The sequence below is a fragment of the Ignavibacteriota bacterium genome, assembly GCA_019637995.1.
Classification (GTDB): domain Bacteria; phylum Bacteroidota; class Ignavibacteria; order Kapaibacteriales; family UBA2268; genus JANJTB01.
The window spans coordinates 1-115,343 of the sequence record JAHBUQ010000003.1; the positions used below are offsets into that span (position 1 = coordinate 1).

A 115,343-nucleotide genomic window follows, 5' to 3' on the forward strand; every position below is an offset into this window, starting at 1 on the left:
ATCGCTGTCTTTGTACCAAGGCAAGTATGAATCAAATAGAATATTAACGATTACTAAGTTGCCATGTGAACCTGTTATAGGTGAAGCACCCGTAAAGATAATCGAAATTGTTTCTTCATTAGTTGCCTGGTCGAAGCTTAATACTTCCCAGCTTGCAATCTGCCATCCAAGTTGCTGTAAACCTGCACCAATTTGAATCTTAGCGGTTTTAGCATTTCTGTCAACATAGCTTAAGCCTAAAAAGTCTTTACTATAAGTAACGCGTGCTTCAAAAATCATTGATTCAGCAAGTGGAACAGCATTAGCAGTATTAATAGCTATTGAATAAGATACGGCATCGCCTTCACCCGGGTCAACCTGAACTGATGTTTCGTTTGGAACGCCACCGATACCGACACGGCTGAATGTAGGCTGTACAACGTGAGTACTTGTTACAGTAATTGTAGTTCTTACTTCTGGTGTAGTAGGTGAATCAGTAGTAATAACAACATCTAAAACTGTGTTGTTATAATCTTTTGTCGGAGTAAAGATAATTAATATCTCTTCGTTAGCGCCCGGAGTAAGTAAAAAGTTAGGATTCTGTACAACAAAATCACCAAAATTGATATTGCCCGGGTTATTGCTTTCGATCGCAATGTTAAGAATTCTTAAATCAACTGAACCATCATTGGTAATTGTTGGGCGTAGAGTAACAGGTGATAGCAAACAAGTAGTTGCAGTGGCTGTTGTTACACTTGTACCAACTTCAATTGCTGATGCAGTCCAAATTGAAGTAGCTTCTCTTTGAGCATCACTGACACTTGTGAAAGTAGCTTCGAATATACCTGCATTGGTAGGTTCGAATTCAACTGAAATTGTTAAATAATCATTTGGATTAAGAGTAAAAGGAAGAGTTACAACATTACCGTCTTTATCACGGATATTATCTCTATCCCAGCGTAAAATACCGTTACCGTCAGCTTCACTGACTGTAGTAGCTGCATTAGATGCCTGAGCAACAAAGTCAGTAATCGTTACAGGATAATCGTATTGCCAATCAACAGCTGTAAATGTAAATGTTTTTGTTTCGCTACCCAAACCAACAATACGTTGGTCAAAGTCTAAGTCTATAGTTTCGATTCTTGGAAGCACACCAACACCAACTAAAGTAGAAGTAGGAGCATCAGTTGCATCACTTGGGAAACGAAGTACTAACTGGTGAGGACCTTCAACTTTAGGGTCGAAGAATACAGGAACGGTTAAATTATCACCAGGTTGAATTGTTTTATTCTGGAATAAATCAGCAAGAACACCCGGAGCTGTGAGTGAAGCAAGATTACCACCACGCACGGCTTTAAATCCTACACCGGTTTCATCAGTTACGATTTCAGGAAGACGTAAAGTAACAGGAGCTGAACCGTCATTTGTCAGAACAATCGCTCCATTTGGAGATGGATAAGGAGTATAATCCCATGTTCCGCCTCTTTCAACATAAGAATTCGGGTCAACAAGTCTTTCACCCCAGTTATCACCATTTACAAGCAAGCCGGGTTGAATACCAACACCTTCTAAAACTGAGAAGTTTTTAGGCATATCAGCATCAGCGATGAAAGTAATTCTTGAAAGATAGCTTCTTACTTCTTTAGGCATAAAGCTAACTGAGAAAGTATGACTTTCGCCAGGAGCAATAACAATTGGATTTGCAGGAGAAATATTGTTTAAACCATCAATTTCAAATACAGCATCGCTTCCGGTTAAGCCAATTTCATCGCCGGATAATTCTATACCATTGATTACGAGAGGAGTTGTTGCAATATAATCGCCGGTATTTGGATTAGTTACTTTAAGATCGTACTTAATTGTTCTGTTATTTACAACTTGCTCGTAGAAGTTTCTGTCAACTGTAGTTATATATGGATTACCAACAAAAGCCACTACTTCAGCAAAATATTGGAATACACAAACTTCACCGGTATTTCTATCAATTACTTTAATACCAACTGAGTCACGGTATGAGCCCTCTGCACGTGCAGTAAATTTAACATCGAACTTACGTTCCTGACCAACAGCCATTGGTGCAAAGTTAACGTCTTTAACATCAACCAAATCAAAATTCTGATATGTCACGATGTCGCCTGCTTTTCCTTCTTCCTGATCTGAATCAAGTATTACAAATATATCATAACTTGATGGAATAGGATTATCGCCGTCGTTCTTAACAGTAAACGTAAATGATTTTTCAAGATTTGGATTTTCAACTTTGAAAGTTCCATAGTTATTGTAGTATGGGAACATGTTCGGGCTGATAGCAAAGTGATTTATTATTGTATCAGTTCTGTTACCAACTCTATCCATAAATACAAGGTGTGCTTGTGCATTGAGTGCCGCATTACGAACTGTTAGTCTCCAATTTGTTCTTGGGTCGGTACCGGCAACAAACGGGTCGTAGTCAAATCTGTAGTTATAGCTGTTATCGGTTGCCATATAAACCAAACCTAAGTTTGAGCGGTTTTCCGGGTCAATTCTTGGTTCATCAAGAACATAACCTGCTACGTCGCCACCACAATCTTTAGCAAACTCAACATAAGGAGCCAGTGAGTCAGGCGTTTCAAGGTCAGCAACTGCTACAGATGTAGGCCAACCATAAGAGTCATAATAGTCAGAGCCATAAGCATAGGCAGCAAAACCATCATTTGCCTTGATACGGAATACACCATCGTAAGGTAATTTCATAAATTTTGAGCGGTAATGGCGACCGTCTTCTTCAGTTGTGAAGAATCTCTGACCGGGATTACCTGAGTATGATGACATTGGAATCCAACGGAAATTACCGTCAACAACTTCTGCCCACATCATATCTTCAGGAATACCACCGTCAATAGTAGCTTTGTAAACTATATTGATAAAGTTATTTTTGAAACCATACTGACCACGGATACCAGGAGTATTAAATACGATTTCATTCTGATACTGCTGAGTTGGAGTAAGAACAAGCTGGAATGGATCATTTTCAATACCGTCATCTTGTGAACCGGGATTAAACTGAACAACATTGATAGCTTCGTCAGATGATACTTCGATTGGAGCTGGAGTTACATCACCGGGATTCATTACACCGGCACGAGATTCTATATGTCCTGTTCCAGCAACACCACCCGGAGTCGCAATATAAAGCCACGGATTACCATCAGAATTAACTGTTGTAAAAGGTTTCTTTGCAAATACTTTTATAATAGAGTAATTCTTGCGTGTGTGAATTGGAGTAACATGATATTTGTTACCCCACATATTTTCAGGCATTTCCTGCTCAATAATAAAGTCGCATGCTGCAATATGAGTTGGAATATATGCACAGAAGTTACCGGAAATAACGTTAATAGGCTTATTTGCTTTTACAGTTGAACCTGATAAGTCGTTAAAAGGTCCGATGCCCGGAATAAGCCAAACGTCACCTTCATTAAGAGTACGTCTGATTGTCTGGTTAAAAGTAAGGTATGTGCCATCTTCTTTAAGAGCGAAGCAGCTTTCGCAACCACCCATTCTGAAAGTTACTCTTGTATTTTCATAAATACCGATAATACTTGTGAAGCTATTCAGCCACTGGAATGTATTATTTGTAGGGTCTGCGTATGAAGAGACCTGATAGTTATTGCTGAGTGAACTTGCAGGAAGTGCAAGGTAACCATCTGATGTAGCATAAAATCTGGTTACACCATAAACAATAATCGGATCATCTGCGGAAATTTTGATTGCTCTTCCTTCCCAGATTTGTTCCGGAAGAGGCGGAACGCGGTCAGTTTTTGTATAAGGCTGACCTTCTGAAGGTGTGAGCATGAAATCTATTACATCGTTTGGTACAGTCTGCTTCTGGCGGAAGATACCAAGACCTTTGATTTCTAATGTTACAGTTGTTGCTACTGCCGAAGATACATAAATCCTAAGGGCGTTGCCTTGGGAGTTTGTTTCCCAGCATGGGTGAAATGCCAAATAGAATAATGTACCGGCATTATTTGTGCCCATTAAGTAAGGTAGATTTTCTTTCAAATCTTTCTTTACTTTAGCATCATCTTCAGCTTGAAGATTAAAAGCAGTCAAAGACAGCACCAATGCTATCGTTAACATAATCTTCGTAAAGTAATTTTTCATAACAAACCTCTTAAAAAAATTAAAAATAAACAAAATATTTATAGGTTTCCACTCGAAATCAGGGCTTAGGTTTTCACCAAGCCTGATTAATTTAATTGTAAGAACATAAAAATTAAAACACTAAAGAAATTTTATAACGAAGTACAATTATATAAAATCTTGCTTGATTCGGCTCAGATTTTTAATAATTCTTAAAAACTTTTATAACTTTTGTTGTGTCTCTATATATATAGACACATAAACTTCAATTTTGCTACAAAAAAAATCAAAAAAAGTACTTTTTTTTTCAATTTTTTTAATATTTTTTTACAACATTCCGGTAAGTCGTTTAATTGCAAGCTCTTCCTGACGTGTCAAATGTCTGTATTCACCCTTGCCCAAACCTTTGCAAGTTAAACCTGCGAAAATTTTTCGATCAAGTTGTTTGACTTCGTAACCAAAATGCTCGAAAATCCTGCGTACTTCTCTATTCTTACCTTCTTTAATTGTAATCATCACTTTTGTCTTATCATCAGGATGAATGAAAACTTCACATTCACCTGTTTCATCGCCATTTTCAAGTGTCAGACCTTCAGAAATCAGCCTTCCTTGCAAGGAACTTAATTCTCTTTCGAGTTTGACATTATAAGTTCTTTCAATTTGAAATTTCGGATGAGTGAGCCTGTAAGCAAGCTCGCCGTCATTTGTTAAAAGCAAAACACCTGTCGTATTTCTATCAAGTCTTCCAACCGGAAATATTCTCGCATGTTTTCTGACAATATCCAATACTGTTTTTCTGTCAAAATCATCACTTGTGGTAGTGATAACATTTTTCGGTTTATTAAGCAAAATGTAAATGTCATGCTTAATTTCTTTAACAGGGTCACCGTTAACAGTAATAAAGTCAGATGAAGTGACTTTAATTCCCGGTTCTTCTACAACTTGTCCATTGACCTTAATTGCACCCTCAAGTATCAACTCATCAATTTTTCTGCGTGATGCAACACCAGCATCAGCCAAAAATTTATTAATCCGAACCGGAGCATTGGATAATTTGCTATCAGCATTTTTTGTCTTGCTCTTTGCTTCAGACTTTCTTTTAACTATTTTTTTATTCTTAATCAATTAATTGAAATTTCTGTGAAATAATATGCTATTTATTAACATACAAAATTCGTTATTTTTTTTCACATATAAAATTATTTTTTAGTAATAATGGAGTTTTTTGGGAAGTATTTTCAATTTTATTTTATTCAGCAAATTTTAATTGCCAAATTCTAACATTATATATATGACTGCACTGATATTTTGTGAATATATTCACAATCAGCACAGTTAACAATAATCCTAATTCTTATCTTGATTTAAATCAGAATGACAAATATTTTTTTACGATATTTACCAGCAAATCCATATCAATGGGTTTGGATATATAATCATCGCAACCCTCACGAAGAAGTTCAGCTTTTTCACTATTAAGTGCATAAGCAGTCTGAGCCACAACAACTAATTCAGGTCTGAATGCCTTAATCTCTTTAGTTGCTGATAGCCCGTCGAGTTTAGGCATTTTAATGTCCATCATAACCAGATTGATATCGGGATTTGTTTTACACATTTCAATTGCTTCAGTACCATTCTTTGCCCGAATGCACTGCACATTAAACCGACCGAACACAGTGTTCAGGAACTGATAACTAATGTCATCGTCTTCTGCTATTAAGACCAAATTCTTCGTACTCATTTTTTCAAACCTTTAAATTTTAATGTTATTATTCTCTTGGTAAATAAACTTTAAATTCTGAACCCATTCCAACTTCGGATTCTAATGTAATGTATCCTCCTAACTGCTCGGTAAATGCTTTACATATAGCTAAACCAAGCCCTGCACCTTCATATCCTCTTGTAATACTTGTATCGCCTTGATAAAAACGCTCAAATACTTTCTCATGCATTTCTTTACTGATACCGCATCCTGTATCTTTAACCCAACATATTATATAAGCATTATCAAATTTCAAGCCAATTTCTATAAATCCAACTTCCGAAAATTTGACAGCATTTCCAATCAGGTTAGTTAATATTTGATTAAGTTTAAGTTCATCTGTGTTTAGAATAACTTCTTCGTCCTGAATATTTAGCTTAAATTCTAAATTCTCATTATGATTTGAATATTTAAAAAGAACGAATAAATCATTAATCAGACTGGTAATATTTACTTTTTCAAGTTTAACAACAGACTGTCCTGTCTCAATTTTGGAAAGTTCCATTACATTGTTTACAATCTCAAGCAATCTTTTGCCACTTTTTTGAATAGTTGAAGCATAATATATCCTCTCAGTATTTGGAACTTCAGGAAGTTTTAATAATTGAGTAAAACCAATTATTCCGTTTAGAGGAGTTCGGATTTCATGAGAAATATTTTGAAGAAATGCTGTTTTCAATTTATCTGATTCCTCAGCTTGCTCTTTGGCTTCTATCAAATCATCAGTCATTTTCTTCATCTCTGTAATATCTTGCTTGACTGCTATAAAATGAGTTATTTCGTTATTGTCATTCAAAATGGGAGAGATTACTGCATATTCCCAGAATAACTCACCATTTTTCTTTTTATTATGAAATTCACCTGTCCACTGCTGTTTATTTCTTAAATTTTCCCATAAATCCATGTAAACTGAATTTTGAGTATTGCCTGATTTTAAAATATTTGGATTTTTCCCAATAACTTCCTCCGCCTCATAACCGGTAACGCTAACAAAACTTGGATTTACATACTCAATTATTCCTTTGCTATTTGTTATTACAACTAATGCAGGGCTCTGCTCAATACCTCTTGAAATTATATTAAATTTCTCTTCGACCTGCATACGCCTTAAAGAAATTGCAGTTATATGTGCAAATGATTTAAGAAATTCATCAGAAGGTGCTTTTTGATTATCCTTCAAAGCAAAAAGTGTAACACCATATAACTTTTTATCAACAACATATGCAATTGTATGAAAGTGCGAAAAACCAGAAATCAACTTCATCGCTTTATCAATTGTGGGCGAAACAACGCCACCTGAAATCTCTGTAAATGTATCGGCATAATGTGTAATTGAGGAAATAATTTCCTTATAAACAGCCGGACTAATTGGAGTTTTGAAATTTTTGATTGATTTACCCATAAGATTTGCGGCTAATTTCAGTAAAGAATCCTCAGCTAAAAAATGTTTAGAAATCAGGCATTTTTCTGTATCGCTATACTCTGAAAATATTACAAGCCCGGAATTAGTGATTTTCTTGATAGTGTCGCTAATATATTGTGTAATAATATCTTTTGAGGTCATCTCAGAAAGCTCGGATGCAATATCCTTCAGCAATAAAGCTTGTTCATTTTTTTCTTCAAGTGCCACCTCTGCATTTTTTCTATCAGTAATATCTCTTCCGACACCGATGATATAAGAAATCTTACCAGTATTATCAGTAATAGCTTTATCTGACCATGCAAGCCATCTCCAGCCTTTTCCGGTCATCACTCTTTGTTCAACATAACAGCTATAAGGCTCGCGGGTCAGCTTTTCCATTTCTGCAAGAGTGTGACTTAAATCATCTGGATGCACCAAAGGGAAAAATGAATTATGCAGAAGTTCTTCTTCAGTTTTGTTGAACAACTTGCAGTAAGATGGACTGACATACAAAAATTTATTATCAGAATTTACTTTTACAACGTATTCATTCTGATTCTCTACTAACATTCTGTATCGCTCTTCACTTTCCTTCAACGCCATTTCATTTCGCTTTTGCACTGTAATATCATCAAAAACAATTCCAATGCGTTTTCCTGGAATATGGAAAATATTTATTCGAAATATTCCGGACAAATTCTTATCGTAATACTCATAAGAATCTATTTCAATATTTACCTGATTTCGTATTACTGACAAGCACTTGTCTTTTAATCCTGTTCGTTTTGCATTTGTCCATATTTCATCGAACTCTTTTCCGATATTTGATGCTAATTTTATACCTGTAATTTCAATTGCATTTGAGTTGCCGTCTATCAGAATTAATCTGTCAGGCTCATTAAATTGATATACAAATAATCCGTTAGGAATTGAGCTAACAACATCAGACAAAGTCTGAAGACTTGTTTGGATTTCGTTTTCATAGTTCTTTTTTTCCTGAATGTTGTTATGAGTGCCAATCATTCTTAGTGGCTTTCCATCAGGGTCATATTCAACAATTTTACCGACTGACAAAATCCAAATCCAATCGCCGTTTCTTTTTTTCTGTCTGAATTCTACTTTATATTCTGCAATTTTTCCCTGAATATAATCGGTAAATATTTTGAAACATTTGTCCTTATCTTCAGGATGCATCCTTTCAATCCAGAAGCTGTTTGTTTCACAAAATGTTTTAGGGTCATATCCAAGCATTTCAGCGTATTCATCGTTAACAATTGCTTCACCCGTCTGAATATTCAAATCATATAGCCCCTGATTAGTCACAGACAGCGACAGTTTCAGCCTATCTTCATTCTCTTTAATTAATTTTTCTTTTTGGTATTTTTCTTCAACAAGCTGAGCTAAAATATAATTCTGGTATGCTGTTTTGGAGATATTATTTGCAAAATTGTACAGAAAATCTGCAATTTTATTGAATTCATCAAGCGACATTTCTTTTACTTCTTCAAAAGCATTTTGAAATTCAATTTTATCTGCACCAATCTCATCGGCGTACTGAATTATTTCATTATAATCAAGTTTTTCATTCCTGATTTGACCAATGAGCCAATTTGCAATATGTTTCTCACCAACATATATGCTTGCTCCGGCGTCCCAAAGCCCGCCGCTCAGACATTTTTGAATATTTGGTCCTTCAGGATTAAATCTTCCAATAATAGCATCAGAGCAACGGCAGTTATAATACCCTTTCTTAGTTCCTCTTATTATATCCTTGCACAAGCGACAAAAGTTACTCGGTTTTGTTATCGGTACACCGCTTGTATCTGTTATTATTGAAGCAACTCCTGTAGCTGCGGCGAATTTATCCTGAATGCTCTGCAATTCGTTTATATCGAATAAATCTGTAAATCTTATATTTTCAATTTTATTTGAACTATAATTATTCGTTTTATCAATTTCTATCTTGGTCAAGAAATCAATATCAACTTCATTTTCGGAATTTACTCTGAAAAAATCACTCTTCGATATTTTATTAAATTCTGTCAAAATTTATATTTTTCAACATTTTTATATTGCAATAATCAAACGTAACTAATTTTACTGTTATTACAAAGAAAAAAAAGTAAATAACAATTAAAAACTATAAATTTTTGATGATTTTCAGTATTTAATATCCTAATCTTCCTACTTTTGATAAATAACTTTGATTTTCCTTTTCAAAATAAACCTGAGCAGAATCAGCAACATTTAGTATTTTTTCCAGGTCTATGTCTCTTCTAACATCATTTCGGTTCAGTGAATGTACAAAATCTTCTGTAGAGACATTGCCTGCAGCAACTTTAGTAAAGGGACATCCGCCAAGTCCTGCAAAAGCAGTCTCAAAATATTCCGCACCTTCGGACATCGCTGCATAACAGTTAGCTAAACCAAGACCGTAAGTATTATGAAAATGAGCTGTCAGAACCGAACTTTCGTCAATTCTCTTAATTGAAGAAAATAATCTTTTTACTTGCTCAGGATATGCATATCCTGCAGTATCAGCAAGAGATATATTTTTTAAACCGGCATCAAGATAATTTCCCACAATCATCAGAACATTTTCCTCCGGAATTTTGCCTTCAAATCCGCAACCAAATGCACTTTGCACAGAGACCTGCACAACTTTTCCTGCATTAACTGCTTCTCTTGCAATTGAAATAATCACATCTGTGGCTTTTTGAATGCTCATGCCCGTATTTTTTTGGCTGTGGGTCTCGCTTGCCGATACACCCATACAAAACATTTCAACACCACATTTCATACCTCTTTCAAATCCTTTTTCGTTGAGTACAAGTCCGGAAAGTAATGCCTTATGCGGAATTTTTGAAAAGTAATCAAAAAGCGTGTCAGTATCTGCCATTTGTGGCATTTTAACCGGATGTACAAATGAGCCGATTTGCACAATGTCAATTCCTGAATTCAATATCTGAGCAATCCAGTTGATTTTTCTTTCAGTATCAACTATCTTACTTTCGTTTTGTAGTCCATCCCGAAATCCAACTTCGTGTATCTTAATTTTTTTAAGCATAATTTTATTTACTAATATAAATACAAAATAAATTTTTACAAAAGTATTAATTTTTAGTTTAAATTTTCAATTTGACTTAGAAATAATTCTAAAAATTGATTTTGTTGCAAATATTTAATTTGCTTGGAATAAAAACCAGCAAAACCTGAACTAATTAGTGATTCTTCTATCACTGTCAAACTGGCGTGATTAACTTAATTTTATTCATTATGGATTTAATAAGATAAATATATCTGTTTTTTGACATTAAACATTGTTATATATAAATATGTACAATTAATAATTTGCAATAAATAAAAAAAAACACTATTTTTACATTAGTTTTAATGCTAACTTTTATTAAACTTTTTTGAATTTTTTCAATGAGGCAGAAAATGTCTTTTAGATACAATGTTTTTTTAACAGTCGCAATATGCTGTTTACTTAGTGTTAATGTTTATTCACAAAAAGGAACTGACAGTGATTCATCAGCTACCAAAAGGTATCAGGCGGATGAGGTAACCGTAATGGCACCTAAAGATGCTATGCAGGTTAAATTGCTGCCCAGCTCAATTACCCTGATTGAAGGTATTGAAATTGTGAACAACAATATCAGGAACTTACGTGATTTTTCTTCTATCGCACCAAATTTCTTTATGCCGGATTATGGCTCTAAGCTGACTTCTCCGGTATATATTCGAGGTATCGGCTCAAGAATTAATTCACCTTCAGTAGGTCTGAATGTTGATTATGTTCCTTATTTTGAAAAATCCGCTTTTGATTTCGATTTGTTTGATATTGAAAGAATCGAAATTCTACGTGGTCCTCAGGGAACATTGTACGGTAGAAATACTATGGGTGGTATAATAAATGTATTTACAAAATCTCCTCTTAAGCATGCAGGTAGTGAAGTATCATTAAATGGTGGAAATTTTGGTTTTCTGAATGGTTCTGCGAATCATTACGGAAGACTTAGCAATTCATTTGGTTATTCACTTAGTATGAACTATATTAGCGAAGGCGGTTATTTTACAAATAGTTTTAATGACCAGCAGGTTGATGATATGGAGTCAATAAGTTCAAGACTTCGTTTGATTCATCAGCCAAATGATTATTTCTCATTTGAAAATTCAACGAGTTTTGAAAGCAGTAAGCAAGGTGCTTATCCATATTCAAGACTTGAAATCAGCGACCCAAATTCAAAAGTCATAAACATTGCAGATATTCAGGATGTAAATTATAATGACCGCAGCACTTATGACAGAGATTTATTTTCAAATGCTTTTGTTTTCAGAATAAATGCACCAAGTTTTGAGCTTATATCAACTTCTTCGCTACAATTTTTGAAAGATAAACAGGCAATTGACCAGGATTTCGACCCTGAAAAAATATTCTTCGCAGTTCAGGAACAAGACCATACAATGCTTTCTCAGGAAATCATTGTTAAATCAAGATATAATCCTACTTATGAGTGGCTCTTTGGTGGATTTGGTTTTTATCAGACTTTTGAAAGTGGTTTGCAGGTTGATATGTTCCCTGTAAATACAGTACAAAACAGAATTAATAACAATGCAATTTTTGGTGGAGCTGTATTTCATCAGTCCACACTAAACAATTTTATTATTAAAAATTTATCGGTTATTGGTGGTATTCGTGCTGATTATGAGCAGGATGAACTAACCCATTACAATGCAATGACAGTTGGCACTAATAAAAGACAGTTAGCAGATACTGTATATCCATCTCTTACTTCATTTCAGATAATGCCAAAATTTGCATTAAAATATGAAATAAATTATTTCACTCATATATATTCATCTGTTTCAAAAGGTTATAAAACAGGTGGATTTAACTCAACATTTGAAAGACCTGAAGATTTGACTTTCGACCCCGAGCATAGCTGGAATTATGAAGCAGGTATGAAAGTAAGCGTTCTTGATGGTATGTTATATGCAGACTTTGCAGTATTTTATATTGACTGGCAGGACCAGCAAATATATCAATTAGTTCCAAGCGGAAGGGGTTCTATGCTTAAAAATGCAGGAAAATCCACAAGTCAGGGTGTTGAATTCAGTATGCGGGCTACTCCGGTTGATGATTTTGACGCACAAGTAAGCTTTGGATATACAGATGCAAGATTTGAAACTTATGAAGTCTCTGAAACTCTGAATTACAATGGCAACAGAATTCCTTATGTACCACTGTTTACAATGTCGGCTCAGGCAAGTAAGACTTTCAGATTCGGTGGAAACGGCTTTTTCCAAGGGATTAGGGTAAACGGTTTATACAGAATGACCGGGGAACATTACTGGACTGAGGCAAATAATATTTCACAGGCAACTTTCGGTATTCTTGATGGTACAGTGTCATTAATGACAGAATATTTTAGTCTTGATTTCTGGTGCAGAAATATTCTTGACACAGATTTCACTTCATTTTATTTCAGAACCAACCAGGTAAATCATCCCGCTGTGGGCGTTTTATGGAAAGGTGGTGATTTTGTTCAACGCGGCAAACCTCAGAGGTTTGGTATTCGTCTTTCAGCCAGATTTTAAGAGATGATAAAAAATAATTTTCAGAAGTTTTCGGTTCTTTTTTCATTATATGTTGCACAAGCGATTCCAATGAGTTTTTTTTCGACCATTGTCCCTGTGATAATGCGTCAGGAAAACTACTCATTGGAATCAATTGCTATGCTTCAGCTACTCAAACTCCCTTGGATTGCAAAATTCCTGTGGGCTCCTGTAATTGACAGAAATTCAAACACAACGTCAGACTACAGAAAATGGATTTTCATATCTGAATTATTTTATGCAATTATAATTTTCAGTATAGGTTTTTTAAGTCTTCAGTTCGATTTCACACTTATTATAATACTTGTAATAATTGCATTTGTAGCTTCCGCCACGCAGGATATAGCAACCGATGCTTATGCAATACTGCTTTTAGAAAAATCTGAACGCGGATTTGGCAATAGCATGCAAAGTGCCGGAAGCTTCGTAGGAACTCTTGTTGGAAGCGGATTTTTACTTGTACTCTATCATTATTACGGTTGGAAACTACTATTATTCGGGCTTTCAATATTTGTACTTATAGCCGTAATTCCACTATATTTTTTCAAGAAGAACGGACAAATCGAAAAGAAAGAACGGTCAAAAGCATCTCTCAAAGATGTGGGTTCATTCTTCAAGCAAAAGAAAATTCTTGGGCATATTTTGCTTCTCCTTACATTCTATTCCGGTATTATTGGTATTCTGACAATGCTGAAACCATATCTTGTTGATATTGGTTTTAATGCAAGGGATATTGGTTTCGTAGTGGGAATTATTGGTACATCGGTTGGTGCATTGTCGGCTCTTGCAGCGGGATGGATAGTCAAACGCTATGACCGGGTAAAAGTTTATATGATGTTCCTGTCGGTGAGCTTATTTATCAGTTTATTCTTTGTGTGTATAACATTCCAGCCGGTACACAGCTCATTTATCTACTTCGGAATTGTTGTATTGTGGATGGCTTACGGACTTTCGACTGTCGTTATTTACACATCTGCTATGGACAGAGTCAGACCCGGAAAAGAAGGTACGGACTTTACTTTACAAATTGTTTTGACACATTTGGGAAGTATAATTATTGCAACTCAGAGTGGCAGAATTGCAGACGCACTTGGTTATCGCGGGCTATTTTATATCGAAGTTGGGCTTGTGATGCTTACTTTTATGATAATTTTAATATTCAGAAATCATCTGTACGAAAATGAAAAACCTAAAGAAATTGCTGAGCAAGTATAGCGAGCCGGTTCCTCGATACACGTCATACCCTCCCGCTACACATTTTCGTGAAGGTATTTCAAATGAGGAATACATAAAATATATTGAAGAATCTAATTTTGGAACTCCTCAAAATATTTCAACATATATTCATATTCCCTTTTGCAGTAAGATGTGCCACTATTGCGGATGCAATATGCTGCTTTTGAAGAAAAAGGATAATGTTTGCAATTATGTTGAAGCAGTCATTTCTGAAATTGACATGGTTTCCGAGCATATTGACAGAAATCGAAAATTATCCCAAATACATTTTGGTGGAGGCACACCGAATGCAATTGAAACTTCATATTTAAGAAAAATTGTTGAAAATATCCGCTCAAAATTTTCAGAAATTGAAAATCCTGAAATTGCTATTGAGTGTAATCCGGCTTATATAAGTTTTGAATATCTTGATGATTTGCTCGATATTGGATTTAATCGCATTAGTTTTGGCATTCAGGATTTTGATGAAGAGGTGCTGAAAAATTCAAACAGAGAGCCGCCGCTAATTCCAATTGAAGAGCTTTTCGATTATCTTAGGAATAAAAATTCGGATATTTCAATCAATCTTGATTTCATTTACGGACTTCCCGGACAGACTGTAGAAAGTTTTATGAAATCAATGAAAAAAGCTGTTGAAATTAAACCAGACCGGCTTGTAACTTTTTCTTATGCTCACGTTCCATGGGTTAATACCAAACAGAAATATTTAGAAAAACTTGGTTTACCTGACCCTTTTGAAAAAATCGAAATGTTTGAAACATCTTTTGAATTTTTGGAAAGCAAGGGATATTTACCAATCGGAATGGACCATTATGTAGCTCAAGGTGATGAACTATATGAAGCTGCAATTAACTCAGACCTGCACCGTAACTTTCAGGGGTATTGCACACGCAGAACAACCGGACAGGTTTATGCTTTTGGGATGTCATCTATTTCGCAGTATGACAAATCATATATTCAGAATGTAAAAACAACTGATGAATATATTAAAATGCTCTCAAATGGAAATTTTCCAATTAAAAAATTCTACTCTCTTTCTGATGAGGAAAGGATAATTCGCGAAGTTATTAATTACTTGATGTGCAATAAAGCTATCAACTGGGAAATTATTACTGAAAATGTGAACAGAGTTTTAAATTCAGAAAATTTTACAAATACTGAACAAATCAAATCAATTTTAAAATATAAAAAAGAGAACTTAGACGTCTTTGTTAATGATAATTTGATAAAGTTTAATGAAGATAATTTCGAGGTTTTGGGTACGAGTGTGCTTTACATTAGAAATATTGCCGCAGCAATAGACCCAAATTTCGAATCTAAGGAAGGAAAATATTCAAAATCGGTTTGATATGAATGACGAAAAAAAGTATGATGCAGTAATATTAGGCGGCGGACTTACCGGTCTGACTATGGCATATTACTTAAAAAAAGCCGGACTGAAAATCAAGGTTTTAGAAAAAAAGGAATATACAGGCGGAGTTATCAGAACAATTACCGAAGACTGCTTTGTATATGAAACAGGACCAAATTCCGGAATAATTTCAACAATTGAAGCAGTGGAATTATTCGAGGATTTAAAAAGTATTGTTACGCCAGAAATTGCTAATCCGGATGCCAAAGACCGCTGGATATGGAAAGGCGGGAAATGGCACTCACTCCCGGCAGGCATTATCCCCGGAATAAAAACAGAATTATTTACTTTGAAAGATAAGCTAAATCTACTTATTGAGCCGTTAAAGCCAAAAGGTAAAAATCCAGAAGAAACAATTGCGGAATTAGTTGTGAGGCGACTGGGACAAAGCTTTCTTGATTATGCTGTTGACCCTTTTATATCCGGAATTTATGCCGGAAATCCATATAAACTTGTTACAAAATATGCCCTTCCAAAATTGTATAATTTGGAGCAGAATTATGGCAGTTTTATTGGTGGTGCAATCAGGAAAAAGTTTGAGAAGCAAGACCCTAAGCTTAAAAAAGTCTCAAGGGAAGTTTTTTCTATGGAACTTGGGCTTCAGAATTTAGTTGATGCTCTGAAATACTACATAGATGATGATAATATTGAAACCAATTGCCATGATTTGAAAGTCGAACTTGCCGGAAAACCCTACAAAATTTCTTACAATCAGAAAGGTGTTAAGCAAGAACTCGAAAGTAATATTGTTGTTACATCAATGGGAGGGTATTCAATATCAAATATTTTCCCTGAAATAAAAGAAGATGAAATTTCAGAAATAATCAATCTTAAATATACAAAAGTCGTTCAGGCAGTAATCGGCTACAGAAATTGGACAGGAATCAAGCTAAAAGCGTTCGGCGGGCTTGTTCCGAGCAAGGAGAAAAGGGATATTTTGGGAATTTTATTCATATCATCCATTTTCAAGCAAAGGGCACCTGAGAAAGGTGCTTTGATGTCCGTTTTTATGGGTGGTGAGAGACGACCCGATATTTATGAAATGGTTGATGAAGATATTAAAAACATTGCTTTATCTGAAGTAAATGATATGCTTAAACCGGAAAATCCGGCACCCGATTTTCTCAAAATTTTCCGATATGAAAAAGCAATACCGCAATATGAAGAAAGTTCCGGAATGAGATTTAAACAAATTGAATATCTTGAAAATAAATATCAGGGGCTTTATTTAGCAGGCAATATTAGAAATGGTATTGGAATGGCAGACAGAATTGCTCAGGCAAAGCAGTTAAGCGACCAGATTATCGGGAGTCATAATGGGTAAAAAAGCTGTAATTCTCGCGAATGTAGGAACTCCGGACAGCCCAAAAAAAAGTGATGTTAGCAGATATTTACTTGAATTCTTAGGAGATAAAAGAGTAATTGATTACCCATGGCTACTAAGAAAAATTTTGGTGAATTTAATAATTGTGCCTTTCAGAGTTTCAAAATCATCAAAATTATATGAGCGGCTTTGGGATGACAAGGGTTCTCCCCTGCTCTATCACTCAGAAAGTTTGAGGGCTAAATTGTCAGATAAGCTGGGCGAAAATTTTGATGTATTCAATACTATGCGATACGGCTCACCAAGTCTGGAAAAACTTCTGAAATCTGCTCAATTATCAAATTATGAGGAACTAATTTTCGTTCCGATGTTTCCGCAATATGCTTCTTCAACAAGTGGAACAGTTGTGGAGCTTATTTATGAGGAAATGCGGAAGAAAAATGTAATTCAAAATATTAAAGTTATCGGGCAATTTTATGCTCATCCGGGCTTTATTGATTGCTTTGCTGAAAACATTTCAAAATTTGACCTGAAGTCTTATGACTTTATAATGTTCACTTATCATAGTTTGCCGATTTCTCATATTGATAGCGTTCATCCAAATATTGAGTATAAATCATGCAATTGCATAGATGAATTTCCCAATCACGGTACTTATTGCTATAAAGCTACCTGCTATGAAACTACAAGAAAATTAATATTGAAGCTGAATATTGATAAATCAAAAACAATTACGTCATTTCAATCAAGATTAACTAAGAATTGGGTTACACCGTTTTCAGATGAAGTAATTATTGATTATGCAAAGAAAGGTATGAAACGCGGACTGATAATAGCTCCATCATTTACAACTGACTGTCTTGAGACAATCATCGAATTAGAAAATGATTACGGGCAGCTTTTCAGAGAAAATGGTGGCGAAGTCCTGGATATGGTGCCTTCTCTTAATGACAATGATAGTTTCGCTAAGTTTTTATCAGAACTTGTGAAATCGTAATCATATTTCAAATTAAATTATGAATGATATTAAACATCAAATAATTAAAATATTAGAGAATATCTCACTTTTGCTTCAAATCAAAGGTGAGAGTTATTTCAAATTTTCTGCATATTCAAATGCTGCTGAGATTTTGAAAGGTAATGATTTTAATATTGAACAGTTAGTAAAAGAGCAAAAGTTATCAGGAATAAATGGCATTGGTGATGCATTGAACAAAAAAATCACTGATTATATTCTAAACGGTAAGATGGATTATTATGAAAAGCTGAAGGCTGAATATCCTGAATCACTCCTGGATATGCTTAAAATTGAAGGATTAGGACCTAAGAAAGTCAACCAAATTTTTTCAGAACTTAAATTAAGCAATATTGTTGAGCTTGAAAAAGCTGCAAATTCAGGTGAACTTATAAAATTAAAAGGTTTCTCGAAAAAGATAATAGAAACAGTGCTAAATTCAATTAATCAAATTAAGCAATATGATAATTATAAGGAGAGGAAAATTGATTTTGACAAAATTCAATAAATTATTACGGATTATAATTATCTGCTTTCTAACCTCGATATTCTCAATTATGATAATATCCTGCAGTTCCACAAAATCTAAAGAAAAGCCTGTTGTGCTATACGGTAAAGTTGAATTTAACGGTGACCCAACTCCGCTTAATCCTCAGAAATTTGATGCTGCAATGTCAATATTGATGAAGTTGTCAAATAGATATAACTATATTAGTTTAAATTATTTAATAAACAAATCCCTTGACAATCCCGAATATGCTAATAAGAAGGTAAATGAAATTGCTCAGGAATATGATGCTGACTATATAGCAATTGCTCAGGTTAATATTTTAAAGCATATTATACGTTCGCAAATTACACTTAAATCAACAGATAAATCTAAACCTGATTTGATTGGTTCAGGATTTGACAATCTTAAATATACAGATGCAAGCACAGGAGATTTGATTTATGACCCGGCACTTCTTCGCTCATTACAGAGAGCTTATGCATCTGCAATTGCGGATTCGAACCATTTTGTTATTGATAGTCTGAAGTTAAATGTCAAACCACTACCTACATTAGTCATAGGTCCAATAGCATTTTCAGGTGAAAATCAGGATGACTGGAAGCTTTATCTTGACAAGGTAGTCAGCTCTTATGCAGCAGTCGAAACAGTATTTGACATTTTGAAATTTTCAAATAATTATGTAGTATATGATACTGAAACACGTGATTCTGTTTATAAAATATTCGGTTTTCATATAGCTGAAAATTACTCGCCACCAACAATGCATGAAATCAAAGCATTATATCAAATGGCTGTAGATTATTATGTTTCAGGCAATTTACACAAAACAGATAAAGGTGCAGAATTATCATTATCACTATATTCAATTACTCAAGAAGGGTTATTACCACTAAAAACTGAAGAGCAATTTTTTGATGACGACAGTCGTATGGTATTCCTTGAGCATATAATCAGGGCAGCAGTAAAATTATTTAATATAGAAGAGTTTACTATACCAGATGCTAATGAAACAGAAACCGAATAAATAAAATAAAAAAAGAATGAAATCAAATCTTCCAAATAAAAAATTATTATCTCTGTTATTTGCCGGTGTACTAATGGGGGCACTTGATATCGCCGTCATTGGACCTGCACTGCCCGCAATCAAGTTTGAATATGGTATAGACATTAGACAAGCATCCTGGGTATTCAATATTTATCTTCTTATGCACCTTCTTTCAGCACCAATTATGGCAAAATTATCTGATACTTACGGAAGAAGGTATATTTATATTATAAATGTACTACTGTTTGCAATTGGCTCAATTTTGATTGTCATATCCCCAAATTACCTTACTTTGCTAATTGGACGAGGTGTTCAGGGATTTGGAGCAGGCGGAATATTTCCGGTAGCCTCTGCTGTAATTGGCGACACATTCCCAAAAGATAAGCAAGGAATTGCATTAGGACTAATTGGAACAGTGTTTGGCTTGGCATTTATACTTGGACCGATATTGGGCGGTTTTCTATTGATGTATGACTGGCGCTGGATATTTGCCATCAATTTACCAATTGCGGCTGTGATTATATTCTTTGCATTTATTTTAGTTCCAAAAATTGCAAGTCCCGGCTCAAGAAAATTTGACTTTCTTGGGTTGTTACTACTAACAATCATTTTGTCGTCCTTTTCTTTAGGAATCAACAGTATTCAGGCTGATAATTTCTCACAAAGTATATTTTCATTGGATGTACTGCCATTTTTACTTATCAGCATTGTACTCGTACCTGCATTTTGGAATGCAGAAATACGAGCTGAAAACCCTATAATTGACATCATGCTTTTCAAGAAAAAGCAACTTCTTGTTGCATATATAATCGGCTTTGGTGCAGGTATGTGCGAAGCTGCAGCGATGTACGCACCGGCTCTTGCAAAATTAAACTTCAATGTGAGCGATTCTGATGCCAGCTTTATGCTGCTTCCGATGGTGGCTGCTATGTTTTTCTCAGCGCCACTCTCAGGCTTTTTGATTGATAAGAAGGGACCAAGATTTACTTTGTTAATTGGAACCTCTGCTTCTACAATTTCGCTTTTGCTGCTAACATTATTTGCCGATAGTCTTGCCGGTTTCTATGCAGGGGGTTGCCTTCTTGGAATGGGGCTTGCTTTTCTCCTTGGAGCACCTCTGAGATATATCATAAACAATGAACTCGAGCGTGACCACAGAGCTGTTGGGCAAGGTGTTGTAACACTATCCACAAGTACAGGTCAAATTTTATCAGCTGCACTACTCGGTGGTGTAATTGCAAGTTTCGGGACAAGCTTTGCAGGATTTCAGACAGCTTTAGGCTTACTTATTTTTGTTGGAATTGCTATTGTATTTGCAGCTTTCAAATTAAAAAAGCGTGGGGAGTAATTATTTAAAAAGATGCCGCACTCAAAGTAAAGAAAAACTTGGGAACATCACTTTGTGAAAATCTTGCTGATACATCGAAGCGTAGAAAAATTAGAATTTGATTTATTCCCAATCCGGCTTCGTAGTAATAGCCGTCAGGTGTTGAAGCAGTAGTTTTAGTTCTGAAATAATCCCTTTCAACATCTGTGAAAATTGAATTTTCAGTAAACTCGCTGTAACCAATATTTCCGAAAACTATGAACTCAAGTCCAAAAGAAGCAACATTGGGAATTCTTAGAACACCGGGAATAATTTCACCAAAATTGTGCTCAAATGCAATGAAAGCAAATCTATCACCATAAAATTCCTTAACATTCATTCCACGGAATGAATTCCCGGCAAATCCGGAAACTGCGGATTCAAGGCTGAAATACCTTTGTGGAGGAAGCTCACCTATTGCAAATCCACCACTTAGACGCATATCAATTCTCCAAAGTGGCATTGTTTTGGTTCGCAAATTAAACGTCCCGGTAAACCTTTGATAAGAGAAATCAGATTGAAAAATTGACGGGTCTGAAATCTGTCCCGTGATACCAAATCCAAAGTTAGAAAGTCGCCTGATTGGTGAGAAATTGTAATTGATTTCAAACCCTATAGAATTTTCTGTTCCTTCAATTATTTGTGGATTATCTCTAAAAACCGAACTGCGATTAAAAATTGAAAAGTCGGAATTTTGGATAGCATTTGTTTGCTTTTCATGGAGAAAGTAAAGTTTAATTGTCTTAGGGCGATCAAAAATATTTCTGCGTATAAATCTCAATTGCCCTAAACCCGCTTCAAATCCAATCTTAACTCCTTGACCGTAATAATAATCACCATAATCATTTTTAAAAAATAATGATGTTAGTGTTATAGCCTCATTTCTAACCACATGAGGATTATCAGCTCTCCTAATATCATAAAACACTTCGCCGGTGAAGGCAAACATACGTTCTTCCTCAAAAAACTGCTTAATCTCAAGCGATCCGGCAGGTCTTTTATCGGCAAATCCATAGCCAACTCTACCTGAAGCTAAATGAAAATTGCTCAAATCGCCTTGCATACCAAGACCAAGATTTAAACCATGTATTCGATTATAACGAAAAATATCTTGCCAACCTGTGAAAGGAGGTCTTCCAAGTTTTGCAATCTGGCGGTTAATTGGTCCAAAATAAGTTCCGAAAAACCCTTGTGAAAGAGCGGAATCGGGGTTCTCTCTAACCCGGACAATAGCATCATAAGCATAAACTTCATCTGATGTTAGGGGAATAACTTCATTCATTTTCCAGAATAAAGTATCAAACTTATCGGCAGTTTTCGATGCATCTACCCGTTTTCTATTGAAATATCTCGAAGGTATTTCTGTATTAAATTCATAGTCATAAGCAAATGTTTCAATTTTAATATCCACTCTTGGAGAAATTACCCAGAGAAAACCTGCATCTACGCTTGAATAAATATTCAGATAAGAAGGGGTTACAAATTTATTATCTACAAAATCGAATGATTGCTTATAAAACAATACTGCCTCAAAAGGCAGTTTGACTGCAATATTCGGAGTAAGATCGACGTACTTGGGTATCAATCGTAAAGTATCTATAAGCACAAAACCTGTGAATTGTTTTCTCTGATTTGATTTTGGGGTTGAAATAATTTTTGCAACTGATTTGTCTCTTTCATCCACAAATTTTTCATCCAAAGTAAATTCATAAAAATCAAGAGCATCGCGATGAAAAGGCGTGGCTACATCATCTCCAACAAGCCGGACATAATCTTCAAATGCATTAATGTTTGTACCGAAAGTTACAAAATTTGCTTGAGCAGGCACATTAGCAGATTGACGTCGCTGAGTTATTTCATTATAATACAAATTCGGCGATTTATAATAACCATTGGAATATGATTCAAATATTGATAGAATTGTAGTATCAGACTCATTATCGCTTCTTCCGGCAAATGTGGTATCAGCAGAAGCTACGAATTTAGTATATAAAGAATATTTGTAAGTTTGAATTGAATCCTTAGAATTGAATTTTTGTTCGATAGTTTTCCGCATCAATCTCTCAGCTGCTGTTTCAGCAATAACCAGAACATCTCCTGTCATAGCCGGATTGATAACAAGAATTATTTTATAATCTGTAATATCTTTTGTAAGCTCAATTTCAACAATTTCAGTTTTCATACCTACCATTGAAAATAAAATGGTATGGCTTCCCTCAGGCAATTTCAGAGAGAAATTCCCCTTAGAATCAGTATATTTTCCGATATCCAGATTGGCAGTTCGAACAGTTACCCTTCTCAGGGTGCTTCCGGTTTCACCATCGTAAACAACACCTGAAAATATATAACTTGAATCCTTTTTAGCCGATAGTCCAATTGAAAATAGTTGGCTGCTGCTGAAAAGCAGAAATAATATTAAGGATATTAAAAAAACTCTCATGCAAGATATTAGCTTCAATAAAAGTTTATTGACGTATTGATATGATGATTATTCAAATAATCAATATATTATAATTTTGTAGGTACCGGATTGTTCACCTGAAATAGCTTTCAATAAATATACTCCTGATGAAATATTGTTCAAGCTTAATTCTATTAAACTACCATCATAATTATTTGAAAAAGTTCCGTAATCAATGATTATTCTGCCATTTAAGTCGAATAATTTGAATGAGACAGCCGAATTATAATTTCCAGAAAGTGTAAAAATAATTCTTTCGTTTGTTGAATTTATTAGTTTAAGACTTTCAATACCATTTAATTCTAAAACAGATGCAGGGTCAACTGAAATGCCTTTTAAGGCAAATTTCAGAGTATCATATCCGGCGGTTGTAGTAATAAAAAGAGTATCACTATGCAATCCTGTTGTCTCAGGTTTGTATTTTATATCTGCCGAGATTAGTTCACCAGCAGAGATAATTGATTTGAATGGTTTGCTTAGCTCAAACTCCGTGCCTATTGCTAATTTTTGAGATAAAATATCAGCTCTGGAATTACCAAAATTCTGAAGGAATATTATTTCCTCAGAGAATTTATTGATATAAACAGTATCAAAATCAATTTCAGTCTTTCCGGCTATTCTCACATCTTTGATAATATTCAGAGGCTGAATATCAAAGTCAAGATAATTAATATCAATTCCGGGCATCCAGATTCTGCCTTTCATTCCATTTTGGAATAATTTTGCAGTATGAATTTTATGAAACTTATAATGATAACTGAGTTCAGGCTCCCAACTTTTGCCAAAGTCAATTGTGTAATATAATTTTCCATACTCTGAAAACAAGTATAATCCTGAAGAACTATCCGGTACAAATACTGAAATTACATTATCAAGATTTAGGTTTAGTGGAAATATTCTTTCGAAATTTTGACCTTGATCAGTTATGAAATATATACTCCGATATTCAGAAAATTTATTTAATACAAACAAAGTATCGTGATTCAAAGGAGCAATAAACTGTACTTGAAAGTCAGGTTTATTTGAATACAAAACCCATTTCTTCCCATTATCATTTGAAGATAAAATTGTTCCGAAATTTGTACCTAAATAAGAAAATCCATTTTTAGCAACTAATTTGCTGGTAAATATTTCATTCGATTTCATCTGATAATTTGATGATGATTTCATGTACGATTTCCCGCCATCAGTACTATAATAAATCTCACCAAAATCCTGATGACCCAAACCATATACTATAATATCATCAATAGAATATCTTTTTAATCCACGAATATTTTTAAACATCGGGCTGACATCAAGTTTTTCAAAAGTTGCTCCGCTGTTTGTAGAATTCAGTATAGATACATCTGAGTTTCTGCCGTTAGCTGCAACAGACAAAATTCTGTCATTGAATGCTGATACAGCTACTAATGTATCATTTGAAGGACTACTGAGCCTGTTGAGCTTGCCGAAATTATATAAAGCACCTTTCTTGGATGCGAAATCATATCCAACAGACCAGAAATCAAAATTGCCGGCTGTTTCTGCGTCATACCAGCCCAAATCAACATCTTCCATAAAAATATTAGCAAGCAAAAACCTGTTACTTGATTCCAGTTTTACAGGTATATGATGCAATTCTTTTTCTAAATAATCTTCAGATTCAAAACTGGCCATAATATATGCTCTGCCATCAAACCAAGGACAGTTTTCCTGAAGAATAAATTCCACTTCAATTTCTTTCAATTCGTTTGAATTCATCGGTTCGAAGTCAATAATCGGTGGATTTATTTGAAAATAGTTATCATTAGCCGAAAGAATTAATTTGAAATGCTTAGAATCGGAAAGATAATTTCTAATCAACAATTTAATTTTTGTTACGCCATAGCTTCTGATAGCATCACTTTTGTCAATAAAAATATTTTCTATTCCCAAACCCTGATTCTTATACTGAGTGTAAGCAGGATTATTGTTACGGAAAGCATTCAAAGCATTTACCTGAGAATAATCCTGAGAAGTACTGATATTTTTATCACCAGTAGCTCTGATTTGTTTAGCTATTTGCAATGGTGAAAAATTAGGAAATATCTGCTTAATATTTGCAGCTATACCTGCAACAAGTGGCGATGACATAGAAGTGCCACTTTTACCGGAGTACTTATCACCATTAATTGTAGATAAAATGGACACACCAGGAGCGAAGCAAGAAATATTGACACCATAATTAGAAAAATTTGAGAGTCTATCACTATCGCTTACAGAACCAACCGATATCACGCCATTGAGCTGCGATGGATAATATGGATAATAATCAGTCCAAAATGATTCATTCCCAGCTGCAGCAACTATTGTAGTTCCCCTTGAAATTATTTCAGAGACAACATCTTCAGCTAAAGGGTCGTGAATTCTACTTGACCACGAGCAATTAACAACATCTGCACCCAAAGAAGCAGCATAAAGAAGCGCTTCATAAGGGCGATAGACATTACGTGATAAAGTCAGATTATCAACTCCAATTTTAACCGGAAGAAATCTGACGTTAAATCCAGTTGAAGCAATTCCTATAGAATTATCAGAATTTGCGGCTGCTAATCCCGCAACATGTGTTCCATGGTCATTACTTGTGAATTTAGGGATAACATCATTATCCTCTTTAAACTGTCCGTTTACTGCTTCAGTGTGATTGATATCGCCTACGAAATCCCAACCGTACACATCATCAATAAAACCGTTTCCATCATTATCAATGCCGTCATCGGGTATTTCGTTGGGATTAGTCCATAATTGTGAGAACAAGTCTTCATGTAGATAATCAGTTCCTGAATCAACAATTGCAATCAATTTACTACCATTGCCTCGGGATACAGACCAGGCATCGAATAATTTCAACTTTTCAAGAGCCCACTGCCGCTGAATTTCAGGGTCGTTTGGAATATATTCCGATATTTTATAAAAATATTCCGGAACAACATACTCAAAATCAGGAACTTCATTCAGTATTTTACAAATATCAAAAATATCATATTTAACTGAAATTTTAATTCTATAAATATTCTCAATCGTATTATGGGATTTTGAAAGTAAATTATTGGAGAAAAATTTGCTGAAAGGAGTTTCAATATCAACTATTTTTAAATCAACAAATCCGCCTTCAGCAAGGTAATGACTCAAAATTTTATTGATATCATATTCAGAGAGATAATTAGCTGGTTTGATAAAAAAACTATTTTTCGAATACGTATCATCAAGACTTCTTCGAACTTCAAATCTTTTTAGAGGCTCATAATAATTGCCAGAAATTTTTCTGCCTTTCATTTCAATAAAATAATTTTCGGCAAATATTGGATATTGAGTCGAAAGTAAAATAAATACAAATATCAAACCATAACGTCTCAAAATTAAAACTCCTGCTGAAATATTATGGAGTAGCAATTTGGTTCGACTCTTTGTGTAGCGTAATAGTATTTGTTACACTTTCGGTCAGAATTACCATGCAAAATTATGCAGTAACTTTTTCCTAAGGATAAAGTTACATCGCTGAATCGTGCTACATATTCAGGAATTTCGGTTCCTTCGTAGAAAAAGAATGTAGGTTTCTGCTCACGTGTTTCAGGAGGATTATATGGAGAAAACTCATACTGAACAAGTCCCTGAATAAATTCCTCATCACTGTTTGAGCGCTTTATCATAGCTAAGGGAAGGTCGGTAGTCATATTTACAAACCGAACTCTGAAAATGTTTCTTTGGTTTTCCGTTAATGGCTGAAAGCGGTTATGAATTACATTCAAGTTATTTTCGGTTCCACCAATTACCATAAGCACTCTTTGAGTTATGTTAGCAGATACTTCAAAACTCTGACCATTTATTACAATATTTTGTAATTCTTTATCAATAACAGTTGCAAGCGAGCTTGTAGGGTGTAGCAAAGCATCATTCAAAATATTGACACCGGTAGCCTGTGAAGTAATACTGATTTTTGCTGTTGAATTATCCGAGACAGCATTTACAAGCTGGAAAAATATTCCTTCTTCGAGATATTGGACAGGTTTGTTCTCATCAGAATCATTAATAATGGACAGTTTCAAATTATTCATATCATCATTGCTGACAATAATTAAGTATGAGTTATCAGCTTCAAAAAAAGTATTCATAGCCATTAGCATTCTCGCAGGCTCAGATGCTGTAAAAACGCTCAATGGTGCAGGTCCGGGAGCAACTACAACAGGAGATGATATTTTAGCAAATTCAAGGCGTCTTGCAAGCGAGATTCCTGAGCTGTAACCATTTGGGTGTAAACTAAGGTCTGATTCGAGTCTTGCACCGACTGAAACATTCAAACCGTCAAAATCTTCAACAGTATTAATAATTCTAATAACAGCTCTACCCGCAACATCCAAATTTAATTTCAATGGTTCAACAAGTAGAGAGCCACCAGCTTTGACATCAGCGGAATCAAAAACAACAATTGAATATTTGCTCAATACTTCTAAAGATGAAAATATTGAAGATTTTAAATTGCCGGATGAAAAAATGTCAATTGAATCAAGTGCAGATGATTTGCAAGCTTCAACAGTTTGATAATTACCGATTAGCATACCGTTTAAATTCTGGTCAATGAAGCTGTCATCTCTTAGCTGAATTGAGAGGGACGCAGAAGACATATTTACAGTTCTGATTTCGGTAGTCCTCATAGGTACTACTTGAGCAGGTTTCATTGCATTTTCGGTTAAGTCATTTTCATCAATTATACTTACCTGAACATCACCATTAGAATCTTCATGAGTGATAATGACATACTGACCTCTCGGTTCTAAATCAGCTGTAAAAAGGTCTAAATAAATATTTTCCGGTATTCCGCCATTAAAAACTGTCTTAATAACAGAAAAATTAAATTCTCCTGAGCGGACAGTAATCGGGCTGATAGAATATTGCTTATAGTCGGTTGGTGGAAATAGCATAGCACCGCTCGGACAACCAAGTCTGATACTAAATCTTACATTAGTATCAGGATAAGCATTCATAAATTTTACCAGTGATTCAAAATTATTTTCCGGTATAGCAGCTGTTGTTCTGAGGGCAATTAAAGTATCTATCCGGCAATTAGTCCTGTCATCACAAACACTTGAACTTAAGCCGACATAAGTATAATTGGTGTTCCTCAAAAATCTAACCATCAGACTTTGTTCAAACTCAAGATTATTGTTATTAAGGACCCTTACCATGCCTGTATCGGCAGGAGGATTATCAGCAGAACTGAGATTCAACCAATTAATTGCCTGAGTGCGTTTACCATCAGTAATTTCAAATACTTTTGATTCTTTATCAAGACCAAGATTTAGAAAGCGAAAGCGTATTGAGGCTGTCCTGTCCGGAGGATTGACTAAATCAGGATTCTCCTGAATGCAGGATACTGACAAAATTACTAAAAGTAAAAATATTATGAATCTTAGACTAAACATATTCCAATTTCACTACTTAAAATAGTATAGAAGAAAATCTCTTATAAAAATTTGATTTTCATATTAAAAAGTCAAAGTTTGTCGCTTGACTGGACTATCTTTTTGTTAAATCCGATACATGAGGCGAGTATTTGAATTTACTAATAATTACTTCTATATCTTTTAAATTTTTTGGCTCATTTGCTTCAGGAAGACATAAGCTGATAATTACTTTCAGATTATCTGATGGCTCAGAAAAAGTCAAAGCATCATCCATTTCCTGAATATGAAAATCGCCGGATTTCTTAAGAGCTTTGAATTCATTATAAAATCCACCGCTTGATTTGGATGAATAATAAATATAATTCGGGTAAATACCTACTTTGTGATGTGATTCAACTTCAGAAAGCAAAAATGGTTTGTCAGGAGTCTGAACCTCAGCAAATTTTTTATCTGTAGCATATAGAAAATATTCCAATTCATTTGGAGCACGATTTTCAAAATACTTCGAAAATCTAACCCCGGTTTGGGTCATTCCTTCGTAAAAGTCATCAGTAACATTCAAGATTGTAAAAGCAAGTGCTGCATTTGCATCTAAACCACCTGACCTCATCCTGACCGAAAAAGAATATTCGCCGTAGCCAAGCGAAGTATCAATAGTTATTTCACCACCATACCAGGTATTTTCATGTCTCTTTAGCCTTAAAATCAAATTGCCTGTATCATCCATTGACACATTTTCATTTTTAGTCAAACAAAAATATCTGCTGTCAGCAATATTTTTTGTTTCTTTCTTCTCCCAAACATAGCCTGAGAATAATAACATTTTGCTGTCCGGTAAAAATTCCTCTTGAGATTGAGGCTCGGTTTTATCGCCACAAGCTGAAAATAAAATTACAAGCAATAAAGCAGGTAAAAATATTGATATAATTGATTTGATATTAGTTTTCATTTTCTTTATACCTGTTTTTGTTAATAAATTTATTAATTCTTCTGCCTAATAATTTAAAGAAATCAATCTTGCCATCTGTAATGGTGAGAGCAATTGGAAATACAACACACTTAATATTTTCATCTGTTAACTTATCAATGAAAAGCATCAGCTTGGCTGCATCTTTTTCCGTAGTAGCAAGATGGTTGCAACCAGATTTTTTGCACAGGTTAATCAGTAGATTAATGTCTTTTAAGGTATATTGATGGTGGTCATCAAAAGCGTGGTTATTTAAAGCCTTAAATCCTAAATCGTCGACCATACTAAAAAATCTGTCCGGTTTTGCTATACCTGCAAAGGCAATACAATCAAGCGGATTTTTCTTTGTGTGTCTAATTTTGATTTGAGATTTATCCTCAAGATAGTACGGATTTGCTTTGACTGGTTTAACTCTTATAATAATGGCGTCATCAGCAATATTTTTTTTAAATTTTTCACTTAGTTCGAAGCTTCCTGTTAAGCATACAACATCTGCACGCTTTAGTGATTCAACCGGCTCACGAAGTCTGCCATCAGGCATAAGTTCGGGATTATCATGGGTTTCTTTATCAATCAGCACAATATCAAGTTCGCGATGCAGATTACGGTGCTGGAAACCATCATCTACAATAATTAAATCCACGTCAAATTTATTCTGCATAGATAATGCCGCATGAGATTTAGAATCATGAGCAATTACAGGAACTTTAAGTGAATCTGCAAGCAGAACCATTTCATCACCTCCTATTGCAGCATCCACGAGAACTTTTCTGCCATCACTTACTATTACTTCACCTTTGCTTTGCCTTTTGTAACCTCTACCAACGATTCCGGTCATGTAACCTTTATTAATAAAATATTTTGTCAGCATTTGAACAAATGGTGTTTTTCCGGTACCACCCACCGAGAGATTGCCGACACTTATTACCGGAACCTTGCATTTAATAATGTCCTCTTTTTTATCAAAAGAACTGTTGCGTTTATCAACTACAAAACCAAAAACTTTTGATAATAGCTTCTTAATCATACTTTTTATCTTTTGTTAAATTGTTAGAATGTAAAAGTAACAGATTTGATTGTAATTCTGAAATTTTTAAAGAAATTAAGTCTTTATCATCACTTTTTTCTATAATTTCAGGTTTTGAGATTGTTAAAAGAATTTCAGAAAATGGCAGCGGTAGTTCAAACTTATCCCACGATTTTTCAAAAATATGCTTAGACTTAATATCTATCCCACATAAATAGATTGGCACTTGAGCTCTTGAAGCAGCGACAACGGCACCTGCTTTCATCTCAAACCGAGGTCCCTGTGGTCCGTCAGGTGTCATAAGTACTAACGAATGATTACATGAATTAATTATTTCATCAAGTACTTCTTTTCCTTTTCTTGACGACGAACCTCGTATAAGACTAAATCCCCATTTTGAAAGCAATCCTGATAATATTTCCCCATCCTTGCTTAAACTTACAACTGCCGTGGGATTATATTTAGTAAAATATTTCCACGCCGGTAGCATTAATCCATGCCAGAATACTACAATCCCTTTGCTGATATTTTCATCATATCCCTGAACTTTGATTCTCCAGGTATTTGATAACAAATTCAGCATAAAAATTGCAAATTTATATTTCGTGGACAACTTCACAATAGTTTCAATATCTATAAAAAATGGCTGTTTTATAAATTACTAATAAAACAGCCTTAAAATTTTAATCAATCAAATTAAAAAATCTTTTGTAAGGGGTGTTCTCCTTTGAGGAAGGATTCGCATTCAATTACATCATCTTTACTTCCGGCAATAAATGGTACTCTTTGATGAATACTATCAGGCTTGATATCCAAAATTCTTCTTTCTCCATCAGTAGCTCTGCCACCGGCTTGCTCTATAATCATAGCTAAAGCATTTGCCTCATATACAATACGCAATTTACCATTTGGCATTGAACTGTCTGCAGGATAAAGGTAAATACCTCCGGTCAGCAGAGTTCGGTGAATATCGGCAACAGCAGTACCAATATATCTTAGTGAATATGGTCTTGATTTATCGGAGCTTGGAGTTTTGATATATTCAATATATTGTTTCATATTTTCAGACCAGCGATAGAAATAGCCCTCGTTCGCACTATAATATTTACCCCTTTTTGGCAAACGGATATTTTCATTGGTCAGCAAAAATTCACCAAGGGTAGGATCATAAGTAAAAGAATGTACACCGTGACCTGTTGTGTAAACAAGCATTGTGCTGCTACCATAAAGTGAATACCCTGCCGCTTCAAGTTTATAACCTGCTTGAATAACATCTTCAACGGTTCCGGGTTCATCAGAGATAGGATCAACTCTTTTGTATAATCCGAAAATTGTTCCAATAGTAACGTTGACATCAATATTCGAGGAGCCGTCAAGTGGATCAAAAACTAGTACGTACTTAGCTTTTCCACCACCGGGGCTTGTTAAAATAATATCATCGTCTTCCTCAGAAGCCATAATGCAAATATGTCCGCTATTTTGCATTGCACGCTTAATGACTTCATTTGAATAAGTATCAAGCTTTCTTACTTGTTCTCCATGTACATTAGTATCGCGCGTAAGACCAAGTACGTCATTAAGACCAGCCCTGCGAACATCTCTTGAGATTATTCTCAGCGCCAGAGTAAGGTCATTAAGGATTGATGTAAAATCTCCGGTTGCTTCCGGATGTAAATTTTGTTCAGCATCGATATGATGCGAAATAGTTGTTAGTTTTTTAGGCTGCATTATGGGCATAAAGTCCTCAATTTAATCAGGATTGATTAATATAATCTATTATTATAATTTCTATTTTCCGATTAGTTATTGTATTCTAATTGTTTTTCCTATTTGTAACTTATTTTCGTCTAAATTTTTATTCAAATTTTTAATTGAATTAACAGAAACTCCAAATTTTCCGGCTATTTTACCAAGTGTGTCACCCCGTCGGATTTTGTAATGTTTGGGAGCATTCTTAACGCTACTTGCCTTAGCACCGGTGCTTCCCTTGCTTTCAATTGCAGTATAAATTGTCAATTTAGTATTTGCATAGACAGTATTACCCTTAATAGCTTGTGGATTCCAGTTGCGAAGTTCATCTTCGGTAACGCTATATTTTGCTGCAATAGTTGAAAGATTTTCACCTGATTTTACATTATGAACTACCTTATTTGAGCCCTTATCTCCGCCATCATCACTCACAATTGAAGTAGATTGAATATTAATAGTCTGCCCTACTTTAATGCTGTTAGTATTTGAAATATTATTACTCTGCTTAATACTCTCGATTGTAACTCCATAATCATCAGCAATTTGAGCTAAAGTTTCACCACGTTTTACCTTATGTTGTGTAGATGTTACTTTTTTAGTAAATTTTGTAATTCCCGGCGAATTGTTATTTCCGTTTGTTGCAACATCAGCCGGAACAGGCTTAACCCAAAGTTCTTCACCTGCATTTATGCTTTCTTCTTCAGGCTTAATATCATTTAATCTGCGAAGCTCAGATACTTCCATTTCAAATTTTTTGGCAATACTGAAAAGCGTTTCACCTTTTTGAACTTTATGCTTGACACTTTCATTTTTGATTACAAGTAAATTTGACTGGCTTTTTTCAACAGACTGTTCTGCTTCAATTTTTGCTAAGTTTACTAATGTATTACCACTTACAGGAATAATAAGATTTGTACCTTTAGAAACTTTAGCTTTTGTACCTTTAAGTTTGTTGACAGTCACTATATCATTGATGCTCACATTATAATGTTTGGCAATTGAGCTTAAAGTTTCCTTGTTTTGAACAGTGTGATTGACAAAGGGCATTTTTTCTTCATCAGTTAAAAGCGAATAATTTGCAATGAAATTATTTTTTGTACCAACAGGTAATTTCAAATTATAAGGTATAACATCCGGAGGTGTACAATCTTTGATTAATTCAGTATTGAACATTTTCAAACTGTCGAGTGATATACCTGCAGCCTTAGCAAGTGCGGATAAATTCACAGCAGAGTCTAATGCTACGGTTTCATAAACATATTCGTCTATAAATTCCAAAGAATCAATTTCGAATCCATAAGAGACCGGATCAATTGCAAGCCTTGCAGCGGCGATATATTGCGGCACATACCCTCTTGTTTCACGGGGGAGATTGTCTCTTACTTCCCAGTAGTTTGGATTTTGTTTATTCGTACGTCTGATTGCTCGTGCTACACAACCTGCACCACAATTATAAGCTGCCATAGCAAGATACCAGTCACCAAATTCATTATACAAATCACGAAGATGTCTCATAGCAGCACGTGTTGCTTTTTCCGGTTCTCGCCTTTCATCAACAAAAACAGACCCATTTTTATTCAAACCGTATGCTTCACCTGTTGCTCTCATAAACTGCCATAAACCAAGCGCTTTAGCTTTTGAGATTATAGTAGGATTCAGCCCGCTTTCAATCATTGAGAGGTAGATGATTTCCATTGGCATATTCTCTTCTTCAGCTATTCGTTTCATCATAGGAAACCACTTTGAACTTCTTTCAAGCCAGCGACTGAAAATTTTCTTTCCCTGCCCACGGGTCAGCCATTGAATACTACGATCAACAGTTATATCATCATCCAAAGGTATGATTAGTGAATCAGGAGCTTTGGGCAGTTTAGGGAAGCTGATGGATTTATTTGGTTTTTGGTCTTTGTTATTTGCATCATGTGCCACTAAATCAATTGGTTCAATGTAATCAATTTCTTTAAAAAGCAGTTCTCTAATTATAAATATGGGTGAATTTTCATCAAGAAATTCTATACTTTTGACGTAGTTTTCATAATCATCAATTATTGACTGAGCCAAATCTGTAAAATCTTTGCTCTCTTCAATACCGGGAGTACCTGATAATTCATTTAATTTTTCCAAAGCCTGATCAAAATATCTTGCTGCTCTTGAAGTATCACGTTTTTGGATTAATATTAAAGCTTGATAATATTTTTGACGCGCCAATTCTATGCTGTTTTTAAAATCTTCGCTCTTAAAGCGATTTCCAGGCAAAGCAGTGTCGTCCAAATCAGAATACTCATCAGGGAAAATCACTTTCTGTTTATCTGCTTTTTCCTGTTCCAATTGCATTCTGGAACGTGGAGCTGCAACGGGGTAACCACTCCTCGCTTGTGCTGATAATTCGATAGCAAATTCAAACAACATGAATGTTGCTAAAATTGAATATATCACCATATTTAGAACTTTATTTCTTCCTCTCATTAAGTTACCTGCATTTTGGCACATTAAGTAAATACAATATAATAGTTTTTAGTAAATTTACCAAGTATATTCGAAAAATTATTTATTTATTCATAATTTTATTATAAAATAATGCAATTACAAAAAGTAAAGCTTGTAAAACAATTATCACAGCTCCGCTTGGTAAATCCAAATGATAGGATAAAATCAATCCTGCTATTGATGAAATTATACCCATTGAGATGGATACAACTGTCATTGTCATAAATCGGTTTGAAACTAATCTGGCAAATGAACCGGGAATTACAATATATGCAGTAATAAGTATTATTCCCACTATTTTGATTGCAAGCACAACCGTAAGTGCAGTCATTAGCATCAAAGTATAATCATCAGCAAGAACCGGCAATTTATCCGATTTTGCAAGCTCACGGTCAAATGTTGCATAAGCCCATCTTCCCCAGTAAAGCTTGAGTGTTATTAAACTTAGAAGTGCCAGACCTCCGGATATCCAGATATCTGATGAACTTACTGTAAGTATCGAGCCAAATAAGTAAGTATAAGCATCGGCTGTGTAGTCATCTTTCAGAGCCAGAAAAATTATACCGAAAGCCACTGATACTGAGTATAAAATGCCGATTATTGAATCAGTTGAAATCTTGGAGTGCTCTTTCAAATAGACTGTCAGAAGTGCAATAAAAAGTGTAAATGGTATTGCAGTAAGTAAAGGCTCTATGCCAAGTAAAAGTCCAAGAGCTACACCACCAAAAGCTGCGTGAGCAAGCCCGGAACCAATATAACTGATTCGTCTTTGAACAACAAAAACGCTGAAATAACTTGCTGAAAAGCCAATCAAAATGCCGGCAAGCAGTGCTCTCTGAAGAAATGGATATTCAAACATCTCAAGCATTTTGATTTTCCTTCAAGCCAAACTTTATTCCGTGGTCGTGCCCCAAGTGTGAAAATGTCTTTTGGAGATTGCTGTCACTGAATGCATCAGATGAAGAACCAAAAAAAATCTGCTCTTTGTTAAGCAGCAAAGTAAAATTGGTATGATGATAAGCCGCTGACCAATCGTGAGTAACCATCATAATTGTTGTATTATGATTTTTATTATAGTCGTTGATTATGTGATTAACGCTTTTTTCACAGACCAAATCAATTCCGGTTGCCGGTTCATCAAGCAGAAGTATTGCCGGATTGGTAATCAGACATCTTGCAAGATATACTCTTTGAAGCTCTCCACCTGAAAGTGTGCTAAGTTGCTTAAAAGCCAAATCAGAAGCTGATAATTTTTCAAGAATTTCATGGGCTCTGTTTTTGTCATGTTTACTAAATCTGCCAACCCAGCTTTTATTAAGTCCGCTAAGTACAAGATCTGATGCAATAGCCGGAAAAGAGCGGTCAAGTGTTTTAATCTGAGGGACATAGGCAATTCTGCCGGAATTACTGCCGGAATTTGAAAGGATGTTGATATTGCCGTTAAATTTTGAATTCAGTCCTAAAATTGTTTTAAGCAGAGTTGTTTTACCTGAGCCATTAGGTCCAACGATAGCAACATAAGCACCCACCGGTACTTCGAAATTAATATTGTGCAGTATTATATTTTTATCGAAAATTACATTAAGATTGCTAATTTTTAAAGCAATTTCCATTTATTGCAAAGCCTTTCTCAAAATTTTTGCATTCATTATCAATATATCTTCATAGGTTCTCATACTTTCAGAGTTGCCTTCAGGATTTAGTTCGTAAATCTCTACAGCTGCTTCATTTGCTATTATTTTTACATTTTTTCCATTAAGCTGAGGCTCAGAAAATATTGCTTTGACACCACTTTCCTTAATTTTTCTTACTAGTTCGGCAATGAATTTTGGAGAAGGCTCTTTACCGGGACTTTCCTCAATAGCACCACCATACCATAATCCATATCTTTCAAGCATATAATTAAAAGACGGATGATGAAGAAAAACATCCATATCCCTAACAGGTTCAAGTATTTCGGTCAGATTTTTATCAATTTTCAAAAGATTTTTAGAAAATATTTCAGAATTTTTTATAAATTCTTCCTTACCTTCCGGGTAGAGTTCTGCCATCGCTCTTGTAAGTGGTTCAATCATTTGCAAGACTGTCAGAGGATCAAGCCAAAAATGGGGGTCAATCTCATGATCGTGATGATTATGCTCAGAGCCATCTTGTGAGTGATCATGATTGCAACTGAAGAAAATAATGTTATCAAGAGAAACCATATCAATTATTTTTATTTTCTTCTTAGAGGGGACTTTAGTAATCCAACCATCGAAATTCGGGGCAATATAAAATAAACCGAGCGCTTTTGAGGCATATTTTATATCACTTGGTCTGGGCAAATAAGTATGAGGGGATGCACCGGTGGGGACAATATAATCAACAACAATAGCATCGCCTGCTATCTCACACAATATAGAATAAACCGGGTATGATGAAGCTAAAAAAAGAGGTTTTTCATCATTGGAATCACTTGAACATGAAACCAGATACAATAATAAAAATAACAATATATATTTCATAATAATTCAAATTCAACTTTTCAAAAAACTAATCTTTGATTTCCCAATATAGTTCTTGTCTTAATTTATCAACCCACTCGGAGTATAATCTTCTTTTTTTATATTCAATCGCCAATAGTTCTACTTCACGGTAGTCATCTTTAAGATTTACTTTATGCTCGTTAATGAAACGTTTTATATAAACAATATGATAAGAGGGTTCTGTAGGGTCATTTTTATATGGCAGAGGGTCACTTACCCCACCTTCCTTCAATGAATCAACCAATACTTTTACAGGTTCCGGTAATTCACTGATGGGAAGTTTGCCTATCAAACCCCCAAATCCGCGAGTTTCTTTGTCATCGGAAAATTGCTTTGCAAGAGATTCGAAAGATTCTCCATTCAATACTTTTTGCTTGATTTCTTTCAATTTATCAATTGCATCATCAACATCTGTGTCTGATTGTCCTACTTTAAAAAGTATATGACGCGTGTTAATAGCGTCTGACCTTTTTTCTAAAGTTTGAATTATATGAAATCCAAACGGAGTTTCGACAGGCATAGAAAGCTCTCCGGTAGAAAGGCTGAAAGCAGCTTTTTCAAATTCAGGAAAAAGTTTACCTTTATCAAACCATCCAAGCTCACCACCTGAATTTACAGTGCCCGGATCGGAACTGTAATTTTTTGCAAAATCCGAGAAACTGCCACCACTAAGAATTGAGTCCCTAACTTTTACTGCCAAATCATAAGCAATTTTCTTTTGGTCCGAACTTGCCTTTACTTTCTTGACAATATGATGAAGTTCGATTGCAAGAGGAACTACAGGAAGAGAGTCTTGTTTTTCATCATAGAATTCTTCTACTTCTTTCTGAGAAACTTTAATATCAGCAAATTTTATTTGCACAAGATTTTGAACAAGTAAATTTTGCTTAATCTTTTCCTTGATGTCATTTTTAATTCTAGGCATTGACATACCGTAAACCTGCTCAACTCTTTTCTCTGAACCAAATCTCTGGACTTCGGATTGAAGATGAAGTTCCATCCTTTGATTGACTTCTTCAGCTGATACTTCTATTGAATCCAGCTTGGCACGATTAACCATAAGCAGATTATCAATCATACTTTCGAGGATTTTCTTTTTCGCATTTTTATCATTCACATCTATTGACTTATCATACTGGGACATGAAATATAGCTGCCCGTCAATATCTGACTGCATAATTATTTCATCCCCGACAATAGCAGCTATTTTATCAAGACTGGCTCCTTCACGCGGTACAGTCTGAGAAAAAGCAAAAATTACGGCAGAAAATATCATTATTATTAACGCAAAAAAACGTTTCATTTAATTATTTCTCACTTAATAACTTGTTTAACTCTGCTTCATTTATTTTAACAGGATTTTTTTTTCTGACTGAATTAAGCCATTGATTAAGCAGTTTACTTTGTAAAATTTCCTGATATTGAGCAGAAAAATCAGGTATAGCTTCCTCAAAGGTCTTTGGTCTTGGTGGCTGATGAGCATTTACCAGAATAATTGAATAACCGGGCTCATTTAAAACAGGTTCGAGGACTTGACCGGCTTTAGCGTTCATATCATGAGCATGTCTTGCAAGGGAGTTTGTTTTGACATTAACAAATCCCCAATGACCTTTTTTGTCTCTGTAGCCTGATCTCTGTGTTTCTTTGTTGGCAACATCATCAAAATTTTCACCTGCAATTATTCTTTTATATACTGAATCAGCTGTTTTTTTATCAAGGAAATAAATTTCCGAAACATCATAGGCATCCTGAGTCAAATATCTGCTCTTAGTAGAATCATAATATGTTTTAGCCAGAACCGTATCAAACTTCATTTTATCCCAAACTTCCTGAGCTTCAACCTTGAAAAGCAATATTCCGTCACTGAATTCTTTCATTAAATGGTCAAATTCAACGTAATCCTTTTCAAGATTTTTAGTAGCTTCATCAAAAACAACCGATTCAACTATGGAGTATATTGCTGCTACTAAACCTGAAGGATTAAGGTTTGCACCTCTTAATTTCTGGTCTTCTTTCAATAATTCAATAAGCTTTGATACTTTTACATTTTTACCTAAAACTTCATAAATTACATTGTTTTTAATTCTTTCAGGAACTTCAGAATCCCAATTATCGGCTAAATTAGTACCATTTGTATCGAGGAAAGAAGCAAACTGGTACAGAACATCATCGTATAATTTGAATTTATATAGATTTCGTAGCGAGTCCAGAAGCTTTGTCTGGTCTTCTTTGAAATAAAGTCTTTTGTAAAGGCGTCTGAGTTCATCCTTTTCAGCATTGAAATCAGGAAGTTTTGTTGAATCACGTCTGATTATATGAGCGCCGTAATTAGTATATACAACCCCTGAAATCTGTCCATCCTTTAAACCGTATAAAACACTTTCAAATTCAGTTACAAGCGGATATGCACTTTCCTGCATACCTGTTGAGCGGGAATAATAACCACCCATATCACCACCATTTACAGCAGTTGTCAGGTCATCAGAATTCTCTTTGGCTAACTTTGAAAAATCTGCACCTGATTTGATTAGTTTAAGGAGACTATCTGCTTTATGATATGCAGTTGTACTGTCTCTGTTTTCATCAACACCAACAAGAATATGTCTTCCTTTTACCAAAAGTCTTTCTGATTCATCGAGAACTTTAAGCAGGAAGTATCCATAACTTGTTTTAATAACTTCAGGATAAATATCGCCTGGTTTTGTACTGTAAATTGCATCTTCGATAGGTCTTTGAACTTTGCCTGAAGTAACATAATTTGATATTAAACCACCGAATTTGCCTGTTTCATAATCATCTGATGTAGCTCGTGCAACATCAGCAAAATCAGCACCATTTTTTATTCTTTCGAGTGCAGTAGTAATTTTTCTGTAGGCTTCAGTAGTATCAATTACGTCAACTGTTTGCTTAATTGCTGCTAATATGATAGCAACTTGATATTCTTTTTCCCGCATCTTTAGGAATTTATCTACATTTTTTTCAGTTAACATTTTGTCGTAATAAAAAGATTCAGACAAAATTCGCCTGTTCTGCTTAATTTCACTTATTACCGAACTGTCTTTGAGCATACCTCTTTGTACAGCATCAATTACTTTTAGTTTGAAATTAGTGTAAAGATTAATAAAATCAAGAATACTGTCTTTTGACATTTTGAAAAGGTTATCGGTTGTCCTGCTCATATTTTTTTTGAAAGCATTTTCAAGTTCTGAAGCAGTTATTTTTGTTTTTCCAATTTCCGCTATTACAGGATCGGTTGATTTCGTTGCTTTTTGAGCATTCAAATTTAAACTGCATAAAAGTAAAAACAACGTTAAAAGTATGACAGTGTACTTCATTTTACAAATATTTCCTTAATAATACAAAATTGATTTAATAATTATATAATGACAATAAATATTTAAAGATATTTTCTTTTCAATGCATATTGACGAATAAACCAAAGAAATGTTAAACCAAAAACTTCTCAGCACAGTTGCAAATATTACCGGCACCTATTGTAATAAACAAATCTCCTGCTTTCAGAAATTCCTGATTAAAATCATCAATTCCTTCCAATGTTGGAATGTAATATACTTCTCGGTCAGCATTTTTAAGCATATAGTCATAGATCATTTTTCCTGTAATGCCGTATATCGGCTTCTCTCTTGCAGGATAAATTTCACTTACAATCACAACATCGGCATCATCAAAAGATTCTGCAAATTCCTTCCACATTGCTCTTGTTCTTGTGAATGTATGTGGCTGAAAGGCGGCTACAATACGACGTTCTGTCCATCCGTTTCGAGCAGCTGAAAGTGTGGCTTTTATTTCAGTAGGATGATGAGCGTAATCATCAACGACAATAACACCGTCAAATTCACCTTTGATATCAAATCTGCGATAAACTCCTTTAAATTCATGCAATGCTTCAGTAATTTTATCAAAAGGAATTCCCAGGTTTCTTGCGACAGAAATAGCACCAAGTGCATTTTTCAAATTATGCAATCCGGGAATATTAATCTCCATTTTTCCGAGTAAAATGCCTTTTTCATATATGTCGGCAACAATTATACGGCTGTCGGTAATAATATTTTTTGCAGTATAATCAGCAGAATCATCAATTCCAAAAGTTGTAATCTGTTTATTTATTCTGCCCAAAATTTCTCTTGAGCCGACATCATCAATTCCAACGGCAACCAAACCATAAAATGGTGCTTTATTAGCAAATTCAGTAAATGTATCTTTGATGTCGTCAAAATCACGGTATATGTCAAGATGTTCGGGCTCGATATTGTTAATTATTGATATAGTGGGTAAAAGTTGCAAAAAAGAACGGTCATATTCATCGGCTTCGACAACAGTCCAATTGCCCTGACCTAATCTTGCATTAGTACCACCGAAATCAGCAAGTCTTCCTCCGACAATCACTGTCGGGTCATAGCCGGCTTTGATAAAAATCAGTCCAATCATAGATGTAGTTGTGGTTTTGCCGTGAGTTCCCGCCACCGCCAGACAGTAATTCAGACGTGAAACTTCTGCAAGCATTTCTGCTCGTCTGACAATAGGAATTCCGCGTTCAAGAGCTTCCATTGTCTCCGGATTATCCTGCGGGTTGACAGCACTCGAATAAACTACAACCTGTGAATCAGAAATATTATCTTTATTATGTCCGAAAACAATTTTAGCGCCTATATTCTCAAGATAGTCTGTGTTTTGAGATGGATAAAGATCAGAGCCACTAACTTCAAAGCCTTGATTAATAAGAATTTCAGCTATTGCACTCATTCCAATACCGCCAATTCCTACAAAATGAATTCTCTTGACACTTTTAAACATATTTTTTCCGTTCTATAAAACAATCTGAATTATGGATATATATTATTTTTCTAGCAAAAAAGATGTTGTATCATAATTAAGAAAGTCACATTGAGAGTTGTTGAAATGTGATAAAAAAACATTTTATTAACGTCTTGACTTATTCTTAGCTAAGTGTAACGTAAAATACTTAATTATGAGACAACTCCCTCAAATATCTCTAAGTGTGCTCCCTGGGGGATTCGAACCCCCGACCCAATGATTAAGAGTCATTTGCTCTGGCCAACTGAGCTAAGGAAGCACACAAAAATACTAAATTTTCGGCATATAGCAAAATTTTAATGTTCTTTTACTAAACTTCCGGTTAGTCTTAGAAGCTCGGTTTCGTTTATTTTAGCATTATAAACTGATGTAATCAGTCGCAACTTAGCATTTGCAAGTCTGCGTTGTGTCTCTCTGAACTCAAGAGCAGACATCAAACCTAAATTTAAACTTTCCTCAGCAAGCACCATATTTTCTCTTGCAGCCTCCACATTCTGGCTTTCGAATCTGCTTAATTCCTTGAATTTTATAAAGCCGTTCAGAGATGTGCTTACTGCACTTTTAACAGCAAGTCTCAATTCACGAAGCATATATTCTGAAATTTCAACACTGACCTGAGCATTTTCAACTTGTCTGGAAGTATTAAGTCCGTCAAATATGTTTACAGACAGGTTAAGCCCGTAATTTAAGCCGCGAGATGTATTGCTTACTACAAAGCCGGCTTCAGACTCCTGCCTGCTGTAATTGAAATTGCTGTAAAATGCTATTCTCGGATAAAATTCTGACCTTAAAGCTTCAATATCATACTTATTAATTTCGACAATTTTATTTGAAATTTTGACATCAATATTATTATCAATCATTTCCAGTACATTTTTTGAATATTCGGAATCAATTTCAATATCGCCTGCGACAGTAAAATCATTATCCAGCTCTAAGTTAAGCAATCTGTTGAAGTCAATTTTCATATTATCATAAGAAATTTGCTGGTCTAATGAGTCGGAAATATCAGAATTCAGATCAACACCAGCCTGAAGTAGCTCTATCCTTGATGCTGTACCAACCTCAAATCTGTCATTAGTGAATTGATAACGACTACGGGAAATTTTCAGGTTTTCGCTAGCAACTTCAAGAGCCTTTTGCTGTCGAAGAATATTGTAAAATCCATTTATTACATCACGAAGAGTCATCTCAACTTGAGATTTAAGTCTTAATTGTCCGATATCTTTCAAATCGGTGAGTCTGTCATAGTTTACAAACATTCTGAAACCGTCAAATATAGTCCAGTTCAGACTTAGACTGCCTTCATAAGCATTAGATTTCGCCCCGTCCCTTTCGATTCTTCTACCATCTAAAAATTCCTGTTCAACATCCTGGCTGGCACGATTTAACCTGCCGGTTGCATCTAAAAACGGCAGAAAACCGGCATTACCCATTGTTAGATTATTTTCATCAATTTTTGCAGAACTTTCAGCAATTTTTATTGAATAATTATTCTCAAGTGCAATTTTGACAGCATCCTGTAGAGTAAGTGTATTATCCTGAGTGAATACTTTTAATGTTAATGAAGTAAATAAAAATATCAAAAAAAATACTATTTTCATGTTAACACCTCTGAGTTTACCGCTTTAGAATCAATTGACTCTGATGAACTATCTAAATCCATGTTTGACACTGATTTTGATTTATCAGAAAAATATGAATAAACCGCAGGAATTACATAAAGTGTTAAAATCGTTGAAAATATCAATCCACCAATTACGGCAATACCCATTGACCTTCTGCTTCCAGAACCTGCTCCGACCGCAAGTGCAATTGGAAGAGTCCCGAGAATAGTTGAAAGTGAAGTCATTAATATTGGCCTGAGTCTTAGTACAGCTGCCTGTTTTACAGCGTCCACCACGCCAAGCCCTTTTGCTTTTTGTTGGTTTGCAAACTCTACTATCAAAATTCCATTTTTGGTAACCAAGCCAATGAGCATAATCATACCTATCTGACTGAAAATATTTAAAGTTTCGCCCCAATATACCAGACTTATTACAGCACCTGATATAGCAAGAGGCACAGTAAACATAATTATAAACGGGTCTCTGAAGCTCTCGAACTGAGCCGAAAGTACCAAATATATTAATATTAACGCCAGAATAAAAGTATAAATAAGGGTAGATGAACTTTCCATAAAGTCCTTTGAGGGACCATCTAAAGCCGTAAGGAAAGTATCATCAAGTATCTCTTTAGAAATCTTCTCCATTGCAAGAATACCATCACCGATAGTTTTTCCGGACGCTAAACTCGCAGAAACAGTCGCAGAGGAAAAGCGATTAAATCTAAATAATTGTGGTGGAGAGCTCCTTTCCTTGATAGTTATTAAATTGTCAAGCTGAATCAAATCTCCACGGGAATTTTTTACATAAAGTGATGTTAGATCAACGGGCATAGAGCGGCTTTCTCTTAGCAATTGTCCAATAACCTGATACTGTTTTCCATTCATAACAAAATAATCAAATCTTTGACCAGAAAATGCAGCTTGCAATGTTAGTGCAATATCTTGGGTTGAAACACCCAAATCTCTTGATTTATTTCGATTTATTTCGATAACTATTTCAGGTTTGCTGAACTTCAAGTTAACATCCACTAATTCGAATGTTGGGTCTTTCTCGGATGCCTCAATAAATTTCGGCAAAAACTCCTTAAGTTTTTCAATATTTTGAGCTTGGATAACAAACTGAACCGGAAGCCCGCCTCTTCTTGTGCCAATAGATTGCTCCTGAATCACGAATGCTCTGGCATCATTATTTTTCTTAGCTATTTTGGATATTCTATCAGCAATTTGTGCCTGTGACTGCTGACGCTGCTCCGGTTTTATAAGTTTTATTCTTATAAATCCGCTATTTACAGAGCTTGATGCACCAAATCCGGGACTTGTGATTGTAATTATTGATTCTTTTTCAGGCAGATTATCATCAATTTCACGATATAATTTATTGATATAATTTCCCATAAATTCATAAGTGCTTCCCTCTGCCCCGTTAACAACAATACGCATTTCGCTTCTGTCTTCCATTGGTGCCAATTCACTTTGAAGCCCTGCACCTATGAAGTATATCATACCACCTGAAGCTAATATTACAACGAAAGCCAACCAGCGTTTAGTCATAAACCAATCTAGCGAACTTCTGTATAAATCAGTTAATCCAACAAAGAATGGTTCCGAAATTTCATAGATTTTACTTTGTTTTTCGCGTCTGCGAAGTAATTTTGTTGAAAGCATTGGTGTTAGAGTTAAAGCTACAAACGAAGATATTATTACAGCTCCTGCTATGACAACACCAAATTCTCTGAATAATCTTCCTGTCAGACCTTCTAAAAACATAATTGGTAAAAACACTGCAACGAGCGCTATTGTAGTTGCAATTACGGCAAAAAATATTTCAGCTGCTCCTGCTACACCAGCTTCAACAGGCTTCATCCCAAGTTCAATTTTTTTGTATATATTCTCAAGAACCACTATAGCGTCATCAACAACCAAGCCGATTGCTAATACCAAACCAAGCATTGTAAGAACATTTATAGAAAAATTAAATATATACATAATGAAAAATGAACCAATAAGTGCAATCGGAATAACTATAATTGGTATCAATGTCGTCCGCCAATCTCTCAGAAACAGAAATATTATGAGTATCACAAGAAAAAAAGCGATAAAAATCGTTTGCTTTACCTCAGCAATTGATTCTCTGATAAATTCTGTTTGATCAAAACCAAGCAAAGTTTCGACATCATCAGGTAAATCTCTAGAAATTATATCAATTCGTTTATAACATTCATCAACAATATTTATGTAATTAGCACCCGGTTGTGGTACAACTACCACATTAACCATTGCTTCACCGTCTCGCTTGAGAAGAGTTCTCTCATTTTCGGGGAATAATTCCGAATATCCTACATCCTTAAACCTTACAACACTGTATCCGTTATCCTTGATAATCAGGTTGTTGAAATCATCTACAGTATAAAGTCTGCCAAGCGTTCTGACGGTAAGTTCTGTATTTCTGCCTTCAATCAATCCGGAAGGTAGCTCAATATTTTCACGATTAAGTGCATTTTTTATGTCAAGTGGGGTTAAACCGTAAATAGCGAGCTTTTTCGGGTCCATCCACATTCTCATCGAATATCTTTTTGAACCCCAGATATTTACTTCGCTTACTCCATCAATGGTCTGCATTCTCTCTTTGAATACATTCTGTGCTATTTCTGTCAATTCAAGCAGATTTCTGGAACTGCTTCTTAAGTTTACTGCAAGAATTGGTCCTGAATCGGCGTCTGCTTTTGATACAACAGGCGGATCACAATCAGGAGGCAAACTTCTTTGAGCTCTGGATACTTTATCTCTGACATCATTCGCAGCATTTTCCAAATCAACTTCTATATTGAATTCAACTGTAATTGTACTACGTCCGTCACGGCTGACTGACTTAATGGAGCGAATACCGGCGATACCATTAATTGAGCCCTCAAGAGGCTCAGTAATTTGTGTTTCAATTACATCAGCATTTGCACCAATATATGTTGTGGAAACTGTTATAACTGCAGGGTCAACACTCGGATATTCTCTCACTCCCAAATATGTATATCCAATTATACCAAAAAGTATAATCGTTATTGACATCACAGTTGCAAGAATAGGTCTTCGTATACTTAGAGATGATAAACTCATTAATTGAAACTGCTATAATTATTAATACTTACTCTAACTGTATCGCCAGGTTTAATTTGCATTATACCTGATGTAATGATGGTATCGCCCTGATTTAATCCACCGGTAATCTCAATTTGTTCGGGATTTCTTGTTCCGGTTCGGACATCACGTTTATCAACAACTCCATTTTTAAATACAAATACATATTCGGACTTCAAATCAGGAATCAATGCTATGCTTGGAATCATGATTGTATTTGGCCTGTCGTCTGTGATGATATCTACTTCCGCATAAGAACCGGGAAGTAAATTTTTGTTCAAATTACTGAATCTGCCTCTGATTTTAAAAGTTCTGGTAAGTTCATCAATTTTGGGCTCCGTCGCTAGCACACTAACATGATACTTTGTCGTATCCGGTGGTACCCGAAATTTGAGTAAACTACCTTTACTTACGTAATTGTAATACTTTTGAGGTACAGAAAAATCAATTTTAAGAAAATCAATTTTTTGTAGAGAAACGATTGTACTAGAAGGGGTTATATAAGCTCCTTCACTGACATATTTCAAACCGGCGACACCATCAAAGGGAGCTCGAATTTCAGTACGTTCAATCATTGCTTTAATATAGTCAATTTCTGCTTTTTGCGAAGTCAACTCACTCAGGGCTAAATCATAATCCTGACGGCTTATGCCTTGCTTCTCAAAAAGCAATTTTTGTCTGGATTCTGTTAATTGCAAATATTTCAACCTTTCTTCCGCTTTTTTCAGTTGAGCTTGCAAATCGTTATCATTAAGCTTGATAAGTAAATCACCTTTTCTGACTCTGGCACCCTCAACAAGATTTAATTTTGTAATTCTACCTGAAATTTCGGATTTTAATTCAATTTCTTCATCACCGAGTAATGTTCCGATAGCAAATACTGTTTTGCTGACATTTGAAAACTCGGCAACAATTGCATTGACAGTTATTTCACTTTTAGTGTTATTTGCTTTTGATTCTAAAGTGGGAATATCATCAGATTGTTTACTCAGAAATTTTGGCAATACCAAAGCTAAAATGGCTATGAAAACTAATGACCAAAGAAAAATCTTTTTTGCTAAATTCTTATTCATGTATTGAAAAAATAATTATGAACTGTAAATGAATTTAGACGATTTATGATTGAATTATTTTAGTATTTTCAAAAAAAAAAAAAGCAGTTTCTTTTGGAAACTGCTTAATTACTATAATATATTTGGAGTTTATATTAATTTACGTCCTGAGCAACAAACGGCATTAAAGCCAAATGTCGAGCATATTTGACTGCCTGAGCAACCAATCTCTGCTGAAAAGCAGAAACACCTGTAATTCTTCGTGGAAGAATTTTTCCTTGGTCGTTTGTAAATCTTGATAAATATTTCGCATCAAGATAATCAACTACACGTTGATCTTTGAGCGGATTTTGTTTTTTCTTTCCGGTCTTTTTATTTGGTTTAAAAGTATTGCCGGTTTGCATAGGATGAATAGCGTTCATTAATTAGTCTCCTTTTTTTTGCTCATCATTTCCTGAGCTTTAGCAAAACGTTTGTTAAATCTGTCAACACGGCCAGCCGTATCAACCAATACTTGTTTTCCGGTAAAGAACGGATGAGACTTTGAGTCAATTTCCAATACCATTTTTTCGTTCTTATAGCAGGAACGGGTCTGGAATGTTGAGCCGTCGGTCATTATGACCTCGACAGTCTGATAGAATGGATGAATACCTTTTTTCATTCTTAATTTTACCTATTTAATATCAATTTTATCTACTTCATTAATATCGTCAACCTTCATAAATTGCTCTACGAAGCGAATTGAACCGTCGCTTCCTTTGAAACCTTTAATCACTTTGACAACCGGTTTTGATTCCGCTTTTTTCTTCTTTAATTTGTCACCAAAAGATTGCGCTTTTGCCATGTTGCACCAAATATATTAATTATTACAATTTTACGAACTTCAAAAATAACATTTTTTTTCGAATATACCAAAATTTTTCTTATCCTCTAAACGGTTCAATTTTATCAAGACCATCTTCAGGACATTTTGAGTGTATTTTATAAGAAGCAGAAAGAGTTGTAACAGGCACAGCAAGCAATCTTTCTTTTGCAATCAGACAACCGCAAACTCTGCAAATGCCATAAGATTTGTTTCTGATTCTTTCCATAGCATCTTCGAGCTTTTTGATGTGCTCGCTAATTCTTTGAATTTGTGCGTAAGTTTTTTCTTTTTCCTGAGCTTCAGAGCCTTGTTCTGCCATATGCATAGAATAAATCATACTTTCTTCAGCAGAATCGAAACTTGTTAAATCTTCCAAACGCTCTTTAAGCATTCTTAGCTCATCCAGTGCTTCTGATTTAGCTTCATTTATTACTCCGGCGAACATTTCGAGGTCCTCATCTGAATATCTCACATCAAATTTTGGAGGTTCAGTTAATTCGGTTTTTACAGGATCGGGAGTTTTAGTCTTTTTTGGAGTTGCTTCTTTGATTTCTGCTATAGGAGATTCAACTTTTGGCTCTTCTTTCTTTGCAGTATCTTTCTTAGCTATTTTCTTTTTAGCTTCATCAGATTTGGAAGTTGTTTCCTTTTTTGTAACAGGTTGAGATACTGATTTTGTTTTTACTGCTTCAGGTTTGGATTTTGATACAGTCTTATTTTCTGCAACTTCAGCTTTGGGCACAGGTGTTTTTTTAGCAGTAGTCCTGGACTTTTCTGCAGGCTTTACAGCAACTTTAGTTGCAGTCTTTACAGTAGTTTTTGTTTCTTTGGCTTTTGTTTCAATTACTTTAGCCTTTGATTTACTTTCATTTTTCTCAACTTCACCTTTATTGGAAGTTGCTGTAGTTTTCTTTGCCATATCAAACTCCGTATAATAATTTGTTATCAACCGATTAAATTAACGGCATAACGCTTATAATTAACTTGATAAAAAATCAGATTATATATATTATATAATTCATAAACGGCAATTAACGAATGAATTATAAAATATTGTAAAAAAATTGAATTAAAATATACTGCTTGTTATCTACTGTCTGATAATTGTATCAGAGCGATCGGGACTTGTAGAAATAATACTTACTTTAGCAACCGTAAAATCTTCAATTATTTTAAAATAAGACTTAGCTTCTTCAGGAAGCTGGTCATAATTTCTTATACCATCAAGTGAAGAATTCCAACCTTTTACTGTTATATACTCACATTCTATCTTATTCAGAGATGGTAAATCAACCGGAAAATACTTCAGGTACTTGCCATTGATTTTGTAAGCAGTGCAGATTTTGAGTTCATCCAGTTCATTCAAGACATCAAGTTTTGTTAATGCAATGTTAGCAATTCCATTTATCATAACAGAATATTTTAATGCAAACAAATCAAGCCAGCCACATCTTCTGGGCCTTCCTGTAGTAGCTCCGAACTCAGCACCTTTCTCTCTGAGGTATTCACCCATATCATCGTCAAGCTCTGTCGGGAAAGGACCGTGCCCAACTCTTGTGCAATAAGCTTTTGTTATGCCTATGATATTATTTATTGCCGTTGGCGATATTCCAAGACCTGTGCAAGCGCCACCTGCAATCGGATTTGAACTTGTAACATAAGGATAAGTGCCGTGGTCTAAATCCAGCAAAGCACCCTGAGCACCTTCAGCAAGCACTTTTTTCCCGTCTTTTAGAGCATAGTTAACATAAGAAGTAGTATCTGTAATATATGGGTCAATCAACTTGTCAAATTTTAAATATGTTTCAACAATTTCTTCGGTATCCAATGCATCTGAGCCATAAACTTTTGTCAGAACATTATTATGTTCAGATATATTATGTCTCAATTTTTCTTCAAAGTATTCTCGGTCGAGTAAATCTACAATTCTTATCCCAAGCCTGCGGGCTTTGTCAATATATGCAGGTCCAATACCTCTACCGGTCGTACCAATAGCATTAGCGACATCAGAGGATTCACGTAACTGGTCAAGCATTTTGTGGTATGGCATAATTAAGTGGGCTTTGTGGCTTATGAATAGTCTTCCACTAACATCAATACCATGTTCAGAAAGCATTTGGATTTCGTTTGTTAATGCAATAGGGTCAATAACAACTCCATTTCCGATAACGCACTTTACACCATCATTCAATATTCCGGAAGGAATCAGATGCAGAACGTACTTTTTACCGTCAATTACAATTGTATGACCGGCATTAGCTCCTCCCTGATATCTGGCAACTATATCATGGTCTTTGCTGAGTAAATCAACTATTTTACCTTTTCCCTCATCGCCCCATTGGGAACCGACAACTAAATTAACCATAGTTTAAACTCTAAGAAATTAGAATAAATTGAGATTGTTTTTAAATTAATTGGAATACAAATTACAAATGAAAATATTCAAAATCAATTTAATTGTAGAATCAGCAATTTTTCAAAGCGGATTCTAAATCAGGATAAATCTTGAAAACTCTGTCCAAATGTGTCATTGCAAGAAGTTTCATTATTTTTTCAGGTATATTGACAATCATCATTGTGTATCCATTCTTGGTTAAATTGGAATGTGCATTAGCCAGCATACCGATACCGGTGCTGTTCATCAACTGAACCTCACCGGCATCAATAATAATACAGTTTTTCCCGGAAGCTGTAAGTTCATTTAAAATACTTGTAAATAACAAAGCATCATTTCCACCAAGCACTGACTGAACTAATTTTACAGATGCAGCATTAGGTTTTTCGCTAAAATTACTTATTTTATATTCCGGATTTATCATGATTTTATGCCTTAGCAGTAGCTATTTTTTTACTTTTTGAATCACTTGTTTGTTTATCAGTATTTTCATGTCTCCATATTACATAATTACTTGATATGTAAATAGATGAGTATGTACCGTAAACTATACCAAAGAACATAGTAAAAGCAAACCCTTGGAGTACCGGACCGCCAAAAATAAATAAGACCAATAATACCATAATTGTTGTAGTTGTGGTATTAATTGTACGGCTTAAGGTTTCATTCAGGCTCATATTAATCATCTTAATATAATTCATACCTTTATGCTTTTCGATATTTTCTCTGATACGGTCAAATATGATTACTGTATCATTGATAGAGTAACCAACAACCGTAAGCATACCTGCAAGTATTGCCTGATTGAGTTCGAGGTCAACAAGTCCTAAGTGATGAACAACAACAATTGTGGAGAATGTAAGCACAACGTCATGAACAAGAGCTATAATTGCTCCTACACCAAAATTAAATTCAAATCTGAAAGCTACATACACGAGAATCGCAATTACGGCAATGATAATAGCCCAAATCGCTTCAGTGAAAAGCTCGGCACCGATTTTTGGTCCAATTTTGTCAACTTTCAGCATAGTAATAGTTTCGCTTGCAAAACCTGATTTCAATGCTTCATTAATCATGTCGGGACCTTCTTCAACATCCATTATCCTGATTAAAAATGAATTTGCATCACCGAACGATTTAATTTCTGCACCTTTGATTCCGGCATTTGCAATGATATCTCTAACATCACCAATTGAAGGATTGCCACTAATATTAAGTGCAATTTCTGCTCCACCTTTAAAGTCAATACCCAAAACCGGTTTAAGAATGAAAGTTGCGACAAGTCCAAGTATAACAAGTATCATTGAAATCATAGCAAAAGTTCTTCTTACACCTACAAAGTTTATATCTGTTTTACTAAAATATTGCATTTTATTTCCTTACTTAAATAATTTCCTAATTATGCAGTTGCAGTTTCTTTAGGCTGTCCGAAGCTAAATTTAGTAGCGCCGCCGGAAAGCTGAAGTTCAAGTAATGCACGGGTGATTAAAATACCTGTAAACAAAGTAGTCAAAATACCGATAAGCAATGTAGTGGCAAAACCTTGGATAGGTCCGCTGCCAAATACAAGAAGAATGAATGCTGTAATACCGGTTGTAATATTACCGTCAATAATCGCGCTCAATGCTTTACCGAAACCTTCGTCAATCGCAGAACGCAGCGAACGCCCCTTAGCAAGTTCTTCACGAATACGTTCGAAAATAAGTACGTTGGCATCAACTGCCATACCCATTGTCAATACTATACCTGCAATGCCCGGCAAAGTCAATGTACCTTTGAGTGCTGTAAGGACTGATATGATAAGTGTGATATTAAGTAATACAGCGAAATCCGCAACTAAACCAGCTCTGTTATAGTAGAATACCATATAAATAATAACTATTATCAAACCTGCCATAGAAGCTCGGAAGCCCGCATTAATAGAATCCTGACCAAGTGATGGTCCTACTACACGCTCTTCAATGATCTTAACAGGAGCTTTCAAAGCACCTGCTTTAAGCACTACTTCTAGAAGTCTTGCTTCTTCCATGTTTGCCATACCGGTAATCTGCGACCTGCCACCGGTTATCTTTGCCTGAACAACAGGAGCTGAGTAAACTCTTTCGTCAAGAACAATTGCAATTCTTTTTTTAAGATTTGCACCTGTAATTCTTGCCCAGCGGTCAGCACCTTCGTCATTCATGGTCATATTAACCATTGGAGCATTTGTTGTAGGGTCGAATGACTGCAATGCATCAGTTATAACTTCACCTGTTAATTCAGGATCTCTTTTGAGACTGTAGAATTCGTAAACCTCGACGTTGGATTCTTTGAGCAATCTCTTGTCAGGTTTAGCTTCAACAACTATTTTATAATCAATAGGAATGAATGAGCGAATTTCCGGACGATTCAATATTTCATTGAATCTATCCATAGAATCTTTTATTATTCTGAATGAAAACTCCCCTTCTGTCGGCACGTCATCGGTTGTATAATAATACTCTACCCATCTAGCGTTTTCCTGAGGAGGCACAAAATATGTAGCAAATAATGTGGTGAAAGGGTGTTCTTCAGTATGTTTTTTTCTGATTTCATCCTCAGAAAGACCTTCATAAGGATTTGTAGTATCACTTTTTGCCTTTTGTCCATCAGCTAAAGCAGTTGTATCAGATTCAGCTGTTGCAGTGTCTGCAGGCGTCTGACTTGCCACGGTTATAGAATCAATTGATTCAACCGCTTGTTCAACTGCAGTAGGCTCTTTAGGTGCTTCGCCTCTTCTTTTTCTTAGCTGTTCAGCTAAAAATTTATCAATTCTTGTAAATGCTCTTACGATATCTGCATTGTTCTTAACAAGATTGAATTCCAGACGTGCTGTAGTCTGAAGCAAGTTGCGCATTTGCTCTTGATTTTCAACTCCGGGAAGTTCGAGAATAATTCGGTTAGTTCCGACTTTCTGGATATTTGGCTCAGAAACACCGAACTGGTCAATTCTCTGACGGATTACTTCCTGTGCCTGATCAATAGCATCGTCTGCATTCTTGCGAAGTCTTTCGATAATTTTTTCTTCAGAAGCATCTCTAAAATCACCGATATCAAAATAAGATATCAAAGACTTACCTTTTGGTCTGGCAATTTCATTGAAATTCTTGAGGAAGATATCCAAACCATCCTGGTCTGTGCTTGCAGCATCTTCCTTAGTTTTATTAATTACAGCAATAAATAACTCATCAATAGATTCAGATTGAGCTGTTTCTTCAATAAGCTTAACTATGTCTGCTTCAAGAGTTACATACATACCTCCGCGCAAGTCAAGTCCAAGTTTCAACTGATTTTTCTTCAAATCAGTTAAATCCTGTCCGTGAAGCCTTCTAAACTCTTCAATTATTGCTAAAGAATCTTCAGAATTTCCGGCTTTTAAAGCTCTGTTGCGAAATTCTTTCTCTTTGGTTTCGAGCTGTGAAGCCTGATATGTTGGTATCATCACAGCTATTGCTGCAACTACCGGCAGTATAACCAGTAGAAGTTTACCCCAATTTAGTTTCAATTAAATACTCCGTTAAAAACATCAATAACTTATTTTCTCAAATGGATTTTTACAGAACTACAAAATTATGTTCTTTTTTTAGAATAATCAAAAAAAAATTGAAAAATGTCAAATTTCAATGCCAAAATCTGTCAATTTTCTGTAAAGAGTCCTTTCACTTATTCCCAATGATTCGGAAGCTTGCCTTCGATTTCCACCCGAACGCTTGAGTGCAAGCACAATCATCCTCTTTTCAATTTCGTCTAACCTCAAACTATCGAGATTGTTCACTAAATCGTCCTGAGTATTAATTTCATCAGCATTTTGTATTTGAATATTGTCTACAGAATCATAAATTTTGTCACTTTGCAGCATCAAATTGAATACATTTCGCTTAATTTCGCTTACATCGTTTTTTATATCAAGCAATGTTTTGAAAATCAAAAGTAACTCATTTGACGCAACTTCATCACGATAAACAGAAACAAGTGACTGATTTTCCACAGTTGCATGGGAATTATAAGCCGGAAGTGCCGGTGGGATATATTTTCGCAGAACCTCAGGAGTCATTACATATCCTTTCTCAAGGGTAATAATAGTCTCAACAAGGTTTTTCAACTCTCTGACATTCCCTGGCCAAGGCATACCCATAAGCATATTCAGTGCATCTTTTGTGATTCCGCTATATTCAAGTCCCAATTTCTTACAGACTTTTTTGCCGAAATGGTCAACAAGTTCGGGTATATCCTGCAAGTGACTTCGCAATACAGGCAGTTTGATATGAACAGAATTCAATCGAAAAAATAAATCCCGACGAAATTTGCCTTCTTCCACAAAAATTTCTAAATCTCTGTTAGTTGCAGCTATGATCCGTACATCAACTTTGTGCATACTCGATGAACCAAGCCTCGAAAACTGACCGGACTCCAAAACTCTTAGCAATTTAACCTGTGTACCAATAGGCATCTCCCCTATTTCATCAAGGAAGATAGTGCCTTTATGTGCTGTTTCAAAAAAACCTATCCTCTGCTCGACAGCACCTGTGAATGCTCCTTTTTCACTACCGAATAATTCTGACTCTAAAAGTGTCTCTGGTATTGCTCCGCAATTTACACTAACGAAAGGCTGATTTTTTCGATTACTCAGACCATGAAGTGCATTCGCAAAAACTTCTTTGCCGGTTCCGGTCTCACCCGTAATCAATACAGTTAAGTCTGTAGGTGCAGCCTGAAGCAAAGTCTCGATAGCAATCGTTATTTGAGGCGAACTCCCGATAATTCCAAATCGCTTTTTTACTTCCGATATAAATTGTTTGTCAAAATTTTCCATGACTATATTATTTTATTCAACACCTTGTTTTTTGGACCATTCATCCCAGCCACCGGAATAAATATGCGTTTTATAACCAAAATTAATTAGAATTTCGGCAATTTTATGACTTGAATCACAATTCCCACCATCGCAATATACTATTATAGTCTTTTCACTTGGCAAGTCAAGCACTTTATTCATTACTTCCGATTCATCATCATACGGAAAGATATTAATTGCGTTGCCAATTTTATTCTTCTCATGAAAATCGCTACTACGGGCATCCACTATAACAAAATCATCACTGGCTACAATTTTAAGCATCTGTTCATAAGTTACAGTAGCTTCATCTTTCAAAGATATATCTGAGCTGAAAGAGCTTCCATTGGCACTATTAAAAAGTAAATCGTCACTTATTTGTGCCAGTTCTTTTTTCTTATAAATCAATGGTAGTGGTTTTGGTTGCGAGCTATTATATAAAAGACCTATAGCAATTGATACGACTAAAATAATAATTATTTCTTTGAAATTTTTCATCATTACTAAAATCCTCTTTCTTTTCGTATTTTGGTATATGCTTCATTAATTTCCTGAGATTTTCTTTCGGCATTTTTTCTTGTATTGTCATCAAATTTTGCAAATCTGTCAGGGTGATATTCTTTCATCAATTTTTTATAATTATTCTTAATATCATCAATAGTTGAATTTGGACTTAATCCCAATATATTATAATACTTACTTAATGGCGATGATGAATAATTTTCTCGGTTTTGATTTCTTTCTTTATTATTTACTTTTTCAGAATTCAGCTCATCAATTATTCTTTTTAACTCTTCATCTTCATTATTAAATGAGTAAGAGCCTGAGTCAGATTGATTAATATTTGCCTTAAATATTTTTGATATACGATTTAAAATTTGCATAGAATTTCTTTTGTTTCTTTTTCAAATAATTTTCTTTTAAGTTTTATAATTAAATCAAGTCAAATGGTTAAGTTCAAATTGAATCAAAGAAAACCCTAAGCATTATTATTATTTGACCTTAGTTTATTATTAGAAAAATATCCTTAAATTTCAAAAAACTTGTTGAAAACACCTCTTAATTTGAATAATATATAACGTTCCATACTGCCTTTTGTTTTAATCACACCTGACAAAAAGTCATAAAAAAGCCGCTTCTTAAATTATAAGATAGCGGCTTAATTGTAGATTATATAATAATACTACACCGAAATATTATGTGCTTCCATTTCTTCCTGAATTTCATCAGAAATATCTGCCAATGGGTCTTTGTCGTTGGAATAAGTCGCTTTACCAAAAATATTACCAACATCAGAAGTCCAGTTCATTTCCTGATAAGCTCTCAAGCCTGTACCGGCAGGTATTAACTGTCCAAGTATGATATTTTCCTTTAATCCTTGAAGATGGTCTACCTTCGCAGCAACTGAAGCTTCTGAAAGAACTCTTGTTGTTTCCTGGAAAGAAGCCGCTGACAGCCAGCTTTCAGTAGTAAGAGAAGCTTGTGTAATACCTAAAAGTATCGGCTCTGAAATAGCAGGCTCGGCAGGTTCAAACTCTGCAATTCGAAGATTTTTCTTCTTAAGGTCATTATTTATTTCGCGTACTTTTTTACGTTGAGTCAGATAACCTTCACTATATTTTGATTCGCCTTTATCAGAGATTACAACCATATTCTTGATAATTTGGTTTTCATCATTGAATCTTTGACGGTCAACATTATCATTTTCAAGTAGTGAAGAATCTCCCGATTCGACAATTCTAACTTTCTGGAGCATCTGACGCACGATAACCTCAATATGCTTATCGTTAATCTTCACACCCTGCATTCGATAAACTTCCTGAATCTCGTTTACAAGATATTCCTGCACAGCGTTTGCGCCCTTAATTCTAAGAATGTCGTGAGGATTTATAGAACCTTCCGTCAATCTGTCACCTGTACGAACAAAGTCACCTTCCTGAACAAGAATATATCTGCCCACAGGAACACTGTATTCTATTTTGGTTTTGCCGTCCTGAGAGGTGACAAGAACAACTCTTTGACCACGTTTCATCTTATCAAATGCAACAATACCGTCAATATCTGAAACAATCGCAGGACTCTGAGGTGATCGGGCTTCGAAAAGCTCAGTTACTCTTGGAAGACCACCGGTGATGTCTCTTGTTCTTCCAAGGTCCCTCGGAATTTTGACTAAAGACGTACCCACACCTACAATATCATTATCATCAACGCGCAACTGAGCACGTGACGGAATATTGTAAGATTTGAGAACCATTCCGGTATCATCAATTACTTCGATAGTAGGAATTTTTGTTCTATCTTTTGAATCCATAACAATTTTAGTGATGTGTCCGGTCTGCTCATCGTTTACTTCACGATAAGTAACATTATGCAACAAATCGCGATAACGAATTCTGCCCGAAAATTCAGTAATGATTGTAGCATTATATGGATCCCATTCATAAATAACGCTGCCTTTCTTAACCGGCATACCGTCATTGACTGAAAGTACAGCACCATAAGTAACATCGTATTTAGTAAGTGTTCTATTACTTTCAGGATCAACAATATGTATCGTGCCGCTACGGCTGATTGCAATTGTTATTGTGCCTTCATCTCCTTCATAGCTGATAGTTCTGATGTTTTCAAAATTGATGATACCATCAAACTTAGCAACAACAGAAGATTGTGACGCAACAAGAGCCGCTGTACCACCGGTATGGAAGGTACGAAGGGTAAGCTGAGTACCGGGTTCACCGATTGACTGTGAAGCAATAGTACCAACGGCTTCACCAATATCAACAAGCTGACCGGTAGCAAGGTTACGTCCGTAACACTTGGCACATACACCTTTACGGCTTTCGCAAGTCAATACAGAGCGAATCAAAACAGATTCAATTGAAGTAGATTCAATCTTAGCAGCAACATCTTCATCAATCAAACCGCCACCTCTGAGAATTAATTCATCGGTCATCGGGTCAATAATGTCTCTTAAAGCAGTACGTCCTACAATTCTCTCTGTTAAAGGCTCTTTAACTTCTTCGCCATCTTTGAGTGCTGTCATTTCAACACCACGAATTGTACCACAGTCGGCTTCAGAAATGATAACATCCTGAGCAACATCATGCAGACGTCGGGTTAGATAACCGGCATCAGCTGTTTTAAGTGCAGTATCGGCAAGACCCTTACGAGCTCCGTGGGTAGATATAAAATACTCAAGTATTGAAAGTCCTTCCTTAAAGTTTGAAATAATCGGGTTTTCAATTAATTCACCGGTTGAGCCGGATAACGACTTTTTCGGTTTAGCCATAAGACCACGCATACCGGCAAGCTGACGAATCTGCTCTTTTGAACCTCTTGCTTTTGAATCGAGCATCATCCAGAATGTATTGAATCCCTGCTTATCTTTTTGCATTTCAGAATATAGTTTGTCAGCTACAAGATTTGTAGCAGTTGACCATGTATCAATAATTTTGTTATATCTTTCACCTGAACTGATTACACCGTTGTGGTAAGCTTCTTCGATTTTATCAACCTTACCCTGAGCATTTAAAATAATACTTCTTTTGAGGTCAGGAATAACTACGTCGTGAATGCTCACCGATAAACCACCTTTTGTCGCATAGAAGAATCCAAGGTCTTTAAGCGCATCTAGGAATTCAACAGTTTTTGCAAGACCAGCATTTCTAAAACAATTACCGATGATCTGGCGAAGTCTGTTTTTAGTCAAAAGCTCATTGATAAAGCCTAATTCTTCAGGAACAATTTCATTTAAAATCACTCTGCCAACAGTAGTCTCAATACTCTGACCATGAGTACGAACACGAATTCTTGAGTGAAGTTCAACTTTTGCCTGGTCATAGGCAATCTGAACTTCTTCAGCTGAAGAAAAAGACTTGCCTTCACCCAGACAGCCTGGGCGTTGTTTTGTTAAGTAATAAACCCCGAGTACCATGTCCTGAGAAGGAACCGTAATAGTATCACCATTCTGAGTGTGCATGATATTATGCGGAGCAAGCATCAATAGCATAGCTTCAAGCTGTGCTTCATAACTGATTGGAACGTGAACAGCCATCTGGTCACCGTCAAAGTCAGCATTAAATGCGGTACAGACAAGAGGGTGCAGCTGAATTGCCTTACCTTCAATCAGTCTCGGCTGAAAAGCTTGTATACCAAGCCTGTGAAGTGTAGGGGCGCGGTTAAGCATTACAGGATGTCCTTCTATCACTTTTTCGAGGATATCCCATACTTCATTTGTTTTGCGTTCAACCATCTTCTTTGCACTTTTCACAGTCTTAACATGTCCGCGTTCGATAAGTCTTCTAATTATAAAAGGCTTGAACAGTTCAACAGCCATATCCTTTGGAAGCCCGCACTCGTGTATTCTTAATTCGGGACCTACTACGATTACCGACCTCCCTGAATAATCCACGCGTTTACCAAGAAGATTCTGACGGAAACGACCTGTTTTACCTTTCAAAGTATCAGCAAGAGATTTCAAAGCTCGCTGTGATTCACTTCTAACTGAGCGACGACTATTATCGAAAAGTGCATCTACGGCTTCCTGAAGCATTCTTTTTTCATTACGAAGAATTACTTCGGGAGCTTTAATATCTATTAATCTCTTAAGTCTGTTATTTCTGATTATAACTCTTCTGTATAGGTCATTCAAGTCAGAGGTTGCAAACCTTCCGCCTTCCAGCGGAACAAGAGGTCTCAAATCAGGAGGAGTAACAGGAATTACATCAAGCACCATCCAGCTTGGTTCATTAGGAGTATTGGCTTTAGTACTGTTTTTAAAAGCATCAAGAACTCTTAGTCTTTTGAGTAAATCTGCTTTCTTCTGCTGAGATGTTTCACCTTTTAAAATTTCTTTTAAAGTTATATATTGCTTTTCGGGGTCAACTCTTTTAAGCAATTCTTTAACTGCTTCGCCACCTATGAGAGCAATAAATTTGTTTGGGTCTTCATCATCAAGAAGTTGATCTTCTTTAGGAAGAGAATCCAAAATATCCAAATACTGTTCTTCAGTAAGCAAGTCTTTGGTTTGCAAGCCTGTTTTTCCCGGCTGAACTACAATATAAGATTCATAATAAACTATTCTTTCAATATCTTTGGTTGGCATACCTAAAATAGCACTAATTTTGCTTGGCAAGGTTCTCAAAAACCAAATGTGTACAACAGGTACAGCCAGCATAATATGTCCCATTCTTTCGCGGCGTACAGATTTTTGGGTAACTTCGACTCCACATCTATCGCAAACTATACCCTTATATCTTATTCTTTTGTATTTACCGCAAGCGCACTCCCAATCTCTAATAGGACCGAAAATCTTTTCGCAGAACAAACCATCCTTTTCCGGACGGAATGACCTGTAGTTTATAGTTTCAGGCTTAGTAACTTCACCATGTGAACGATTAAGAATATCGTCCGGTGAGGCGATTTTAATGGATATCTGCCTGAATCCTCTCCTCGGTATTGACATTGATTGCATGGAATCACTCCTTAAATCTATGAGTTTTCAATTATATATTATTCTTTTTCAGTATTAATTGCAAGGATTATTAAATCTCTGCCATGTTAAGGTATTATTCAATGTGAATATCTAAACACAATCCCTGCAACTCACGCACTAGTACGTTGAAAGATTCAGGAATATTCGGATCAGGCATATTATCACCCTTGACAATAGCTTCGTACATCTTGGCTCTACCAGCTACGTCATCGCTCTTCATAGTTAACATCTCCTGAAGTGTATGAGCAGCACCATAAGCTTCAAGTGCCCATACCTCCATTTCACCAAGACGCTGACCACCAAATTGAGCTTTACCGCCGAGTGGCTGCTGAGTAATTAAACTGTAAGGTCCAATCGAACGTGCGTGAAGTTTATCTGCAACAAGGTGAGCAAGTTTTAGCATATAGATTACTCCAATTGTGACTTTCTCATCAAATCTATCACCAGTTCTGCCATCATAAAGAACAGATTTGCCGTCTCTTGGTAAACCGGCTCTTTCGAGATAATCACCAACCTGATCCCATGTCGCACCATCAAAAATTGGTGTTGCAAAGAATGTTCCAAGTTTAACGCCTGCCCAGCCAAGTGCTGTTTCATAAAGCTGACCAAGGTTCATACGAGATGGTACACCAAGCGGGTTAAGTACTATATCAACAGGCGTTCCGTCGGGCAGGAATGGCATATCTTCAGGATTTACAATCTTTGAAACGATACCTTTATTACCATGACGACCAGCCATTTTATCACCAACCTGTAGTTTGCGTTTCTTTGCGACATATACTTTTGCCATTTGAAGGATGCCGGGCTGAAGTTCGTCGCCGGCTGCAAGTTTGTTCTTTTCAGCTCTGAAATTACTTTTATCGTCATTACGCTTGTTTATGAAATTAGATATCATCTGTACAAGTTTTGTATTCTGTTCTTCATCAGATAAAATCGCCTGATCAGTATCAATAATATCAGGTTTAAGAATTCCTTCATCATATTTTGCAAAAACATCCTTTGAAGTTATTTTACTTCCGGCTCTGAAAACAGATACACCATTTTGAAGTCTTAAACCGAGAATTTTTTGACCATCAAGCATACTTGATAAACGAGTAACACAATCATTATCCAAAGCTTTCAAAGTATCTTTTTCAAGTTTAGTAATTTGGTCCTGACGTTTCTTTTCCAAAGCACGGGTATCTTTATCCATAGTAAGCAAGCGACGAGTAAATAATTTTGTATTTATTACCACCCCTTTCAAACCGGGTGTTGCTTTAAGCGATACATCTTTAACATCACCGGCTTTATCACCGAAAATTGCTCTGAGAAGTTTTTCTTCAGGAGTTGGGTCAGTTTCACCTTTTGGTGTAATTTTACCAATTAGAATATCACCTTCATTAATTTTGGCGCCAATTCTTACAATTCCACTTTCATCTAAGTCTTTAGTAGCCTCTTCACTTACATTGGGAATTTCACGGGTAAATTCTTCTTCACCACGTTTAGTATCTCTAACCTGAAGTGTAAATTCTTCAATATGAATTGAGGTAAATATATCTTCGGCTACCATACGACGGGAAATAATAATCGCATCCTCAAAATTATAACCACGCCAAGGCATAAATGCTACCATAACATTCTGTCCGAGTGCAAGTTCCCCTTTATCTGTTGATGCGCCATCAGCAAGTGGCTGACCTTTGATTACTTTTTGACCGACAGAAACAATAGGGCGCTGATTAATACAAGTATCCTGATTAGTTCTGAAGAACTTCATCATGTGATAAGTAACAACATCTTTATAATCAAAAGAAACTAATTTTTCTTCTTCTGAACGATTATCATCATATCTTACAGTTATATATTCAGTACAAACATATTCTACTACACCGCTTCTTTCAGCAAGCAAAAGTGTACGGGAATCTTTGGCAACTTTTGCTTCCATACCGGTACCTACAATCGGAGCTCGTGGTCGAAGCAATGGTACTGCCTGACGTTGCATATTAGATCCCATAAGTGCACGGTTGGCATCATCATGTTCCAGAAATGGAATCAGAGAGGAAGCAGGTGATGTAATCTGGTCAGTTGAAATATCAATATAATTTACTTGTGATGCATCAACAAGCACAAAGTCGCCGGAGCGTCTTGCTCTTAGTTTTTCACCAACCAAATTACCGTCCTGGTCTGTAGGTGTGGAAGCAGGAACTACAATTAATCCGTCTTCCTTGTCTGCAGGCAAGTATTCAATTTCATCAGTAACTTTTCCATTTACAACTTTTCTGTAAGGAGTTTCAATAAAACCTAAATAATTTATTTGAGCATGCATAGCAAGTGAAGAAATCAAGCCGATGTTTGGACCTTCAGGAGTTTCAATCGGACAAAGTCTTCCATAATGTGTATAATGAACGTCACGCACCTCGAAACCTGCACGTTCGCGTGTAAGACCACCGGGACCGAGAGCCGAAGTTCTGCGTTTATGTGTAAGTTCAGAAAGAGGATTAGTCTGATCCATAAACTGTGACAGCTGATTTGTACCAAAGAACTGGTTAACTACAGAACTGATTGTACGGGCATTGACAAGCTCCGACGGAGTTAAATTTTCACCGTCGTGAATACTTAATCTTTCTCTTATAGTTCTTGCCATTCGGGAAAGTCCGACATTGAACTGTGAATTAAGCTGCTCTCCAACAGTACGTACGCGACGATTACCAAGATGGTCAATATCATCACCTGATATCTTGTTGTCATGTAAATGAATAAGATGCTTAATAATTGAAACAAAATCTTCAGTAGTAAGAGTAGTTTCTTCAATCGGAATTTTGAGAGCTAATTTTTCGTTTATTCTAAATCTTCCAACAGTACCAAGGTCATATCTTTTTGGGTTGAAGAAGAGTTTATCAAGAAGCGCTTCAGCAGTTTCGATATCAGGTGGTTCACTGGAACGAAGCTGACGATAAATAACTTCAAGCGCATCTTCACGATTACGAGCTGTATCTTTAGTCAAAGTTTTAGCTATGACAGGCTCTTCAGTTGGGTCATAAGACTTATAAATTCTGAGAGGTAATACCTCAGTTTCACTAATTTGCTTTATCAACTCTTCAGTAATGAACATATCGCGTGTGGATATGATTTCGCCTGTTGTTAAATCAACAACATCAGAAGCAATTCTCCTTCCAAGGAAGGATTCGTCAATAACTGATGGTTCATATTCCTCAGATAATTCAAATAATTGTAGTATATCCTCATCTGAAGAGAAACCAATGGCACGTAATAAAGTAGTAACAGGGAATTTTTTCTTTCTGTCAATATAGGCATACATTACATCATGAATATCAGTAGTAAATTCAATCCATGAGCCACGGAAAGGTATAATTCTTGCAGTATAAATTCTTGTACCGTTCGGATGCACTGCATCATCAAAAAACACACCAGGAGAACGGTGAATTTGGGTAACAATTACTCTTTCGGCTCCGTTAATCATAAACGTGCCTCTAGGGGTCATGGCAGGAATATTACCTAAATAAACTTCCTGTTCGACTGATTCGATGTAATCTTCGGAGCCTTTCTCAGCTTTACTGGAGAGTCTGAGTTTTGCTTTCAATGGTTTTGCAAACGTAAGTTCGCGCTCACGACATTCATCTTCACTGTATTTAGGTTTTTCAATTGAATACTCAACAAAATCAAGCTGAAATATTGAAGAAGCATCTTCAATAGGGAAATTGATATTAAAAGCTGCCTGTAGTCCAAGGTTAAGACGTTTGGATGGAGGCACATGCTCCTGTAAAAATTCTTTGTATGAATCTAGCTGAATACTCAAAAGATCAGGATAATCGCAAGTAGCTTTAGAGCGTGAGAAATTTATTCTACGGCGAAGTCTGACAATGCCGTCATCGCTTTCAAGAAGCTTCATCTCACCACTGTCATAGTCTTTGTAATGTTCCAACAAAGCGCTGGTGCCTAAATTTTCAAACTCTTCAAAATTTTCACCGGGTTCCATAGAGCACCTCCTGTAATTGCTTGGGATATAATAAAAGGATTTTATGACTTTTCTTTCTGATTGAAAGGAAAGTCATAAAATCCCTGAATGTTTTTTTTGTAATCATCAATAAAATAATATAGTTAAATCTATGATTAATATATTAAATAACTTATAAATTCTGTTTTAACTTTTAAACGACAAAAGGGGCTGGCGGAATATCCGCCTTCCCCAATTGTATATATTGTGTTAAGCTACTTAAGTGTAACTTTAGCACCTGCTTCTTCAAGTTTTTTCTTAAGCTCTGCAGCTTCGTCTTTTCCTGCAGCTTCTTTAACTACTTTAGGAGCAGCTTCAACTAAGTCTTTAGCTTCCTTAAGACCGATACCTGTAATTTCGCGAACTACCTTAATAACATTAAGTTTATTTCCGCCTATTTCAGTTAATTCTACATCGAATTCAGTTTGTTCTTCAGCTGCAGGAGCAGCTTCAGCAGCCGCAGCCGGCATCATACCGCCCATCATCATTGGAGCAGCTGCAGTAACACCGAATTTTTCTTCTAAAGCTTTCTTAAGCTCAGCGGCTTCAACAAGTGTAAGTGAGCCGATTTCTTCTACTAATTTTTCTACTTTTTCTGACATTTTTATATCTCTCAAAAAATTTAATTTACAAAATTATATTAATTTATGCCGCATTATTTTGTTTTTTTGCGACTTCTTCAACCAATGATGCAACATCACGCATAACAGCATTTATAGCACCAACGATGCCGGAAGCAGGCGAATTAAGACTGCCCAGAATACCGGCTACAAGGTCAGCTCTGCTTGGCAGTGCTGCAATTGTCTTAAGCTCGGAGCCTGGATAATATTGCCCTTCAACAAACGCACCTTTAAGTTTTGGCTTATCGCCTTTCTCGAAGAATTCTTTTATGACTTTTGCAGGTTCAGTCGGGTCATCATAGCTGATTACCAAACCGGTCTGACCGATAAGATTTTCAGCAGGTACACTGTATTTACCAACTTTTTCCACAGCACGGTCTATCAGAGTATTTTTAGCAACTCTGTAAACCAGTTTTTTTTCGTTTATCACTTTTCGGAATTTATATGATTCCGCTACAGTCATAGAAGTAAAATCAACGAGATAGACCCCGGTGGCATTATCTAGCAATTCAACCAACCCGTCAACAATATGTTGTTTTCTTTCTCTTGTTATCATTATGTAACCGTATTAATTATTTATACACCCGGAAGCAACCAACAATCAGAATTTGACCGAAGGAGAAGCATGCTGCCGTTAAAGTGCGTAATAGACAAATTTAATCTAGTTTGAATGTAGAATCCTTTACAATAACTGCAGGACTCATAGTTGAACTAAACACAACGTGTTTAATATATTTACCTTTTGCAGTAGAAGGCTTTGCTTTAACAATGCTTGCATAAAATGTATTAGCATTGTCAATAATTTTTTCTGCGGAGAATGAGCATTTACCTATAGCGGCATGAATGTTTCCTGTCTTGTCAACACGATATTCAATTTTACCAGCTTTGAGCTCACCGACTGTTTTTGCAATGTCGAAAGTTACTGTTCCGACTTTTGGATTGGGCATGAGACCGCGTGGACCAAGAATACGACCTAATTTACCGACTTCACCCATTACGTCTGGAGTCGCTACAACCACGTCAACATCAGCCCAGCCGGCTTTAATTTTTTCAATATACTCATCCAATCCTGCATAATCGGCACCCGCGTCAAGCGCCTCCTGGTCTTTGGGTGTTTTCGCGAGTACAAGAACGCGAACATCTTTACCGGTACCATGAGGAAGAGAAACAGTACCTCTTACCATCTGGTCGGCTTTTCTCGGGTCTACACCAAGATTGATTGATATCTCGAAAGATTCATCAAATTTTGCGGTAGCATTCTTCTTGACTATGTTAACTGCATCACCTAACTCATAGGATGATTCAACATCATAGTTTTTCAGAAGCGCCGCATATCTTTTGCCAGTTTTCTTCATTTTGTTTGTACAAATATTTAGTTAATAAATCTTAGTCTTCAACAACTAAGCCAATACTTCTTGCAGTACCTGCAATCATGCTGACAGCAGCAGATAATTCGAATGAGTTGAGATCTTCTTTTTTGATTTCAACTATTTCTTCAAGCTGCTTAGTAGTTACTTTTCCAACTTTTACTTTGTTTGATTCTTTGGAACCACTTTTAATACCTGCTGCTTGCTTCAGAAGAACTGATGCCGGCGGGGATTTAATAATAAAAGAAAAACTCTTGTCACTAAAGAAAGTAACAAGAACGGGAAAAATCGTACCCTGCTGTTTTGCAGTTTTACCATTGAACTGCTTGACAAATTCCATACCGTTCAAACCACGTTGACCAAATGCAGGTCCGACAGGAGGAGCCATTGTAGCTTCACCGGCTTTTAATTGTAATTTAAACGCTCCTAATACTTTTTTTGCCATAATTAATCAGTTTATAAAATTCTAAAATTAAATTTCTAATTCCACTTGGTTAAAGTCAAGCTCTACCGGTGTTTTACGACCGAGGATACCAACTTCAACTTTTAATTTTTGTTTTTCGATGTTAACTTCTTTTACTGTACCGTTGAATGTGTTAAACGGACCTTCAATTACTCTAACCGGATCACCTGGAGCAAAACTTGTTTCCACAGTAGTAATATCTTTACGTTCTTCAACTCTGCCAATTATTCTTTCAATTTCACTGAGCTGAAGTGGTACCGGTTCATTTCTTCTGCCGACAAAACTGACAATAGAAGGAATTTGAGTAATAACATCTTTTATTTTTCTATCTAAAATGGCATGAATAATAATGTATCCCGGCAGAAAATTTTTAATTCTCGTACGACGTTTGCCGTTACGAACCTCAAAAACTGTTTCCTGAGGGATTATTACTTCAAATATCTTATCTTCCAAACCTAATCTTTTGGATTCAGACTCAATCGCCGTTTTAACCTTAGTTTCGTGGCTTGTAAAAGTTCTGATAGCGTACCATTTAGGTTCGTGACTTTCATATTGTGATATATTAGTAGGTTCAGCCATTATTAATATTCAAATTAAAAAATTGATTTTACAATCAGGGTCATTATTTCATCAATGATGAAAGTGAATAAAGTGATGATGCCGGTTACAACAATAACCACCACAGTTGATTCACGTAATTGCTCTTTAGATGGCCATGAAACTTTCTTCATTTCAGCCACAACTTCGTTAACGAACTTCTTTATTTTTGCAACCATGACTTGTTACATTAGTTTATAAAAAATTGCACTATAAAGTACATTAAATCGCACGGGTGGCAGGACTTGAACCCGCAGCCAATGGTTTTGGAGACCACTACTCTACCAATTGAGCTACACCCGTATGCTCTAAATATTGAGCTGATGACGGGACTTGAACCCGTGACCTCGTCCTTACCAAGGACGTGCTCTACCAGCTGAGCTACATCAGCATACCGGCATTTAAATTTACTTAAAATAAAGTATGCACAACCGAATATGCTCCGATTATGCTAAATGCCTCGTGGCTGACAGACTCATTCAGAGCGGGAGACGAGACTCGAACTCGCAACCCTCAGCTTGGAAGGCTGATGCTCTACCAATTGAGCTACTCCCGCATAGATTGTCAAAGTCCTGTATTTTTGTGGGCAGAGAAGGATTCGAACCTCCGTAAGGATTCCCTAGCAGATTTACAGTCTGCCCCGTTTAACCGCTTCGGTATCTGCCCCTCAAACGAGCTTACAAAAGTAATACTTTTTTATTTAATACCAAAATATTTTTTTACTTTTTTTTACTTTTTTTTACTTTTTTTCTATACTAATATTATTTTTTGCTTGATTTTCTAAATAAATTATCTCAAAAACAATATTTTGCAGATAAATTCTTCTCTTGGAAATTATTTTAAGATACTTATTTTCAGGCAGTTCTATTAAGTTTGAGATTTAGTGAATAACTGAACTGCATATTCTTTTATATTAAGAGATTTTTCAATGTTAAATTTAGCTTTGTTTGGTCCCCCTGGTGCAGGTAAAGGTACTCAGTCTGAATTTTTAGTAAAAAAGTATAACCTTTTTTACATCTCAACCGGTGATTTACTCAGAAAAGAAATTGCTGATGGTTCTGCTATTGGAAATGAAGTCAAAAGTATAATTGCACAAGGTGGACTTGTTTCGGATGAAATAATTGTTCAGATAATTGAAAAATCAATAATAGATAATCCGGGATACAACGGATTTCTTTTTGACGGTTTTCCGAGAACTTACATTCAGGCCTATATTCTTGAAGGACTTATGCTAAAGCTAAACACACAACTCAATTGTTTAATCAGCATAGAAGTTCCAAAGGAGGAATCTGTTACAAGACTATTAAACCGTGGAATTACCTCAGGTAGATCCGACGATAATGATACTGTAATCCGTAACAGACTTAAAGAATATTACGAAAAAACAATTCCTGTGCTTCAGTTTTACAAAGACAAAGGTATTTATTATGAAGTTGATGGTAGAAATGGTATTGATGATGTAAAAATTGATATTACTAAAATCGTTAAACAAGAATTAAGTAAAAGTCTTCTCAATGTTGTTTTATTCGGATATCCGGGCAGTGGCAGGTCAACTATTGGTAAAGCTCTTGCAGCGCAATATAACCTTGAATTTATATCTACAGGTCAGCTCCTTGTTAAGGAAGTAAACGATAATACTAAAATTGGCAAAAAAATTCTCGAGATGCATGAAAAGGGACAGCTCTCTTCTGATGAGGTTGGGCAGATGATACCTGATGAAATAGTGGTACAGTTGATCGAAAAGAAACTAAGTGTGATAAATGACCAAAAGGGATTTATTTTCAAAGGTTTCCCGCGAACGCTTGTTCAGTCATATATTTTAGATGGTTTACTCAGAAAACATACTTCATCAATAACAAAAGTAATCGAAATTGAAGTACCGATTTTAGAATTAATTCGTCGTCTGGAACAAAGAAGTTCCACTGATTCCAGTATGCCTTATGATTCCAATATTTCTACTATTATCAAGAGATTGCAGGAACACGAAAAACGTACGGTGCCGGTTATAGGTAAATATAGTGCTTTACATGGTGGTACAAAAATCAACGGTGTCGGGACTTTCGAGGAAGTTTATCAGAGAGTTGCAGATGAAATTGAATTTGGATTTAAAGCTATCAGATAAATTAGTAATCAGCTTAGTGCTGGTTTAAATTAATAAAATTGAAAACCATGATTTTTCAAATAAAATCATTAAATAATAATTATATAAAATTTTGAGCTTTTTAATATGATAAAAAGTATGACAGGCTTCAGCAAGGCTGAAGTAAACGAAAACGGCATTCACGCCACTGTTGAGCTTAAATGCTTAAACGGCAGATATCTTGATATCAATTGCAAAATGCCAAGGAATATTCAGCATCGTGAGTATGAAGTCAGAGAATTACTTAGACGTACTGTATCACGAGGAACTTTAACAGTCAACATAAACGTTGAGTCCTCTGCTGCAACAGGTAATTTTTCAATAAAAGAAGATGCTGCCAGAAACATTTATAATTCTTTAAATAACATCAGAAAAAAGCTGAAAATCAAGCAGAATGTTTCAATAGAACATTTGCTAAAATTTTCTGATGAAATAATCGCTACAACTGAAGGCGAAGACGAAGAATTAATTATGAATGTAGTTAAGAATGCTGTAACAAATTCTGTTCGAAATCTTGATAATATGCAGAAGAAAGAAGGTCAGCAGATTATGAAGGATATAATGAACCGAATGAGAAATGTTACAGAATTAGTCGAGAAAGTTTCTAAGTTAGGTCTTGAGAAAATTCCGGCTGAACGCGAGAGATTAAGGCAGCGTATAGCCCAGCTCTTTGAAAGTGATGAATACGACGAGCAGAGACTTCAAACTGAAATGGTGCTTTTAGCCGATAAACTTGACATTTCCGAAGAAGTGGTAAGGCTTAATTCTCATTTTCTTTTTTTCTATGAAACGGTTAAATCTCTTGAACCATCCGGCAGAAAAATCAATTTCCTACTTCAGGAAATGGGAAGAGAAGTAAATACCATCGGTAATAAAGCTAATGATGCTCAGATTTCACAGTTGATCGTAACTGTAAAAGAAGAGTTAGAAAGAATCAGAGAGCAGATTCAGAATATTGAATAATTCTCTATATGGTTAGAAATTATTATACTTTACTGCATATAGCCCGCGAGATTGAAACCCTTGCGGGCTGTGTTGTTGATGAATGCTTTTCGCAGGAAAAGGATGAATTAATAATAAGACTTAATGACGGCAAAAGGGAAAACTATATAATTTTCAATGCTGATGGAAAATATGATTCTATTTTTTTACAACCAAAATTTCGCAGAGCCGGAAAAAATTCTGTAGCACTTCTCGAAAGTTTAGAGGGTGATATTCTACAATCGGCTGAAGTTTTGGGAAAAAGCCGAATAATCAAAATCAATTTTCTGCATAGCACAGTTTATGCTGTATTATTTGGCGGGGTTTACAGTAACTTTCTGGTATTGAACAGTGATAATCTAATTATTGATTCATTCAAAGCCGGTCAGTATCAAACCGAATCAGCATTCATGCCGCCTGAAGAACATCAAAAAAATGTAAGTGATTTTCCTTCTGATACTAAGATCAAATCAGCTATTGCAAATTCAAAATATTTGTTTGGAAATACTTACGCAAGTGAAGTTTTTCATCGCTTGAGCGATGGCACGATCAAACCGGAAATGCAAATCAGTGATCTAAATGCAAATCAGTTTGATGCAATATTACGCATTTCAGACGAATTGAAAAATGAACTTGAAAGCTCGAATCATTTTTTTGTGCTCGAAAATAGTAGCGGCAAAAATATTATGTCGCCTGTAAAATTATGCGGTTACGAATTGAAATCCAATCATGATAGTGTTTCTGAAGCAGTTCACAAAAGAAATGTTTCTGATATAATTGAAAGTAGATTCAGTGCAGAATACAGCAAAATCAAAAACTTTCTGGATAAGCAGCAGCGCAAACTCGAAAAAGCTATTGAAAATATGCAGGATATCGAATCGGCTGAAAAAAGGATGGCAGATTACAGGCTTTGGGCTGAGCTTCTGTTGTCTCATCCTGAATGTAAAGGCAAGTTTGGAGAATCAATTGAAGTGGCAGATTGGTCAGGCAATTCATTTAATATCAAAATTGACCCAAAACTGAATTTAATTGAAAATGCTAAAAAATATTTCGATAAAGCGCATTCTACTCAGGAAGATATAAAAATTCGCAAGAAAAGATTGCCTGAAATGATTGATAAGTTAAAAATTGTAAGACAAAAGAATGATGATTTATCTAAAGTAAACCGTCTTAAAGATTTAACCCGATTTGAAGGTACAATTAAACAATCAACAGGAAAAAGAGTTAATACTAAAAAAATGACAATGGAAGAAAAATTCAGAAAGTTTGAACTCGGCGAAGGATATGTTCTCTATGCCGGAAAAAATGCCTCAAATAATGACGAGCTTACAATGAAATTCGCCAATCAGAATGATGTATGGCTTCATGCAAGAGGTTCAAGCGGCTCTCATACTATTATCAGGATGGATAAAGAAGAAAAGCCACCTAAGAACATTTTGCAGCGTGCAGCCGAAATTACTGCTTTCTATTCAGGTGCAAGAAATGCTAAATATGTGCCCGTTATATGGACTTTCAAAAAGTATGTACGCAAACCGAAAGGTGCTAATGTCGGAGCTGTGGTTGTATCGAAAGAAACAGTTATTATGGCAGAGCCAAAACTTCCTGATGACAATAATTAGATGTTTACTAAAAACTTACATTACCTTTTCAATAAAATGTGGTATTTTTGAAGTTTGTTAAAATTTAAAATTAACTTTTCTCTTTTTTTTTCGTATTAATAATGTCATAAACAATATTACGGAGTCAAATAAATGAATTATGGACTAAGCCGAAAATCAATTTTATTAACATTGATTTCTGCTATTTTTCTGTCAATGAGTATCTCATTATCAGCATCAGTAAGCAGTTTCAACCCAATCAGATTTCACAAAGATTCGCTTCCAAACGGACTTATTGTAATTTATCATATTGATAAAACCGCACCGGTTGTATCAACAATTATGCACTATAAAGTAGGCTCAAAGGATGAGAATCCCTCGATGACCGGTTTTGCACATTTTTTCGAACATCTGATGTTTGAATCAACCGATAAAATTCAGCGCGGAGAGCTTGACCGCTTAATTCAAAATGCAGGTGGCAATTTAAATGCTCACACTTCATTTGATGAAACAGTATATTATATTAATCTTCCTGCAAATCAGTTACCACTTGCACTTTGGATTGAATCCCAAAGGCTTCGCAAACTGAATGTTGACACCATCGGAGTGGAAACCCAGCGTGGAGTAATTCAGGAAGAAAGAAAGCAAAGAACTGAGAACCAGCCCTATGGCGATATGCTTGACAGAATGATGGCAACGCTGTTTAAAGATGGATCATATTCATGGACTCCTATTGGCGCTGAGGAACATATTGCTAAAGCTACAATCGGGCAGTTCAGAGATTTTTACAACAATTTCTATCAGCCTAATAATGCTACTTTAGTAATTTCAGGCGATTTCGATATTACCCTTGCACAAAAATATGTGGATTCATATTTTGCCGGTATAGAGCCTGTATCACTACCAAAACGTGAAGTATTTAATATGCCGCCATTGGAAGGTGAAATTAGACATGAAGTAAGCGACAAGCTCGCTCAAATGCCTGCAATTTTTATAGGCTACAGAGGTCCTGCACTGGTTGATTCACTCTATTACCCAATAAGTTTGCTTTCTGAAATTCTCTCTTCAGGAGAAAGCTCAAGATTATACAAAAGACTTGTTGATACCGAGCAGGAAGCTGTTGCAGCAAATTTCAATATGATACCACTCGAAAAAGCGGGAGTTATGCTTTTTGTAGGTGTACCCGGACAAAGCAAAAGTATAAAAAAAGTTGAAAGTTTGTTTTATGAGGAATTAGATAAAATTGTTAAGCAAGGTATATCGGACGATGAGCTTGAAAAAGCGAAAGCAATTTTTGAAGCCGGTTTTGTTTGCAGTAAGAAATCTGCATCAAATAAAGCAAGAGAACTTGCAAGTTTCCAAAGTTATTATAATGACCCGGGACTTATTAATTCCGAGCTCGAAAAATATATGAGTGTTACAAAAGAAGATATTATGAAAGCAGCTCAAGTTTACCTTAATACAAATAATAAGGTAGTTTTAATTTACAAACCTGAATCTCAAAAATAGGGAGAAATTGAAAATGTATAAATTATTTTTATTTATAACTTTATTATTTGTAAACATAAGTTTACTTGCAAAAGACTTTAATCCTGATTTAATGCCTGAGCCACTTGAGGAAACAGGTTTCAAATTCCCTGATTATATTGTTAATACACTCGAAAACGGACTTAAAGTCTATGTCATTCAGGACAAAGAACAACCTGTAGTATCATTCAGATTGATGATTTTCGGCGGAGCAAGTGTTGAGGGTACGAAAGCAGGTGTCGCAGAATTAACTACATCAATGCTGACCAAAGGAACCCAAAAGCGAAGTGCAGGCGATATTGCAGAAATTATTGACGGAATGGGGGCAACACTTTCAAGTAGCGCAACGAGCGATTACTGGACTATTTATGCTGAAGGCTTAAAAAAATACGAATCCACATTACTTGATGTTATGGCGGATATTTTATTGAATCCAAAATTTGATACGCAGGAATTCCTCAAAATTCAGCAGCAAACTCTTGCAGGTCTGCAATTTGAAAAATCTAATTCCGGTGAGCTTGCTCAGGCTCTTTCAAGGATAGCAGTTTACGGAAAAGACCACCCTTATGCACAAAGGAAAACAGAACAAAGTGTAAATTCTATTAACGTTAATGACCTTAAAGAATTCCACAAATTATGGACAAAACCAAATAATGCATCTATTGCAGTAGTTGGTGATGTTGACCCTGATATAATAGTTAAAAAACTTGAGGAACTTTTCAAGAATTGGTCAAAATCTGAAGTTCCTGCTATCAATGTACCTGAAGCTACACCAATGCCAAAAGGTATATATTTTGTCAATCGCAGTGGCTCTGCTCAGTCTTCCATTATTATTACCACTAATACAATTCCCTACAATCATATTGATTTGGAAAGGTTAAAACTCGCTTCAGCTTTGATTGGCGGATCAAATGGAAGATTATATCAAACATTAAGAGAAAAGTATTCATTTACATATTCTCCTTACGGATTTCACACTTCTACTAAATTTGCAAACAGATTTGCTGCCGTTGCTGAAGTTGCTAAAGCAAAAACAGATTCATCAATAGCACTTGTAATTTCAGAGTTAAATGATATAATCTCCAACTCACCTAAATCCGAAGAACTTGAAAGAGTGCGGACTTCTTTGCTGGGAAATTATAATATGTCATTTGAAAACAGTTTATTCATCGCTTCGCTTATTCAGAATGAAGAATTTTACGGAAAACGAATCAATGAAATAAAAACTTACGCATCAAAAATTAAGTCGCTGACTCCTAATGACATAACAACTGCTGTTAAAAGCTATATTAATCCTGATAATGCTCAAATCATTGTTGTCGGAGAACCGGCTATAGCTTCCGAACTTGAAAAATACGGAATTGTTTTTAAATATGATTTAGACCTGAATGCCCTAAGTGGTAAAGATGGAAAAACAGAAAAAATATCTTTATCGGCAAAAGATTTAATAAACAGATACGAAAAGGCTATAGGTGGAAAATCCAATGTTGAAAAGATTACTTCATTGAATGTTATAAGTGAAGCTGAATTGAATGTCGGTGGTCAGATGCTCCAGGGGCAGGTACTTTCTCAGAAAAAACTACCAAATAAATTATATAACGTTTCTGATTTCAACGTTTTCAAAAGTCAGGTTTGGGTTGATGGTGAAAATGCCTGGTCATCTCAGGGAGACCAAGAATCAATTATACAGGAAGGCGATGATAAAAAGCGAATGTTTTTTGATGCTGAAATATTTCCTATTTTAACTCTTCAGAAGTATAGTTACAAACTGGAAGTACAGGGCAAGCAGGGCAATTCTATTTTGCTTATGGCAACAAGTGAAACCGGAAGCGATAAAACATATTATTTCAACGCGGACAATTATCTATTAGAAAAAGAGGAATTTTTAATAGACAGCGGAATTGGCATGTCGGAAATCTGGAGTATTTCTTATAGTGATTATCAGGATTTTCAGGGTATTAAGCTACCAACTGTTCAGGTAACAAGAACTCCTAATTTCGTAATTACTATGAAATCAAACTATGAAATCAATCCTGAAATTGAAGAAGAGGTTTTTAAACCACAAAAATAAAAAAATTGAATAAATATTCATTTTATAAATTTTATTTTTGCAGATTCAAAAAATAATCATACTTTTAAAATATGTAAAAATAAAAAGGTTACTATATGGCAAATTTAAATGATACGTACAGTAAAGAACAAAAGGATGATATCCTACAGCTTGTAAGCTTCAATATCGGTGAAGAAGAGTTTGGAGTTGACATTCTGAAAGTTCAGGAAATTATCAGACTTGTAGAAATCACACGCGTTCCGAACGCTCCGCACTTTGTAGAAGGTGTAATTAACCTGCGTGGCAAGGTAATCCCTGTGATAGATTTACGGAAGAGACTCGGAATGGTAAGCATCGAGTCAAGTGTTGAAAGTAGAATTGTTGTGGTTGAACTTGAAAATAAAATCATTGGTTTTCTTGTTGATTGTGTAAATGAGGTTTTACGTATCTCACGAAGCATTACCGAGCCGCCTCCGGCAATAATAGCAGGCATCAATGCAGACTATATAACTGCTATTGGCAAGCTCGAAGACAGAATTTTAATATTATTGGACCTGGAAATGATATTAAATACCAATGAAAAGCAATCTCTTACAAATTTGGAATCAGTGGCAGTTTAATGAGCTTATCAAGCATCAGATTTATTGCAGACAAAATTACGAGTTCATCTAAGAGACAAAAATTTATTAATTTCACTCTTGCAGTTTCATTAGTGAGCGTCATGCTTGGATGTATGGCGCTCATTTTGTCATTGGCTATTCTTGATGGCTTCGATAAAAAGCTTCATGAAAGTGCAATTAAGTTTACTTCCCATATTACCATAACATCATTTAACCGCGAACCACTTTTAAATTACCCTGAAACAGTTAGCGGAATACAAAATCAATTTCCTGAAGTCAAAGCGGTAGAACCTGTATGCGAAAGAGAGGGACTGATTAAGTCGTCCAGTCTTACCGAAGGAGTTACTATTCGTGGAATTTTTCCGGAGATGAGCATATCAGGTTTGGAAAGTTTTATCATTGATGGCAAGTTTGGATTTACAGACTCAAACGCTCGCGAAGTTATTATTGGCAAAAGGCTTGCAGATAAATTATCAGCTGTAATTGGCGATGAAATTACTATACTTACTATGAAAGCCAAAAGTCTTTTTGGTCTACCGGAGCCAAAAGTTGAAAAATATACAATCACGGCTTTGTATAATAGCGGAATGGTGCAATACGACGACATTTTAATTTTCATTCCATATGGCAAAGCGCTCAAACTCTTTGATATGCCTGCTTACTCCGCTTCAATGTACCAGATAATGCTTGATGATATTTACAAAGCACCTTTTTTGGTTGACTCTATTGAAAGTTTTCTGCGTTATCCTTATTTTGGGCTTACAGTTTTCAACTATCACGGTTCAATTTTTTCATGGATTGAAATTCAAAAAGAACCAATTCCAATAGTTTTGGGGCTAATTTCGATTGTTGCTGTACTTAATATTATAACATCATTATTGATTACAATTGTAGAGAAAACCAATACAATCGGAATACTAAGAGCATTAGGGCTGGACAATCGGAAAATTTTAGGAATTTTTATTTACAAAGGATTTTCTCTTGGTCTGAAAGGAACGATAATGGGATTAAGCCTTGCATATATATTCAGCTATGTGCAGAAAAATTATGGTATAATTCGATTAAAAGGTGAAATTTACTTTCTTGATGTACTCCCGGTTGAAATTGTACTCGAACACTACATTATTGTAGCTTCTGTTTCTTTGATATTGGCAGTTGTTGCAACTCTCATACCAGCCTTCATTGCTGTAAAAGTAACACCCCTTAAAGCAATGCAATTCAAATAATAATCAATTTTTCTTCCTGTTTGATGTAAGAAAGGCTCTTAAAAGATTTTCAACTTCCCGGTTATTTCCAAATTCTTCAGCAAGTAATGGAGGAGCTTCGTGGTGTCCTGATTTTGTCTGAGCTGCATTTTCGTTGTCATTTCGACTGTACATTACTGTAAATGCATAAGTAATTAGTACTGAAAATTCCAATCCAAGTGCAAAAAACACAAGCGATGGCTGAGTTGAAGGAATAAATTTAAGACCTCTCATACCAATTATGATGATAAGTACAGCCGCACCAATATATACAAGTCCTAAAACTAAATTACTATATTGATCTGTAAAGTAAAACCTTAAATAAAACTTTAAACTTGTCCATGAACTAAATATTTTCACTAAAGCATTATGTTGTCTCCACATCAGTACCCTCTGAAAATATCTTAAGTCCTCCGGTGGAATTTCCCATTGCTCAGCATAATTGAGCAAATCTTTAGTGTCTGCAGCTAATATTTTTTCTATAAAAACATTATTGTTATCCTCAGAGTAATTACCAAATATCTTATAATGCCAGCTATCAAGAATATTTAAAATTTCACGCTCGATTTTATGCCTCATCAAACCAATTCCAATAGGTAGATTTGATGTAATCATTAGAGTTATTAGAAATGAGAACAATGATATAGGAAATACTAATGATAAAATCGGGTTAAACCAATATCTTGCTTCTTGCGAACTCCCTTCGTAAATATCAATAGCCCAACGAGTATAATAGTTTGTCTTGACTGTTTTTTGAGGCATATCTTTTGAAACACTTATCTCTTCGCCTTTATTTTTTACATTGCCCTCCAAATAATTTATCACAACAGTATTTTGAATAAATGGAAGAACTGTAAAAAACACTATAACAATAGTAATAGCAAATAAAACCGAAAATACAGCATACTGAGTAAGGTTATGCCTGTACAAGCTATAATATGATTCTCTGGCTATGGTTTCTGAACTCATATAAGATGTTAATTATTTTAAGCAAAATTATAACATACCAAAATACAAAATAATTTTGTAATATTAAAATTATGCTAAATACTTTCAAATAAATAATCTAATTATTGAAATTATTTACTGCTGAAGGGCACAAATCCGAAACAACACATTCACTGCATTTTGGTCTCCGTGCTATACAGGTATTTCTTCCGTGATTTATAAAATAGTGAGTAAAAGTAACCCAGACCTCTTTAGGAAGAATTTTCATAAGTTTATACTCAATTTTGACTGCATCATTAGTGTCAGTAAATCCAAGTAAATTTGAAATTCGTGTAACATGAGTATCAACAACAATTCCGGGAGTATTGAAACAGTGTCCTAAAACAACATTAGCCGTTTTCCTGCCGACTCCGGGAAGAGTGAGCAAGTCATCCATTTTATCAGGGACATTCCCATCGAAATCACTGATAATTTTCCGGCAAGCACCCCTGATGTTTTTTGCTTTTGCTTTATAAAAACCTGTTGAAAATATATCTTTTTCGAGCTCTTCAACCGGTACTTTCAAATAATCATAAGGAGTTAAATATTTTTTGAATAGTGATTTTGTAACAATATTTACTCTTGCGTCAGTACATTGAGCCGATAAAATAGTTGCTATTAAAAGTTCGAAAGGATTTGTGAAATCCAGTTGAATCTTTATATCAGGATATATTTCTTTTAAACGGTTGATTATTATGGAAAATCTTTCTTTTTCAGCTTTTTGAGTTTTTGGAAATTTTGTTTTCATTAGTTATTTTGATTAATTGTATTGCACAAAGAATCATCACTATTGCGATGATAAATATATGTCGGATAATTTATTTTAGCAATCGTACGACCATTTTTGACTGCTTTTTCAAAGAATACAGTATCATCACCATAAACAACATCATTGAACCCACCTATAGCAAGTGCAGAATTTTTATAGACAAAGAATGTTCCGCCAATGACACAATCAGAAAGATGTATCATCTTATTGGGATTATTCATATCGGGTACATATTCATTTCCGATAATTCTAACACCACCATGCAATAATTCAACTTCAGGATTCTGACATAAAATACGCTTGCGAAGTTCGAGATGCTTGATTTCATATTCATCATCGGAATCAAGAAAAGTGATATAAATTCCTGATGCTGCTAACATTCCGGCATTTTTGCTAAGTGCTTGCTTTCGATTGGAATGGTACAAATATCTGAATCTCCGGTCAGAATCACAAAATCTTTTTGCAATTATAGCAGAGCTGTCATTTGAGCCATCATCAACAATCAAGCACTCCCAATCCTGCTCTGACTGTGACTGTAGGGATATTAGTGCCCGCTGTAGGGTTAATCCCCGATTATAGCATGTTACTATCACTGAAAAGAAGGGAATAATATTTTTGTTTACACTAATCATCAATTTTCTTATTTTAGTATTATCGTTTTATCCAATTTCAAAAAAACAATATGGATTTAGTCAAATTATGGACTGTCTGCTCAAGCAATAACGTTGTTTTGAGTCTCGAACAACTTAACTCTCTTGAGAGATACCACAACGAACTGAAATACTGGAATTCAAAAGTAAATCTCATTTCACGCAAAGATGAAGATAATATTTTTGAAAGGCATATTTTGCATAGTTTAGCAATAGTTAAATATGTGGATTTTCCTCACAAATCAAAGGTTCTTGATATTGGTACGGGAGGTGGACTTCCCGGAATACCTGTAAAAATTGCAAATCCTGAAATTGATTTGCTGATGGTAGATTCAATCAATAAAAAAGTCAAAATAACAAAAATGTTTGCGCAGCACACAGGCTTAAGAAAGATTGATGCAGTATGGGCACGAGCCGAATCACTTTCTGAGAATCAGGAATATCGAAGAAATTTTAACTTTGTGTTATCCCGCGCTGTGGCGAAAACAGAAATAATCATCGGTTGGATAGGTAGAATAATTAAGCCCGGTGCAAAAATTGTATTATTGAAAGGTGGAGACCTCAGCGAGGAAATTTCAGCCTCAAAAAATCTCTATCCAAATTTAGATATTAAAGAAATTCAGATAGATTTTATCGGAGTTCCATATTTTAAAGAAGAAGGGAAAAAAATACTCATCTGCACATTTGAAAAAGACTAATATTTTGTATATAATATAATTAATCCATCCACCAAATACTTATTTGAAATATTACTCAATCTAATTAGTCTAAATTTAATTTATACCAACATTGATTAAGATAATTATTTTTTAAAATATGGAGTTAATTATGAACAGAACTTTCCTTATTAAAGCGATATTAATATTGCTACTAATATCGCTTAATTTTAATTATACATATTCACAAAGCGAAGGTCAGCGATTATCGTTTGGCTTTAATGCCGGTGGAGTAAAATACTGGGGTGAATTCACCGATAACCAGTTTTGGCTTGGAGGAGATTTATTCCTCCGATACAACATTATTCCCCAATTGTCCCTAACGGGATCTTTCGGACTAGCACAGATGCGTTGGAAAGTAGATGCAGCCGCACTCAATAAATATCCCGGATATTTTGGTGAAAATGCACAGCCGGGTGACCGCTACCCTGGAGTTGACCCAATTACAGGTGCAACTATCCAACCAAAGAATCAAACAAGATTGAACACCTATGAGCTGACAGCTTCATATAATTTCTTCCCTTCACAGAAATTCGTACCTTATGTGTTTGGAGGTATAGGTTATCTCGATTTCGAGCCACGTGCCGGTGATGTCGGCGGATTTGGACCGTTGCCCAATAATTCAAAGGAAATATATGATAAACAGCTTTTAATTATACCTGTGGGTGCCGGATTTGAATTCTATCTTACAGACGACTTAGTATTTAATGGTCGGGCAACATTACGTATTACTAATACAGACTATCTTGATGATTTGGCAGGTAAGCAGGAAAGTGGTTCAAATTGGGATGCCAATGCTGACGAAGCAAACGACCTATTTATGACTTTTGGTTTAGGATTTTCCTACTATATTCTTGGTGATGCTGATTATGATAATGACGGGTTATCAAATTCAAGAGAACGCGAACTTGGGACTGACCCTTACAACCCTGATTCAGATGGCGATGGTCTAAAAGACGGCGAAGAAGTATATATTTATTATACTGACCCGCTTAAACCTGATACTGACGGTGACGGACTGACCGACTATGATGAGATTTTCACTTATAAAACCTCTCCTGTAAAATCCGATACAGATAGTGACGGCTTAAATGACGGTGAAGAAGTTGCCAGAAAAACTGACCCTAATAATCCTGACACTGACGGTGATGGACTGCTTGATGGAGATGAAGTAAACAAACATCAAACTGACCCGCTGAATCCTGATACAGATAGTGACGGGCTTAGTGATGGCGATGAAGTGATGAAATACAATACTAATCCTAAAGCAAAGGATACCGACGGTGACGGGCTTGATGATGGTGACGAAATCAATAAGTATAAAACTAATCCTACTAATCCCGATACTGATGGTGATGGGCTTAACGATGGAGCTGAAATCCTAACTCATAAAACGGACCCGCTGAAACCTGATACTGACGGTGACGGATTATCTGATGGTGATGAAGTTTTGACTCACAAAACTGATCCGCTGAACAAGGATACTGACGGCGACGGACTTAGCGACGGTGATGAAGTACATAAGTATAAAACTAATCCTCTCAATGAAGACACCGATATGGATGGTCTGAAAGATGGAGATGAAGTTAATAAGTATAAAACTGATCCGCTGAACAAGGATACTGACGGCGATGGTTTATCAGACGGCGAAGAGGTTCTTAAATATAAGACTGACCCGCTAAACCGCGATACAGACAATGATAAACTGACAGATGGAAAGGAAGTCTTCGAAACTAAGACTGACCCATTAAATCCTGATACCGATGGTGACGGAATCATTGACGGCGAGGATGATTGTCCGCTTACACCCGGAGTACCAAGTGAAGAAAAAGGAAGTCATGGATGTCCACCTGCTCCAAAAATAGGTACTAAAACTGATTTCCCTGATATTCTGTTTATTGTAAATACTGATGATTTTAATTATGATTATGAGGGTACAGCTCAAAGTTTAGCTAAACTTTTGGATTATGTCAACCAATGCCCTGGTCTGCAAATCAGAGTAGAGGGTCATGCTTCTGCTGAAGGAAATGCAAAACGTAATCAACAGCTTTCTGAACTCAGAGCTAAGAAAGTTCGCACATGGCTTATTGAACAAGGTGTTAATGGTGACAGAATACGCGGTGCGATTGGCTTTGGCTCAAAGCAGCAAAAAATTCAGGAACCAACTGGTCAGGCTCTGAAAAGTATTGCAGCAGATGAACTTGAAGCAATACGCAAGCAAAACAGAAGAATAACTGTTGAGGTTGTCAGAACCTGCGATGAAGTGAAATAATTTAAAATTGAATTATTCATTCCCCTTGATACAATTAAAGTGCCAAGGGGATTTTTTTTATTTGAGTAAAATAGTTTTTATAGTTATTAGTTTATATAAATTGGTTTAGTGAATAATATATTTTTTATATGGAGAAATTGAAATGAGTAAAATATACATTTTTGCAATAGCAATATTTGCATTAGCATTTGTCGCTTGTACAGAAAACAATACTAATGTCAATGCTGAAAAAATGGCACTTGAAAAAATGGCTAAAACACCGGGTTTTACATGGATATATCTTGAAATGGATAAGTATGAACCTAAAGCAGAAATTTTGCCGGAAATTCAAAGAAAATTTAATTCCGCAGAACATACTTTCATTGTTTTTGCAAAGCCATCATGCTCATGCCCCGGAAAACATTTGCAAACACCTGCATTTCTGAAAACTTTGGAAACCGCAGGAATCCCACTTGATAAGTGCGAGCTTTATTCTCTTAGCTCTATAAATAATAATCATCCTTATGAAAGCACAATAAAACTCAAAGATTTACCAACAATCATAGTTATGAAAGCCGGTAAACCGGTTTACTCTGTCTCAGATACAATTAATACTATTACAAATGCAAATCCTAATTCAGGAATTACAGTTGAAGACGCTTTATTGTTAGGACTTACTGAATAATTTGGAGAATATATGGCTTATTGGCTTGTAAAAAGTGACCCTGATACATATTCCTGGGAAAATCTTTTAAAGGACAAGAAGACGGACTGGGATGGCGTCCGAAATTATCAGGCAAGGAACAACCTAAAGTTAATGGAAGTTGGTGACAATGTTCTTGTCTATGAAAGTCAAAGCACACGATTTGTAGCCGGTATCGCTGAAGTTACTAAGCATGCTTTTCAAGATACTACAACTGATGATGAACGGTGGCTTGCCGTAGAGCTCAAAGCCATTAAAAGTCTGAAGAACCCGGTAACACTTGAAACTATCAAGAATACACCTGCTTTGAAGGATATTGCTTTAATCAAACAAAGCAGGCTTTCTGTGATGCCACTGAAAGAGGAAGAATACAATACAATCATTGATTTGTCAAAGTAAATCAGTTAATAATTATGCAAAAATTTCCATTATGGACTCCAAATTCTGCTAATATCGAAAATTCAAATATCAATAAATTCAGAATTTATGTAAATGAAAAATACAAGATTGATTTACAGAATTACTCTGAACTTTATGATTGGTCGGTCATATACATAGCTAATTTTTGGCAGTGCTGCTGGGACTTTTTTGATATAATTCATTCAAAAAGATTCGATACAGTCCTCTCACTTAAAGACAATGATAAATCACCTGATGACATAACAAATTATGAATGGTTCAAAGGTGCAAAACTGAATTTTGCTGAAAACCTATTGAGATTTTCAGATGATGAGCCGGCAATTATACATTATAGTGAAAATTCGGAATCAAGAAGACTAACCTACAAAGAATTATATCTTCAGGTAGCGAAATTAGCTAAGGCTTTAAGAATTTGCGGCATAAAAAAAGGTGACAGAGTTGCGGGATATATCACAAATTGTCCTGAAGCTGTCATTGCAATGCTCGCAACCACTTCAATAGGAGCTGTATGGACTTCAACTTCACCTGATTTCGGCACACAAGGAGTTTTGGATAGATTTTCTCAGGTTGCACCTAAAGTATTAATCGCTGTTGACGGATATTATTATGGTGGAAAGAAATTTGAATCACTTCAGGTCGTCAAACAAATTCAAAATTCTATCAACTCTATCGAGAAAATTGTTATCGTCGAACAAATTGGAAGTAATATACCGAAAGATAATTTATACATTTCTTACAAAAATTTTACAAATAATGATGCTGAAGATATATATTTTGAGCAGACAGATTTCAATCATCCTGTTTATATAATGTATTCATCCGGTACAACTGGCGTTCCGAAATGTATTGTTCATGGTGCAGGCGGCACATTAATACAGCATCTTAAAGAATTAATTCTGCATACCAATCTCACAGATTTAGATACTATATTTTATTTTACAACTTGTGGTTGGATGATGTGGAACTGGCTTGTTTCATCGCTTTCGACGGGTGCTACATTGTTTCTCTTCGACGGAAGTCCGGCATATCCGGATATATCCCGCCTTTGGAAAGCGGTCGAAGATGAAAGAATTTCAATATTCGGCACAAGTCCTAAATATTTAAGTTCATGTCAAAAAGCCGGAATCGTTCCCAAAGATAATTTCAACCTCGACTCTCTGAAAGTATTACTTTCTACAGGTTCTCCCCTCAGCAGTGAAAATTTCAGATGGGTGTATGACAATGTTAAAAGTGATCTCCAGCTATCCTCAATTTCAGGCGGTACTGACATAATTTCCTGTTTTATGCTTGGAAATCCTACACTACCTGTTTTTTCAGATGAAATCCAGTGTCGCGGTCTAGGTATGAAAGTAGAAGCATTCGATGAAGATGCAAATCCTGTCTTAGTTCGTAAGGGCGAACTGGTCTGCACTGCACCCTTTCCATCAATGCCTGTATATTTCTGGGACGATGATGATAATCAAAAGTACTATTCTGCATATTTTGATGTGTATCAAGGCATTTGGAGGCATGGAGATTACATCAAAATCACAGAACATGGTGGGGTAATTGTTTATGGCAGAAGTGATGCAACTTTAAATCCCGGAGGAGTGCGAATAGGTACTGCTGAAATCTATCGGATTGTTGAGGCTATGGATGAAATTCAAGACTCGGTCGTAATTGGATATCCAAAAGAAAATGACGTAAGTGTAATTTTGTTTATAGTAACAAAAGTTAATTTCAAATTAGATAAGGATTTGGAAAATAAGATTAGGTCAGTAATTAAATCAGAACTGACTCCAAGGCACGTGCCTGAACAAATTTTCAGTGTAAATGAAATTCCCCATACTTTGAACGGTAAGAAAGTCGAAATTGCAGTCCTTAAAACTCTTTTAGGCGAAGATGTTAAAAATAAAGCATCACTTATGAACCCGGATTCACTCAAGCAGTTTGAATATATAAAGATTTTGAGTTAAGATTACCACTCAGATAACTATCTATATACAATTAATGCATTATTCAAATAATTTAAAAGCTTTTTGTCAATTTTGAAAGATTATTCTGATAATAAGCAACTGATATTTAGAATATATTTCAATAAAAAAAAAAGCCGGTAAAATAATAATTTCACCGACTTTCTTTTAAAAACATAAAAAGATTACTTCACTACCGGAATTTTGCTTAGAAGTATTAGTTTTTTCGGATCGGAATAATCATACTGATAAAAACCGTCTTCTCCTATCATCAGCAAAGAATATCCCAAAGGAATGACATCGAAAGTCTTCATCTCCGGCTGCCAGTCAAGTAATTTAAGATCTTCGGGATTTGCAGCATCAAAGACTTTCAATCCTGCCGGTCCGTCACAGATAAAGAGGATATCATTATCAAGACCGAGTCCGGCAGGTTCTTGCATTGGATAAGACTTGATTAATCTTGGATTTCGCAAATCACGGATATCCAATACATCAAGCTGATTCAGGTTTCCGGCACAAGCAGTACCTGTTCTGAGTGTTACATAAGCATAATTATCATCTGCAACAACGGGATCGCAAGCTCTGGCATGACTAAACTGACCAAGCAACTGAGGATTCCAGGGAGTTGATACATCATAAATAAACATGCCGGTCATAGAGCCTATAAAGAGTCTGTTCTTGAACGGAAAAATAGTTTCAATATCCCAACCAACATTTAATTTTGACCATAATTTTGGGTCAGCAGGTATCTTGATATCAACCACCTGAAGATTATTTCTATCCACAGCATACAAATAATTATCATAAATTGTGAATCTTGCCATAGAGCCTCCAATTCCTGTTGCTCCTGCCCCACCTTTGGCACCTGAGAAATCAGCGTTTGGTCTGCCTTCACTCATATCAACACCAATCGGCATACCATCGCCGCAGTCTTTGTAAGAATACTTGATTACAGTATCTTTCATAATCACATCAATAAGAATCCCTTTATCAGGGTCATTGAATCCAAAAACTTCAGAATTAAGTGAATTTGGAAATACATTTTCAATTCTCTTTACTAAATTTGCCTGAGTTGGATTAGTTATATCAAAAGCAATCAAATCAATATAACTGTCTGCAAATAAAATATTATTTTTTACTGCAATGTCGCCGTTACCGGGTATTTCTATGAAAGAAATTATCTGAGGCGAAGATGGGTTTGCATTGTTGACAACATGTATACCCTCTTTTTTCTCATTAATAAAAATATAATTTCCATAAACATAAATTTTTCCGGTATTTTTAAGCTGTTTAGGTGGCGACACTTTGACACCGTTTCTAATTTCGTTAGCCGGTTTATAAATCGGTTGATAAACTACTGTTTTGTACTCATAATGTTGGGTTGTACAGCAAGCAGAAATCGAAACTGCTATCAAACCTGCAATTACAATTTTCAAAATAATGTTTCTCATTTAACCTACTCCTTTATGTAAACTAATATATACATAAATAATTAATTACCAATATTTTAATCAGTAAAATTAATAAATTTTTTCTATATAATCAAAGGAAATTTTGAATTCAGGAAATAACTGTATAATTTAACAAATTTTTTCTTTAAATAATTCAATAAATTGCATTTACGAAAAAAATATTAAAAAAATTTATACATTTAAACAAATAGAATTTCATAATTCATTCTAATTGTCTATTTTTGTAAGTTGAATTAAATGCATTTTGTAATTTTTATTGAATAATCGGCGAAGAGATAAATTGTTTAAATTATTTTCAAATGATGTTGCGATAGATTTAGGTACAGCCAATACACTTATCTGGATGAAGAATAAAGGTATTGTATTGAATGAACCTACAATAGTAGCTTATGACCGCTCGACAAAAAATATCATAGCCATAGGACATGACGCACAATCTATGGTTGGCAAAACACATAAAGACATAAAAATCATCAGACCCCTCAGAGACGGAGCCATCGCTGATTTTGAAATAACTGAAGGTATGCTTCGAGCATTCATTCGTAAAGTTTCGATGTCCTGGCAGCCTGCAAAGCGGGTAGTTGTATGCGTTCCTTCAGGAATCACAGAAGTTGAGAAGCGCGCTGTCCGCGATAGCTGCGAACATGCCGGTGCTAAGGAAGTTCACCTTATTGCCGAACCAATGGCAGGGGCAATAGGTATCGGACTGAATGTACACGAGCCGATTGGTAATTTGATTGTTGATATTGGCGGTGGAACTACCGAAATTGCTGTAATTGCACTTTCTGGCATTGTCGCTGATGAATCTATTCGAATCGCCGGTGACGAAATGACTAATGCTATTGTTCAGTATTTCCGTCGCACTCATAATATATTGATTGGTGACAGAACAGGTGAAACAATCAAATGTACTGTCGGTTCAGCTGTTCCACTCGAAGAAGAGATTGAAATTGAAGTAAAAGGCAGAGATATTGTTCTTGGTGTACCAAAATCAATAATTGTCAGTTCAAGAGAAATACGAGATGCTTTATCAGAATCTGTTAACGAGATAGTAGATGCTGTATTAAGTCTGCTTGAAAGAACACCTCCCGAACTTTCTGCCGATATTTTCGACCGTGGAATTATGCTCTCAGGCGGTGGGGCACTTCTAAAAGGTTTGGACGAAAGATTGAGAAGAGAAACCAGTCTTCCTGTTCATGTAGCTGATGACCCTTTGACTGCTGTTGTAAGGGGTACAGGAAAAGTTCTGGAAAATTTATCGGATTATTCCTCAGTGCTTATCAAAAGCACGAGGTATTAATGCCCACCGGAAAAAGAGTAGTATTGTATGACTAAGACTGTAATCTGATATGCAAAACTTTATCAATTTTGTTACCAGATACAAAGAATATATTGCATTTACTTCGCTTGTGATTATTTGTCTGGCTTTGATTTCTATTGGAGATGTTTCAAAAATCGGTGGTTTCAGGACTATTATTATTGGTTCTACTGCATGGATTCAGGGTGCATTTTCATGGATTCCTAATCCCGGATCACTCCAAAACGAAAACCGCTCACTCAGAGAATTAAACTTACAGTTATCAACTGAGGTAATTAAGATGCGAACTTCAGCAATCGAAAATAACCGATTGCGCCAGCTAATTGACTTTAAAGAAAAATATCCCGATACGCTAATCAGTGCTGAAATCGTTGGAAAATCAAGCATCGAACTGAGAAATTATAATGTAATTAATAAGGGGAAATCCTCCGGATTGGAACGTGGTATGTCTCTTAGAACCGATGCGGGACTTGTTGGTTATATAATAGGCTCATCTGATAATTACTCGCTTGTTGAAATGCTCAATAATCGAAATGTAAAAGTATCGGCTAAAATCCTGAGAACCGGAATAGACGGTATTATAACATGGAGCGGTGGTGAGTATTTTAATCTTAATAATATCCCAACCTCATTCGATATTCAAAAAGGCGATGTAGTTTTGACATCTGAGTTTTCTAATAAATACCCGTCCGACATTCCATTCGGTGAAGTTATTGATGTAATTGACGAGAATAATTCGCTCTTTTTTACAATTAAAATTAAGCCTTATGTTAATCTTTCAACTGTAGAACAAGTATTTGTTATCAAAAAAATTCCAGATGAAGAGCGAAACGACCTGCTTAAAGAATTAGAAGACCGACTTAAAATTAAAAAGCAAAAATAATTATGTTCCTTAATCCTGAAAGAAGAAAAACACGTGACAGGCAATTGAGATTTGTATTTTACTCGATTGCTGCTTTGCTTATTATTGTATTTCAGATTTCAATAGTAAACCTTATTGAAGTAGGTGGCTTAACTCCAAACTTAATGATAATTCTTGTAGTTTGGATTTCTCTTGCTGAAGGTCAGTTTATAGGATTATTTGCCGGTTTTATAGCTGGTTTTTTATTCGATGTCGCAACATTTGACCTAATAGGAACAAATGCTCTGGCTCAAACAATGAATGCATTCATTGCAGGTTTTTTTCACAGAGTAGGAAAGGAAGATTTGACTCTCAAGAGATTCAGCTTTGTTATAACAGTATTCATCGGATCGGTAGCTCATAATATTGTTTATTTCTTCTTTTATTTAAAGTTAAGCGAACTTGACTTCTTCAGTTTCTTTTTTAAATACGGAATCGCCACAAGTCTCTACACGACAGTCTTTGGAGTTGTTGCCATATTGATAAAATTGCCCAAAAAAGAACTTAATATTTAACAAAATCTACTTCTTTATTCCATTTATTTAAAATAATACCGACATATAACCTTTATATATTGTTTATTAAAATTTCAATTTAATCATTATTAATTATGGCAAAAAAAGAAGATCTACTTTCAGGTTTTGAACCTTACGAAACAACAATATTAAATATTCCAAAAACATTGCCGGTACTACCGGTTAGGGATATTGTATTATATCCTTATATGATTTTTCCACTACTAATTGGTAGAAGCTCTACATTAAAAGCTGTTGGTGCAGGCGTTGAGAAAGACAAATATATATTTGTAACTGCACAAAAAAATTCCGAAGTTGAAGAGCCTAACTTCAATGATTTATACGAATGGGGTACAGTAGCAAGAATTATACAGGTACTCAGACTTCCCAATAATTTACTAAAAGTATTGGTAGAAGGGCTTTTTCAGGCGAAAATCAAAAAAAAACTAAAGAACAAAGATTATCTCGAAGCAGAATTGATAATAAAACCACAACCCGAATTTGGTAAAATAGATAAAGAACTTCAAGCCAATATAAACTTGTCCAGAAAGTTATTTGTTGATTATGTAAAAAATGACCCAAGTCTTCCTGATGATTTAATAGCAGCTTTCGATAATTATTCAGACCTTTATCAAAGGTTGTTTTTTGCTGCTGCAAATGTTCGATCAGAAGTAGAAAAAAAACAACCTATAATCGAAACTACAATCATAGAAAAGCAATATTTTCTTCTAAGTTCACTTTTAAAAAGTGAAATTGAAATGCAGAATATGCAAGTAGAAATTGGTTCAAAAATTAATGAACAAATAAACAAAACCCAAAGAAGATACTTTATTCAGGAACAAATCCGAATACTTCAAAATGAACTTGGAGATGGCGAAGATTCAGGCTCAAGCGAACTCAACCAAATTAAGGAAGCTATTGATAATGCAGGCATGCCTGAACACGCTTTTAAAAAAGCGATGGAAGAATTTGAAAGACTGAAAAAGACGCCATCAATGTCACCGGAATTTTCTGTAAACCGTAATTTTATAGAGATGCTCACGCAAATACCTTGGAAAAAAGCGACAACAGATATACTTGATATCAATCATGTGAAAAAAATTCTTGACGAAGACCATTTCGATCTTGAAAAGCCAAAAGAAAGAATTTTGGAATTTATAGCAATTCTGAATCTTGCCGGTAAATTAAAAAGACAGATATTATGCTTTGTAGGTCCTCCGGGTGTGGGCAAGACTTCACTTGCTAAATCTATCGCAAGAGCCTTAGGTCGTGAATTTGTTAGATTTTCTTTGGGAGGTGTGCGGGATGAAGCTGAAATACGAGGACACAGACGAACATATATTGGGGCTATGCCCGGCAAAATAATTCAATCTATGAAAAAAGCAGGTACTGTAAATCCTGTTATACTTCTTGATGAAATTGATAAAATGTCAATGGATTTCAGAGGTGACCCGTCTTCTGCCCTACTTGAAGTGTTAGATCCTGAACAAAATGCAAATTTCAATGATCATTATTTAGAAGTAGATTATGATTTGTCAAATGTAATGTTTATTACAACAGCAAATGTAAGATATGATATTCCCCTTCCACTTCTTGACAGAATGGAAATTATCGAACTTACAAGCTATCTTGATCCGGAGAAACTGCAAATTGCCAAAAAACATATTTTACCAAAATTATTGGAAGAATTTGGTCTTAATAAGCTGAAAATTGATTTTCAGGATGAGAGCATTACTAAAATAATCAGAGAATATACACGCGAAGCCGGCGTCAGAAGTCTTGAGCGTGAGATTGCATCTGTCCTTAGAAAACTTACAAAAGATATTGTTGCTGATTATTTCAGTAGTGAGAGTTTGAAAAAAGCAAACGAAAACCTTGGAGATGAAAAGCAGCAAGAACTTGCTAAAAGTATGCTCAAGGATAATCCGGCATTCTTAAGAAAAGTTAAACGAATAAGATACGATATTACCCCGGATATAGTTGAAAAATATCTTAAATCACCCAGATTCAAAGAGAAGCAAAAGAAATTGGATGATAAGGTTGGTGTTGTAAATGGACTTGCCTGGACCAGCGTAGGTGGCGATATAATGCCAATTGAAGTAACAATTATGCCCGGTAACGAAAAGCTGACTTTGACAGGTAAATTGGGTGACGTTATGAAAGAATCTGCTATGGCGGCACTTTCATTTATACGTTCTAATTATAACAACTTCGGTCTTAATGCTGATTTCAGCAAGAAAAGCGAAATTCACCTCCATGTTCCGGAAGGGGCAATTCCAAAAGATGGTCCTTCAGCGGGTATTACTATGGCAATTGCCATAATTTCTGCTTCTACGGGAGTAAAAGTCAGAGGAGATGTGGCAATGACCGGAGAAATTACTTTACGCGGTGATATTTTAGCAATCGGTGGTCTGAAAGAAAAACTGCTTGCAGCAAAACGCAGTGGCATGAATGATGTTTTAGTTCCTAAAGAGAATTTTGGTGATGTTGCAGATATTTCTGATGATATCAAATCAGGTCTCAAAATTCACTTTGTAGAGCATTTGAATGAAGCAATCGAAATTGCATTCAGAGATTTTCCAAAGAGGAAAGATGTAGTCAGGATGAAGCAAGGAGATAAAAATTGAAAAAAACAGCTGTAATAATGGCCGGCGGATTTGGGGAAAGATTCTGGCCCCTGAGCCGGATGAAACGACCCAAGCAAGTGCTCAATCTAACTTCGCCTGAAAAGAATATGATGCAGGAAGCCATTGATCGGATCCGAGGACTTATAGCGCCGGAAGATATATTTGTAATTACAAGCAAATTGCTTCTGGAGCCTATACGTATGTCATTGCCTGAATTACCACCTCAAAATATAATCGCAGAGCCTGCAAAGCGAAATACAGCTCCTTGCCTTGCTCTTGCTTCTGCAGTCATTAAAGCAAGATATTCAGAAATTACTGCTGATAATATTTTGACTGCGGTTCTTACTGCAGACCACAAAATTGAACCAAAAGAAAATTTTAATGAAATCATCAATGAAGTATTTGGTTTTGTTGCATCCAATGATGTACTGGCTACAATTGGTATTAATCCAACAAGACCTGAAACCGGCTACGGCTATATTGAAGTAGGCAAAGATTTATCAGGTAGAATCAGAAAAGTTAAAAGTTTCAGAGAAAAACCGGATTTAGAATCTGCACAAAAATTTGTAAAGTCTGGAAATTTCTTTTGGAACAGTGGAATGTTTTTCTGGAAATTGAGCACATTTGATAGTGAAATGATTTTGAATTGTCCGGAAATTGGAAATTATATTTCAGAATTAACGAAATTATATAGCAATTATAATTCAGAAGCTCTGAATAGTTTCAATTCACCGGCTGAAGAATTATTTTCAAGTTTGCCGTCAATTTCAATTGACTATGCATTGATGGAAAAGTCTGCTAACGTTGTGTGTATTAAATCGGACTTCAATTGGGATGATGTTGGAGCATGGGATTCTTTGGAAAGAGTTCGCGAAAAAGACGAAAACTCTAATATTTTAACCGGAAATAACCTCCTGATTGATTCAAATAATTGCATTATTATTAACGACAATTCGACTATTCAGAAAGTTACCGGAATAGGTATTGAGAATTTAATCATCATTAATACCGGCGACAGCATTATGATTTGTCCTAAGGACAGAGCTCAGGATGTAAAACTAATTGTAAATGAACTTCGTAATAATAATGAGATTGAATTACTTTAGCGTTTTTTCGAAATTATGTTAAAAGAAGAAAGAAACTTAGGAATTAAGCCTGTTAAATTATGGCTTGATGATGCAGACTCTTCAACTTTGTCGCAGGTTGCAAATCTGGCTGATTTCCCATATACTTTTCATCATGTGGCTTTGATGCCTGATGCGCACGTAGGTTTTGGGATGCCGATTGGCGGAGTTCTCGCTTTGAAAGATGTAATTATTCCTAATGCAGTTGGTGTGGATATTGGTTGCGGGATGTGTGCTGTCCGAACTTCTTCAAATTTTGTCAGCAAAGATGTTTTGAAGAAAATTTTAGGCGAAATTCGAAAAGCTGTACCTGTCGGATTTAATCATCACAAATCAGCTCAGGACTCGAAATATATGCCTTCTAATAATGGAGTATTAGGTATAGATTCAATTGCTGCTCGCGAATATGATGCCGCATTAAAGCAAGTTGGAACACTCGGCGGCGGGAATCATTTCATAGAAATTCAAAGGGGAGATGATGGATTTATTTATATTATGATTCATTCCGGAAGTCGCAATATTGGCAAACAAGTAGCCGATTATTACAATAATCTTGCAGGAAAATTACGTGAACAAAATAATGATATTCCAAAAAATTGGCAACTTGATTATTTATTTTTAGATAGCATGGAAGGACAGAATTATATTCGAGAAATGGAATTTTGTGTTGATTTTGCCTTTGCCAATAGAAACTTGATGATGGAAAGAGTAAAAGAAATTTTTGCAGAAGAGACAGGTTATTTCGAATTTGATGAAATGATAAATATTCCTCACAACTACGCTGCTTTAGAAAATCATTTCGGAGAGGATGTTTGGGTCCACCGCAAGGGAGCAACCAGAGCAATTCATGGAGAAATCGGCATTATACCAGGCTCACAAGGTAGCGCTTCATACATTGTCGAAGGCAAAGGGAATCCTGAGAGCTTTACTTCTTGCTCACATGGTGCCGGACGCACAATGGGACGAAACGAAGCACAGAAAAAACTCTCCGTAGAGCAGGAAGCTGGACGCCTCGATAACCTTGGCATTATTCATTCAATCAGAACAAAAAAAGACCTCGATGAGGCGCCCTCAGCATATAAAAATATTCAAAAAGTTATGGACAACCAGACAGATTTGGTTGATATTCTTGTCGAACTGAAGCCTCTTGCTGTCGTCAAAGGCTAAGTATTACAAGTTTATCTCCAACCTCAGTATTACATCAAAATTTGCTTGAATAAGCTGAAATTCATCACTGTTTGGACCTTTTACCCGACTGTACTCAGTATAAATATAGAAATACGGTCTTGTTTTCAGACCTTCGGATAATACCTGTGCAGTTGTTTCCGGAATATCCAGTATTCTTTTTGCTTCACGGTAATAATCTGCAATTTTAACATCATCATATTGTCCAAGAATAACAACCGGCTCATTTGGGTCAGGTTCGAAATCATTTGGGTCAAAGGAATAAATTGACCTTCCCGGCTTAGGTTTTGCAAATTGAAATGAATATTTAATAAAGTGAAATTCCAATTCATCAGTGGCAGGATTAAAAATTGTACCATCTCCATACACAAGCGAATCTATACGATAATTAATTTGCAGAATTTCTGCTTTTGAGATTTTTTGACGATTCTCCTCATATTCGGGATATTCATATAAATTTGAAAAATCTACCGATGTATCGGGAACAGCTCTGTCTAAAAACGGAGCATTGAAAAATATCGGTATCTGAATTGAGAATGTCTGCAATTTATTGATTGTATCTGTATAACAACCTGAAACAATCACTGCCATTATTATAAATATTATTTTTTTCATTTTTGAATTTCCTTATTTTTAATTAATCGGTACTTTTGCTTCAACAATCACAGTGCGGCAATAGAATCTTCCTTCAGGTAAATCATTGTCATAAATTAGCTTGGTCTCCCCCATACCAATTACTTTGTATGGATGACCGTCAAGGGCTTTCCCTGTTGATTCAGCTCTTGCTGTGGACAGGCGCATATTATACTTATCATCACCGATTCTATCTGTAAAACCCAGAATAGTTACATCTGTATCCGGTGTAAGCTCGGATTTTATAAAATCTGTTATTGATTTATTCACAGCACTTAAAGTTGACTTATCAAAATCAAACAGAATTAAATTATAAACATTCAGTGAAGTATCCCTCGTAGCATTGAGTCTTTTATCTTTTACTGAAATAACTTTTATCGGGTTATTTAATACTGTCTCACGCAAATTATTCTGCTTATCAATTGCTGAAAATTTAGTTTGAAGATTATTCTGCAAATTCCTTTTTTTAGTACCTTCACCTTCAAGATACCATTCTAAATTATCTGTAATTTTATCGCCACCGGAGAATTTCTTAAGTGGCTCACGGGTAGCTGACATACTGGAAATAGACCAGCTTTGAAGCCCTGCTTCAGCAACTGCTGAAGGGATATATTTGATAGCAGGTGGATTAACCCTGATTAAAGTATCAATGATAAATACAGGTGCTGTAATATCAAGGTCATTCGATGATATTTCAACTCTGCGATTCTCAGCCTGCCCATCCGGGTCACGATTGTTTGAAGGCACTCTCGGAAGATTTCTTGCTTCGACTGCTATTCTTTCCGGCGAAATTCCCCAAACTTGCATAAAATAATTTTTGATATTTTCTGCACGCTCACGTGAGAGTTTAGTGTTGTTTTTTTCAAGACCAATATTATTATTATTGCCTGTAAGTGTAATTTTCGCTTCGGGTTTATTCCTTAAACGAAGTCCAATTACATTAAGTAAATCATAATAACTTTCGAGTGGAGACTGCCCCAGCATTTTTCCGAATGAAAATTTTTCTGAATCATCTTTACTGATCTGATGATACTTTGCAGGGATTTCAGACATATTTTCTTCATAAAAAACGTATGGAAGTAATGCCCTTGTTTGACGAGATTCAAATTCTTCGATTATAATTGTATCAAGTTTAGTCTCGATTTCATCATTTAAGGCAAACATTTGTAAGGATATATCAAAATCCCAAACTTTTTCCTTAATTACAGCAATATAATTAGTTTTTGGCTTATAAGCATTGACAAAACTCATATCTGCAAGAAGACGCTCTTGCTTGACATCTGGATCAGGCAAAGGATATTCAATCGGCTTGAACTTTTCTTCCTTATGGTCAAAGAATTTTATTGACAAGCCCAGATTGACTACCGGTTGAGCAGCATAGCTGATATCACCATGCAGCCTGAAAATCGAAAAATCATAATGTGCTCCGGCTGTAATACGGAAACTGTTAAATGTTTCGACATTAATTTTCAAATTTTCTCCGTTGCGGATTTCCAAATATGGGCTGTTAATGTATTCATCAATACTAAAATCCTGACGAACCATCAATATATTTCCGGATAAATTTTCATACATCAAACCTCCATAAACGCTGATATTATCAGCAAATTGATTGGATGCTATCAGACCAAGACCAAGCGAGCTGATATCAATCCCCCTGTCTCTGCTCATAGAGTGATAAGCTGCAGTTATTCCAAAAGAAAGAGGGTCATCGGAGTCATTAATATTAAGTAATTTATCAATATTTTGATTTACCCCAATAGTAAAATAATTAAACGGTGCATCCTGCATATTGAATGTCAAGAATCTAAACCGTACTTCAGTCCTTGTTGGAAGTCCAAAATATAGCTGAACTATTGGCAGGGCAGGCATAAATCCTATGTCGTTCCCTTCTAAAAATCCTACTGATTTATAAAAAGAATCAGGTGGGAAAAGGTTTTGTGGAGCAGCAAAAATTGAATGTGACCTTCCGCCGTACAAAGTTGGCTGACTTACCGTCCCACTTAAATTTTCTATTAACCGCCCATCAATCATTTGGGCTGTTTTTACGCGTCCGGAATTGCCGTATAAATCGGGGAGCACAGCGTCATAGGTGCGGTGTGAAGATGGAATCATCATTCCGGCAATTGAAATACTAAGCCCCATAGACCAGCCATTACTGAAATAAGCGGTATTATACAGCGATGTATTAAAGCCTTCACCAATACTTGTAAAAAATGGCTTCAAATATCCCGAGGCGTTCTGAGATGTAATTAGATTAAACTCTCGTGTAAGCTCAAGATCATTTGATACTAAAACATTCGAGTATGATATAATCAACATCATAATGAGCAGTATAAATTTTTTCATATAAACATCTCTAATTTGTTTTTCAAATTAATTTCTTTTTCTAATATAAAAATATAAATAATTTTTGAAAAATAAAAAGTTAAAAACAATTTTGAGGTAAATTTAATCGAAAATAGGTCTAAAATAATTAATGCTAACAACAATATATTATAAATATATCTTTTACGTTTATGTAGAATTATTTTATAATTTTTTTTTGGATTTTATTATGGAATCAAGATACAAATCATTCAAGTATGTTGAACAGTTGCCGGAATTAGTTGACCAGACAGTTACTCTCAGAGGTTGGGTATATAACATTACAGGAAAAGGGAAGTTACAATTCATTATGCTGCGTGACGGCACGGGCATCGTACAATGCGTTGTATTCAAGAATAATGTTAGCGAAGAAGCATTTGAAGCAGGAAAATCACTTACACAGGAATCATCATTAGAAATTACAGGAAAGGTAGTTGCTTCAGAAAAAGCGCCCGGTGGCTTTGAAATTGACGCCTCTGACCTGAAAGTACTGCATATTTCATCTGATTATCCTATCACTCCGAAGGAACATGGCGACGCATTTTTGATTGAAAATCGTCACCTTTGGCTTCGCTCATCACGTCAGATGGCAATTATGAGAATTCGCGCTGCAGTAATGAAAGCAATTCGTGACTTTTTCGATGGTAACGGATTTAAACTTCTTGATTCTCCAATACTTACACCTAATGCCTGCGAAGGCACATCAACCCTGTTTGAAACAGAATATTTCGACCTTGGAAAAGCATATTTATCCCAATCCGGACAGCTTTATGCCGAAGCTTCAGCACTTGCTTTAGGAAAAGTATATACATTTGGTCCTGCTTTCAGAGCTGAAAGGTCAAAAACTCGTAAACATCTTACCGAATTTTGGATGGTCGAGCCGGAAATGGCATTCTTCGACCTGAATGACGATATGGATTTAGCTGAAGATTTGGTTGAATATATTGTTCAATATGTGCTTAAATCCAGCAGAAAAGAACTCGAAATTTTAGAGCGTGACACTACACATCTTGAAAAAATACGCCGTCCGTTTTATAGAATGTCATATTCAGAAGCTGTTGATTGGATGATTAAGAATGATATTCCGCTGATTAAGAAAGTTGACGGCCAGGATGTCGAAATTCGTCCGTTCCCTTGGGGTGAGGATTTCGGAGCTGTACAGGAAGAGGCAATTATGGAGCAGTTCGACAAACCTTTGATAATTCACCGCTATCCTACTGAAATTAAAGCTTTCTATATGAAACGTGACCCGGACAATCCTAAAGTTGTACTTGCTATGGATATGCTTGGACCTGAAAAAGCTGGCGAGATAATCGGCGGTAGTCAGCGTGAGGACAGCTTTGATTTGCTTCATGAACGAATAATTCATGAAAATCTGCCGGAAGAAGAATTCAAATGGTATCTTGATTTACGTAAATACGGCAGTGTGCCTCATAGCGGATTCGGGCTGGGAGTTGAAAGAGTCGTCAAATGGATAACAGGCGCCTCACATATCCGTGAAACTATTCCATTCCCAAGAATGATTTACAGAATTACACCATAATTAATTACTCTCTGATTATTAAAGTCGTCACTTATTTTAATAAGAGGACGACTTTTTTTGTTGAAATAAATTATTATTAAAATAGTATTCTTTGAGAAAATGAGTTGCAAAATAATTATTTAATTAAGCGATATTTTTTTTGCAATTATCATTTTTTTATTATATTACAATTATGATTCTGTCATTTTTGAATTTAGTTCTTTTTATTAAGTGGGTTGAGAGATTAATTGGTGCAATTAATGTGCCACTATTTTTAATATATGGAGTATTTATTATGAATTCTAATTTATTTTTTACAAAAATCACATTTTTTGATTTAGTTTCAAAAAGTGATTTTTTTTCTAAAATATGTAAATAAAATCTAAAAATCTTTACAAAGGAGATGTAATATTTAAATAAAATCTAAAATTTTTTACTATTTAAATTCTGTTAAAAAATAATTTTGATATTAAATAAATTTTGATTAATTTACATTTATGATTTATGTATAATTCAGATTATTTAAAATCAGAAATATTGGTACTCAGAATGTGCCTTATTTATCATTTTTTGGAGGATATGATGAAAGGAATTTGCATCTTTTTATTCTTAATAATAGCATCAATTTCAAAATCTGATGCTCAGCAAATTGAGTGGGCTGAGTTAATACGTGGAAAAAATTGGGAGGGTTCATCGGTTATTGATACAGACCAAAAGGGAAATATTTTTGCTGCCGGATTTTACTCTTCAGATACAGTATTCTTTAATAATGGAATAAAACTCTTATATGATTGGAATGATAGATTTTTTATTGCAAAATATTCTCCTGACGGAAAATGTCAATGGGTAGATAGAATTTACTTCTCTACAACAAGAATTGAATTATTTTTAGCGACTGATAATGATAATAATTTTTATTTGAGTAGCAGATATAATTCAGCAGGAATGAAATTTAGTAATGGTGTCGAGCTTAGTGGCGTCGGTAACGATGATATTTTTATTGCAAAGTTTGATAACGATGGAAAGTTGCTTTGGGTAAAATCAATGGGAAGCAAATATGAGGATTATCCTATGAACTTAACAGTTGATAACAACGGCAATGTTATTGTATCTGGTGAGTATTTACACGATTCTCTTTTTATTGAAAACGACATTTATACCAAAAATGGAAAGATGGGCTACTTTATTGCAAAATATAGTAAAAATGGTAACCTGATGTATGTTAAAAACTTCAATTCAGTTTCCGAAAATGATTCAACGAACGAAGTATATATTAGAGCTATTAAAAATGATTCTGAAAATAATCTTAATGTAATGATGACATTTTCAAACTCAATTATGCTTGATGATAATATTTCATTTCAAGCTGATAGTGTTGAGACTAAACGACTTATGGTAAAATATGATGAAAATGGAACTATGCTTTCGGCAAGAACATTTGATTTTACAAAATTAGTAAATAAATCCGGTATGGGAATTTCTGATTTTGATTTAGATGATTACGGAAATTATTTCTTTGTGGGATGGACTTCCGCAGGAAAAGTATTGTTAGATAATGGATTTGAACTTGACGGTGGCTCGGAAGGTGCATCATTTATTACAAAGCACGATAAGGATGGAAAATGTTTGTGGGCTGAAACAATTTCCGGTGGAGATGGTTTGAGATTTGCTTACTTAAAAACCAACAAAAATAAGTGTTATATATATGGAGATATTAGGGATGGTAAGAAAATTAATAGCCAAAAAGAAGAAATATTAGGATTGGACAAGAGAGGATTATACATAATACAAACGGATGCAACAAGTAGTATTTCAAGAGCTTATGGTATTCCTGCACCAAGATGGCACATACCAAGTAGTTTTTGCATAGATAAAAATGACAAATTGATTATTGCAGGCGAATTTGTCGATTCAATCTCTTTTGGTGGTGAATACACTTATGATGAATCTATGAATGTGGATATATTCATTGCAAAATATGATATGACCAAGACAAGTGTAGAAGAATTCAAATATAATCATAATTTTTCAGTTTACCCCAATCCAACAAATGATTATATTACAATTTCTATCCCTGAAATCAACCATAGGGTTAACCCTATGGTTGATAAAGTGCAGATTTCCAACACACTTGGTATTGACCTCACCCCAGCCCTCTCCATAAATGGAGAGGGAGTAAAAATTGATGTTTCTCACCTTCCAGCAGGCGTGTATATCATCCGTATTGGCAATAAGGTTGAGAAGTTTGTGAAGATGTGAGATAGTTAAATGTTGAATGTTAAATCAAAAGTTGCAACAAAGGGCTTAAGCCCTTTGTTGCAGAAAATGTGTAAATATTTAATGTTTTTGGGATTGAAATCAAAGACCAAAGGAAGTATGCTGACTGTAATTAAATTAGAATTATGAGGAATTCCAACTGAAATAAAACAATCATTATTAAGTCTTAAAATATTTAATAAATGACTGATACTCAAAATTGAAAAAATTAATCTTAAGAAAAGAGAAAATTGTTAAAGGTAAATCGCCGACTTACAAAATCAATTATGAGCAGGAGCTGAATAAATCCCAGTATGATGCTGTAATGCACAATACAGGTGCTGCATTGGTTATTGCCGGAGCAGGCACAGGAAAGACAAGAACACTTGTTTACAGAGTTGCACGATTAATTGAAGACGGTAATATTCCCGAATCAATTCTACTTCTTACATTCACACGTAAGTCTGCTTCTGAAATGCTCAGACGGGCATCCCTTCTTCTTGATGGCAGATGCGAGGATGTTGCCGGAGGGACATTCCACTCTTTTGCTGTCATTGTCTTGAGATATTATGCAAAGCTTATTGGTTATGAAGGCTCGTTTACGATACTGGACCAGTCTGACTCTGAAGATGCAATAAACATGATTCGCTCAGATTATGTAATTACAGGTGCTAAACGCAGATTTCCGACAAAGCAGACTTTGCAACGAATTTACAGTATGAGCATTAATACGAGGACTTCAGTTCAGGATATTATCGAAGATACCTATCCATATTTTCTTGAGGAAGCCGATAAAATTCAATCTCTGCTCACTAAATACCATGAATACAAAAAATATCATAATATAATGGATTATGATGACCTGCTTCTAAATTTGCTGACTTTATTAAGAGATCATAAGAATGTACTCCATACACTGAACAACAGGTATAAGTTTGTCATGGTTGACGAATATCAGGATACAAACAAACTTCAGCATGAAATTGTGTTGCATTTGTCAGGTCCTGATTCAAATGTAATGGCAGTAGGAGATGATGCCCAGAGTATTTATTCATTCCGCGGTGCATCTTATCAGAATATAATGTTTTTTCCCGAATCATTTTCCAATTGCCAAATTTACAAAATTGAAGAAAATTACAGAAGCACATCTCAAATACTTGATTTATCAAATCATATTATTAAAGAAGCTTTATTCAAATATGACAAAAATCTCTATTCAAAAAATCTGCATGGTGAGATGCCTGCTTTAATCTGCGCCAGAACTGAGCGTGAGCAATCAATGTTTCTTGTTCAGCAAATTCTTGAGCTTCGTGAAAGCGATATTCCGCTAAATGAAATTGCAGTGCTTTTCAGGTCAGGATTTCATTCATTTGATTTTGAAATTGAACTCGAAAAAGCAAATATACCTTATGTAAAATATGGCGGTTTGAAATTTATCGAAACAGCCCATGTCAAAGATATGGTGGCATATCTAAGAATATTATACAATCCTAGAGATGCAATAAGCTGGCAGAGGGTTCTAATGCTCATTGAGGGAATAGGTCCAAAAAAATCGCAAAGTTTGATAGAAATGATTGGTTCAGGCAAAATTAATATCGCCAAAATTGATGAAAGCGTTATAAAAAGTCAACCGGAGAAAGTTGTTGAATTATTCACAATGCTTGCAAATTTAATTAAGGAAAAATATTCTATATCTGATAAATGCGCAATAATTGCAGAATATTACAGACCATTGCTCAAAATCAAGCATGATGACTGGAAGAAACGCTGGGAAGATATTGAAACTTTTATTACGATTGCAGAGAGATACAAAGGTTTGCAGAACTTCCTGAATGATTTGGCTATTGACCCTCCATCTGAATCTGTAAAAGATTTATCACCTGAAAATACTGATTCAGAGATGTTGTGCCTTTCAACAATTCACTCTGCAAAGGGCTTGGAATGGCAGGCAGTATTTGTTATATGGGCACTTGAAGGGCGTTTCCCATCAGCAAAAGCTGTTCAGAATATTGATAGCGTCGAAGAAGAGAGACGGCTTTTCTATGTAGCTGTTACAAGAGCCAAGAAATTTCTGTATATTACTTATCCGACAAATATTTACGACCGTGAATCTGGCTTTGTTCTAAGCGAACCTTCAAGATTTATAAGGGAGCTGCCTGAGGGTATCATTGAAAGATTGGTGATTTCGGAAGAAGAGTCCGAAAATGAAATTGATTTCTCATTGAATTGATTGTTATAATAGCATCCTTAGCAAATATTTATGTTTAATATTAGCCTGAGTAAGATACAGCAAATTGAGCAGATTTAGCCAAATGACAATAAATTCTAAGTTGTAAATTAGTATTTAAAGTAAAGAAATTGCAGTAAGTGCCGATATTATTAAAGTTATGAATCATAAAGATCAATATTAATTTTATTGGCACGATTTTTTGAGTAAAACGTTATTATGCACTAAAGTTGTTGTGCATTTTAAATAGGAAAAATTATGGCGGATGAAGAACAAAAAAACGAGAATGAAAGCGGAAAGAAAAAAGGATTATCTCTACCTGTCCTGATTGCTATTATTGCCGGAAGTGTTATACTTTTATTTGTGGCGATAATATTCGTGATTTCAATTATGATGAATAATATGAAAGACACGATTATCAGTAGTACAGGCGGTGAAGTAGAAAAAGTCGAAGATAAGAAAGAGGATGCAGTCGAATCACTTGACAAGTTTGACTATATGGAGACAGGAAGAATTACGACAAATCCTGCAGCGAGTTCTCAATTTGTTGTGGTCAATTTAGGTATATTTTATGCACCTGAAAAATCCGACAAAAAGGATGATGAAGCTGCTAAAGTAGACCCTGCAGCAAAAAGTCAACGTCTAAACGCACTGATTAAGCATCAGGTTAATTCACAGATTGGTGATATGGATATGTACTCACTCCAGATTCCACGTGATTCGCTAATGACGATATTTAAAGAAAAGTTAATGCCTTCTTTCAAGATGGAAGGTTATAAATTAAGAGATGTAATTTTAGTTGAATTTATTGTTCAATAATTATTAAAGATCATGGCTGATATACTGTCTCAAACCGAAATTGACAACCTGCTTTCAGAAATGAACAGCGGGCGGGTTGATGTTGAGGATGTTGTATCCGGAAGGATTTCGACAAGGCGTACTGATGTAATCAATTATGATTTCAGACGACCAAACCGAATATCCAAGAATCAGGTACGAACTCTTCAATCAATTCATGAAAATTTCTCGGAAGTGTTCGGCTACTATTTAGTATCAAAGCTTCAGACACTTGTATCTTTTAATGTAACATCAGTTGACCAGCTTTTTTACTCGGAATTTATTTTATCAATATCAAATCCGAGCTGCATCTATGTATTTGATATCTTAGGAACAGACGGTAGCGGTATTCTTGAGATTAGTCCGGAACTTGCACTTACTTTGGTAGATTTGCTCTTGGGGGGTAAAGGGGATACGATGCCTAAGCCAAGAACAATTACTCCAATAGAACAAGCCGTAATACGCGGAATCATCGAGCATGGACTTTCAGACCTCAGAAACGCATGGAAAGCTATTGCAGACCTTAACTTCAAGTATTCACGTCTTGAAGTCGAAGCAGATTTTGTTCAGATAGCACCAGCATCTGAAATTGTAATTGTTGTATCACTGGATGTAAAAATCGGTAACAGTGCAAATAATTTCATGATGAATCTTTGCTTTCCGACATTTGCACTTGAAGAAGTGCTTGCAAAATTAAACCGGCAACAACTTACTACTACAGCTGTTAAGCAATCCAAAAAACGCCTTCAGGATAACCTCCAAATAATTCAACAGCAAATGTCTGTTACTTATTTGCCAATAGTTGCTGAGCTTGGAAAAACATCTCTTACAGTATCTGAAGTAATGGAACTAAAAAAAGGCGATGTAATCAAATTGAACAATAAAATTAATAATGAAATTGAACTTTTGATAGCCGGTAAAAGGAAATTAGCAGCAAGACCCGGTACTTTATCGGGGAAAAAGGCTGTTAAAGTTACAAGACCATTAAAAGAAGAAGATTTAGTTGATGAAGATTTAACATTCAAAGAAAAGGAATTCTAAAATGACTATGACTCAAGACGAGATTGATGCTTTGATCAGCGGTGGTGATATTGATGAGAATATGCCCGAAAGTATTACCGCAGACGATGAGCTTATTGGTGGCGAATTTCCAAGCATTGATTCTGAGGACGAATCCAAGCTTTTCTCTCCTCTCGACCCTAAGCTTGAGCTGCTTTATGATCTGCAGTTGCCTGTTTCGATTGAGCTTGGAAGAACGAATATGCTCATCAGGGATATTCTAAGACTTGGCAGAGGCTCTGTAATTGAATTTGATAAATTAGTCAGCGAACCTGTTGATGTACTTATAAACGGGAAAAAAGTTGCTGAAGGTGAAGTAGTTGTGATTGACAAACATTTTGGTATCAGAATTACAACTTTAATAGATCCTGCTGACAGATTAAGAACCATAAGAAAATAATTAAGGACAGAAAAATACCATGGATGGTAATATTTTAAATGCGTTTGCGACTCTTTCGCTTGTGGTGGTAGCACTTGGAGTACTATTGTTTATTGTCAGGAAATTTGTAAATGGCAAAAATCAAAAAGACCAAATTCTTGATATGAAAATTATTTCCAAAATGCAGCTTAATCCTAAGAATCAGCTTTATGTTGTTCAAGCCGGTAACAAAAAATTACTGCTGGGTGTTTCTGAATCCGGTATTCGTAATCTTACCGATTTGGGGATTGAAGATATTCCAAAAGTAAATACAGTCGAACCGAAACCGGTAAATCATACTTCTAAAGTAGATGTTGCATCTGATAATTTATCCTTTACAACTTTTCTGAAATCAACATTTGTCAGAGCAAATTAATTCTGAAAAATACAAATCAAAATTTTTTACAGAGTTGTTGCAATATTTTGCGCAAAATAAACAAGTAAAATTAAAGCCCAAACTCCAATAATAATACTTCCATATTTATCAAAAATATCATTTTGATAATTATCATTATTTAGTAGTGTTAACATAATTAGCAATAGAGGAACGAAAAGTACACTTATCATATTTTCAACCCGATTACTGCCTACAGGTGATGCGAAAATCAGAAAATAAGTTGTAATGAATAATATCGAAGTTAAAAATACTACAACTGAAGTTAATTTGAATTTCACAGAAATTTGAATTTGTATTTTTCTGTCAAACAAAGCAGAAGCAAATACAATAATAAGGGTAACAAAAACCAAAATTTCAGGCAAGCCCAAATTTGAATCCAAAATTCCTGCTACTGCACTCTTCATCCAAATTCCGCCCTGATTTACGATATTCTGAATTACCAATTTAAAACTATTAAACAAATCACCTGAATGATAAGCAAGGTTTAAATCACCATCAATAATAAAACCATTTTGAAAACTCTTTAGTATGAGAAAATCTTTTAGGAGAAAATCGCCTGAAATCAACATCGGCAAGAATATCACAAGTAGAACTGCGGCAATCATAACAATTTTTACTTTAAAATGATTTAATTTTACTGTTGGAATAACAACCGGAATTAGTAGCAAAATGATATAAATATCACTTGAAAATCTAAGTATCAGAGCAATAATTAATAAAGCAACAAGCCAGAATACTGATGAATTCTCTTTATCAAAAGTAATTTTGAAAATTATACTTATAAATAATATCGCTAAAGAAATTCCCAAAATGTATGTATTCACAACCACTGAATTAAAAACTACAGCAGGAAAAAGCGAAATCAGTAAAAAAGATTTTTTAAATAAAGGAGTAATTTTTATAGCAAAAAAAATTATAATAATATAAACTAACAGTTGAGATATTCGGGAAAGCCAAACAAGATATATTGGGTTTGGATTAATTATCTTCCCAATCCAAATACCAAATACTGCCGGTAAATGGTTAAGTAGACGGATATCCTTTCCTGAATAGTTGTAAAAAACTTTATTATCAGGATGTAGCTTGAGTTTTGCAAAATCATCTATAATTTCATTAGGAACTTTGCCGTTATTTGATGATTTGGCAGTGGCGATATGATCATAAATGTACTTGATAGATTGCGGTATGAAAAAGCCCTTGTTGTTAACATCAGAGTCTAACACTTCTGAAAATTCGGATTCTGCGTAAGTTACAACGAAATATTCATATTCATTATCACTACTGAAAGGAGGAGTCAGGAATAAAAATAGTACTCCAAAAAGTAGTGCAAGCAATGCAAAAATATATTCTTCTTTTACTATTGATTTTGGAAACTCATTCATTTCGTCTTTTCCCCAATAATGCTATTCATCATAACTGCTTCAGTATCAGTTGAATTCAGCTCAAGTGCTTTCTTTGTGTAATTACTTGCTGAATCAGTCTGCCCGATATAATAATAAGCTTTTGCAAGTCCAATCATAGATTCAACATCTCTATTATTTGATTTCAATGCCATAGAGTAATGAAAAATGGCAGGACTAATTTTTCCTTGACTCAGGTAAAAACCGGCAATATTTCGGTTCAGATGGTTATTATCACCTGAATAAGAGGCAGCTTTGATTAATAGTTTAAATGCTTCAGCAGAATCGCCTTTTGCAATCAGTTGTTTAGATTTATTAGCAGTAGCATTTATTAGCAAATCAGTCGCATTGGACGCTATTTTTTCTTTGTCGTCTTTTGGAGTGTTATTGATTACATTAATCTGAGAATTAATCACGGAATCCATTTCACCCATTGCAAAATAATAATAACCAACATTTAAATTAATTACGGGATGAATGTTTAACTTTGACTGAATAGCAGCAAGTCGTGAACCTGCTTCTTTTAATTTAGTTGGCTTAACTCTGGAATCTTTTATATTTAGTGCTGTTTGAAAATCATTGAGAGGTTGTTGCCAAGAGTTTTGAATTGGATTTTGGGTATAAAATGTAAAGAAAAGTATTACAATGACAAATACTGAAAACCAAAGGATTGGAAATTTATTTTTTCCATTTATAATTGTAATCGATTTTATTTCATTAACCATAAAATATCCAAATTTATCATATAAACAAAAGTCAATTCAAAAATACAAAATGCAATTCTTTTAAAGTAGAAATTTTTTTTGATTTGACAAAGGATAATTTGAATTACTTAATTTTATAAGTAGATTTTTATTTTTTTGAAGTATTTTGAAATTTTGAAAAAACTATTCTGAGCGGAAGTCAAGAATTTTTTCCGCAACCGGCATTACTTCAACTGCTTTGTTGAATTGATTTGAAGCAGAATTAAGAATTCTGTATTTTTCGTTATTAGACCAAACCATTCCAGCAATAATTGATTTAATCGAAACTTTGATTAATTCATCATCAATAATATATTTATCATTTTCCCAGTCAATTTTATTGATTTCAGCTAAATGCCTGATTTTATCCTTGATATCGTCATTAATAATAAAATCATTTTGGAAACCTTGGTAATCATCATAAAACTTTTCAATCAATGAATCTCCCTGAGAAATAAAGATATCTAAAGCTATTTTAACCAAAATATTTTTATTAATCAATGATTGAGTGAACTCCGAGAATGAACTCTCCTCTACATAAAAATCAGGTGTAATCCCACCACCGCCATAAATCGGTCTTCCTTTTTTACTGGTAAATACCGGTACAGAATCTCCATGGATATAATCCGGTTCGACCTCGACGCTATGAGAAAAAATCATACCGTCTTTGAGAATAAGTCGGTCTTCAAACCTTGATTGAGCTTTTCCATATTTAGTAGTATCTTTGTGGATACTTCTACCTGAAGGGGTAAAATATTTAGCCACAGTGAGCCATAATTCCGAACCATCCGATAGTTTGATTGGATTCTGAACTACCCCTTTCCCATAAGAAGTCTTGCCGACTATAATACCACGGTCTAAATCCTGAATCGCACCCGCAAAAATTTCAGGAGCAGAAATAGTACTGCTGTCAATCAGAATAACGACCGGTAATTTTTCGAACCTCCCTGATGGAGAAGACCTGTATCTGATATTAAACTGTGGGTCTTTACCTTTAGTAATAATAATATCATCCCCGTCGGAAATAAACTCGTCAGCAAACATATAAGTCTGGTCAATCAAGCCACCCGGATTGCCCCTGAAATCAATAATCAGGCTCTCCATACCACGTTCAGAAAGCATACTTAGTGAATCAAGTACTTCGTAGTATGTTGAATTCATAAAACGATTAACAGCAATGTAACCGATTGAAGTTCCATCAATCATATATGAAGCATCAACACTATTTAGAGGCAAGCGAACTTTTCTCAATCTGAAATTCTTTATTTCATTTGTTCCGGCTTTAATAATATCAAAAACTAAGGGGGTATTTTTATCACCTTTGAACATTTTCTCTACTTTGAATTTGTCCATAGCAATAATTTTATTATCGTTTATCCTGAGAATTTTATCGCCAATTCTTAAGCCGGCGATTTCTGCCGGTGAATTTGGGGCAATATTAACAATTTGAAGAGTATCATTTATCCAAATAGAGCTAAAACCAACACCGTAAAATGAGCCTGAGCGATTGTTTGCAATATCTTCAAGTTCTTCATTGGTGAAATAATACGAATAAGGGTCTAATTCTTTTAAAAGACCCCTGATAGCTGCATCTACAAGTTTTTTTGATTCGACATTATCAACATGACTACCACTTGCAGCTTTTATTACTTCATTAATCTTCTCTATTTGGTTATCAATCTCATCTTTTGATAAAACAGTATCAAATCCGAGTATAAATATAATCAGAATAATTGAATTTCTATATGTTTTCCATGATAGCATAAATACTGCAGAACTCCATAAATCATTACTATAAACGATTTATCGGGAGTTTTAATATTGAATAAATTACATTATTCTGAATTGTGGAAAAATAATTGCAGTTTCGTTTTAAAATACCCCAAAAAAAGAAGAGCAGGCACTGCAAGGGAATAATGGGGTTGGAGGGATAGATTGTGCCTGCTCCGATAGCATATACAAAAGTAATAAAATTTTATGAAATAACAATATAAGAATTTAAAAATTTCTTAAAATTATCAATTTCTTTTTTAAGAACGCTCGCAGGAGCAAAAACTTTAAAGTAATAGGGACCATCTTCAGACTTGACAATTGCAGCTAAAACCATATAGTCAGGTGTTGGTGTGGTCTCTTCAGACATAGGGAAATGCTTGACTCCATATACTCCCTGCAAAGTAATCATAGTTACGTTTCCGCCGACAAGTTCTTCTTCTTTAGAATCCTGCAATTCAGCAAATTCGTTTTTCCATCTGTCAATATTTTCTTTTACCATATCCTGCTGACCAAAAAAGAATCCAACCACCTTATGTTCAGAATTATTTTTTAAACTGTATTGAACAATACGCATTGATGAACTCGGCTTTTCTCTGAGCCATCCTTCTGGAGTTTTTAGCTGAATATTTGACAATTTCAATATTGGGTCTTCAGGGTCAAAATCAGGTGCATCATCAGACAATTCAGATAGTGCGTCCATTCCTGACATTGGTGGATGACCTGCCGGAAGTTCGCTCATCGGATCTACTTCGGGTTGCTTTTGTTCAACTTTATCAGCACACGAAATGGTAATAAAAATTACCAATAATAATAATATGTATTTATTCATCAATAATCAAAAATTGTTTGTAAAAAATATTATAATTCAATAACGAATGAAAATAATTATATTTTTAAATATTTTTCAACACCTATTCAGTCCTTGTCTTTGCAAGAATTTCTTTAAGTTTCATTATTAATGGAATTGCCATCGGGTCTTGCTTATTAAGAACAGCAAGATAGTAAGAAGCCCAATCTCCTAAATGTATTAAATCAAATAACCGGCTTAAGAAGTGCTCTCCTATCCCATAAAACTCATCAACTTCAAGTCCCATACTTGTAAAAATTTCTTTAATCGCTTCGAGTCTGACTTTAATTCTGGAATTTACCGATTTATCACGAAGCAGAATTATCCTGAATCTTGAAATCATATCTTGAGGCAATACCCAACCACTAATTTCGTTATGATTCATTTCCGGTAAAACATTTCCAAAGCAAAGTGACTTGGCATTTTCATTGAACTGACCTCTCCATCTCATATTTACCGAATCAAGCAAACCAGCAGAGGAATAAACAACAGGAATCTGTCCAAAAAGATTATTAGCAAGCCTGAATGCAGGATTTGAATTTTCATGAGATGAATATCTTTCCGTTATTTTCTTAATATTATTGGATAATTCAGCAATTGAAAGTCGCATTTCATAATTAAACTCATCATTTACGAGATTATTATTTATAAATAAATAAAGTAGTCCGAAAAATGAATATGCAAGAGCGGCTCTTGGCTGAAATCCGGGTGGAATTTTGAGGAAGGGAATATCTTTTTCCCTGCAAATTTTTTCAAGTTTACCACCTGAAGTGATTGCAAATAGTTTGTCTGTTTTATCAATTGCTTTTTCGAATGCAGACAAAGTTTCCTCAGTATCGCCTGAGTATGAGCTTGCTATAACGAGTGTATTGTTATTAATGTATGTCGGAACATCATAGTTTCTGTTTATATTAATTCTTATACTTTCTCCTGTTGCCTGCTTGATGACGCTCTTTAACAAATCAGCACCAATAGCAGAACCACCCATTCCCAAAATCATAAATTCATCAGGATCTTCAGAGAATAAATCTTTGGCAATATTTGAACCAAGCTGGCATGCATGTTCTATCTGGGTTCCGAAATATAAAAGATTTGAATTCATAGAATTTAAATCATACTTTGTAAATTTGTTTTCCATAATTTATTTATTTTATTTAAAATATATTGTACCAAAAATGAGAAAGAATACCGGGAATAAGAATGATCATAAAGATAACACCCGCAAGAGCGCCCCAAAAATGAGCTTCATGGTTAATCATATCAAGCGATTTTTTTGCAGCAAAATAACTCCACAACAAATACAAAACTCCAAAGATGTACGCCGGAATTGGTATTGGAAGTGGCATAATCATCAATTTAGAATTTGGGGCAATTAAAATTGAGGCAAATACAACTCCGGATATTGCTCCACTTGCTCCAAGACTTCCATAATTATAATCGTCCTTCTTTTTTAGAATTGTACTTATCACACTTAATATCATACTTCCAAAATATATTATCAAAAAGTTTGGTGTTCCAATAGCTGCTTCAAGTTTGAATCCAAAAAAGAAGAAAGTGAACATATTAAAAAGAAGATGCATCAAGTCAGCATGTAAAAAACCGCTGGTTAGAACTAAATGATATTGTTTGTCATAATAAACCCTGCGAGGACTCAGTATCCATGCATGTAACAATCTGTGATTTTTATACAAAGTGTATAAGCTAATACTTATTGTAGCAATAAAAATCACAATTGCAGACGGTGTATTTGATATATCCATAAACTTTTTATTTATTTTTACGTTATATTAATAGTGAAACATATATTTTTAGAAATTATTTTAAAAGTAGAACTAATTTAGTTATAGATTAAATCAACATTTGTATGATGAAAAGATTACTCCTAATTTTTATATTACTGATATTTCGATTTTCTGTTATTAATGCACAGGAAAAAATCGAATGTGATGTTGATGACAATCTACTTTCAGTTAGCATAAAAAATATTACAGCAAACTGCTGCTCAGGATTTGATTCCGACTTCCATATCAACTATTCAAGCAGTTTGATAACAATAACTCTCACCGATACAACTTTACAGAAGTGTCGTTGTGAATGTAATTTTGATTTGTCAGTCAACATAGGACCAGTACCACAAGGTAAATATACAGTTGTGGTTGTCAGAGAAGATTTGGCAAAATACGGCTTTATCAGAGACAAAAAAACTCAACTTAGCAAAAAAGATATATTAGTCTATGACCCACATCCAAAATCTGCAATAGTTATGGATTTCAGACAAAGTCAATGTAAGAATACACCTGTTAATTTGCCCGAGAATGAGCCTATTAAAGGAGAGATAGAGATATTCCCAAATCCGTCGGCGGGAGCTGTTTCGTTAAAATTTAATTTAAAAGAGCACTCTGACGTTAGT

88 protein-coding genes and 5 tRNA genes (1 of these 93 running past the window's edge) are annotated in these 115,343 nt (G+C 35.2%); 35 read left to right on the top strand and 58 right to left on the bottom strand.

Features of this window, described 5'->3' with window-relative positions:
* The 5 genes from KF896_12085 to KF896_12105 all read right to left on the bottom strand — a co-directional run.
* Nucleotides 1–4,125 (bottom strand): IgGFc-binding protein (locus tag KF896_12085; GenBank protein MBX3044449.1); only part of this gene is annotated, 4,125 nt, incomplete at its 3' end.
* A 306-nt stretch (nucleotides 4,126–4,431) separates the two neighbouring features.
* Complete coding sequence (locus KF896_12090; GenBank protein MBX3044450.1) at nucleotides 4,432–5,211, bottom strand: rRNA pseudouridine synthase; 780 nt, start codon at nucleotides 5,209–5,211, stop codon at nucleotides 4,432–4,434.
* Between the two features lie 262 nt (nucleotides 5,212–5,473).
* Entirely contained in the window at nucleotides 5,474–5,845 is a 372-nt protein-coding gene (locus tag KF896_12095; GenBank protein MBX3044451.1) for a response regulator, read from the bottom strand.
* A gap of 28 nt (nucleotides 5,846–5,873) precedes the next feature.
* Nucleotides 5,874–9,314, bottom strand: coding sequence for a PAS domain S-box protein (locus tag KF896_12100; protein ID MBX3044452.1), 3,441 nt, complete (start codon nucleotides 9,312–9,314; stop codon nucleotides 5,874–5,876).
* A 121-nt stretch (nucleotides 9,315–9,435) separates the two neighbouring features.
* The gene (locus KF896_12105; GenBank protein ID MBX3044453.1) at nucleotides 9,436–10,335 is read right to left on the bottom strand and encodes a hydroxymethylglutaryl-CoA lyase; all 900 of its coding nucleotides are present in this window, start codon (nucleotides 10,333–10,335) and stop codon (nucleotides 9,436–9,438) included.
* A gap of 374 nt (nucleotides 10,336–10,709) precedes the next feature.
* Here KF896_12105 and KF896_12110 point away from each other — a divergent pair, with 374 nt between their 5' ends.
* Genes KF896_12110 through KF896_12145 form a run of 8 tightly spaced genes read left to right on the top strand, consistent with a single transcriptional unit; the run spans nucleotide 10,710 to nucleotide 20,777 of the window.
* The gene (locus KF896_12110; protein ID MBX3044454.1) at nucleotides 10,710–12,869 is read left to right on the top strand and encodes a TonB-dependent receptor; all 2,160 of its coding nucleotides are present in this window, start codon (nucleotides 10,710–10,712) and stop codon (nucleotides 12,867–12,869) included.
* A 6-nt stretch (nucleotides 12,870–12,875) separates the two neighbouring features.
* Nucleotides 12,876–14,102: an MFS transporter gene (locus tag KF896_12115; protein MBX3044455.1), complete on the top strand. Its 1,227-nt coding sequence runs from the start codon at nucleotides 12,876–12,878 to the stop codon at nucleotides 14,100–14,102.
* Entirely contained in the window at nucleotides 14,068–15,471 is a 1,404-nt protein-coding gene (hemN, locus tag KF896_12120) for an oxygen-independent coproporphyrinogen III oxidase (GenBank protein ID MBX3044456.1), read from the top strand. Before KF896_12115 ends, hemN begins: the two co-directional genes overlap by 35 nt.
* Before the next feature lies 1 nt (nucleotide 15,472).
* Nucleotides 15,473–16,858: a protoporphyrinogen oxidase gene (gene hemG, locus KF896_12125; protein ID MBX3044457.1), complete on the top strand. Its 1,386-nt coding sequence runs from the start codon at nucleotides 15,473–15,475 to the stop codon at nucleotides 16,856–16,858.
* Complete coding sequence (gene hemH / locus KF896_12130; GenBank protein MBX3044458.1) at nucleotides 16,851–17,855, top strand: ferrochelatase; 1,005 nt, start codon at nucleotides 16,851–16,853, stop codon at nucleotides 17,853–17,855. The genes hemG and hemH overlap by 8 nt, the downstream gene beginning before the upstream one ends.
* Before the next feature lie 19 nt (nucleotides 17,856–17,874).
* Complete coding sequence (locus tag KF896_12135) at nucleotides 17,875–18,381, top strand: hypothetical protein (protein MBX3044459.1); 507 nt, start codon at nucleotides 17,875–17,877, stop codon at nucleotides 18,379–18,381.
* A 49-nt stretch (nucleotides 18,382–18,430) separates the two neighbouring features.
* Nucleotides 18,431–19,408: a hypothetical protein gene (locus KF896_12140; GenBank protein MBX3044460.1), complete on the top strand. Its 978-nt coding sequence runs from the start codon at nucleotides 18,431–18,433 to the stop codon at nucleotides 19,406–19,408.
* A gap of 16 nt (nucleotides 19,409–19,424) precedes the next feature.
* Nucleotides 19,425–20,777 carry an MFS transporter gene (locus KF896_12145; GenBank protein MBX3044461.1) on the top strand — a complete coding sequence of 451 codons (1,353 nt, stop codon included), beginning with the start codon at nucleotides 19,425–19,427 and terminating at the stop codon, nucleotides 20,775–20,777.
* 4 nt (nucleotides 20,778–20,781) lie between these two features.
* On the opposite strand, the gene KF896_12150 is transcribed toward KF896_12145, so the two are convergent.
* The 41 genes from KF896_12150 to KF896_12350 all read right to left on the bottom strand — a co-directional run bounded on the left by KF896_12150 (nucleotide 20,782) and on the right by KF896_12350 (nucleotide 69,370).
* Complete coding sequence (locus KF896_12150; protein ID MBX3044462.1) at nucleotides 20,782–23,235, bottom strand: carboxypeptidase-like regulatory domain-containing protein; 2,454 nt, start codon at nucleotides 23,233–23,235, stop codon at nucleotides 20,782–20,784.
* 60 nt (nucleotides 23,236–23,295) lie between these two features.
* Nucleotides 23,296–26,634, bottom strand: coding sequence for a S8 family serine peptidase (locus KF896_12155; GenBank protein MBX3044463.1), 3,339 nt, complete (start codon nucleotides 26,632–26,634; stop codon nucleotides 23,296–23,298).
* A 2-nt stretch (nucleotides 26,635–26,636) separates the two neighbouring features.
* The gene (locus tag KF896_12160; protein MBX3044464.1) at nucleotides 26,637–28,697 is read right to left on the bottom strand and encodes a hypothetical protein; all 2,061 of its coding nucleotides are present in this window, start codon (nucleotides 28,695–28,697) and stop codon (nucleotides 26,637–26,639) included.
* Between the two features lie 94 nt (nucleotides 28,698–28,791).
* Nucleotides 28,792–29,628 carry a hypothetical protein gene (locus KF896_12165; GenBank protein MBX3044465.1) on the bottom strand — a complete coding sequence of 279 codons (837 nt, stop codon included), beginning with the start codon at nucleotides 29,626–29,628 and terminating at the stop codon, nucleotides 28,792–28,794.
* Nucleotides 29,618–30,673: a tetraacyldisaccharide 4'-kinase gene (lpxK, locus tag KF896_12170; protein MBX3044466.1), complete on the bottom strand. Its 1,056-nt coding sequence runs from the start codon at nucleotides 30,671–30,673 to the stop codon at nucleotides 29,618–29,620. Before lpxK ends, KF896_12165 begins: the two co-directional genes overlap by 11 nt.
* Nucleotides 30,666–31,256 carry a DUF374 domain-containing protein gene (locus KF896_12175; protein MBX3044467.1) on the bottom strand — a complete coding sequence of 197 codons (591 nt, stop codon included), beginning with the start codon at nucleotides 31,254–31,256 and terminating at the stop codon, nucleotides 30,666–30,668. Before KF896_12175 ends, lpxK begins: the two co-directional genes overlap by 8 nt.
* 113 nt (nucleotides 31,257–31,369) lie before the next feature.
* Nucleotides 31,370–32,401 (bottom strand): class 1 fructose-bisphosphatase, encoded by a 1,032-nt coding sequence (gene fbp / locus KF896_12180; GenBank protein MBX3044468.1) that lies wholly within the window; start codon nucleotides 32,399–32,401, stop codon nucleotides 31,370–31,372.
* A 75-nt stretch (nucleotides 32,402–32,476) separates the two neighbouring features.
* The gene (locus KF896_12185) at nucleotides 32,477–34,888 is read right to left on the bottom strand and encodes a LysM peptidoglycan-binding domain-containing protein (GenBank protein ID MBX3044469.1); all 2,412 of its coding nucleotides are present in this window, start codon (nucleotides 34,886–34,888) and stop codon (nucleotides 32,477–32,479) included.
* An 82-nt stretch (nucleotides 34,889–34,970) separates the two neighbouring features.
* Complete coding sequence (locus tag KF896_12190; protein MBX3044470.1) at nucleotides 34,971–35,777, bottom strand: metal ABC transporter permease; 807 nt, start codon at nucleotides 35,775–35,777, stop codon at nucleotides 34,971–34,973.
* Entirely contained in the window at nucleotides 35,770–36,522 is a 753-nt protein-coding gene (locus KF896_12195) for a metal ABC transporter ATP-binding protein (protein MBX3044471.1), read from the bottom strand. Before KF896_12195 ends, KF896_12190 begins: the two co-directional genes overlap by 8 nt.
* The gene (locus KF896_12200; protein ID MBX3044472.1) at nucleotides 36,523–37,413 is read right to left on the bottom strand and encodes a zinc ABC transporter substrate-binding protein; all 891 of its coding nucleotides are present in this window, start codon (nucleotides 37,411–37,413) and stop codon (nucleotides 36,523–36,525) included.
* A 28-nt stretch (nucleotides 37,414–37,441) separates the two neighbouring features.
* Complete coding sequence (locus KF896_12205) at nucleotides 37,442–38,737, bottom strand: peptidylprolyl isomerase (protein ID MBX3044473.1); 1,296 nt, start codon at nucleotides 38,735–38,737, stop codon at nucleotides 37,442–37,444.
* A 4-nt stretch (nucleotides 38,738–38,741) separates the two neighbouring features.
* Complete coding sequence (locus KF896_12210; protein ID MBX3044474.1) at nucleotides 38,742–40,715, bottom strand: peptidylprolyl isomerase; 1,974 nt, start codon at nucleotides 40,713–40,715, stop codon at nucleotides 38,742–38,744.
* Between the two features lie 166 nt (nucleotides 40,716–40,881).
* The gene (locus KF896_12215) at nucleotides 40,882–42,249 is read right to left on the bottom strand and encodes a UDP-N-acetylmuramate--L-alanine ligase (protein ID MBX3044475.1); all 1,368 of its coding nucleotides are present in this window, start codon (nucleotides 42,247–42,249) and stop codon (nucleotides 40,882–40,884) included.
* Between the two features lie 206 nt (nucleotides 42,250–42,455).
* Nucleotides 42,456–42,529: transfer RNA gene (locus KF896_12220), tRNA-Lys, on the bottom strand.
* Between the two features lie 37 nt (nucleotides 42,530–42,566).
* On the bottom strand, nucleotides 42,567–43,874 hold the full coding sequence (locus tag KF896_12225; protein ID MBX3044476.1) for a TolC family protein: 1,308 nt from the start codon (nucleotides 43,872–43,874) through the stop codon (nucleotides 42,567–42,569).
* Complete coding sequence (locus tag KF896_12230; protein MBX3044477.1) at nucleotides 43,871–46,987, bottom strand: efflux RND transporter permease subunit; 3,117 nt, start codon at nucleotides 46,985–46,987, stop codon at nucleotides 43,871–43,873. The genes KF896_12225 and KF896_12230 overlap by 4 nt, the downstream gene beginning before the upstream one ends.
* Entirely contained in the window at nucleotides 46,987–48,081 is a 1,095-nt protein-coding gene (locus KF896_12235; protein MBX3044478.1) for an efflux RND transporter periplasmic adaptor subunit, read from the bottom strand. The genes KF896_12230 and KF896_12235 overlap by 1 nt, the downstream gene beginning before the upstream one ends.
* A gap of 134 nt (nucleotides 48,082–48,215) precedes the next feature.
* On the bottom strand, nucleotides 48,216–48,464 hold the full coding sequence (gene rpsR, locus KF896_12240; GenBank protein ID MBX3044479.1) for a 30S ribosomal protein S18: 249 nt from the start codon (nucleotides 48,462–48,464) through the stop codon (nucleotides 48,216–48,218).
* Between the two features lie 17 nt (nucleotides 48,465–48,481).
* Nucleotides 48,482–48,721: a 50S ribosomal protein L31 gene (gene rpmE / locus KF896_12245; protein MBX3044480.1), complete on the bottom strand. Its 240-nt coding sequence runs from the start codon at nucleotides 48,719–48,721 to the stop codon at nucleotides 48,482–48,484.
* A gap of 12 nt (nucleotides 48,722–48,733) precedes the next feature.
* On the bottom strand, nucleotides 48,734–48,904 hold the full coding sequence (locus KF896_12250) for a hypothetical protein (GenBank protein MBX3044481.1): 171 nt from the start codon (nucleotides 48,902–48,904) through the stop codon (nucleotides 48,734–48,736).
* Nucleotides 48,905–48,983: 79 nt separating this feature from the next.
* Nucleotides 48,984–49,844 (bottom strand): hypothetical protein, encoded by an 861-nt coding sequence (locus KF896_12255; GenBank protein ID MBX3044482.1) that lies wholly within the window; start codon nucleotides 49,842–49,844, stop codon nucleotides 48,984–48,986.
* Between the two features lie 171 nt (nucleotides 49,845–50,015).
* Nucleotides 50,016–51,290, bottom strand: a complete 1,275-nt coding sequence (locus KF896_12260) for an adenylosuccinate synthase (GenBank protein MBX3044483.1) — start codon at nucleotides 51,288–51,290, stop codon at nucleotides 50,016–50,018.
* A 100-nt stretch (nucleotides 51,291–51,390) separates the two neighbouring features.
* Complete coding sequence (locus KF896_12265) at nucleotides 51,391–51,744, bottom strand: STAS domain-containing protein (GenBank protein MBX3044484.1); 354 nt, start codon at nucleotides 51,742–51,744, stop codon at nucleotides 51,391–51,393.
* Nucleotides 51,745–51,748: 4 nt separating this feature from the next.
* Nucleotides 51,749–52,690 carry a protein translocase subunit SecF gene (gene secF, locus KF896_12270; protein MBX3044485.1) on the bottom strand — a complete coding sequence of 314 codons (942 nt, stop codon included), beginning with the start codon at nucleotides 52,688–52,690 and terminating at the stop codon, nucleotides 51,749–51,751.
* Nucleotides 52,691–52,719: 29 nt separating this feature from the next.
* A complete protein-coding gene (gene secD / locus KF896_12275; GenBank protein MBX3044486.1) occupies nucleotides 52,720–54,843 on the bottom strand; it encodes a protein translocase subunit SecD in 2,124 nt (707 codons plus the stop codon).
* Between the two features lie 108 nt (nucleotides 54,844–54,951).
* Entirely contained in the window at nucleotides 54,952–56,151 is a 1,200-nt protein-coding gene (locus KF896_12280) for a sigma-54-dependent Fis family transcriptional regulator (GenBank protein ID MBX3044487.1), read from the bottom strand.
* A gap of 12 nt (nucleotides 56,152–56,163) precedes the next feature.
* The gene (locus tag KF896_12285; GenBank protein ID MBX3044488.1) at nucleotides 56,164–56,670 is read right to left on the bottom strand and encodes a rhodanese-like domain-containing protein; all 507 of its coding nucleotides are present in this window, start codon (nucleotides 56,668–56,670) and stop codon (nucleotides 56,164–56,166) included.
* Between the two features lie 5 nt (nucleotides 56,671–56,675).
* The gene (locus tag KF896_12290) at nucleotides 56,676–57,056 is read right to left on the bottom strand and encodes a J domain-containing protein (protein ID MBX3044489.1); all 381 of its coding nucleotides are present in this window, start codon (nucleotides 57,054–57,056) and stop codon (nucleotides 56,676–56,678) included.
* A gap of 299 nt (nucleotides 57,057–57,355) precedes the next feature.
* The gene (rpoC, locus tag KF896_12295; GenBank protein MBX3044490.1) at nucleotides 57,356–61,636 is read right to left on the bottom strand and encodes a DNA-directed RNA polymerase subunit beta'; all 4,281 of its coding nucleotides are present in this window, start codon (nucleotides 61,634–61,636) and stop codon (nucleotides 57,356–57,358) included.
* A gap of 103 nt (nucleotides 61,637–61,739) precedes the next feature.
* The gene (gene rpoB / locus KF896_12300) at nucleotides 61,740–65,552 is read right to left on the bottom strand and encodes a DNA-directed RNA polymerase subunit beta (protein MBX3044491.1); all 3,813 of its coding nucleotides are present in this window, start codon (nucleotides 65,550–65,552) and stop codon (nucleotides 61,740–61,742) included.
* Between the two features lie 320 nt (nucleotides 65,553–65,872).
* A complete protein-coding gene (gene rplL / locus KF896_12305; protein MBX3044492.1) occupies nucleotides 65,873–66,259 on the bottom strand; it encodes a 50S ribosomal protein L7/L12 in 387 nt (128 codons plus the stop codon).
* A gap of 43 nt (nucleotides 66,260–66,302) precedes the next feature.
* On the bottom strand, nucleotides 66,303–66,833 hold the full coding sequence (gene rplJ / locus KF896_12310) for a 50S ribosomal protein L10 (GenBank protein MBX3044493.1): 531 nt from the start codon (nucleotides 66,831–66,833) through the stop codon (nucleotides 66,303–66,305).
* 100 nt (nucleotides 66,834–66,933) lie between these two features.
* The gene (gene rplA / locus KF896_12315; protein ID MBX3044494.1) at nucleotides 66,934–67,632 is read right to left on the bottom strand and encodes a 50S ribosomal protein L1; all 699 of its coding nucleotides are present in this window, start codon (nucleotides 67,630–67,632) and stop codon (nucleotides 66,934–66,936) included.
* Nucleotides 67,633–67,663: 31 nt separating this feature from the next.
* The gene (gene rplK / locus KF896_12320) at nucleotides 67,664–68,089 is read right to left on the bottom strand and encodes a 50S ribosomal protein L11 (GenBank protein MBX3044495.1); all 426 of its coding nucleotides are present in this window, start codon (nucleotides 68,087–68,089) and stop codon (nucleotides 67,664–67,666) included.
* 27 nt (nucleotides 68,090–68,116) lie between these two features.
* Nucleotides 68,117–68,686 carry a transcription termination/antitermination factor NusG gene (gene nusG, locus KF896_12325; protein MBX3044496.1) on the bottom strand — a complete coding sequence of 190 codons (570 nt, stop codon included), beginning with the start codon at nucleotides 68,684–68,686 and terminating at the stop codon, nucleotides 68,117–68,119.
* 14 nt (nucleotides 68,687–68,700) lie between these two features.
* Nucleotides 68,701–68,883, bottom strand: a complete 183-nt coding sequence (gene secE, locus KF896_12330; protein MBX3044497.1) for a preprotein translocase subunit SecE — start codon at nucleotides 68,881–68,883, stop codon at nucleotides 68,701–68,703.
* Between the two features lie 51 nt (nucleotides 68,884–68,934).
* A tRNA-Trp gene (locus KF896_12335) sits at nucleotides 68,935–69,007 on the bottom strand.
* 15 nt (nucleotides 69,008–69,022) lie between these two features.
* Nucleotides 69,023–69,095: transfer RNA gene (locus KF896_12340), tRNA-Thr, on the bottom strand.
* A 92-nt stretch (nucleotides 69,096–69,187) separates the two neighbouring features.
* Nucleotides 69,188–69,260, bottom strand: a tRNA-Gly gene (locus KF896_12345).
* 27 nt (nucleotides 69,261–69,287) lie between these two features.
* Nucleotides 69,288–69,370: transfer RNA gene (locus KF896_12350), tRNA-Tyr, on the bottom strand.
* Nucleotides 69,371–69,632: 262 nt separating this feature from the next.
* On the opposite strand from KF896_12350, the gene KF896_12355 reads away from it, so the two are divergent.
* From KF896_12355 to KF896_12385, 7 genes are all read left to right on the top strand, one after another.
* The gene (locus tag KF896_12355; protein ID MBX3044498.1) at nucleotides 69,633–70,826 is read left to right on the top strand and encodes an adenylate kinase; all 1,194 of its coding nucleotides are present in this window, start codon (nucleotides 69,633–69,635) and stop codon (nucleotides 70,824–70,826) included.
* 105 nt (nucleotides 70,827–70,931) lie between these two features.
* Entirely contained in the window at nucleotides 70,932–71,807 is an 876-nt protein-coding gene (locus KF896_12360; protein ID MBX3044499.1) for a YicC family protein, read from the top strand.
* Nucleotides 71,808–71,815: 8 nt separating this feature from the next.
* On the top strand, nucleotides 71,816–73,444 hold the full coding sequence (locus KF896_12365) for a DUF814 domain-containing protein (GenBank protein ID MBX3044500.1): 1,629 nt from the start codon (nucleotides 71,816–71,818) through the stop codon (nucleotides 73,442–73,444).
* 132 nt (nucleotides 73,445–73,576) lie between these two features.
* Entirely contained in the window at nucleotides 73,577–74,932 is a 1,356-nt protein-coding gene (locus KF896_12370; GenBank protein MBX3044501.1) for an insulinase family protein, read from the top strand.
* Nucleotides 74,933–74,945: 13 nt separating this feature from the next.
* The gene (locus KF896_12375) at nucleotides 74,946–77,021 is read left to right on the top strand and encodes an insulinase family protein (GenBank protein MBX3044502.1); all 2,076 of its coding nucleotides are present in this window, start codon (nucleotides 74,946–74,948) and stop codon (nucleotides 77,019–77,021) included.
* A gap of 95 nt (nucleotides 77,022–77,116) precedes the next feature.
* Nucleotides 77,117–77,620, top strand: a complete 504-nt coding sequence (locus KF896_12380; GenBank protein MBX3044503.1) for a chemotaxis protein CheW — start codon at nucleotides 77,117–77,119, stop codon at nucleotides 77,618–77,620.
* Entirely contained in the window at nucleotides 77,620–78,846 is a 1,227-nt protein-coding gene (locus KF896_12385) for an ABC transporter permease (GenBank protein MBX3044504.1), read from the top strand. Before KF896_12380 ends, KF896_12385 begins: the two co-directional genes overlap by 1 nt.
* A 3-nt stretch (nucleotides 78,847–78,849) precedes the next feature.
* On the opposite strand, the gene KF896_12390 is transcribed toward KF896_12385, so the two are convergent.
* The 3 genes from KF896_12390 to KF896_12400 form a co-directional block, all read right to left on the bottom strand.
* Nucleotides 78,850–79,833, bottom strand: coding sequence for a hypothetical protein (locus KF896_12390; protein ID MBX3044505.1), 984 nt, complete (start codon nucleotides 79,831–79,833; stop codon nucleotides 78,850–78,852).
* Between the two features lie 97 nt (nucleotides 79,834–79,930).
* Complete coding sequence (gene nth / locus KF896_12395) at nucleotides 79,931–80,599, bottom strand: endonuclease III (protein ID MBX3044506.1); 669 nt, start codon at nucleotides 80,597–80,599, stop codon at nucleotides 79,931–79,933.
* Complete coding sequence (locus tag KF896_12400; protein MBX3044507.1) at nucleotides 80,599–81,252, bottom strand: glycosyltransferase; 654 nt, start codon at nucleotides 81,250–81,252, stop codon at nucleotides 80,599–80,601. The genes nth and KF896_12400 overlap by 1 nt, the downstream gene beginning before the upstream one ends.
* Before the next feature lie 50 nt (nucleotides 81,253–81,302).
* Here KF896_12400 and rsmG point away from each other — a divergent pair, with 50 nt between their 5' ends.
* From rsmG to KF896_12425, 5 genes are all read left to right on the top strand, one after another.
* Nucleotides 81,303–81,968 (top strand): 16S rRNA (guanine(527)-N(7))-methyltransferase RsmG, encoded by a 666-nt coding sequence (gene rsmG, locus KF896_12405; GenBank protein MBX3044508.1) that lies wholly within the window; start codon nucleotides 81,303–81,305, stop codon nucleotides 81,966–81,968.
* Nucleotides 81,969–82,098: 130 nt separating this feature from the next.
* Nucleotides 82,099–84,258 carry an OmpA family protein gene (locus KF896_12410; GenBank protein ID MBX3044509.1) on the top strand — a complete coding sequence of 720 codons (2,160 nt, stop codon included), beginning with the start codon at nucleotides 82,099–82,101 and terminating at the stop codon, nucleotides 84,256–84,258.
* A gap of 142 nt (nucleotides 84,259–84,400) precedes the next feature.
* Nucleotides 84,401–84,922, top strand: a complete 522-nt coding sequence (locus KF896_12415; protein MBX3044510.1) for a hypothetical protein — start codon at nucleotides 84,401–84,403, stop codon at nucleotides 84,920–84,922.
* Between the two features lie 12 nt (nucleotides 84,923–84,934).
* Nucleotides 84,935–85,339, top strand: coding sequence for an EVE domain-containing protein (locus KF896_12420; protein ID MBX3044511.1), 405 nt, complete (start codon nucleotides 84,935–84,937; stop codon nucleotides 85,337–85,339).
* A 14-nt stretch (nucleotides 85,340–85,353) separates the two neighbouring features.
* Nucleotides 85,354–87,315: an acetoacetate--CoA ligase gene (locus KF896_12425; GenBank protein MBX3044512.1), complete on the top strand. Its 1,962-nt coding sequence runs from the start codon at nucleotides 85,354–85,356 to the stop codon at nucleotides 87,313–87,315.
* Nucleotides 87,316–87,497: 182 nt separating this feature from the next.
* Here KF896_12425 and KF896_12430 read toward each other — a convergent pair whose 3' ends face one another.
* Nucleotides 87,498–88,763, bottom strand: a complete 1,266-nt coding sequence (locus tag KF896_12430; GenBank protein ID MBX3044513.1) for a hypothetical protein — start codon at nucleotides 88,761–88,763, stop codon at nucleotides 87,498–87,500.
* A 301-nt stretch (nucleotides 88,764–89,064) separates the two neighbouring features.
* Between KF896_12430 and KF896_12435 the strand changes: the two genes are divergently transcribed.
* From KF896_12435 to KF896_12460, 6 genes are all read left to right on the top strand, one after another.
* Complete coding sequence (locus tag KF896_12435) at nucleotides 89,065–90,084, top strand: rod shape-determining protein (GenBank protein ID MBX3044514.1); 1,020 nt, start codon at nucleotides 89,065–89,067, stop codon at nucleotides 90,082–90,084.
* Nucleotides 90,085–90,133: 49 nt separating this feature from the next.
* The gene (mreC, locus tag KF896_12440; protein ID MBX3044515.1) at nucleotides 90,134–90,985 is read left to right on the top strand and encodes a rod shape-determining protein MreC; all 852 of its coding nucleotides are present in this window, start codon (nucleotides 90,134–90,136) and stop codon (nucleotides 90,983–90,985) included.
* A 2-nt stretch (nucleotides 90,986–90,987) separates the two neighbouring features.
* Nucleotides 90,988–91,518, top strand: a complete 531-nt coding sequence (gene mreD, locus KF896_12445) for a rod shape-determining protein MreD (protein MBX3044516.1) — start codon at nucleotides 90,988–90,990, stop codon at nucleotides 91,516–91,518.
* Between the two features lie 95 nt (nucleotides 91,519–91,613).
* Entirely contained in the window at nucleotides 91,614–94,145 is a 2,532-nt protein-coding gene (gene lon, locus KF896_12450) for an endopeptidase La (GenBank protein MBX3044517.1), read from the top strand.
* The gene (locus tag KF896_12455; GenBank protein MBX3044518.1) at nucleotides 94,142–95,251 is read left to right on the top strand and encodes a mannose-1-phosphate guanylyltransferase; all 1,110 of its coding nucleotides are present in this window, start codon (nucleotides 94,142–94,144) and stop codon (nucleotides 95,249–95,251) included. Before lon ends, KF896_12455 begins: the two co-directional genes overlap by 4 nt.
* A 15-nt stretch (nucleotides 95,252–95,266) precedes the next feature.
* A complete protein-coding gene (locus KF896_12460; protein ID MBX3044519.1) occupies nucleotides 95,267–96,436 on the top strand; it encodes an RtcB family protein in 1,170 nt (389 codons plus the stop codon).
* Between the two features lie 3 nt (nucleotides 96,437–96,439).
* Here the strand turns inward: KF896_12460 and KF896_12465 are convergent, their stop codons facing one another.
* On the bottom strand, nucleotides 96,440–97,069 hold the full coding sequence (locus KF896_12465; GenBank protein MBX3044520.1) for a hypothetical protein: 630 nt from the start codon (nucleotides 97,067–97,069) through the stop codon (nucleotides 96,440–96,442).
* A gap of 18 nt (nucleotides 97,070–97,087) precedes the next feature.
* Nucleotides 97,088–99,436: an OmpA family protein gene (locus KF896_12470; protein MBX3044521.1), complete on the bottom strand. Its 2,349-nt coding sequence runs from the start codon at nucleotides 99,434–99,436 to the stop codon at nucleotides 97,088–97,090.
* A 208-nt stretch (nucleotides 99,437–99,644) separates the two neighbouring features.
* On the opposite strand from KF896_12470, the gene asnS reads away from it, so the two are divergent.
* From asnS to KF896_12510, 8 genes are all read left to right on the top strand, one after another.
* Nucleotides 99,645–100,997: an asparagine--tRNA ligase gene (asnS, locus tag KF896_12475; GenBank protein MBX3044522.1), complete on the top strand. Its 1,353-nt coding sequence runs from the start codon at nucleotides 99,645–99,647 to the stop codon at nucleotides 100,995–100,997.
* Nucleotides 100,998–101,558: 561 nt separating this feature from the next.
* Nucleotides 101,559–103,235 carry a T9SS type A sorting domain-containing protein gene (locus tag KF896_12480; protein MBX3044523.1) on the top strand — a complete coding sequence of 559 codons (1,677 nt, stop codon included), beginning with the start codon at nucleotides 101,559–101,561 and terminating at the stop codon, nucleotides 103,233–103,235.
* 9 nt (nucleotides 103,236–103,244) lie between these two features.
* Complete coding sequence (locus KF896_12485) at nucleotides 103,245–103,382, top strand: hypothetical protein (GenBank protein MBX3044524.1); 138 nt, start codon at nucleotides 103,245–103,247, stop codon at nucleotides 103,380–103,382.
* A 70-nt stretch (nucleotides 103,383–103,452) separates the two neighbouring features.
* Nucleotides 103,453–105,462, top strand: coding sequence for an ATP-dependent helicase (locus KF896_12490; protein MBX3044525.1), 2,010 nt, complete (start codon nucleotides 103,453–103,455; stop codon nucleotides 105,460–105,462).
* A gap of 255 nt (nucleotides 105,463–105,717) precedes the next feature.
* On the top strand, nucleotides 105,718–106,278 hold the full coding sequence (locus KF896_12495; protein ID MBX3044526.1) for a hypothetical protein: 561 nt from the start codon (nucleotides 105,718–105,720) through the stop codon (nucleotides 106,276–106,278).
* A 12-nt stretch (nucleotides 106,279–106,290) separates the two neighbouring features.
* Nucleotides 106,291–107,337, top strand: a complete 1,047-nt coding sequence (fliM, locus tag KF896_12500) for a flagellar motor switch protein FliM (protein ID MBX3044527.1) — start codon at nucleotides 106,291–106,293, stop codon at nucleotides 107,335–107,337.
* A gap of 1 nt (nucleotide 107,338) precedes the next feature.
* Nucleotides 107,339–107,755, top strand: coding sequence for a flagellar motor switch protein FliN (gene fliN / locus KF896_12505; GenBank protein ID MBX3044528.1), 417 nt, complete (start codon nucleotides 107,339–107,341; stop codon nucleotides 107,753–107,755).
* Nucleotides 107,756–107,774: 19 nt separating this feature from the next.
* On the top strand, nucleotides 107,775–108,149 hold the full coding sequence (locus tag KF896_12510) for a flagellar biosynthetic protein FliO (GenBank protein ID MBX3044529.1): 375 nt from the start codon (nucleotides 107,775–107,777) through the stop codon (nucleotides 108,147–108,149).
* A 26-nt stretch (nucleotides 108,150–108,175) separates the two neighbouring features.
* On the opposite strand, the gene KF896_12515 is transcribed toward KF896_12510, so the two are convergent.
* The 6 genes from KF896_12515 to KF896_12540 all read right to left on the bottom strand — a co-directional run bounded on the left by KF896_12515 (nucleotide 108,176) and on the right by KF896_12540 (nucleotide 114,693).
* On the bottom strand, nucleotides 108,176–109,552 hold the full coding sequence (locus KF896_12515; GenBank protein MBX3044530.1) for a DUF2142 domain-containing protein: 1,377 nt from the start codon (nucleotides 109,550–109,552) through the stop codon (nucleotides 108,176–108,178).
* Nucleotides 109,549–110,295, bottom strand: coding sequence for a tetratricopeptide repeat protein (locus KF896_12520; protein MBX3044531.1), 747 nt, complete (start codon nucleotides 110,293–110,295; stop codon nucleotides 109,549–109,551). Before KF896_12520 ends, KF896_12515 begins: the two co-directional genes overlap by 4 nt.
* 162 nt (nucleotides 110,296–110,457) lie before the next feature.
* Nucleotides 110,458–112,077 (bottom strand): PDZ domain-containing protein, encoded by a 1,620-nt coding sequence (locus tag KF896_12525; protein ID MBX3044532.1) that lies wholly within the window; start codon nucleotides 112,075–112,077, stop codon nucleotides 110,458–110,460.
* A gap of 211 nt (nucleotides 112,078–112,288) precedes the next feature.
* Nucleotides 112,289–112,915: a hypothetical protein gene (locus KF896_12530; protein ID MBX3044533.1), complete on the bottom strand. Its 627-nt coding sequence runs from the start codon at nucleotides 112,913–112,915 to the stop codon at nucleotides 112,289–112,291.
* Nucleotides 112,916–112,997: 82 nt separating this feature from the next.
* On the bottom strand, nucleotides 112,998–114,071 hold the full coding sequence (locus tag KF896_12535) for a bifunctional phosphoglucose/phosphomannose isomerase (protein MBX3044534.1): 1,074 nt from the start codon (nucleotides 114,069–114,071) through the stop codon (nucleotides 112,998–113,000).
* A 16-nt stretch (nucleotides 114,072–114,087) separates the two neighbouring features.
* The gene (locus tag KF896_12540) at nucleotides 114,088–114,693 is read right to left on the bottom strand and encodes a rhomboid family intramembrane serine protease (GenBank protein ID MBX3044535.1); all 606 of its coding nucleotides are present in this window, start codon (nucleotides 114,691–114,693) and stop codon (nucleotides 114,088–114,090) included.
* A gap of 107 nt (nucleotides 114,694–114,800) precedes the next feature.
* Here KF896_12540 and KF896_12545 point away from each other — a divergent pair, with 107 nt between their 5' ends.
* Nucleotides 114,801–115,343 carry the 5' portion of a T9SS type A sorting domain-containing protein gene (locus tag KF896_12545; protein MBX3044536.1) on the top strand. 177 nt of this gene lie beyond the right edge of the window, so the window shows 543 of its 720 coding nt (coding positions 1–543); it begins with the start codon at nucleotides 114,801–114,803; its stop codon lies beyond the right edge, outside the window.

Coding starts and splice junctions, on each gene's coding strand:
- KF896_12355 (MBX3044498.1), top strand. CDS start 69,633: ATGTTAAATTTAGCTTTGTTTGGTCCCCCTGGTGCAGGTAAAGGTACT.
- KF896_12255 (MBX3044482.1), bottom strand. CDS start 49,844: ATGGCAAAGAAAACTACAGCAACTTCCAATAAAGGTGAAGTTGAGAAA.
- KF896_12460 (MBX3044519.1), top strand. CDS start 95,267: ATGTTAAAAGAAGAAAGAAACTTAGGAATTAAGCCTGTTAAATTATGG.
- mreC (MBX3044515.1), top strand. CDS start 90,134: ATGCAAAACTTTATCAATTTTGTTACCAGATACAAAGAATATATTGCA.
- KF896_12205 (MBX3044473.1), bottom strand. CDS start 38,737: ATGAAACGTTTTTTTGCGTTAATAATAATGATATTTTCTGCCGTAATT.
- KF896_12410 (MBX3044509.1), top strand. CDS start 82,099: ATGAACAGAACTTTCCTTATTAAAGCGATATTAATATTGCTACTAATA.
- KF896_12140 (MBX3044460.1), top strand. CDS start 18,431: ATGATAATATCCTGCAGTTCCACAAAATCTAAAGAAAAGCCTGTTGTG.
- KF896_12250 (MBX3044481.1), bottom strand. CDS start 48,904: ATGGCAAAAGCGCAATCTTTTGGTGACAAATTAAAGAAGAAAAAAGCG.
- rplJ (MBX3044493.1), bottom strand. CDS start 66,833: ATGATAACAAGAGAAAGAAAACAACATATTGTTGACGGGTTGGTTGAA.
- hemH (MBX3044458.1), top strand. CDS start 16,851: ATGGGTAAAAAAGCTGTAATTCTCGCGAATGTAGGAACTCCGGACAGC.
- KF896_12165 (MBX3044465.1), bottom strand. CDS start 29,628: ATGAAAACTAATATCAAATCAATTATATCAATATTTTTACCTGCTTTA.
- fliM (MBX3044527.1), top strand. CDS start 106,291: ATGGCTGATATACTGTCTCAAACCGAAATTGACAACCTGCTTTCAGAA.
- lpxK (MBX3044466.1), bottom strand. CDS start 30,673: ATGATTAAGAAGCTATTATCAAAAGTTTTTGGTTTTGTAGTTGATAAA.
- asnS (MBX3044522.1), top strand. CDS start 99,645: ATGGAATCAAGATACAAATCATTCAAGTATGTTGAACAGTTGCCGGAA.
- KF896_12230 (MBX3044477.1), bottom strand. CDS start 46,987: ATGAGTTTATCATCTCTAAGTATACGAAGACCTATTCTTGCAACTGTG.
- KF896_12370 (MBX3044501.1), top strand. CDS start 73,577: ATGAATTATGGACTAAGCCGAAAATCAATTTTATTAACATTGATTTCT.
- KF896_12415 (MBX3044510.1), top strand. CDS start 84,401: ATGAGTAAAATATACATTTTTGCAATAGCAATATTTGCATTAGCATTT.
- KF896_12200 (MBX3044472.1), bottom strand. CDS start 37,413: ATGAAATATATATTGTTATTTTTATTATTGTATCTGGTTTCATGTTCA.
- KF896_12425 (MBX3044512.1), top strand. CDS start 85,354: ATGCAAAAATTTCCATTATGGACTCCAAATTCTGCTAATATCGAAAAT.
- KF896_12150 (MBX3044462.1), bottom strand. CDS start 23,235: ATGAGAGTTTTTTTAATATCCTTAATATTATTTCTGCTTTTCAGCAGC.
- KF896_12195 (MBX3044471.1), bottom strand. CDS start 36,522: ATGGAAATTGCTTTAAAAATTAGCAATCTTAATGTAATTTTCGATAAA.
- fliN (MBX3044528.1), top strand. CDS start 107,339: ATGACTATGACTCAAGACGAGATTGATGCTTTGATCAGCGGTGGTGAT.
- KF896_12420 (MBX3044511.1), top strand. CDS start 84,935: ATGGCTTATTGGCTTGTAAAAAGTGACCCTGATACATATTCCTGGGAA.
- KF896_12185 (MBX3044469.1), bottom strand. CDS start 34,888: ATGAGAGGAAGAAATAAAGTTCTAAATATGGTGATATATTCAATTTTA.
- KF896_12160 (MBX3044464.1), bottom strand. CDS start 28,697: ATGTTTAGTCTAAGATTCATAATATTTTTACTTTTAGTAATTTTGTCA.
- KF896_12365 (MBX3044500.1), top strand. CDS start 71,816: ATGGTTAGAAATTATTATACTTTACTGCATATAGCCCGCGAGATTGAA.
- rpmE (MBX3044480.1), bottom strand. CDS start 48,721: ATGAAAAAAGGTATTCATCCATTCTATCAGACTGTCGAGGTCATAATG.
- KF896_12280 (MBX3044487.1), bottom strand. CDS start 56,151: ATGGAAAATTTTGACAAACAATTTATATCGGAAGTAAAAAAGCGATTT.
- KF896_12135 (MBX3044459.1), top strand. CDS start 17,875: ATGAATGATATTAAACATCAAATAATTAAAATATTAGAGAATATCTCA.
- KF896_12290 (MBX3044489.1), bottom strand. CDS start 57,056: ATGCAAATTTTAAATCGTATATCAAAAATATTTAAGGCAAATATTAAT.
- KF896_12215 (MBX3044475.1), bottom strand. CDS start 42,249: ATGTTTAAAAGTGTCAAGAGAATTCATTTTGTAGGAATTGGCGGTATT.
- KF896_12190 (MBX3044470.1), bottom strand. CDS start 35,777: ATGCTTGAGATGTTTGAATATCCATTTCTTCAGAGAGCACTGCTTGCC.
- KF896_12235 (MBX3044478.1), bottom strand. CDS start 48,081: ATGAATAAGAATTTAGCAAAAAAGATTTTTCTTTGGTCATTAGTTTTC.
- KF896_12385 (MBX3044504.1), top strand. CDS start 77,620: ATGAGCTTATCAAGCATCAGATTTATTGCAGACAAAATTACGAGTTCA.
- rpoB (MBX3044491.1), bottom strand. CDS start 65,552: ATGAAGCTTCTTGAAAGCGATGACGGCATTGTCAGACTTCGCCGTAGA.
- KF896_12145 (MBX3044461.1), top strand. CDS start 19,425: ATGAAATCAAATCTTCCAAATAAAAAATTATTATCTCTGTTATTTGCC.
- KF896_12175 (MBX3044467.1), bottom strand. CDS start 31,256: ATGCTGAATTTGTTATCAAATACCTGGAGAATCAAAGTTCAGGGATAT.
- lon (MBX3044517.1), top strand. CDS start 91,614: ATGGCAAAAAAAGAAGATCTACTTTCAGGTTTTGAACCTTACGAAACA.
- rplK (MBX3044495.1), bottom strand. CDS start 68,089: ATGGCAAAAAAAGTATTAGGAGCGTTTAAATTACAATTAAAAGCCGGT.
- KF896_12375 (MBX3044502.1), top strand. CDS start 74,946: ATGTATAAATTATTTTTATTTATAACTTTATTATTTGTAAACATAAGT.
- KF896_12095 (MBX3044451.1), bottom strand. CDS start 5,845: ATGAGTACGAAGAATTTGGTCTTAATAGCAGAAGACGATGACATTAGT.
- rpsR (MBX3044479.1), bottom strand. CDS start 48,464: ATGCAAACCGGCAATACTTTTAAACCAAATAAAAAGACCGGAAAGAAA.
- KF896_12540 (MBX3044535.1), bottom strand. CDS start 114,693: ATGGATATATCAAATACACCGTCTGCAATTGTGATTTTTATTGCTACA.
- KF896_12525 (MBX3044532.1), bottom strand. CDS start 112,077: ATGCTATCATGGAAAACATATAGAAATTCAATTATTCTGATTATATTT.
- KF896_12520 (MBX3044531.1), bottom strand. CDS start 110,295: ATGGTTAATGAAATAAAATCGATTACAATTATAAATGGAAAAAATAAA.
- rsmG (MBX3044508.1), top strand. CDS start 81,303: ATGGATTTAGTCAAATTATGGACTGTCTGCTCAAGCAATAACGTTGTT.
- rplL (MBX3044492.1), bottom strand. CDS start 66,259: ATGTCAGAAAAAGTAGAAAAATTAGTAGAAGAAATCGGCTCACTTACA.
- KF896_12390 (MBX3044505.1), bottom strand. CDS start 79,833: ATGAGTTCAGAAACCATAGCCAGAGAATCATATTATAGCTTGTACAGG.
- KF896_12535 (MBX3044534.1), bottom strand. CDS start 114,071: ATGGAAAACAAATTTACAAAGTATGATTTAAATTCTATGAATTCAAAT.
- KF896_12400 (MBX3044507.1), bottom strand. CDS start 81,252: ATGATTAGTGTAAACAAAAATATTATTCCCTTCTTTTCAGTGATAGTA.
- KF896_12265 (MBX3044484.1), bottom strand. CDS start 51,744: ATGATAAATCCGGAATATAAAATAAGTAATTTTAGCGAAAAACCTAAT.
- secE (MBX3044497.1), bottom strand. CDS start 68,883: ATGGTTGCAAAAATAAAGAAGTTCGTTAACGAAGTTGTGGCTGAAATG.
- secF (MBX3044485.1), bottom strand. CDS start 52,690: ATGCAATATTTTAGTAAAACAGATATAAACTTTGTAGGTGTAAGAAGA.
- KF896_12530 (MBX3044533.1), bottom strand. CDS start 112,915: ATGAATAAATACATATTATTATTATTGGTAATTTTTATTACCATTTCG.
- KF896_12480 (MBX3044523.1), top strand. CDS start 101,559: ATGAAAGGAATTTGCATCTTTTTATTCTTAATAATAGCATCAATTTCA.
- KF896_12380 (MBX3044503.1), top strand. CDS start 77,117: ATGGCAAATTTAAATGATACGTACAGTAAAGAACAAAAGGATGATATC.
- nusG (MBX3044496.1), bottom strand. CDS start 68,686: ATGGCTGAACCTACTAATATATCACAATATGAAAGTCACGAACCTAAA.
- KF896_12110 (MBX3044454.1), top strand. CDS start 10,710: ATGTCTTTTAGATACAATGTTTTTTTAACAGTCGCAATATGCTGTTTA.
- KF896_12225 (MBX3044476.1), bottom strand. CDS start 43,874: ATGAAAATAGTATTTTTTTTGATATTTTTATTTACTTCATTAACATTA.
- KF896_12485 (MBX3044524.1), top strand. CDS start 103,245: ATGTTGAATGTTAAATCAAAAGTTGCAACAAAGGGCTTAAGCCCTTTG.
- KF896_12465 (MBX3044520.1), bottom strand. CDS start 97,069: ATGAAAAAAATAATATTTATAATAATGGCAGTGATTGTTTCAGGTTGT.
- rplA (MBX3044494.1), bottom strand. CDS start 67,632: ATGAAGAAAACTGGCAAAAGATATGCGGCGCTTCTGAAAAACTATGAT.
- hemG (MBX3044457.1), top strand. CDS start 15,473: ATGAATGACGAAAAAAAGTATGATGCAGTAATATTAGGCGGCGGACTT.
- KF896_12430 (MBX3044513.1), bottom strand. CDS start 88,763: ATGAGAAACATTATTTTGAAAATTGTAATTGCAGGTTTGATAGCAGTT.
- KF896_12515 (MBX3044530.1), bottom strand. CDS start 109,552: ATGAATGAGTTTCCAAAATCAATAGTAAAAGAAGAATATATTTTTGCA.
- rpoC (MBX3044490.1), bottom strand. CDS start 61,636: ATGTCAATACCGAGGAGAGGATTCAGGCAGATATCCATTAAAATCGCC.
- KF896_12260 (MBX3044483.1), bottom strand. CDS start 51,290: ATGGTTAATTTAGTTGTCGGTTCCCAATGGGGCGATGAGGGAAAAGGT.
- hemN (MBX3044456.1), top strand. CDS start 14,068: ATGAAAAACCTAAAGAAATTGCTGAGCAAGTATAGCGAGCCGGTTCCT.
- nth (MBX3044506.1), bottom strand. CDS start 80,599: ATGAAAACAAAATTTCCAAAAACTCAAAAAGCTGAAAAAGAAAGATTT.
- fbp (MBX3044468.1), bottom strand. CDS start 32,401: ATGCAGCCTAAAAAACTAACAACTATTTCGCATCATATCGATGCTGAA.
- KF896_12510 (MBX3044529.1), top strand. CDS start 107,775: ATGGATGGTAATATTTTAAATGCGTTTGCGACTCTTTCGCTTGTGGTG.
- KF896_12360 (MBX3044499.1), top strand. CDS start 70,932: ATGATAAAAAGTATGACAGGCTTCAGCAAGGCTGAAGTAAACGAAAAC.
- mreD (MBX3044516.1), top strand. CDS start 90,988: ATGTTCCTTAATCCTGAAAGAAGAAAAACACGTGACAGGCAATTGAGA.
- KF896_12105 (MBX3044453.1), bottom strand. CDS start 10,335: ATGCTTAAAAAAATTAAGATACACGAAGTTGGATTTCGGGATGGACTA.
- KF896_12495 (MBX3044526.1), top strand. CDS start 105,718: ATGGCGGATGAAGAACAAAAAAACGAGAATGAAAGCGGAAAGAAAAAA.
- KF896_12285 (MBX3044488.1), bottom strand. CDS start 56,670: ATGAAAAATTTCAAAGAAATAATTATTATTTTAGTCGTATCAATTGCT.
- KF896_12470 (MBX3044521.1), bottom strand. CDS start 99,436: ATGAAAAAATTTATACTGCTCATTATGATGTTGATTATATCATACTCG.